Annotated in this window: 98 protein-coding genes (1 of these 98 running past the window's edge); 50 read left to right on the forward strand and 48 right to left on the reverse strand. The window is 56.2% G+C overall.

All coding sequences use genetic code 11. The features are described from left to right. Positions 1 to 706 precede the first annotated feature (706 nt). The 13 genes from rfbF (at position 707) to LC059_RS15695 (ending at position 14,199) form a co-directional block, all read left to right on the forward strand. Complete coding sequence (gene rfbF / locus LC059_RS15635; RefSeq protein WP_226704808.1) at positions 707 to 1,480, forward strand: glucose-1-phosphate cytidylyltransferase; 774 nt, start codon at positions 707 to 709, stop codon at positions 1,478 to 1,480. 72 nt (positions 1,481 to 1,552) lie between these two features. Then, complete coding sequence (locus LC059_RS15640) at positions 1,553 to 2,701, forward strand: NAD(P)/FAD-dependent oxidoreductase (RefSeq protein WP_226704809.1); 1,149 nt, start codon at positions 1,553 to 1,555, stop codon at positions 2,699 to 2,701. Between the two features lie 17 nt (positions 2,702 to 2,718). Continuing rightward, positions 2,719 to 3,765, forward strand: coding sequence for an NAD-dependent epimerase/dehydratase family protein (locus LC059_RS15645; RefSeq protein WP_226704810.1), 1,047 nt, complete (start codon positions 2,719 to 2,721; stop codon positions 3,763 to 3,765). Positions 3,766 to 3,777: 12 nt separating this feature from the next. After that, positions 3,778 to 4,308 (forward strand): dTDP-4-dehydrorhamnose 3,5-epimerase, encoded by a 531-nt coding sequence (rfbC, locus tag LC059_RS15650; RefSeq protein WP_226704811.1) that lies wholly within the window; start codon positions 3,778 to 3,780, stop codon positions 4,306 to 4,308. A 5-nt stretch (positions 4,309 to 4,313) separates the two neighbouring features. After that, positions 4,314 to 5,654: an NAD(P)H-dependent oxidoreductase gene (locus LC059_RS15655; RefSeq protein ID WP_226704812.1), complete on the forward strand. Its 1,341-nt coding sequence runs from the start codon at positions 4,314 to 4,316 to the stop codon at positions 5,652 to 5,654. Positions 5,655 to 5,713: 59 nt separating this feature from the next. Continuing rightward, positions 5,714 to 6,814 (forward strand): glycosyltransferase, encoded by a 1,101-nt coding sequence (locus LC059_RS15660; RefSeq protein WP_226704813.1) that lies wholly within the window; start codon positions 5,714 to 5,716, stop codon positions 6,812 to 6,814. A gap of 359 nt (positions 6,815 to 7,173) precedes the next feature. Continuing rightward, positions 7,174 to 7,653 (forward strand): glutathione peroxidase, encoded by a 480-nt coding sequence (locus LC059_RS15665; protein ID WP_226704814.1) that lies wholly within the window; start codon positions 7,174 to 7,176, stop codon positions 7,651 to 7,653. A 113-nt stretch (positions 7,654 to 7,766) separates the two neighbouring features. After that, the gene (locus LC059_RS15670; protein ID WP_226705020.1) at positions 7,767 to 8,144 is read left to right on the forward strand and encodes a MarR family transcriptional regulator; all 378 of its coding nucleotides are present in this window, start codon (positions 7,767 to 7,769) and stop codon (positions 8,142 to 8,144) included. 510 nt (positions 8,145 to 8,654) lie between these two features. After that, positions 8,655 to 10,190, forward strand: a complete 1,536-nt coding sequence (locus tag LC059_RS15675) for a 2-isopropylmalate synthase (RefSeq protein ID WP_226704815.1) — start codon at positions 8,655 to 8,657, stop codon at positions 10,188 to 10,190. A 24-nt stretch (positions 10,191 to 10,214) separates the two neighbouring features. Then, positions 10,215 to 11,024 (forward strand): hypothetical protein, encoded by an 810-nt coding sequence (locus LC059_RS15680; RefSeq protein ID WP_226704816.1) that lies wholly within the window; start codon positions 10,215 to 10,217, stop codon positions 11,022 to 11,024. Between the two features lie 67 nt (positions 11,025 to 11,091). After that, entirely contained in the window at positions 11,092 to 11,601 is a 510-nt protein-coding gene (gene rimI, locus LC059_RS15685) for a ribosomal protein S18-alanine N-acetyltransferase (protein WP_226704817.1), read from the forward strand. Between the two features lie 130 nt (positions 11,602 to 11,731). Continuing rightward, positions 11,732 to 13,120 (forward strand): MATE family efflux transporter, encoded by a 1,389-nt coding sequence (locus LC059_RS15690; protein ID WP_226704818.1) that lies wholly within the window; start codon positions 11,732 to 11,734, stop codon positions 13,118 to 13,120. Positions 13,121 to 13,200: 80 nt separating this feature from the next. After that, positions 13,201 to 14,199, forward strand: a complete 999-nt coding sequence (locus LC059_RS15695; RefSeq protein WP_226704819.1) for an alpha/beta fold hydrolase — start codon at positions 13,201 to 13,203, stop codon at positions 14,197 to 14,199. Between the two features lie 11 nt (positions 14,200 to 14,210). Here the strand turns inward: LC059_RS15695 and LC059_RS15700 are convergent, their stop codons facing one another. Further along, positions 14,211 to 15,983 carry an aminopeptidase P family protein gene (locus LC059_RS15700; RefSeq protein WP_226704820.1) on the reverse strand — a complete coding sequence of 591 codons (1,773 nt, stop codon included), beginning with the start codon at positions 15,981 to 15,983 and terminating at the stop codon, positions 14,211 to 14,213. Between the two features lie 109 nt (positions 15,984 to 16,092). Between LC059_RS15700 and prfC the strand changes: the two genes are divergently transcribed. From prfC to LC059_RS15735, 7 genes are all read left to right on the forward strand, one after another. Beyond that, the gene (gene prfC, locus LC059_RS15705; RefSeq protein WP_226704821.1) at positions 16,093 to 17,676 is read left to right on the forward strand and encodes a peptide chain release factor 3; all 1,584 of its coding nucleotides are present in this window, start codon (positions 16,093 to 16,095) and stop codon (positions 17,674 to 17,676) included. 72 nt (positions 17,677 to 17,748) lie between these two features. After that, entirely contained in the window at positions 17,749 to 18,363 is a 615-nt protein-coding gene (locus LC059_RS15710; protein ID WP_226704822.1) for a 1-acyl-sn-glycerol-3-phosphate acyltransferase, read from the forward strand. Positions 18,364 to 18,385: 22 nt separating this feature from the next. Then, complete coding sequence (locus LC059_RS15715; protein ID WP_226704823.1) at positions 18,386 to 19,159, forward strand: TSUP family transporter; 774 nt, start codon at positions 18,386 to 18,388, stop codon at positions 19,157 to 19,159. 24 nt (positions 19,160 to 19,183) lie between these two features. After that, positions 19,184 to 19,531, forward strand: coding sequence for a hypothetical protein (locus LC059_RS15720; protein WP_226704824.1), 348 nt, complete (start codon positions 19,184 to 19,186; stop codon positions 19,529 to 19,531). 41 nt (positions 19,532 to 19,572) lie between these two features. Next, on the forward strand, positions 19,573 to 20,979 hold the full coding sequence (locus LC059_RS15725; protein WP_226704825.1) for a M20/M25/M40 family metallo-hydrolase: 1,407 nt from the start codon (positions 19,573 to 19,575) through the stop codon (positions 20,977 to 20,979). Between the two features lie 145 nt (positions 20,980 to 21,124). Next, entirely contained in the window at positions 21,125 to 21,619 is a 495-nt protein-coding gene (tpx, locus tag LC059_RS15730; protein ID WP_226704826.1) for a thiol peroxidase, read from the forward strand. A gap of 43 nt (positions 21,620 to 21,662) precedes the next feature. Then, complete coding sequence (locus tag LC059_RS15735; RefSeq protein ID WP_226704827.1) at positions 21,663 to 22,550, forward strand: MBL fold metallo-hydrolase; 888 nt, start codon at positions 21,663 to 21,665, stop codon at positions 22,548 to 22,550. A gap of 32 nt (positions 22,551 to 22,582) precedes the next feature. Here LC059_RS15735 and LC059_RS15740 read toward each other — a convergent pair whose 3' ends face one another. From LC059_RS15740 to LC059_RS15750, 3 genes are all read right to left on the reverse strand, one after another. Continuing rightward, positions 22,583 to 24,469, reverse strand: a complete 1,887-nt coding sequence (locus LC059_RS15740; protein ID WP_226704828.1) for an MFS transporter — start codon at positions 24,467 to 24,469, stop codon at positions 22,583 to 22,585. Between the two features lie 163 nt (positions 24,470 to 24,632). Continuing rightward, positions 24,633 to 26,717, reverse strand: a complete 2,085-nt coding sequence (locus tag LC059_RS15745) for a M13 family metallopeptidase (RefSeq protein WP_226704829.1) — start codon at positions 26,715 to 26,717, stop codon at positions 24,633 to 24,635. Between the two features lie 195 nt (positions 26,718 to 26,912). After that, positions 26,913 to 28,118 (reverse strand): TonB family protein, encoded by a 1,206-nt coding sequence (locus LC059_RS15750; RefSeq protein WP_226704830.1) that lies wholly within the window; start codon positions 28,116 to 28,118, stop codon positions 26,913 to 26,915. Positions 28,119 to 28,640: 522 nt separating this feature from the next. On the opposite strand from LC059_RS15750, the gene LC059_RS15755 reads away from it, so the two are divergent. The 3 genes from LC059_RS15755 (at position 28,641) to LC059_RS15765 (ending at position 34,151) form a co-directional block, all read left to right on the forward strand. Beyond that, positions 28,641 to 29,342 (forward strand): cyclic nucleotide-binding domain-containing protein, encoded by a 702-nt coding sequence (locus LC059_RS15755; RefSeq protein ID WP_226704831.1) that lies wholly within the window; start codon positions 28,641 to 28,643, stop codon positions 29,340 to 29,342. Positions 29,343 to 29,748: 406 nt separating this feature from the next. Continuing rightward, positions 29,749 to 30,987, forward strand: a complete 1,239-nt coding sequence (locus LC059_RS15760) for an efflux RND transporter periplasmic adaptor subunit (RefSeq protein ID WP_226704832.1) — start codon at positions 29,749 to 29,751, stop codon at positions 30,985 to 30,987. Beyond that, positions 30,984 to 34,151: an efflux RND transporter permease subunit gene (locus tag LC059_RS15765; RefSeq protein ID WP_226704833.1), complete on the forward strand. Its 3,168-nt coding sequence runs from the start codon at positions 30,984 to 30,986 to the stop codon at positions 34,149 to 34,151. Before LC059_RS15760 ends, LC059_RS15765 begins: the two co-directional genes overlap by 4 nt. 75 nt (positions 34,152 to 34,226) lie before the next feature. On the opposite strand, the gene LC059_RS15770 is transcribed toward LC059_RS15765, so the two are convergent. Then, complete coding sequence (locus tag LC059_RS15770; RefSeq protein WP_226704834.1) at positions 34,227 to 35,090, reverse strand: hypothetical protein; 864 nt, start codon at positions 35,088 to 35,090, stop codon at positions 34,227 to 34,229. 123 nt (positions 35,091 to 35,213) lie between these two features. On the opposite strand from LC059_RS15770, the gene LC059_RS15775 reads away from it, so the two are divergent. Next, positions 35,214 to 36,119 carry a hypothetical protein gene (locus LC059_RS15775; RefSeq protein ID WP_226704835.1) on the forward strand — a complete coding sequence of 302 codons (906 nt, stop codon included), beginning with the start codon at positions 35,214 to 35,216 and terminating at the stop codon, positions 36,117 to 36,119. Between the two features lie 120 nt (positions 36,120 to 36,239). Here LC059_RS15775 and LC059_RS15780 read toward each other — a convergent pair whose 3' ends face one another. After that, a complete protein-coding gene (locus LC059_RS15780) occupies positions 36,240 to 36,671 on the reverse strand; it encodes a hypothetical protein (protein WP_226704836.1) in 432 nt (143 codons plus the stop codon). Between the two features lie 250 nt (positions 36,672 to 36,921). Between LC059_RS15780 and LC059_RS15785 the strand changes: the two genes are divergently transcribed. Beyond that, positions 36,922 to 37,392, forward strand: a complete 471-nt coding sequence (locus LC059_RS15785; RefSeq protein ID WP_226704837.1) for a methylglyoxal synthase — start codon at positions 36,922 to 36,924, stop codon at positions 37,390 to 37,392. A gap of 167 nt (positions 37,393 to 37,559) precedes the next feature. Then, positions 37,560 to 37,985: an ExbD/TolR family protein gene (locus LC059_RS15790; RefSeq protein WP_226704838.1), complete on the forward strand. Its 426-nt coding sequence runs from the start codon at positions 37,560 to 37,562 to the stop codon at positions 37,983 to 37,985. Positions 37,986 to 38,066: 81 nt separating this feature from the next. On the opposite strand, the gene LC059_RS15795 is transcribed toward LC059_RS15790, so the two are convergent. Beyond that, the gene (locus LC059_RS15795) at positions 38,067 to 38,849 is read right to left on the reverse strand and encodes a tryptophan 2,3-dioxygenase (protein WP_264189668.1); all 783 of its coding nucleotides are present in this window, start codon (positions 38,847 to 38,849) and stop codon (positions 38,067 to 38,069) included. 326 nt (positions 38,850 to 39,175) lie between these two features. Here LC059_RS15795 and LC059_RS15800 point away from each other — a divergent pair, with 326 nt between their 5' ends. Both LC059_RS15800 and LC059_RS15805 read left to right on the forward strand, forming a co-directional pair. Beyond that, positions 39,176 to 39,955 (forward strand): enoyl-CoA hydratase, encoded by a 780-nt coding sequence (locus LC059_RS15800; protein ID WP_226704840.1) that lies wholly within the window; start codon positions 39,176 to 39,178, stop codon positions 39,953 to 39,955. A 377-nt stretch (positions 39,956 to 40,332) separates the two neighbouring features. Then, complete coding sequence (locus LC059_RS15805) at positions 40,333 to 42,273, forward strand: diguanylate cyclase (RefSeq protein WP_226704841.1); 1,941 nt, start codon at positions 40,333 to 40,335, stop codon at positions 42,271 to 42,273. On the opposite strand, the gene glpQ is transcribed toward LC059_RS15805, so the two are convergent. The 13 genes from glpQ to LC059_RS15870 all read right to left on the reverse strand — a co-directional run bounded on the left by glpQ (position 42,274) and on the right by LC059_RS15870 (position 57,720). Beyond that, complete coding sequence (gene glpQ / locus LC059_RS15810) at positions 42,274 to 43,395, reverse strand: glycerophosphodiester phosphodiesterase (protein ID WP_226704842.1); 1,122 nt, start codon at positions 43,393 to 43,395, stop codon at positions 42,274 to 42,276. A 171-nt stretch (positions 43,396 to 43,566) separates the two neighbouring features. Continuing rightward, positions 43,567 to 45,018 carry a M48 family metalloprotease gene (locus tag LC059_RS15815; protein ID WP_226704843.1) on the reverse strand — a complete coding sequence of 484 codons (1,452 nt, stop codon included), beginning with the start codon at positions 45,016 to 45,018 and terminating at the stop codon, positions 43,567 to 43,569. A gap of 42 nt (positions 45,019 to 45,060) precedes the next feature. Next, a complete protein-coding gene (locus LC059_RS15820) occupies positions 45,061 to 45,735 on the reverse strand; it encodes a hypothetical protein (protein WP_226704844.1) in 675 nt (224 codons plus the stop codon). A gap of 67 nt (positions 45,736 to 45,802) precedes the next feature. Beyond that, entirely contained in the window at positions 45,803 to 46,459 is a 657-nt protein-coding gene (locus LC059_RS15825) for a hypothetical protein (RefSeq protein WP_226704845.1), read from the reverse strand. Between the two features lie 62 nt (positions 46,460 to 46,521). After that, entirely contained in the window at positions 46,522 to 47,523 is a 1,002-nt protein-coding gene (locus tag LC059_RS15830; protein WP_226704846.1) for a VWA domain-containing protein, read from the reverse strand. After that, entirely contained in the window at positions 47,520 to 48,602 is a 1,083-nt protein-coding gene (locus tag LC059_RS15835; RefSeq protein WP_226704847.1) for a vWA domain-containing protein, read from the reverse strand. Before LC059_RS15835 ends, LC059_RS15830 begins: the two co-directional genes overlap by 4 nt. Beyond that, positions 48,592 to 49,896, reverse strand: coding sequence for a hypothetical protein (locus LC059_RS15840; RefSeq protein WP_226704848.1), 1,305 nt, complete (start codon positions 49,894 to 49,896; stop codon positions 48,592 to 48,594). The genes LC059_RS15835 and LC059_RS15840 overlap by 11 nt, the downstream gene beginning before the upstream one ends. A gap of 81 nt (positions 49,897 to 49,977) precedes the next feature. After that, entirely contained in the window at positions 49,978 to 50,772 is a 795-nt protein-coding gene (locus tag LC059_RS15845; protein WP_226704849.1) for a MotA/TolQ/ExbB proton channel family protein, read from the reverse strand. Between the two features lie 90 nt (positions 50,773 to 50,862). Further along, on the reverse strand, positions 50,863 to 51,186 hold the full coding sequence (locus tag LC059_RS15850) for a hypothetical protein (protein WP_226704850.1): 324 nt from the start codon (positions 51,184 to 51,186) through the stop codon (positions 50,863 to 50,865). Positions 51,187 to 51,227: 41 nt separating this feature from the next. Further along, complete coding sequence (locus LC059_RS15855; RefSeq protein ID WP_226704851.1) at positions 51,228 to 53,318, reverse strand: PEGA domain-containing protein; 2,091 nt, start codon at positions 53,316 to 53,318, stop codon at positions 51,228 to 51,230. A 442-nt stretch (positions 53,319 to 53,760) separates the two neighbouring features. Next, a complete protein-coding gene (locus LC059_RS15860) occupies positions 53,761 to 55,326 on the reverse strand; it encodes a hypothetical protein (protein WP_226704852.1) in 1,566 nt (521 codons plus the stop codon). Between the two features lie 99 nt (positions 55,327 to 55,425). After that, entirely contained in the window at positions 55,426 to 56,622 is a 1,197-nt protein-coding gene (locus tag LC059_RS15865; protein WP_226704853.1) for a hypothetical protein, read from the reverse strand. A gap of 39 nt (positions 56,623 to 56,661) precedes the next feature. Further along, positions 56,662 to 57,720, reverse strand: coding sequence for a hypothetical protein (locus tag LC059_RS15870; protein WP_226704854.1), 1,059 nt, complete (start codon positions 57,718 to 57,720; stop codon positions 56,662 to 56,664). On the opposite strand from LC059_RS15870, the gene LC059_RS15875 reads away from it, so the two are divergent. Then, positions 57,719 to 57,871, forward strand: coding sequence for a hypothetical protein (locus tag LC059_RS15875; protein WP_226704855.1), 153 nt, complete (start codon positions 57,719 to 57,721; stop codon positions 57,869 to 57,871). The two genes, LC059_RS15870 and LC059_RS15875, sit on opposite strands and share 2 nt — an antisense overlap. A gap of 420 nt (positions 57,872 to 58,291) precedes the next feature. Here LC059_RS15875 and LC059_RS15880 read toward each other — a convergent pair whose 3' ends face one another. Both LC059_RS15880 and LC059_RS15885 read right to left on the reverse strand, forming a co-directional pair. After that, the gene (locus tag LC059_RS15880) at positions 58,292 to 59,602 is read right to left on the reverse strand and encodes a hypothetical protein (RefSeq protein WP_226704856.1); all 1,311 of its coding nucleotides are present in this window, start codon (positions 59,600 to 59,602) and stop codon (positions 58,292 to 58,294) included. A gap of 107 nt (positions 59,603 to 59,709) precedes the next feature. Then, entirely contained in the window at positions 59,710 to 59,853 is a 144-nt protein-coding gene (locus LC059_RS15885; RefSeq protein ID WP_226704857.1) for a hypothetical protein, read from the reverse strand. Between the two features lie 577 nt (positions 59,854 to 60,430). Here LC059_RS15885 and LC059_RS15890 point away from each other — a divergent pair. After that, positions 60,431 to 61,498 carry a branched-chain amino acid aminotransferase gene (locus tag LC059_RS15890; RefSeq protein WP_226704858.1) on the forward strand — a complete coding sequence of 356 codons (1,068 nt, stop codon included), beginning with the start codon at positions 60,431 to 60,433 and terminating at the stop codon, positions 61,496 to 61,498. Positions 61,499 to 61,991: 493 nt separating this feature from the next. Beyond that, entirely contained in the window at positions 61,992 to 62,594 is a 603-nt protein-coding gene (locus LC059_RS15895) for a Yip1 family protein (protein ID WP_226704859.1), read from the forward strand. 89 nt (positions 62,595 to 62,683) lie between these two features. On the opposite strand, the gene LC059_RS15900 is transcribed toward LC059_RS15895, so the two are convergent. Continuing rightward, on the reverse strand, positions 62,684 to 63,250 hold the full coding sequence (locus LC059_RS15900) for a hypothetical protein (RefSeq protein ID WP_226704860.1): 567 nt from the start codon (positions 63,248 to 63,250) through the stop codon (positions 62,684 to 62,686). A gap of 434 nt (positions 63,251 to 63,684) precedes the next feature. Here LC059_RS15900 and LC059_RS15905 point away from each other — a divergent pair, with 434 nt between their 5' ends. After that, positions 63,685 to 64,998 (forward strand): parallel beta-helix domain-containing protein, encoded by a 1,314-nt coding sequence (locus LC059_RS15905; RefSeq protein ID WP_226704861.1) that lies wholly within the window; start codon positions 63,685 to 63,687, stop codon positions 64,996 to 64,998. After that, positions 64,991 to 66,136, forward strand: a complete 1,146-nt coding sequence (locus tag LC059_RS15910) for an SO2930 family diheme c-type cytochrome (protein ID WP_226704862.1) — start codon at positions 64,991 to 64,993, stop codon at positions 66,134 to 66,136. The genes LC059_RS15905 and LC059_RS15910 overlap by 8 nt, the downstream gene beginning before the upstream one ends. A gap of 73 nt (positions 66,137 to 66,209) precedes the next feature. Here the strand turns inward: LC059_RS15910 and LC059_RS15915 are convergent, their stop codons facing one another. The 7 genes from LC059_RS15915 to rsxA all read right to left on the reverse strand — a co-directional run bounded on the left by LC059_RS15915 (position 66,210) and on the right by rsxA (position 73,424). Then, positions 66,210 to 66,959: a TetR/AcrR family transcriptional regulator gene (locus tag LC059_RS15915; protein WP_226704863.1), complete on the reverse strand. Its 750-nt coding sequence runs from the start codon at positions 66,957 to 66,959 to the stop codon at positions 66,210 to 66,212. A 608-nt stretch (positions 66,960 to 67,567) separates the two neighbouring features. After that, complete coding sequence (locus LC059_RS15920) at positions 67,568 to 68,281, reverse strand: electron transport complex subunit E (protein ID WP_226704864.1); 714 nt, start codon at positions 68,279 to 68,281, stop codon at positions 67,568 to 67,570. Further along, positions 68,281 to 68,976 carry an electron transport complex subunit RsxG gene (rsxG, locus tag LC059_RS15925; RefSeq protein ID WP_226704865.1) on the reverse strand — a complete coding sequence of 232 codons (696 nt, stop codon included), beginning with the start codon at positions 68,974 to 68,976 and terminating at the stop codon, positions 68,281 to 68,283. Before rsxG ends, LC059_RS15920 begins: the two co-directional genes overlap by 1 nt. Further along, positions 68,976 to 70,028, reverse strand: coding sequence for an electron transport complex subunit RsxD (gene rsxD, locus LC059_RS15930; protein ID WP_226704866.1), 1,053 nt, complete (start codon positions 70,026 to 70,028; stop codon positions 68,976 to 68,978). The genes rsxG and rsxD overlap by 1 nt, the downstream gene beginning before the upstream one ends. A 22-nt stretch (positions 70,029 to 70,050) precedes the next feature. Then, positions 70,051 to 72,231 carry an electron transport complex subunit RsxC gene (rsxC, locus tag LC059_RS15935; RefSeq protein WP_226704867.1) on the reverse strand — a complete coding sequence of 727 codons (2,181 nt, stop codon included), beginning with the start codon at positions 72,229 to 72,231 and terminating at the stop codon, positions 70,051 to 70,053. Further along, entirely contained in the window at positions 72,228 to 72,836 is a 609-nt protein-coding gene (gene rsxB, locus LC059_RS15940) for an electron transport complex subunit RsxB (protein WP_226704868.1), read from the reverse strand. Before rsxB ends, rsxC begins: the two co-directional genes overlap by 4 nt. 12 nt (positions 72,837 to 72,848) lie before the next feature. Then, a complete protein-coding gene (rsxA, locus tag LC059_RS15945; RefSeq protein WP_226704869.1) occupies positions 72,849 to 73,424 on the reverse strand; it encodes an electron transport complex subunit RsxA in 576 nt (191 codons plus the stop codon). 345 nt (positions 73,425 to 73,769) lie between these two features. Between rsxA and LC059_RS15950 the strand changes: the two genes are divergently transcribed. The 3 genes from LC059_RS15950 (at position 73,770) to LC059_RS15960 (ending at position 77,231) form a co-directional block, all read left to right on the forward strand. Next, the gene (locus LC059_RS15950) at positions 73,770 to 74,336 is read left to right on the forward strand and encodes a transglutaminase-like domain-containing protein (RefSeq protein ID WP_226704870.1); all 567 of its coding nucleotides are present in this window, start codon (positions 73,770 to 73,772) and stop codon (positions 74,334 to 74,336) included. Positions 74,337 to 74,435: 99 nt separating this feature from the next. Further along, a complete protein-coding gene (yghU, locus tag LC059_RS15955; protein ID WP_226704871.1) occupies positions 74,436 to 75,320 on the forward strand; it encodes a glutathione-dependent disulfide-bond oxidoreductase in 885 nt (294 codons plus the stop codon). A gap of 126 nt (positions 75,321 to 75,446) precedes the next feature. After that, positions 75,447 to 77,231, forward strand: a complete 1,785-nt coding sequence (locus tag LC059_RS15960; RefSeq protein ID WP_226704872.1) for an N-acyl-D-amino-acid deacylase family protein — start codon at positions 75,447 to 75,449, stop codon at positions 77,229 to 77,231. Between the two features lie 32 nt (positions 77,232 to 77,263). Here the strand turns inward: LC059_RS15960 and LC059_RS15965 are convergent, their stop codons facing one another. The 4 genes from LC059_RS15965 to LC059_RS15980 form a co-directional block, all read right to left on the reverse strand. Continuing rightward, positions 77,264 to 78,151, reverse strand: coding sequence for an NAD-dependent protein deacetylase (locus LC059_RS15965; RefSeq protein WP_226704873.1), 888 nt, complete (start codon positions 78,149 to 78,151; stop codon positions 77,264 to 77,266). Between the two features lie 128 nt (positions 78,152 to 78,279). Next, positions 78,280 to 78,729: a cyanase gene (cynS, locus tag LC059_RS15970; protein ID WP_226704874.1), complete on the reverse strand. Its 450-nt coding sequence runs from the start codon at positions 78,727 to 78,729 to the stop codon at positions 78,280 to 78,282. 70 nt (positions 78,730 to 78,799) lie between these two features. Continuing rightward, positions 78,800 to 80,542 carry a bifunctional protein-serine/threonine kinase/phosphatase gene (locus LC059_RS15975; RefSeq protein WP_226704875.1) on the reverse strand — a complete coding sequence of 581 codons (1,743 nt, stop codon included), beginning with the start codon at positions 80,540 to 80,542 and terminating at the stop codon, positions 78,800 to 78,802. Positions 80,543 to 80,595: 53 nt separating this feature from the next. Beyond that, positions 80,596 to 81,447 (reverse strand): formate/nitrite transporter family protein, encoded by an 852-nt coding sequence (locus LC059_RS15980; RefSeq protein ID WP_226704876.1) that lies wholly within the window; start codon positions 81,445 to 81,447, stop codon positions 80,596 to 80,598. A 492-nt stretch (positions 81,448 to 81,939) separates the two neighbouring features. Between LC059_RS15980 and LC059_RS15985 the strand changes: the two genes are divergently transcribed. Further along, positions 81,940 to 83,283 carry a nitrate- and nitrite sensing domain-containing protein gene (locus tag LC059_RS15985; RefSeq protein WP_226704877.1) on the forward strand — a complete coding sequence of 448 codons (1,344 nt, stop codon included), beginning with the start codon at positions 81,940 to 81,942 and terminating at the stop codon, positions 83,281 to 83,283. On the opposite strand, the gene LC059_RS15990 is transcribed toward LC059_RS15985, so the two are convergent. From LC059_RS15990 to LC059_RS16005, 4 genes are all read right to left on the reverse strand, one after another. Then, a complete protein-coding gene (locus tag LC059_RS15990) occupies positions 83,280 to 83,522 on the reverse strand; it encodes a hypothetical protein (protein WP_226704878.1) in 243 nt (80 codons plus the stop codon). The genes LC059_RS15985 and LC059_RS15990 overlap by 4 nt on opposite strands. After that, the gene (locus tag LC059_RS15995) at positions 83,491 to 84,042 is read right to left on the reverse strand and encodes a hypothetical protein (protein ID WP_226704879.1); all 552 of its coding nucleotides are present in this window, start codon (positions 84,040 to 84,042) and stop codon (positions 83,491 to 83,493) included. The genes LC059_RS15990 and LC059_RS15995 overlap by 32 nt, the downstream gene beginning before the upstream one ends. Before the next feature lie 110 nt (positions 84,043 to 84,152). Continuing rightward, the gene (locus LC059_RS16000; protein ID WP_226704880.1) at positions 84,153 to 84,443 is read right to left on the reverse strand and encodes a DUF883 family protein; all 291 of its coding nucleotides are present in this window, start codon (positions 84,441 to 84,443) and stop codon (positions 84,153 to 84,155) included. A 268-nt stretch (positions 84,444 to 84,711) separates the two neighbouring features. Then, on the reverse strand, positions 84,712 to 87,324 hold the full coding sequence (locus LC059_RS16005) for a zinc-dependent metalloprotease (RefSeq protein ID WP_226704881.1): 2,613 nt from the start codon (positions 87,322 to 87,324) through the stop codon (positions 84,712 to 84,714). Between the two features lie 490 nt (positions 87,325 to 87,814). Here LC059_RS16005 and LC059_RS16010 point away from each other — a divergent pair, with 490 nt between their 5' ends. Next, positions 87,815 to 88,894 carry a hypothetical protein gene (locus LC059_RS16010; RefSeq protein WP_226704882.1) on the forward strand — a complete coding sequence of 360 codons (1,080 nt, stop codon included), beginning with the start codon at positions 87,815 to 87,817 and terminating at the stop codon, positions 88,892 to 88,894. An 82-nt stretch (positions 88,895 to 88,976) separates the two neighbouring features. Continuing rightward, on the forward strand, positions 88,977 to 90,593 hold the full coding sequence (locus LC059_RS16015) for a M28 family peptidase (RefSeq protein WP_226704883.1): 1,617 nt from the start codon (positions 88,977 to 88,979) through the stop codon (positions 90,591 to 90,593). A 4-nt stretch (positions 90,594 to 90,597) separates the two neighbouring features. On the opposite strand, the gene LC059_RS16020 is transcribed toward LC059_RS16015, so the two are convergent. Both LC059_RS16020 and metG read right to left on the reverse strand, forming a co-directional pair. Further along, on the reverse strand, positions 90,598 to 91,575 hold the full coding sequence (locus tag LC059_RS16020; RefSeq protein WP_226704884.1) for a D-2-hydroxyacid dehydrogenase: 978 nt from the start codon (positions 91,573 to 91,575) through the stop codon (positions 90,598 to 90,600). 47 nt (positions 91,576 to 91,622) lie between these two features. Continuing rightward, positions 91,623 to 93,662, reverse strand: a complete 2,040-nt coding sequence (metG, locus tag LC059_RS16025; protein WP_226705021.1) for a methionine--tRNA ligase — start codon at positions 93,660 to 93,662, stop codon at positions 91,623 to 91,625. A gap of 232 nt (positions 93,663 to 93,894) precedes the next feature. Here metG and apbC point away from each other — a divergent pair, with 232 nt between their 5' ends. Together apbC and LC059_RS16035 are read left to right on the forward strand one after the other, a co-directional pair. Then, the gene (gene apbC, locus LC059_RS16030) at positions 93,895 to 95,055 is read left to right on the forward strand and encodes an iron-sulfur cluster carrier protein ApbC (protein WP_319005122.1); all 1,161 of its coding nucleotides are present in this window, start codon (positions 93,895 to 93,897) and stop codon (positions 95,053 to 95,055) included. A 39-nt stretch (positions 95,056 to 95,094) separates the two neighbouring features. Further along, on the forward strand, positions 95,095 to 95,484 hold the full coding sequence (locus LC059_RS16035) for a hypothetical protein (protein WP_226704885.1): 390 nt from the start codon (positions 95,095 to 95,097) through the stop codon (positions 95,482 to 95,484). A gap of 184 nt (positions 95,485 to 95,668) precedes the next feature. Here the strand turns inward: LC059_RS16035 and LC059_RS16040 are convergent, their stop codons facing one another. Continuing rightward, a complete protein-coding gene (locus tag LC059_RS16040) occupies positions 95,669 to 96,661 on the reverse strand; it encodes a rhodanese-related sulfurtransferase (protein ID WP_226705023.1) in 993 nt (330 codons plus the stop codon). Between the two features lie 221 nt (positions 96,662 to 96,882). On the opposite strand from LC059_RS16040, the gene LC059_RS16045 reads away from it, so the two are divergent. Both LC059_RS16045 and LC059_RS16050 read left to right on the forward strand, forming a co-directional pair. Beyond that, positions 96,883 to 97,149: a hypothetical protein gene (locus LC059_RS16045; RefSeq protein WP_226704886.1), complete on the forward strand. Its 267-nt coding sequence runs from the start codon at positions 96,883 to 96,885 to the stop codon at positions 97,147 to 97,149. Positions 97,150 to 97,391: 242 nt separating this feature from the next. Beyond that, complete coding sequence (locus LC059_RS16050) at positions 97,392 to 98,072, forward strand: hypothetical protein (protein WP_226704887.1); 681 nt, start codon at positions 97,392 to 97,394, stop codon at positions 98,070 to 98,072. A gap of 146 nt (positions 98,073 to 98,218) precedes the next feature. On the opposite strand, the gene LC059_RS16055 is transcribed toward LC059_RS16050, so the two are convergent. The 3 genes from LC059_RS16055 to LC059_RS16065 form a co-directional block, all read right to left on the reverse strand. Then, positions 98,219 to 98,638 (reverse strand): 3D domain-containing protein, encoded by a 420-nt coding sequence (locus tag LC059_RS16055; RefSeq protein WP_226704888.1) that lies wholly within the window; start codon positions 98,636 to 98,638, stop codon positions 98,219 to 98,221. 657 nt (positions 98,639 to 99,295) lie between these two features. Then, the gene (locus LC059_RS16060) at positions 99,296 to 100,027 is read right to left on the reverse strand and encodes a tetratricopeptide repeat protein (protein ID WP_226704889.1); all 732 of its coding nucleotides are present in this window, start codon (positions 100,025 to 100,027) and stop codon (positions 99,296 to 99,298) included. 92 nt (positions 100,028 to 100,119) lie between these two features. Then, on the reverse strand, positions 100,120 to 103,203 hold the full coding sequence (locus tag LC059_RS16065) for an FAD-binding and (Fe-S)-binding domain-containing protein (RefSeq protein WP_226704890.1): 3,084 nt from the start codon (positions 103,201 to 103,203) through the stop codon (positions 100,120 to 100,122). Positions 103,204 to 103,478: 275 nt separating this feature from the next. Here LC059_RS16065 and LC059_RS16070 point away from each other — a divergent pair, with 275 nt between their 5' ends. The 6 genes from LC059_RS16070 (at position 103,479) to LC059_RS16095 (ending at position 110,929) form a co-directional block, all read left to right on the forward strand. Beyond that, complete coding sequence (locus LC059_RS16070) at positions 103,479 to 104,519, forward strand: YbgA family protein (protein ID WP_226704891.1); 1,041 nt, start codon at positions 103,479 to 103,481, stop codon at positions 104,517 to 104,519. A 35-nt stretch (positions 104,520 to 104,554) separates the two neighbouring features. Continuing rightward, a complete protein-coding gene (locus LC059_RS16075; protein ID WP_226704892.1) occupies positions 104,555 to 106,057 on the forward strand; it encodes a cryptochrome/photolyase family protein in 1,503 nt (500 codons plus the stop codon). A gap of 85 nt (positions 106,058 to 106,142) precedes the next feature. Next, positions 106,143 to 106,658, forward strand: coding sequence for a DUF2878 domain-containing protein (locus LC059_RS16080; RefSeq protein WP_226704893.1), 516 nt, complete (start codon positions 106,143 to 106,145; stop codon positions 106,656 to 106,658). An 87-nt stretch (positions 106,659 to 106,745) separates the two neighbouring features. Beyond that, positions 106,746 to 108,947: an autotransporter outer membrane beta-barrel domain-containing protein gene (locus tag LC059_RS16085; RefSeq protein ID WP_226704894.1), complete on the forward strand. Its 2,202-nt coding sequence runs from the start codon at positions 106,746 to 106,748 to the stop codon at positions 108,945 to 108,947. A 177-nt stretch (positions 108,948 to 109,124) separates the two neighbouring features. Further along, entirely contained in the window at positions 109,125 to 110,318 is a 1,194-nt protein-coding gene (locus tag LC059_RS16090; RefSeq protein WP_226704895.1) for a pyridoxal phosphate-dependent aminotransferase, read from the forward strand. A 134-nt stretch (positions 110,319 to 110,452) separates the two neighbouring features. Then, the gene (locus LC059_RS16095) at positions 110,453 to 110,929 is read left to right on the forward strand and encodes an Lrp/AsnC family transcriptional regulator (RefSeq protein WP_226704896.1); all 477 of its coding nucleotides are present in this window, start codon (positions 110,453 to 110,455) and stop codon (positions 110,927 to 110,929) included. Positions 110,930 to 110,953: 24 nt separating this feature from the next. Here LC059_RS16095 and LC059_RS16100 read toward each other — a convergent pair whose 3' ends face one another. After that, positions 110,954 to 111,967, reverse strand: a complete 1,014-nt coding sequence (locus LC059_RS16100; RefSeq protein WP_226704897.1) for a HupE/UreJ family protein — start codon at positions 111,965 to 111,967, stop codon at positions 110,954 to 110,956. Then, positions 111,964 to 112,815, reverse strand: a complete 852-nt coding sequence (locus LC059_RS16105; protein ID WP_226704898.1) for a peptidyl-prolyl cis-trans isomerase — start codon at positions 112,813 to 112,815, stop codon at positions 111,964 to 111,966. Before LC059_RS16105 ends, LC059_RS16100 begins: the two co-directional genes overlap by 4 nt. A 398-nt stretch (positions 112,816 to 113,213) precedes the next feature. On the opposite strand from LC059_RS16105, the gene LC059_RS16110 reads away from it, so the two are divergent. Then, a complete protein-coding gene (locus LC059_RS16110; RefSeq protein ID WP_226704899.1) occupies positions 113,214 to 113,531 on the forward strand; it encodes a c-type cytochrome in 318 nt (105 codons plus the stop codon). 235 nt (positions 113,532 to 113,766) lie between these two features. On the opposite strand, the gene LC059_RS16115 is transcribed toward LC059_RS16110, so the two are convergent. Further along, positions 113,767 to 114,693, reverse strand: a complete 927-nt coding sequence (locus LC059_RS16115) for a helix-turn-helix transcriptional regulator (RefSeq protein WP_226704900.1) — start codon at positions 114,691 to 114,693, stop codon at positions 113,767 to 113,769. 195 nt (positions 114,694 to 114,888) lie between these two features. Continuing rightward, a protein-coding gene (locus LC059_RS16120) for a lytic transglycosylase domain-containing protein (RefSeq protein ID WP_226704901.1) crosses the window boundary here: on the reverse strand, positions 114,889 to 115,343 show its 3' portion. 106 nt of this gene lie beyond the right edge of the window; only the last 455 of its 561 coding nucleotides appear in the window; its start codon lies off the right edge, out of view; the stop codon is at positions 114,889 to 114,891.

Here is a 115,343-nt window from a genome sequence, read left to right on the forward strand (position 1 = left end):
GTAGTGTGGTGTTTCGCCATGTGAGAGTAGGTCATCGTCAGGCTTCTAAATAAAAGAAAGGGCCACCCATTTGGGTGGCCCTTTTTTTATTTAGGATACGGTGAATTACTGCCACTACCACGCAACCACGCAACCACGCAGCGCACCGCGCTGCCATGTGAGCGGTCGTGCGCGACCCCGGCAGCTCCAATGGAGCAGAGGCACGGGCGCCGAAGGCGTCGCAACGCGATGGCGAGCGCAGCTCGACACCCAGTGTAGGTCTGCAAATTTCCAGCGCACTCAAGCAGCGAACGAAACACCAAACGAAATACCAAAAAGCCCCGATCGCTAACGCGGTCAGGGCTTTTTTCGTTGCATAATTCCAGCATAGAGCCCAATTCCCCCCCGAAACACGTTTTTCACGTCATAGTCGTGAATTTCGGCGCCAAAATGTCGCTCATTTAACTGCCCTTAACTTTAATAACTGGAAAAGATGGGGTAAAAATGTGGCTGAGTTCAAATTTTCGATCTTCTACTACTCATCAATAACTGCTAGAGGAAGGGTTTAGCTCCTTTGGGTTATGTAGCGATAGAGTATGGGGAAGGGAGTTGCTCAAATAAAAGGCAAGGAATTGCCCGGTTGTAGCTGGTATCTATTTCGATTACTTCACCGATATTTGGTCACGTCTCATGTGGCTGGGTGACTACAAAGCGCTAAGGAGTGGCCATGAAAGCCGTTATTCTTGCCGGGGGCCTGGGGACCAGGCTCAGCGAGGAGACCACAGTAAAACCCAAGCCTATGGTCGAAATTGGTGGTATGCCGATCCTCTGGCATATCATGAAGACTTATTCTCATTACGGCGTAAATGACTTTATTGTCTGCTGTGGTTATAAAGGCCACGTGATAAAAGATTTTTTTGCAAACTATCTTGTAAAAACGGCAAGTATCACCGTCGACATGGTGAACAACTCCCTAGAAGTTCATAACCAGATATCCGAACCTTGGCGAGTAACTCTGGTGGAAACCGGTGAAAGTACATTGACTGGTGGACGCCTGAAACGGGTACGTGAATTTGTCGGTGACGAGACATTCTGCTTTACCTATGGTGACGGTGTTAGCAATATAAATATTTCCGAACTGATTCAATTCCACAAGCGAGAGGGCCTCATGGCGACTCTCACTGCAGTTCAACCACCAGGACGCTTCGGCGCCATAGCACTGGGAGAGAATGAAACAAAAATAAGTCGGTTCCACGAAAAGCCCGACGGAGACGGGGCTTGGATAAATGGTGGTTATTTCGTACTGGAGCCGAGGGTGTTTGATCTTATTGAAGGAGATGAAACCACCTGGGAAGCAGACCCGTTGAAAACTCTTGCCAGAGAAAACCAGCTAAATGCATTCAAGCATCGAGGTTTCTGGCACCCAATGGATACATTGCGAGATAAGCATTATCTGGAAAGTCTCGTTACTTCCAAAGATGCTCCGTGGATGGTTTGGTGAGCAAGGCAGCCCCCGAAATAACGGGTGACCGGTTAATTTCTCTTCGTATGGCCTCCAAGTGTTGTTTACCTCATGGACTATGACGCTATTGTAGTGGGCGCCGGGGTAGTTGGGCTCGCGGTTGCGAGGCAAATTGCCAAAGCGAATAAATCGGTACTGGTGCTGGAGCAGCATGCACTGCCCGGAACCGAGACCAGCGCGCGCAACAGTGAAGTGATTCACGCTGGGATCTATTACCCGACCGGGAGTCTGAAAGCAAAACTTTGCGTAAAGGGACGTGAACTTCTTTACGCGTATTGCGCAAAAAATCAAGTAACGTATCAAAAAACGGGCAAGTTGATTGTTGCAACAGAACCCACGCAGCTTCATACCCTGGAAAAAATACTCGCTCAGGGAAGAAAAAACGGAGTAGATGACCTCCGGGCAGTCGATTTGTGCAGCATCTCTGAAATGGAACCCGAACTGGATGTGCTCGGAGGCTTGTATTCCCCTTCAACCGGTATCATTGATGTTCACGGTCTGATTTTATCACTTCAGGGAGAGCTGGAGGCAAATGGCGGAATGCTTTGCTGTAACAGCCCTGTCGTCGCCCTTTCAAGCCCCGAGAAAGGTCGATTTAAGGTAGGTGTTGGCGGAAAAGACCCAACAACCGTCAGCTGTGGAATATTGGTAAATTGTGCGGGGCACAATGCACGAGTTATTAGCCAGAAACTACTCGGAAACCTATCCGACAAGATTCCACCGGCGTACTACTCGAAAGGTACTTACTTTTCTGTTTCTCGAAAACTTCCATTTTCCCACCTTATCTATCCGGTTCCCGGTGACGAGGGACTTGGTATTCACTTGACGCTCGATTTGGCCGGTTATTCCAGGTTTGGCCCGGATACCCAGTGGATCGAAAATTTAGACTATCAAATCGACGCTAAACGTGCCGAATCCTTTTGCCAGGCAATCCGCAGTTATTTTCCGGGGCTAAGGGACGGGGAATTGACTCCTGCGTATACGGGTATTCGGCCAAAAGTTACTGGACCGGGGGAGGCGGCTGGTGACTTCAGGATTGAAAATGAACGGTCACACGGGATTAGAAATTATATTTCGCTGCACGGTATTGAGTCGCCAGGATTGACTTCGTGCCTGGCAATTGCCGAAGAGGTATCTTTGGCGCTCGGTTTGTACGGCGCACTAGATGTTGATAATAAAATCATAGGTTCTCAAATATAAAACGTAACAGGCAGACTATGAAAGTACTAATTACAGGAAATCTGGGCTATATAGGTCCAACATTGACGCGGCATCTACGTGAAGTTAAACCGAATTTATACTTGGTAGGTTTGGATCAGGGATATTTTGCTCAATGTCTTAGTGGGCCGAGTGTTTTCCCCGAGGTAAAGCTTAACCAGCAATGGTTTGCAGACGTTCGAAGCCTGCAGCCCCACCACCTGGAAGGCTTCGATGCAGTTGTCCATTTGGCAGCAATAAGCAATGACCCAATGGGGAAAACATTTGAAAAAGTTACTCATGAAATAAATTGTGAGTCGAGTATTTCCATAGCGGCCATGGCAAAAGAGGCCGGTGTACGAAATTTTGTTTTTGCATCAAGTTGTAGTGTCTATGGGGCTGGCGGCGACGGAGCAAAACGCGAGAACGACGCGCTTAACCCGTTGACGGCGTATGCAAAGTCGAAAATTGGCACGGAAGACGGCGTGCGTAATCTCGCTGATGATCACTTCGTGGTGACCTGCTTGAGGTTTGCGACTGCTTGCGGTTTTACTGATCGTACTCGTCTTGATCTGGTATTGAACGACTTTGTGGCTGGTGCCGTGTCCACCGGTGAGATAAATATCTTGAGCGACGGGACACCCTGGCGTCCCCTTATTCACGTGGAGGATATGGCGCGTGCTATTGAGTGGGCGCTAATTCGCCCCGCCGATCTGGGAGGCGCTTTTCTCGCGGTGAATGCTGGCAGTGATGAGTGGAACTACCAGATAAGCGATTTGGCAAAGGCGGTTCAGCAGGTCGTGCCGGATACAAAAATTACCCTGAATACCAAGGCAGTACCTGACAAGCGGTCATATAAGGTGAACTTTGACCTTTTCAGGGAACTGGCCCCTGATCATCAGCCAAGGGTTTCACTGAAGGGGGCTGTTGAAGGATTGAAGAATGGGCTTCTTAACATAGGTTTTAATGACAGTAACTTTCGGAACTCCGAATACATACGGTTAAATGTGTTAAGCAGTCACATGGAAAATAATCGCATAGATAGCGATTTAAACTGGATTTCGTGAACCGGAGGCGATATGAAATTTGTTGAGACGCCTCTAAGCGGAGCATATATTGTTGATATCGATCCAATTTCAGATGATCGAGGCTTTTTTTCCCGCGCTTTCTGTATCGATGAATTCGAGGAATTGGGAATTGAAGGGAAGGTTTTGCAGGCAAATTTATCCTGGAATCCTAAAGCGGGGACGCTGCGAGGTATGCACTACCAGGTCGAGCCCTATCAGGAGACCAAGCTCGTTCGTTGTACGCAAGGCGCTCTTTACGATGTGATTATTGACCTGCGAAAGGACTCTTCGACTTTCGGGCAATCCTATGGTGTCGAACTAAGTGCGTCCAACCGGCGGGCGTTATTTGTGCCAAGGGGGTTCGCGCACGGGTTTGTCACCCTTAGTGACAACACTGAAGCCTATTATTTGGTGAGTGAACGCTACCAGCCAGGCTCGGAGCGGGGCATTCGCTGGAGCGATCCTCGTTTTGCGATCGATTGGCCCCTTATTCCGGATGTGATATCGGATAAAGACGCAAACTGGCCAGACTACAGCGAGTAAAATGTATGTTGATAATTGATAGTGCGTTACAGCGGCGAGCAGATTGCGGGGAGCCCATCCGGCTGGGAATGATTGGGGCTGGCTTCATGGGGCGAGGGGTTGCACTGAACATCGTTAACTCCACTCCGGGGATCGAATTGGTAGCGATAGCCAACCGGAATATCTCGGGTGCAGAAACGGCATATTTGGAGGCCGGGGTTGAGGATGTCGTTTGTGCTGATTCTCGCATTGAACTGGAGAGGGCTATTTCAAATGGACGTCCGGCAATTACCGAAGATGCCATCGCCGTGTGCCAGGCCGAAAACGTCGATGTCATTCTTGAGGTGACCGGAGCAATAGAATACGGCGCTAAAATCGCCCTTGAGGCGATACGTAACGGTAAGCACCTGCTCCTGATGAATGCTGAGCTGGATAGTACCATTGGGCCAATTCTAAAAATCGAAGCAGATAACGCTGGCGTAATTTACACCAATGTGGATGGGGATCAGCCCGGAGTTATCCTCAATCTATACCGGTTCGTGCGAGGTTTGGGGGTTCGTCCGGTGTTGTGCGGAAATGTTAAAGGACTACAGGACCCGTATCGTAATCCGACAACGCAAAAGGCGTTTGCCGAAAAGTGGGGTCAAAAACCCCATATGGTGGCGTCATTTGCTGACGGTACTAAAATATCTTTTGAGCAGTCCATAGTCGCGAACGCAACTGGTATGCGGGTTGCCCGGCGAGGAATGCTCGGACCCGAACTTCCACCGGGAACTCCACTGGAAAAAACGACGGAGATATACCCGCTGGAATACTTGGAAGAAGGTCCTGGTATTGTTGATTATGTTGTCGGGCCGTCGCCGAATGGAGGTGTGTTCGTGCTTGGCATGCATGATGATCCGAAACAGCAGCATTATCTCAATCTATACAAGGTCGGGCGCGGTCCATTGTATTGTTTTTACAATCCTTATCACCTGTGTCACCTTGAGGTTGCCAATACTGTCGCCAGGGCTGCGCTATTCCAGGATGCAGCAGTCACACCGTTAGCAGGCCCGATGGTTGACGTTGTTGCTACAGCCAAGATAGATCTCAAAGTGGGGCAGGTACTGGACGGTATCGGCTGGTACATGACATATGGACAAGCGGAAAACTCCGATACGGTATATGAAGAGAAACTGCTTCCAATGGGTTTGGCAGAAGGTTGTGTCCTGAAGCGCGATATACCTAAGGATACCGTTCTGACTTACGACGATGTCACTCTTCCTCCCGGACGATTGGTCGATAAATTGCGGTGCCGTCAGGATCAAATTTTTTTCAGTTTAAAACAAACAGAAGGAGAGTCACGTAATCGCATCGTCATAAGTTGAATGTGTGCTAAATTGATGTTCGCGAGTTCACATAGCCTTCGAATAATAGGGGATAAAAAATGACCCCGGAAAATAAATTGGTTGTACTTTCTGAGTATCCCCTACATAACAAGCATGTTGGTTATTCATTAATCTATGATCTCCATGGATTATTTCTGAGTTGGGGTATTCCTGTGCTAGACGTTGCACATAGGTATCCTCCTGAAGAAAAAAGTAATGCGATAAATCGGTTTCGAAATCCATATTGTATTCCGGATGTGGAGAGAGTGTGTGATATTGGAAGTCAGCTGCTTGTAATTTGCAGCGGTCCTCATTTTTTGAGGTCGTTGGCTAGCTTGGGGAAAAACGTTAATCGCTTCTCAAGTATCTCAGTCTATTTTACCGACAGTTTTGACTCATGCACTTTGAATGGTTTTGGGGCGAGTATTCTTAAAGGTGTTGACAGGGTTTTTTCAGGAATAGAGGAAATAGCTGATGACTTAAAGGTGCACCATGGGGTTGAGCGCTCATACTTCTTGCCTTTTGGGATTGATGCACTAACCTATGCGCGGACACCGAATAAGAACCTTATTGATGTGTTTGGCTATGGTCGAATCGACCAGCAGTTTCATAATCAGATCCAGCGTGTTTTCGGTAGCTTTTCTAGCCCCTATACATACGTCCATTCAACGTTCGAATCAGCCTCGATTCATGACATGCGTGAGCATCGCCAGCTGCATTGGAAGCTGATGTCATCAAGTAGTATAAATCTGTGCTTCGAATCAAGTCGCACTCCGCGGTTTTTAAATCGGTCACCGGTGCTTTATCGGTGGTTTGAGGCGTGGGCAGCTGGCAATTTAGTGGTGGGAAGTCGACCCAAATGTCGGTCAGCGGACAAGTTGATGGGGTGGGAAAATAGTACCGTTGAGTTGCCTGTAGACCCTAATGATGCTCCAGACGCCTTGGTGGAATTACTGGCTGACAGGGATCGATTAAAATCTATTCAGCTTGAAAATCAATTCCAAGTCCTTCGGCGCCACGACTGGCGGTTCCGTATTGCACAACTGTTTGGAGAAATGTCTATTTCTTTGCCATGTTGTCTCAAGGAGCAGCTTGAAGCTTTAAACGCTCTTGGTAGTAGGGAAGTCCAGCTGAAGCCGGGTACTCGCAGTATTTGCTAGTGGCGAATTTAATTCGTCACGATATGATATTTCTATAGACTCCCGGGCTTTCTTGCGGGGGCGTCGTTTTTTTAGACAGTTCGCCGGGCTCAATATTTACGCCACTCACACCTGATATCTTGCACTTATCCACAGTTCTATCCAGCGTTTCTGTGAGTAACGTACCTGTGAATAATTTTAAAAACTGTTTCAAAATCAATCCACAAGTAACCCTGCTATTTTTCGGGTAATGGCCTGGGCTGGCGCCCACAGAAAGTTACTCAAGGTCGTGGATGTACACAGGTGGAAATTTTTGCACAGACGAGTTAGATTGTGCACAACTTAGTTGTCCACAAGCTAAATAAATGGAGAGGCCCACTATGACAGACCTGTATTCGATCCCGGTTCAAGCCAGCGATGGGAAGCAGACCACGCTCGAGGATTACAAGGGAAAGGTTTTACTGATCGTTAATACCGCGAGTAAGTGCGGTTTCACTCCCCAATACAAGGGGCTGGAAGAACTGCATAGAAACTACAAAGATCGCGGGTTGGTTGTTCTCGGCTTCCCCTGCAACCAGTTTGGTCAGCAGGAGCCAGGAAATGACAGCGAGATTCAGGAGTTCTGCACCTTGAACTATGGTGTGAGCTTCCCGGTGTACGCCAAGCTCGATGTCAACGGATCCAGCGCACATCCTCTATTTTCCCACCTGAAGCAGGCTGCACCGGGAATTTTGGGAACGGAAGGGATCAAATGGAACTTCACCAAGTTTCTGGTCAACCGCGATGGGGAGGTCGTTAACCGGTACGCACCGAAGGACAAGCCGCAAGACCTGGCGGCAGATATAGAGAAACTGCTTTGAGTCAAACGTCAGCACATGGTCCGGATTCAGGTGACACGACGTTGAATCTGGACCGACAACTCTGCTTTGCTCTTTACGCGACTTCACGCGCCATGACGAAAGCGTACCAGCCTATGCTGCGCACGCTGGGCATCACCTATCCGCAATATTTGGTGCTATTGGTGTTGTGGCAATGGGATAGCGAGCAAAGAGATTGTGACCTTTGCAGCGTGAGTGCCCTGGGAGAACAGTTGATGCTGGATTCAGGGACACTGACGCCGCTACTGAAGCGAATGGAGCAGCAGGGACATGTGTCCCGTCGGCGGGGAATTCTCGATGAGCGGGTAACGCTTGTTCAACTTACGGACAGTGGGAGGTCGCTGCGGGCACGGGCCAGTTCCTGGAGAAGCAGCGCATTGGAGTCGCTGGCCGTGCCGCAACACCGGCTTGCAGATTTGCGGAAGGAGCTTTGGTTTCTACTGGATCATCTCCAATCCCCACCCTCAAAATAGGATGGATGTCTTGTGTTTGACGATCTATTGAATAGTTTATCTCATAAGTCCTGATTTTTTCTCTTATATTAGGATGGGTCTTGATGTTTGCTACCCTGCCGACTTATAGTTCACTCTGCTGACAGGGGGCCAATACCCGCTTGTCAGCGGGATGACGCCCCGTCGTTAAGTCAGACAACTGCTCAAAAGGCAGTTAAATTCGTCGTACAACACTCAGTACACTGAAAACAGCAGCCATGAAATCCAAAGTCCCTGTCGACCCAGCACCGTCGGTCGTGAGGCCTCGAGCCTCCAAACCCTACGTGATTTGCTCTTTTTCTCCCGCGGTGTTTCTCCGTGCCCAGTCTGCTGATGCCCTCCTGCGACTAGCAAGCCTGCTACGACTGCCGTACTGCGGCATATAATTTTATTCCCCTATCTCTCTACAGAATTCCGTACTTAATTCGAGCAGTGCATAGACAGCGGCGTCACCGCTGTTTAGCCTCGGGCCAGACTAGGAGATGAGCCCTGATGAACACTAAAAAAGATAAATTAGTCATTTTCGATACGACCTTGCGCGACGGTGAGCAGAGCCCCGGCGCATCCATGACCAAAGATGAAAAGGTTCGCATCGCCACCATGCTGGAACGCATGCGTGTGGATGTGATCGAAGCCGGTTTTGCGATTGCCAGCCAGGGCGACTTCGAAGCGGTGCAGGCAGTAGCAGAAACGGTAAAAGACTCGACAATCTGTAGCCTCGCGCGAGCCGTCAAACCAGATATTCTCCGTGCGGCCGAATCCCTGAAGAAGGCAAATTCCTCTCGAATCCACACCTTTATTGCCACTTCGCCGATCCACATGAAGTACAAGCTGCAGATGGATCCCGAGGATGTGCTGCGTCAGGCGGTAGAGGCGGTCAAGCTTGCGCGCCAGCATACTGATGATGTGGAGTTTTCTCTCGAAGACGGCAGTCGCTCCGAGCCAGAGTTCATGTATCGAATCATCGAAGCGGTGATCAAGGCCGGCGCGGGCACCATCAATATCCCGGATACCGTCGGCTACGGCGAGCCAGGGGAGTACGGTGCCATGTTCCGACGGGTCATTGAAAATGTCCCCAATTCCGACAAGGCCATTTTCTCTACCCACTGCCATAACGATCTCGGGCTGGCGGTGGCAAATTCCCTCTCGGCAGTGATGAATGGGGTCCGTCAGGTGGAGTGCACCATCAATGGCCTGGGCGAGCGTGCGGGTAACGCTTCACTGGAGGAAATCGTGATGGCCGTGCGTACCCGTCAGGATCTCTTCCCTGTGGAGACGAGGATCGACACTACTCACATTGTGCCTACGTCGCGGCTTGTTTCGTCGATCACGGGTTTCCCGGTACAGCCTAACAAGGCGATTGTGGGCGCCAATGCGTTTGCCCACGAGTCCGGTATACACCAGGACGGCGTGCTCAAGCACCGCGAAACCTATGAAATCATGCGCGCGGAAGATGTAGGTTGGGGGCAGAATCGACTGGTCCTCGGTAAGCACTCCGGCCGCGCAGCGGTAAAAGCGCGCTACGAAGAGTTGGGCGTGACCTTTGCGGACCCTGCGGAGTTCAACGTGTTGTTTCAGCGCTTCAAGGACCTCGCGGACAAGAAGCATGAAATATTTGATGAAGACCTGCAGTCCCTGATCTCTGGCGCCGCCGACCCGATTGAGCATTATCAGCTGGCGGACCTTGAAGTCCGCAGCAAAAGCGGTAGCAACCCCCAGGCACGTCTCGAGCTGCTCATCGATGGTGAAAAGAAAGCTTGCAGCGCAGACGGCAGTGGCCCAGTGGATGCCACCTTCAAAGCAATCGAATCGGTTGTGGGTAGTAATGCTGACCTGAAGCTTTACTCTGTCAATGCGGTTACCCAGGGAACTGACTCCCAAGGCAGCGTGACCGTTCGACTGGAGCGGGATGGCAAGTTGGTTAACGGTGTTGGTGCGGATACAGATATTCTGGTGGCATCCGCAAAAGCGTATCTGGATGCGTTAAACTTGCTGGCCAGCAAAAGCGCCAAGCCCCAAGGCGTTTGATCGCCAACCAAACCGGGATTTAATGTGAACGAACTGCAGCGGACGGAATATCTCACGGCACTGGGTGTGACCAGTTATATGCCGCGCTTTCGTCTGCCGCTGGCCCCGGAGCCCCTGCAGGCACCATTGCCACCACCGGTTGAGGAGCAACGCAAGCCCGCGCCGCCGGCGGCAGCTGTTATGGCGGCCGTTGGCGTTGCTGGCGAGCCGTCTGGCCTGAAGAGCGATGCGCATAAGCCGTCGGACCTCGAGGCCAATCCAGCCAAGTCCTCGCCAGATATGGGGCGGGTCATTGGCAGTATTACCGCAGAGAGCCGTGTTTCTGCCGCGGTAGCCCAACCAACGACCGTTGCTCCTCCGCAACGGAAGGTGGCGCCTTTTGTGTTGAGTTACTGGCGGCTGGGTGAGGAAGTTCTGGCAGTCGACAGCCGTGAACCGGGTACTGCACTGCCGGTTGAGGCCCTGTTCGGAAATATTGCGCGCGCACTTGGCTGGCATAAGCTGGAGTCCGAGCGCAACAAACTCCGCTGGCCACTGGCCGAAAACCCGTTTGCGGCTGCAGCAGGGGCGGATGATGCCAGGGATACCTGTAGCAGCTGGCTGGAAGCGGCGTACCTGCGCAATCCGGTAAAGACTATCTGGCTCATGGGGCAGCAAGCGAGGGAATTCTGTAATCCTGTATCGCAGGGCGCTGAGACAGAATCCTTGAGTGACTGGCAAGGTGTGCGTGTGGTATCGATGCCAAGTCTGACCGAATTGCTGCAGGAGCCTGCACGCAAGCGGGAAGTGTGGAACCTGCTACGCAAGGTGTATCCCGATCAGACCCGGCGCTGAAACAGTGTTTTTTTCTAACTGAACCCCTGTCAATACGGACAGATAGCCGGCCACGGAAGTCGCCCCAGTGAATCCTCCTCCCGATACAGTACTCGAAACCTTTTTTTCTGGCACGCCGATGTGTCTGGCACAGGCCAACCCGTCGGATTGTGATGCGCTGGCCGCATTGGCCCGAAGTGCCCATAGTCACCCCTGGAGTGCGAAGCAGTACCGGGATAGCCTGGCTTCGGGGCACACCTGCTGGATATTGCGCACCGCCGATGAGACAGAGCAGGGTAGAGGGGAAATTGCTGCTTGCTGTGTGGTCAGCCGCTTGTTTGATGAAATAGAAATTCTGGATGTCGCAGTGGCCCCGCAGTGGCGCCGTCAGGGCGTAGGTGGGTACTTGTTGCAGAGAATCTTTTCCGAGCTGCCGGAAGATATTGCGCGTGTGTTGCTGGAAGTGCGTGCTTCCAATCGCCCGGCCCGCGCCCTGTATCACAAGCTTGGTTTTTCCGAAGACGGGCGTCGAAAAAACTATTACCCCAAACCGGACGGTAGTCGGGAAGACGCCTTGTTGATGAGTCTGGTATTGTAGCGGTACCTCTCGGGGAAGTGCTTGTGGCGCAGTGACAGGCTCCAGTGCCAAGCCATAGTGTCAAGCCAAAGTGCCAGAGTACCGTGCCAAAGCTCCTTGTAAGTCCCCCAAGCAAAATTCCGGATTGACCATGTCTCCCAAACGTTCCCATCCGTCCCTGCTCGAAGGCCCGGTCGCGGCGCACCTGCAGCGTCTCGCATTGCCTATGGTGTGGGGCATCCTCGCCACCATGTCCTTCAACGTAGTGGATACCTATTTTGTCGCCCAGCTGGGTGATGCGCCCCTCGCGGCAATGAGCTTTACCTTCCCGGTGGTCATGGTGATCAATGCGCTGGCGATCGGTCTGGGTGCGGGCACTTCGTCGGCGGTGGCGAGAGCATATGGCGCTGGAGACATGGCTCGGGTACGCCAGCTGGTGAGCGATGCCACTTTTCTTGCGTTATTGATCGCCCTGGCTGTCAGCGTGGCGGGACTTCTGACCATTGAGCCGTTATTCCGGCTAATGGGTGCCGAGCCGCCCCTGCTGCCACTTATTTCTGAATATATGGTGCCCTGGTACCTGGGCGCCATGTTTGCGGTGGTGCCTATGGTCTCTCTGTCGGCGCTGCGCGCAATCGGCAACAGTGCGATTACCGGCAAGATCCTGATGGCGGTAGCGCTGTTCAACCTGATACTCGACCCGCTGCTGATTTTTGGTTTGTTCGGCTTTCCGCGACTGGAGCTACAGGGGGCAGCACTGGCAACGGTGATTGCTCGCGCGTTGAGCTTTGCCATTGCTCTGTACGTCCTGGTTAAACGGGAGCAGATCCTCACTAGGCCCAGCTGGCAGTGGCCCGCTCTGCGGGAATCCTGGGGTTCTCTGTTGTCCGTGGGGCTGCCGGCGATTGCCACCAATGTAATCATTCCTATGTCTGGCGGTGTTGTGGTTGCCCTGGTCGCTTCTCACGGGGTGGATGCCGTGGCGGGTTTGGGGGTTGCGTTACGCATCGAGCCCGTCGCATTGATTGTGTTTTATGCCCTGTCTTCCGTAGTTGGCCCTTTTATGGGGCAGAATGCCGGAGCCGGGTTGTATCCGCGTTTGTCTGAAACCGTGGTAGTGCTGGCAAAGTTCTGCCTTCTATTTGGCACCGGGCTCGCGCTTGTTTTGTGGCTGATCGCTGCTCCGGTTGTCTCGCTGTTCAGTGATTCCCCGCAAGTGACGGCCGTGGCTGTGGCCTACTTGAGTCTGGTGCCATTCAGCTACGTTGGCTACGGATTCGTGATGTCTGCCAATGCCGCCTTCAATGGCCTGGGGCATCCATTGCCGGCTACTCTGATTTCGTTCCTGAGGGTTCTTGGGGTCTACCTTCCTCTTGCCTGGCTTGGCAATCGGCTGTGGGGAATTCAGGGATTGTTTGTGGCCACGATGATTTCCAATCTGGTGTTGGGAGCATTGGCCTTGTGGTGGTTACGACGCTACCTGAACACTCTCAGTGTAGCGTCTGCAGAACCGGCAAAAGTGGGAGTGATTGCAAAGTGACAGGATGCAAGGCCGCGGAAAAAATGAAGGCAAGATCTCTCCGGCAGGGGGAGGCTTTTTGCTGGAAAGCACTGTGTGCAATGTGGTTGATTTTATTTTGTGCACAGGCGAACAGCCTTGCTGACGAGCAAAGCACGTTTGACCGTTACCCGATCCACTTTACCACGGTAAATGACACCGCTATTGCCTTTCAGGATATGGGCCCGCGCGATGGCGAACCGGTGCTGTTGATCATGGGCCTCGGCGCGCAGATGCTGCACTGGGGCGATACCCTGGTACAGGGCCTGATTGATAGTGGTTACCGGGTCGTCTTACTGGATAACCGCGATACGGGCCTGTCGCAGAAATTCTACCGCCTATCCGCGCCGCCGGTATGGTGGACCCTGGTGCGGAACAAAGTGGGTTTTACCCCGGAGCCCGCCTACACACTGGCTGATATGGCCGGCGACGCGGTAGGGGTGCTGGATGCACTGGATATTGAACGCGCGCATATTGTCGGTGCGTCCATGGGCGGGATGATTTCGCAGATACTTACCGCGCAATATTCTGACCGGGTGTTGAGCCTGACATCCATCATGTCCAGCTCCGGCGCGCCGGGACTGCCTGAGTCGGAACCCGAGGCAATTTCCGCTCTGGCTTCTGGCGCCGACACCGGCCTGTCCCGCGCGGAAGAGTTGCGCAATCGAGTAGCCATTGCCCGGGCTATTGGCTCCCCAGAGTTTTTCAGCGAGGCCCACGCCTCGCAGCTTGCCGGCCGGGTGCTCAATCGCGGTAGTTATGCTCCTGGTGTGGTGCGTCAGTTCCAGGCGATTCTCGCCAGTGGTGATCGATCCGAATTGCTGGCGGGTATCGCGGTGCCAACACTGGTAATCCATGGAGAACAGGATCCGCTGTTGCCCGTGGACCACGGTAAAGATACTGCGCAAAAGATCCCGCAGGCGCGTTTCGTCCCGATTGTAGGGATGGGGCACGCCCTCGAGCCGGCTGTTAGCGAACGAGTGCTGGCGGCACTGCTCCCGTTCCTGAAGGCGCTGCGCCGTGAAGCGCCGGCACCATCTTTACCTGTTGCTACTCAGTAGGCCTCCAGTACCTATTTTGCGATAGGCTGAGTGGCCATCTCCAACCACTCGCGGGTGTGTTCATTCACCAGCGGTCCCAGAGTTTGCTGCACTTTTTGGTGGTACTGATTGAGCCAGTCCACCTCGCTTTCAGTGAGCAGTGACGGTTCGATTAACTGGCGCTCGATGGGCGCCAGAGTCAGATCCTCGAACTCCAGAAAACCCGGGTGCTCTTTGCAGGGTTTTACGTAAATCAGGTTCTCGATTCGAATGCCATATTCACCGGCTCGGTAAAAGCCTGGCTCGTTGGACACGATCATGCCCGCCTCCAGCGGAACATTGGTTGTTGCCTTGCCGATCCGCTGCGGCCCCTCATGCACACTCAAAAAGCTCCCCACCCCGTGTCCGGTGCCGTGGGCGTAGTCGAGGCCCGCGTGCCACAATGACTGGCGCGCGAAAGCGTCGATCTGTTCACCAAAGGTGCCTTCCGGGAAGCGCAAAGTGGCAATAGCGATATGCCCTTTTAACACACGCGTAAAATGTTCTTTCGCCTCTGGCGAAACATTGCCAAGGGCGACGGTGCGGGTGACATCGGTAGTGCCGTCCGGGTACTGACCGCCGGAGTCGATCAGATAAATTCCCTCCGCTTGCATAGGTAAGCTGGACTCTGGGCTCACCCGATAGTGCACGATAGCGCCGTTGCCGCGATAGCCGGAGATGGAGTCGAAGCTGTCGTCGGTAAACCCTTCCCGCTTTTCTCGCTTGCTGCGCAGGAGCTTGACCGCTTCCAGCTCACCGAAGTTTTCCTGTTTTACAGCATCAGGCAATTCAGCGAGAAACTCGCAAAATGCGGCGCCATCACGTATATGTGCGGCGCGGCTGCCTTCAAGCTCTACGGTGTTCTTGCGCGCTTTAGCGGCAGTAATTGGATCCCGCTGCAGGTGGACCTCTATTTCGCGGTTGCGCAGTTCGTGCAGTGTCCAGCAATTGGTGAGTAGCGGATCCGCCCACACGCTCTGGACATGTTGGCGCTCGGCAGTGAGGAAAAGGCTGCTTTTGTCATGTAACAGTTCAACTTCCGGTCCCAGGTGCTGGCGCAGTGCATCACTGGTTGCGTCTTCTGCGAGATACAGGCTGGCGCTGCCGTCCCGGTAGAGGAATCCCATGGACAGCGCGACCGGCAGGTGGGGAATGTCGCTGCCACGGATATTGAATAGCCAGGCGCAGACTTCCGGCGTGGCCAGCCAGAGCGCGTCCTGATTTTTATCATTGATCAGCCTGGCGATTCTCTGGCGCTTGCTTGCGGACTCCTCGCCAGTAAAGGTCAGTGGGTGCGGGCGTGCCGGACCGCTTGGGGGAGCGGGGCGGTTCTGCCAGACGGTGTCGATAGGATTGTTTTCTATCGGGCGAAGCTGGACACCCTGCTCCTCGAGGCGTTTCCTGAGTGGTGCGAGTCCGGGTTCCGTGTGGAGACGCGGGTCGTATCCAACGGTGTCACCGGCGCCCAGTGCGCCGCAGAGCCAGTTTGCAATGTCCTCAGCCGCGAGGCTCCGCTGTTCGATGGGCTGATCACCGATTTGTTGCTGGGCCTGGATGGTGTAGCGGCCATCGACAAACAGGGCGGTGCGGTTGTGGGCAAGGGCGGCGAGGCCGGCGGAGCCGTCAAAATCGGTGAGCCAGGCGAGGCGTTCGTCGCAATCGGGTACGTACTCATTTTGGTATTCGTCACAGCGGGGTACCAGAAAGCCCTGGATCTCCAGTTGCTCCAGTGCCATCTGCAGTGACTCCAAGCGTTCCTGACTCATTATCCACCTCTATAACTTGTATGCTTTTTGCAGTCTAACAGCCCCCAGAGTACTGCGCCGACGTGTATAATGCGCGCCTGTTTTTTATCCAGCCGTATACAAGTTCTTTATGGGCCAATCACCATCCCTGGCGGGCATCAATGGCCGCCGTACCTTCGCCATCATCTCCCACCCGGACGCCGGTAAGACTACGGTGACCGAGAAGCTGTTGTTGTTCGGAAATGCCATCCAGCTGGCGGGCTCGGTGAAGGGCAAGAAGGGCCCCCATGCCCGCTCTGACTGGATGACCATGGAGCAGGAGCGGGGTATCTCCGTGACCTCATCCGTGATGCAGTTCCCCTACAAGGAGCGGGTGGTGAACCTGCTGGATACTCCGGGGCACGAGGATTTCTCCGAGGACACCTACCGGGTACTGACCGCAGTGGATTCCGCGCTGATGGTGATCGACGGCGCCAAGGGCGTCGAGGACCGCACCATCAAGCTGATGAATGTGTGTCGCCTGCGCACCACCCCGATCCTGTCATTCATCAACAAACTGGACCGGGATATCCGCGACCCCATCGAGGTGATGGACGAGATTGAGGAGGTGCTGAATATCCAGGCGGCGCCGATCAACTGGCCGCTGGGATCTGGCAAGCTCTTCAAGGGCGTGTACAACCTGTATACGGACACCATTCATGTGTTCAAGCAGGGCCAGGGGCACACCATTCCGGAAGATGTGCAGATCAAGGGACTGGATTCGGAAGAAGCGACAGCGCTGCTGGGGGAGGACGCCGACGAGATTCGCGAGGAAATCGACCTCGTGCGTGGAGCGACCCATGAGTTTGACCTGGAAGCCTATCGCGCCGGTAAGCTGACACCGGTGTTCTTCGGTACTGCACTCGGCAATTTCGGCGTGCGCGAAATGCTGGACGGCTTTGTGGAGTGGGCGCCGGGCCCGCAGTCGCGGGAAACCGATGAGCGCGAAGTGCAGCCCAGCGAGGACAAGTTCTCTGGCTTCGTCTTCAAGATCCAGGCGAACATGGATCCCAAACACCGCGACCGCATTGCCTTTATGCGGGTCTGCTCCGGTACTTACACTCGCGGCATGAAAATGAAACATGTGCGTATCGGCAAAGATGTAAAAATTGCCGATGCGGTGACCTTTATGGCAGGCGACCGCACCCATGTGGAAGAGGCGATTGCGGGGGATATTATCGGCCTGCACAATCACGGCACTATCCAGATTGGCGACACCTTTACCGAGGGCGAGAGCCTGAAGTTTACCGGTATTCCAAACTTTGCTCCGGAACTCTTCCGCCGTATTCGTCTGAAGGACCCATTGAAACTGAAACAGTTGCAGAAGGGGTTACAGCAGCTATCCGAAGAGGGATCTACCCAAGTATTTTTCCCGCTGGATAATAATGACATTATCGTCGGCGCGGTGGGGGTGCTGCAGTTTGAGGTCGTCGCTTATCGCCTGAAAGATGAATACAAGGTGGAAGCCATTTACGAAAACGTGAATGTGAACACCGCGCGCTGGGTCGACAGCGAGAGCGCCAAGGAGCTGGAGAACTTCAAGCGCAAGGCCAGTATCAATCTCGCGCTGGACGGTTCGGGGCACCTCACCTACCTGGCACCGACGCGAGTGAATCTGCAGCTGGCGGAAGAGCGCTATCCAGATGTTCGTTTCTACGCGACCCGCGAGCACTGATGGAGTGCGGCTCCACCCTGGCGACGTAATAAATAAGCCTAGAGCAGTAATGAAGAGCAGAGGGCAGTAACTGTGACAATTTCGATCCCCAAACAGATTCCGGCAGAGGTTCCGCGCCTCAAGAGCCGTATCGTTGGCGCGATTGGCAAGGCCATCGTAAAACTGATGGGTTGGCGCTTTGACGGCGAATTCCCGGCAGAGAAAAAGCTGATGGTGGCGATGGCCCCGCATACCTCGAACTGGGACTTTTTCGTGGCCATGCCGTTTCTGATGGCGATGCGGATCAAGGTCTCCTACATGATGAAAAAAGAGGCCTTTATCTTTCCGTTCAAGCGGCTATTTATTGCGCTTGGCGGTCTGCCGACCGACCGCAAGGCGGCCGGCGGTTTGGCAAAGCAGATTTCTTCCGCCTATCGTCAGCATGATCAGATGTGGGTCGCGATCATGCCGGAGGGCACGCGCAAGCGCGTGGCCAAGTGGAAGACCGGTTTCCTGCGAATTGCCTATGCTGCGGATGTGCCGATCCTGCTGATTGCCTGGGATTTTCCCAACAAGCGAATCTGTGTCGATTCCCTGTATCGCCCGACAGGCGACCTGGACACCGACATGCAAGAAATCCAGCGGCGTTTTGCCAAATATCAGGGCTGCCGGCCGGAAAACCAGACGGAATTCGAGGAGGTCGCCTGATCTTTCTGGAGCCAACCCACTAATGGAACTCGTCACCGCAATCACACCAGAGGCCTATCTGCTGTTGACTGCGGTGGCTTTCGTTGCCGGCTTTATCAGCTCCATCGCCGGCGCTGGTGGCATGCTGACACTCCCGGCCTTGTTATGGGTCGGCATTCCTCCGCTGGACGCTCTGGGTACCAACAAATTCCAGAGCGTATTCGGTACCCTTTCTTCGGCGTTAAACTTTTTCCAGAAGGGACATCTCGACCTGCGGCCAATTTGGTCTGGGCTACTAGCCGCTATGGCTGGCTCAGCGTTGGGGGTGTGGGCGGTGACACAGCTTGGTGGAGAGCAGCTGCGCACCCTGTTGCCCATATTGCTGATTGGACTCGCCCTGTATTTTGCGTTCTCCCCGAGAATTTCCGACGTGGACATGCGGCCGCGTATGAGTAACGGCTGGTTCAATCTGCTGGTTGGCGGCGGGATTGGCTTTTACGGTGGTTTCTTTGGCCCGGGCATGGGTTCATTCTACGCCCTCGCATTCGCCGCGCTGCTGGGGTACAACATGCGCAGAGCCACGGCCCATACCAAACCACTTGTACTGGCAACTAATGCCACGGCTATGGTGATCTTTATGCTCGGTGGGCACCTGCTGTGGGGGCTTGCACTGGCTATGTCAGCGGCGCAGTTTGTCGGGGCGCGACTGGGCTCAAATATGGTAATTACCCGCGGGGTCGTCCTGGTCAAACCGGTCATTATCCTCGTCACCATTGCGATGGCGGTACACTTGCTGCTGGGAGGGGGAACCCGCTAGCCGACAAGCACGGAGGGATTTCCGATGAGCATCGTCATAACAGTGTGTCTGGCCTTTTGTGTATTCGCACTTGTTGTATGGGGACTGATGCATATGCGCACGCCGCGCTTTCGCATGGAGCGGGATCAGTTCCAGCGAGGGCTTGAAGATGTGATTGCCGGGCAGGCGGACGACAATGAATGGCGTGTGCTGACCGGCTATCCCATGCGACACGACCCGCCGCTGGAAGAACTGCGGCTGGAATGCATGCAGATTGAAGAAGATGAGTACACCGGTAAACTGCCTTATTTGTTTACTGACACCGGCCTGAACCGGTTGCGCGAGGTGCGCGAGCGCCTGCTGTCCCTGCCGTCGCAGGGCGATTCCGAATAATTAACGATTGAAACACTCTCGAAGCTGTAATTGGAGAAACCATGTTGAAACCCCTGATGAGCTTTACCGGCGGTCTCGCTGCCGCATTGCTGACGATGACAGCACACGCAGTTCCCCTGAAACAGGAAGACCTGTCAGTCGCAGAGGTACTGCGGGATCGCGCGCTGGAGTCCTCTGATGCCTATAGCCTCGTTGAGTCCCTGACCGTAGAAGTCGGGCCGCGCCGCGCTGGCACCAAGGGGGACGAGCGTGCGGTTGCCTGGGCTCAGGACAAGATGAAAGCGCTGGGGTTTGATCGCGTATATACCGAACAGATTGATGTAAAGCGCTGGGCCCGTGGCCATGCCCACGCGGAGGTGACGGCACCTTTCCCGCAGCCGCTGGTGGTAACGTCTCTCGGCTACGGCGCCTCCACGCCGGAAGGTGGCCTCACTGCGGAGATCGTCGAATTTGCCGATGTGGAAGCGCTGATGAAGGCGCCGGCACGCAAGGTGAAAGGCAAGATCGCCTTTATCAACAAACGCATGGATCGCGCCCGCACCGGTGAGGGCTATGGCCCTGCGGTACAGGGGCGCAGCAAGGGGATGCGGGCTGCGGCAGAAAAGGGCGCAGCGGCGATGATGTTGCGCTCAGTGGGTACCGATTCTGATCGCTTCGCGCATACCGGGATGATGTCCATTGACGGCGTGGAGAACCCGATTCCCGCGCTCGCCCTGTCAGCCCCCGATGCCAATTTGCTGGAAGCCATGCTGGAGCGTGGCAAGCCGGTGGAGGTGAAGCTGAATGTCCACAATGAGGCACTGGCAGATGGCCCTTCGTTCAATGTGATCGGCGAAGTCGTCGGGCGCGAGAAGCCGGAGGAAGTGGTACTGATCGGCGCGCATCTGGACAGCTGGGATGAGGGCACTGGCGCACTGGACGACGGCGCTGGCGTTGCCATTGTTATGGAAACCGCGCGCCTGATCGCGGAACTGCCCCAGCGTCCCCGCCGTACCCTGCGCGTGGTACTGTTCGGCGCCGAGGAGATTGGCCTTGTCGGTGCCAAGCAGTATGTGGATGCTCACCAGAATGAGCTGGATAAGATCATTATGGTGTCCGAGTCCGATTTTGGTGCCGGCAAGATCTGGCGCTTCGATACTCGTGTACCGGAAAGCAAGTTCGCTATTGCGGACCAAATGATGCAGCTGCTCGCACCGCTGGGTATCGAGCGCGGCAACAACAAGTCCTATGGCGGTCCCGACAGCAGCGTTTTTGTTGCCCGGGGCGTTCCGGCGATGGGGCTGTACCAGGATGGCACTGACTACTTTGACTATCACCATACGCCCAACGACACTCTGGACAAGGTAAAGCCTGAAAACCTGAAGCAGAATGTGGCTGCCTGGGTGGTGATGTCTTTTCTCGCCGCCGAAATGGAGGGCGACTTTGGACGGGTGCCCACCGAGCACTGATACCGACTTCAGAAACCCCGCAATCGCGGGGTTTTTTGTGCGCCAATTGGCGCCTTGTTCGTCTTACCTGCAAATTCATTGACTTTATTTTTTGCCGTCGTGCATGCTTCGACTACATTCACCTCAAGTCAACAAGGAGTGCACAATGGCAAACGTCACGATGAAGGGAAATCCGGTGGAAACCGTGGGCGAGCTACCCGCAGTGGGCGACCAGGCGCCGGCTTTTACCCTGGTACAGGGTGACCTCTCTGATCTCACTCTGGACAGCCTCGCGGGCACGCGTGTAGTGCTGAATATTTTCCCGTCTGTGGATACCGGTACCTGTGCCACTTCTGTGCGCACTTTCAATGAAAAAGCGACTGCACTGGATAACACTGCGGTAGTCTGTATTTCAGCAGATCTGCCCTTTGCCATGAGCCGCTTCTGTGGCGCCGAAGGAATCGAAAACGTCAAACTTGGGTCCGCATTTCGCTCCGAGTTTGGCAGTGATTACGGCGTTACCTTCAAGTCCGGCCCACTTGCGGGACTGCTGTCGAGGGCGGTAGTGGTGATCGACGAGGCGGGTAAAGTTGTTTATACCGAGCAGGTGGCGGAAATTACCGACGAGCCCGATTACGAAAAGGCACTTGCTGCCCTTTAATTCACTGAGTCCCGATCTGCCGTTGATCAATCACGGGAGCCTCATGAAATCCTGGTTTCGCATTGCCGCGATACTCTGTCTCGTCTGTTTATCAGTTCCCGGGGCATTCGCGGAATCTGTGGAATATCAGATCGAGCGCATGAAAGATAATGTTTATCGGTTTACCGCCGGAAACTATCGCTCGGTATTCATGGTCGGTGATAGCGGTATTTTTATCACCGACCCACTGGGGAAAGCTGCCGCACAGTGGTTGAAGCGGGAATTGGGTGAGCGGTTCGATGTGCCGGTACGGTATATGGCCTACAGCCACAACCATGTGGATCACACCATGGGCGGGGAAGTATTCGCAGACGCCGGTGTGACGGTGCTTGCGCATCAGTACGCTGCAGAGGACCTGGCATGGACCCGGGCACCCACGGCCATGCCAGATGTCACTTTCGAAAAAGAGCTTCGGGTCAACCTCGGAGCCGACTATGTACTGCTGCGCTACTACGGCCCCAATAATGGCCGCGGTTCGGTAAGCATGCGTTTTATGCCGGCGAATGTGATTCACGTGGTGGACTGGGTGGTGGTCGGGCGCATGCCCTACCAGAATCTGCCGGGCTACGATATTCACGGAATGATCCGCTCAACACGTGAGCTTCTCGGCGAAGCCCCTTTCGAACTGTTTATCGGTGGTCACGCAGAGGCGGGAGGGCGGAAAGACGTCGAGCGCTATCTGCAGTACCTGGAGAGCCTGTACGCGGCCGTGCGTGATGGCATGCTCGAAGGAAAAGACCTGGCGACATTAAAGGCAGACATTCGCTTGCCGGAATTCAGTGACCTGAAAATGTACGAGGCCTGGCTGCCCTCGAATATCGAGGGCGTATACCAGACCCTGATCGACCAGTCGTACTTCAATATGCGCGAGGACATTCGCCCCGCGCCCTGAATCGCGTTGTTCGCGAACGTACGCACCACCGGTTATCGGTGTTCTCCTCTGAGCCCCAGTACCTGCTCCTGAAGCTCTTCCAGTTTGACCGCCGATGCCTCCATTGGTTTTCCTGCAACCACGCCAACTCTGGACCAGAACCTCTTCGGTAGTGTGCTGAACGCGTGCCCATCTTTGTGGCTGAAGAAACTACCCCAAAGGCCGCGCAGGGCCATGGGGATGACGGGTACCGGCGTGCGCTGCAGGATTTTTTCGATACCCGCCTTGAACGGTTGCAGCTCGCCGTCTTTGGTCAGCTGGCCTTCCGGGAAAATACACAGCAGATCTCCGTCTTTCAGGCCCTGCTCAATGTCTTCAAATGCTTTGGCGTAGCCCTCGGGATCCTGTTGCCGCGAACAAATGGGAATTGCTCGGCTGGTTTTGAAAATAAAGTGTAAAACCGGGATCTCGTAGATGGGCTTGTACATGATAAAGCGGATAGGGCGGCGCACTGCACCGGCCAGCAACAGAGCGTCCACATAGCTCACATGGTTGCAGGCGATAATTGCTGGGCCCTCAGCGGGGATTTTTTCCAGTCCCTCATGCTTCACCCGGTACATGGTGTGTGACAGCAGCCAGATCAGCAGGCGCATAGCAAACTCGGGTACGCGGTTAAATACGAAAATGGCGACTGCCGCATTCATCAGGGCGATGATCAGGAAGAACTGCGGGATGGTTGCCTTGAGGACATTGAGAAATACGATGCCGAGAAGTGCGGCCACCACCATAAACAGGGCATTGAGCACGTTATTGACGGCAATAATTCGCGCACGGATCGTCGGTTCCGATCGTTCCTGCATCATTGAATACAGGGGGACGATAAAGAACCCACCAAAGATGCCGATCAGGGTCAGGTTGATGAGAATGCCGAGGGATCCATCGGTTGCCCAGAAGGCCGCTACCGTGGATTCGCTGGGTGGTTGGTAGGCGCCGGTACTCATCCCCAGCAGGATACCCACGATGGTAAGTCCCGCGGCGCCAATGGGCACTAGCCCCAGCTCCACTCTACCGCCGGAGAGCCGTCCACACAGTAATGACCCTACCGCTACGCCGATGGTAAAGCAGCACAGCAGCAGGGTGACCAGTGACTCGCTGCCGCCCAGGACATTGCGGGTGAGGCTGGGAATCTGGGTCAGGTAGGCTGCGCCCAGCAGCCAGAACCACGATATACCAATAATCGCGTAAAACACCGATGGTGTTTTCGCGGCCTCCTTCAGAATGCGCCCAGTCTGGGTGATCGGGTTGTAATTGATTTTCAGGTCTGGCGCCGGTGCTTCTGCCTGCGGGATATTGCGCGCAGCGAGATAGCCGAGACCGGCGGTGGTCATGATGATTGCGGATATCCACCATAGCCCGAACTGTCCTTCACCGGTTTGCCCGGCCAGGAGGCCGCCGACAATGGTACCCAGCAGAATGGAAACAAACGTGCCCATTTCCACCAGGGCATTGCCCCCAACCAGCTCGTTTTTCCTAAGGTGCTGGGGCAGGATTGCGTACTTAACCGGGCCAAAGAAGGCGGATTGCACGCCGAGCAGGAACAGGACAGTCAGGCAAAGATAATTGTTGCCGCTGAACAAGGCCGCCACACCAAAGCTACCAATACCTATTTCCGCCAGTTTTATCCGTCGAATCAGGGTACTTTTATCGGTTTTATCCGCCACCTGCCCTGCAGTCGCGGAGAACAGGAAGAACGGCAGGATAAACAGGCCCGCGGCCAGGTTGATCAGGAGGTTGGCTTCACTGGCGGCAAGCCGGAACGCGATCATGACGATCAATGCGTTCTTGAAAACATTGTCGTTAAAGGCGCCGAGAAACTGAGTGCAAAAGAAGGGCAGAAAGCGACGGCTGCCCAACAGCTCGAATTGGCTCTTTGCGGCCATGGGAAGACTCCTTTGGCTGAATCCCGTTCAATCTTACTAATATTTACCCATCGAATGACAGCCTCAGATGTCGATAACAATGCAGTAAAAAAAAGCCCCGCGGTATGCGGGGCTTTTGTGAGGCGTGGGATACTGGATATCCTTACCAGATCCCTTGATCCTTTTACCAGATCACTACGCGCTCTTCTTCCGGCAGGTACATGCCGTCACCTTCTTTTACGTCAAACGCGGAGTAGAAAGCCTCGATATTCGGCAGTACGCCCTGCACCCGGTACTCCGCGGGGGAGTGCGGGTCGGTTTTCAGGCGCTCGCTCAGGGCTTCTTCGCGCATCTTGCTGCGCCATACCTGGGCCCAGCCAAGGAATACACGCTGGTCGCCGTTGAACCCATCGATCACCGGCGCTTCCTCGCCGTTCAAAGACATTTTGTAGGCCTTGTACGCGATGCCCAGACCGGACAGGTCGCCGATGTTTTCACCCAGGGTCAGCTCGCCGTTTACGTGCTCGCCTTCCAAGGGCTCAAAACCGCTGTACTGGGCGACCAGCTTGCCGGTGAGACCTTCAAAGTTTGTGCGGTCGGAGTCGGTCCACCAGTTATTCAGGTAGCCCTTGCCGTCGAACTTGCTGCCCTTGTCATCGAAGCCGTGGCCGATCTCGTGACCAATCACGCCGCCGATACCACCGTAGTTCACGGCATCATCCGCGTTCATGTTGAAGAACGGCGGCTGCAGGATGGCTGCGGGGAAAACAATCTCGTTCATCGGCGGATTGTAATAGGCGTTCACGGTCTGCGGGCTCATATGCCACTCGCCGCGGTCCAGCGGCTTGCCCAGCTTGTCGCGCTCGTTCAGGGTTTCAAACAGGGTAGCGGCGATGGCGTTACCGACCAGATCGTCGGCATTTACCTGTAAATCACTGTAGTCGCGCCACTTGTCCGGGTAGCCGATCTTGGTGGTGAAGTTGGCCAGCTTGGCCAGGGCTTCCTTCTTGGTGTCCTCGCTCATCCACGACAGGGATTCGATGGATTCCTTGTAGGCGGCTTTCAGGTTATCGACCAGTTCCACCATGCGTGCCTTGGCTTCCGGCGGGAAATATTTTTCCACATACAGCTGGCCCACCAGCTCGCCGACGGAACCGTTGACGAACTGCACCGCACGCTTCCAGCGAGGTTCCATTTCCTTGGTGCCGCGGATGGTGGTGCCGTAAAAATCAAAGTTGGCCTGGGCGATTTCGCTGTGCATATAGGGCGCAGCGGCGGAGAGCACCTTGATTTTGAGGTAGCGCTTCCAGGTATCCAGTTCAGTGTCGGCGATAATCTGATTGACGGCCTCAAGGTATTCGGGCTGCCCGACGAGGAAATTCTCTGCCTTTTCCAGGTGGGCTTTCTGCAGGTAGCTGTCCCAGTCTACTGCGGGCACCAGCGTCTTCAGTTCGTCGATGGACTTTTTATTGTAAAACTTCTCCGGATCGCGGTTTTCCACACGGGTGCGGTGGTGCTCCGCGAGGCTCTTCTCGAGCCCGTAGATGGACTCGGCATGCTCTTCGGCGCTGTCCAGGCCCGCAAGCTGTTGCATTTCTACCAGGTAGTCCCGGTAGGCCTGCTGAAGTTTCTGGCCTTTCTCGGAGTCATCGAAGTAGTAGTCGCGATCGGGAAGTCCGAGGCCAGACTGCCAGATGAAAGTGATGTAGTTTTCCACATCTTTCAGATCCTGATTGATCCCGGCGCCGAAGGGCGTTGTGTAACCAACCGTATCGGCATAGGCAAAGAAGTCGGTCAGGTCTTTCTGGGACTGGATGGCATCGACCTTGGCCAGCTCACCGGAGATTGCGTTCAGGCCCTTCTTTTCGATGAGCTCTTCATTCATGAAACTGTTATACAGGTCGCCGATCTGTTTGGCGCCCGCGTTGTTAGCGTGCTTACCAGCCTCCATGATCAGGGCTTTTACTTCCTCGGTGGCCTTGTCACGCAGGATGCTGAAGCCACCCCAGCGGGATTTGTCCGCAGGGATCTCGGTGGTCTTCATCCAGTTGCCATTGACGTAGGAGTAGAAATCATCCTGCGGGCGAATGCTGGTATCCATGGCGCTGAGGTCGATACCGGAACCCAGGGCAGCTACCTGAGTGCTAGAGGCCTCGGCAGCGCTGGTCTCCGGAGAGTCGGCCTTGGGGTTATCGGATTGCGAACAGCCGGTAAGGGTTGCGCCCGCAATGGCGCCGGCAATTGCCAGGGGTAGAAGCAGTTTTTTCATGGTTGGCCTTTTGGGCTTGTTATCGTTGACCGGTCGCTTGACCGGGTGAAAGCGGTATCAATCCCCTAGTATGCACTGGTGTGCTTATGGGGCAAGCGGCCATGCGGCCAGTTGCAGGCCAGGAGCGATGGAATTCAGGCAATAAAAAACCCCGCGAGGCGGGGTTTTTGGAAGCTTGTCTGATGTGTTTCCTAATCAGTCCGGGAGGCGGAAGGTAATAGGCACGGAGAATCGATACTCATCCAGTTTGAGCTGAGCCGGCGTGGCCGGGTAAGGGCCAGCGCGCTCTACCGCTTCCAGGGCCTCGCGGTTGAGGCTCGCATAGCGGGACTCCTGCAGTGTGCTCACGTCCTTGACGTTACCCTTTTGGTCGATGGTCACGTTCAGGCGTACGCTGCCTTCCTGGCCGCGCTCTTGGGCGCGTTTCGGATAGCGAATGTGCTTGAAAGTGTGACGCAGCAACATCGAGTGATAAATCTGGCGGGCAAGAATCATGTCGGCGGTCAGCGGTGCCTCGTCTTCTTCCTCCAGTTCCTCTTCCACTGGCGCTGAACGGCGGGTGGTGGTGGGCTTCAGAGGCTTCGGCTGCGAGGTCGGCGCCTGGGCAACAGTTTCCGGTTTGGACTCGGCAAGAGCGGGCGCGGGCTTTGCGATGGCGGGCGCACCAATGGCAGCCAGTGTGGGCGGCGGGATGTCTGCTTTGAGGTCAGGCTTGGGTGTGCCGGTAGTGGCTACCTGAGCAGGCTCCGAATTCTTGGGGGTCGGGGCTGCGGCTTGCTGCTCTTCGGCTTCCTGCTCGTCCACCATGGCTGCGACCTGAGCAACGCGGTCGGCACCTGGCTGCAGGGATTCATAAGTGGCCAGTAGGCCGGAATCTACTTGACCGGACCCCATAAGGCCGTCACGGAAATCGGTAGAGGGAGGTACCGGGCCAATCCAGGCGCGCAGCAGGGTATTGAAGAAATCTTTATCCTCAATCATACCGAGCATGATGTCGTTCAGGGATACGGAAGTGGTACCCGTATCTGCTGCGAAGTCGACACGGAGGCGATCTCCGGCCACTAGCCGACCCTTGAACAGGTTGGCAAAGGTCACCATGTTCTCAGCTTGCCCGGTTAGGGTATTGCCCGCGTTATTGATGGCAATGCCTTCCATCCACTGGTTGCGGAAGCGGCGAGCGGAAAGTCGTTCCGCGATGACACGGACTTCGAGGCTGCGCGGAATGCTATTGTTGAGCAATGTGCCGGCGTCGTTGGCGAGCCGTTCAGAGTAAACGGCGGCGATGTATTGATCTTTATTGAATTGTTGTTCCAGAGCGAGACCGTTCAGCAGCGGCGCGGCTTTTGCAGTCAGGGCCGTAGCGAACAACAGCAGGGCAATGACAAAGTTGGTCGTTTTCATTTTTGCTTTGGTATCTATTCCAACGCCGGATGGGCAGAACCCGGCAGATAAAGCGCTGAAAAATCAATCAAAATACCCCAGAGAAATTTCCAGTCACTTGGATCGCACCCTCCCCCCGAAAGGCGCGGGCCTCGTATAAACCGGCCGGGAAACCTAAGGATGATTTTTTATCCAGTTTTGGGCGTGGATTAACCGAGGCTCTCCTCAACTCTACTGTAACTGCAATGGAGTTCAACCCCGAAATGGGTAAAATGTCTCGTTTTTTCAAATCCGGCCATTGGCGGGGCAGACAGCGGTCACTTTCCGCCTAGAATGCGGTTTCGGGTTATGCACGCCGGATCTGGCAAAATTGTTAGTGCATCAGTGGAAGGCTGGTCCACTCTAACTTCCCCCGGTTATGCAACCTGGCGCAGCAAGCGAGCAATATATAGAAGGGCGATCCGACCCAGCCGGTAGACAACCGTTATTTGTCTAGACCACATTCGAACAAGCCAAGAGTTTCAACCAAACTATACGAGTTACATGGATTACAAACCGCTCAGTGATTACCCGCGAGATGCGGTAGATCGTCTCCTGAATGTCATACATCTATTTCGCGATATTCGTGCTACCAGTGAGTGGCAGTACGATGTGCTGCTTAAGCGTTCGCGACTTTCGACCCTTTCACCCGGCGAGGCCCTGTTGCATACCGGTGATGTGGATCAGTGGGTGTATTTCCTGCTGCGTGGTGAATTGCATGTGCATGTGGACGATGAGGCGGCAGCGCGTGAAGAGCGCCCGCTGGCTGTTATTCGTCCAGGCGAGGTTTTCGGGGATCTGTCCATGCTACTGGCAGAGCCGCGCAGTGCCACTATTGTGGCCGCGCCAGTCGGGCAGGAAATCCAGGTGCTGGCGGTGGACTGTACCCTGTTTGGTGACCTGGAGGACTTCTCTCTGCTGCACCTGCCAACCAAGCTGGTGTTCTATCGCAATATGGTGCACTCCCTGCGCTGGAAGCTCGAGGTGTATCGCTCCAAGTACCCGAACCACGAGCTGGCTAACAGTCACCGTCGGCTGAAGCTGTACACCGGGCCCAAAAACAGTAAGGAAGAATTGGTGGCGCTGGCGGGGCAGGCCAAGGACCTCGCCCGGATTCTGCTGGACTGGAACGCGGAATTTGGCAGTGGCCAGCTTGCGGCCGAAGAGTCCGATATGACGAATTTTCTCGAGTCGATACTGTCATAAACCGACCTTGAACCATTCCTGGTTCGCACCTGAGCCCATTACTACGGGCGCACTTTCATACCTTATTCGCCCGACCTCCGTCGTCGGGCATTTGTGTCTCCCTCTACATTAACCTTGCCGCCGCGGTCGACTTCAGTTCTTTTAATCGTTCTTTTCTCCGGCTGGTCCGGCTTTTTAGCCACCCGAGAACCCCATCTTGTGGGTAAATACACTTCTCGCCATTTCCTTTGAGATATCTCAATTCCTGTTTATAGCGCTCTGGTAGCCTATGGATTTCGCAATCCGGCAGCTTTCGCCAATGTGCAGTAATCTTATTACGCATAAAATGCGTACACTTTCCAACCGCTGATGAGGCCAGGACGGCCTCAATCCGACTATCTCCCGAATACACAGGAATACTGCAGGTATGAACCTTCTGTTTGCCTTCTGGCGGCAGCGCAACTACCGAGTCGCTGCGATTGTTACTGTCCTTGCTGTTTTGTGGCTGCTGAGCGGCTTGCTCACAGGCGGTGACAAACATCTGCCCGAGAAAACACCCGGTGCAGGGGCGAAGCGACCGACTGCCGAGGCGATTACCGTCAAGGCGCGCCGCTTGGAAGCCCAGCCGTATGTCACCCGGGTGGTGGTAAATAGTCGTACCGAGGCAAATCGCAGTGTACAGGTGCGGGCCGAGCTGGACGGCGTGATAGCGGCGCTACCGGTTGAAGAGGGCCAGCGCGTATCGGCGGGCGATGTAATCTGTGAGATTGCCGCGGAGGACCGCCCGGAAAAACTGGAGCGCGCGCGAGTGAGCTTGCGCAAAGCAGAGCTGGACTATGCCGGCGCACAGAAGCTGAAGGGGCGTGGGCTGCAGTCCGAGGCGGCAATGGCGCAACAGGAGGTAGCACGTGCCACTGCCCGCGCAGAACTGAAGCGGGCCCAGGTGGATGTGAAGAACCTAAAGATCCGGGCGCCTTATGATGGTCTGGTCAACAGCCGGGCGGTGGAACTAGGGGATTTCATCCGCCGCGGTGAGGAGTGCGCAACGGTGTTGGATCTCGACCCCATGCTGATCGTGGGTGAGGTATCTGAATCACAAGTCGGCAGCCTGCAGCCCGGCGGGCCAGCCAGCGCGCAGTTGCAGAAGGGACAGTTGTTGGATGGGCTGTTGCGCTATGTGAGCCAGCAGGCTCACCCCACCACCCGCGCTTATCGCGTTGAAGTCGCTGTGCCGAACACGAATGGTGCGCTGCGCAGCGGTCTCAGCGCGCGTATGGCGCTACCTACCGGAGAAGTACTCGCGCACAGGATCAATGCCTCGCTGCTGACCCTGGATGACCAGGGCCAGTTGGGTCTGCGCACCCTGGACGAAGAGCACCGGGTACGGTTTGTGAATGTACAGCTCGTCAGCGATGAAAATGAGGGTGTCTGGGTTGCCGGCCTGCCAGCGCGTCCCTTACTGATTACGGTGGGGCAGGAGTACGTAACCGAAGGCGAGCAGGTTGCAGTGGAAATTGAAGAGTCTGCAGGCGATCTGCCGGCGCCGGTGTCCAGCAACGGTGCTGCGAACTCGGCAGATGCGCTCTCCGGCGCGAAGCTGCCCGAGTCCGCCGCAGATATCGCGGCACAACGTTCTGAACCCTTGTCACAGGAGCCTCAGCAATGATGCTGCTGGATAGTGCGGTAAGCCGTTTTCGCAGTAGCATCAGCCTGATGCTGTTGATTGTTATCGTGGGTATCGCTGCTCGCGGCGCAATGACGGTAGAGTCGACCCCGGCGGTCGATCCTCCGATCGTGATCGTGCAGGTGATGCACGACGGAATTTCCCCGGAGGATGGGGTGCGGCTGCTGGTTCGTCCACTGGAGCAGGAGATTCGCCCGCTCGAGGGCGTGGAAGAGGTCATGGCGACGGCGCGGGAGTCACTGGTGTATCTGGTGATCGAGTTCGACTCCTCGGTGAGTATCGACCTGGCCGTTGACGAAGTGCGTAATGCCGTGGATCGGGCCAAGGCGAAGCTGCCGCAAGATGCGGAAGAGCCGGTGGTGGAGGAAGCGTCGGCACAGCCGGCCCCTTCCATTGTCGTGACGCTCACTAGTGAGGGCGCCAGTGAGCGCGAACTGCTGCGCAGCGCGCAAATGCTCAAGCGCAAGATCGAAAACGTCGGCGAAGTACTGAGTGCGGAGATCAGTGGCAATCGGGAAGAGGTGGTGGAAGCCATCATCGATCCCGTACGGCTGGAGCACTATCAGGTCACCAGTGGTGAACTGGTCAATGCGGTACTGGGTAACAACCTGCTGATTCCTGCCGGTGAAATGGATGTCAGTAAGGGGCGCTTTTCCGTAAAGGTTCCGGGACTCATTGAGTCGGCGGAAGACGTGTACCAGATTCCGCTCAAGCAGTCCGAAAATGGTGTCGTCACCCTCGGGCAGGTAACCGATATCCGACGCACCTTTAAAGATGCCACCAGTTACACCAGTGTGAATGGTCGACAGGGGCTTTCCATCAGTGTGGAAAAACGCACCGGCGCGAGCTCCGTGGACCTGGCGGACAAGGTGCGCGCGGCAGTAAACGCCGAGCGCGAATTTCTGCCGCGGGGAGTCGAAGTGGACTTCGTCTTTGACCAGTCCAACTGGGCGCGCGATATGGTCAGTGAAATGGAGGGCAATATCCTTACCGCCATGTTGCTGGTGATGATCATCGTGGTCTCGGCCCTTGGTTTCCGCTCAGGGATACTGGTTGGCCTGGGAATCCCATTTTCGCTGCTATTCGGCACGATCATTACCTGGCTTCTTGGCTACACCTTCAACTTTATGGTGATGTTCGGCATGTTGCTGGCACTGGGCATGTTGATCGATGGGTCCATCGTCATCACCGAATATGCCGATCGTAAAATGGCCGAGGGCCTGTCTGCGCGGGCAGCCTACGGTATCGCAGTGCGGCGTATGTTCTGGCCGGTTGTCGCTTCCACCGCCACTACCATGGCTGCCTTTTTGCCAATCATCTTCTGGCCCGGGGTGGTGGGCGACTTTATGCGGTACCTGCCGGTGACCGTGTTTACCGTGCTGGCAGGATCCCTGGTTTACGCATTGTTTTTTGCCCCCGTACTTGGCTCTTTATTCGGCAAGAGCCAGTTGGACCTTTCTACACAGCATTACCTCAAGCAGCTTGAGCAGGGTAAGCCTGAGGAGCTGCGGGGCATTACCGGTTTTTATGCCCGGATGCTGGCCCCTGTGGTGCGCCACCCGTTTGCCTCCTTCGCGAGTACCATTGCGGTTTTGATCGCCATCTTTATTGCATATGGCAAGTTCAATCCCGGGGTGGAGTTTTTTACCGAAACCGAAGAGCAGTACGGCAATGTGGAGGTGCGGGCCCAGGGCAACTTGTCGCTGGAAGAAAAGCGTGTGCTGGTGACTCAGGTAGAAGCCGCGGTGATGGAGGTACCGGAGGTACGGCTGGTTTATACCGCAATCGGTTCCGGCGGCATTTCCGGTCGCCAGGAAAAGGCGCCGGATCAGATCGCCAATCTTTTGGTAGAGCTGCATCCCACGGAGCTACGGGAGAGAAAGAGCCGGGATATTTTCGCGGATATTCGCCAGCGTACCGGGCACTTCGCCGGGATCAAGACCAGTGCCAACCCGTATGAAGGAGGGCCTCCTGTAGGCAAAGACATTGTACTGGAACTGCGCAGCCGCAATTACGATCGCCTGCTGGCGGAAAACTGGCGTCTTCACCGGGCACTGGAGAGTGAATTTGAAGGCGTGCGAGATATTGTCAATACAGCGCCGTTACCTGGTATTGAGTGGGAGGTGACCGTCGACCGCGCCAAGGCAGCTCTCTACGGAGCGGATCTCACCGGCGTCGGACGCGCAGTACAGCTGGTAACCAACGGTGTGTTGATGGCGAAATACCGTCCGGACGACTCCGACGAAGAAGTGGATATCCGTATTCGTTATCCGGATTCCGCTCGCGGTATCACCGCGCTGGAAGCTCTGAAAGTAAATACCACCGGCGGTGCGGTGCCTGTCAGCAGCTTTGTTACCACCGTAGCCGCGCCAAAGGTGGACAAGATCGAGCGTATCGATGGTATCACCCGCATGCAGATCAAGGCGGATGTGGAAGACGGGGTACTGGCCGATGACAAAGTGCGTGAGATCCGTCGATGGCTGGAAGAGCACCCGCTGGACGATGAGGTGGAGCTGCTGTATCGAGGTGCTGACGAGGATCAGAATGAATCTCTGGTGTTCCTGCAGACTGCTTTTTCTCTGGCGTTGTTTTTGATGTTCATCCTGCTGGTAACCCAGTTCAACAGCTTTTATCAGTCCGCGCTGATTCTGTCTTCGGTGGTTATGTCCACCGCCGGGGTAATGCTGGGGTTGACCCTAACCCAGAGCACTTTCAGTGTGATTATGACTGGTGTCGGTATCGTGGCGCTGGCGGGAATTGTGGTGAACAACAATATCGTGTTGATCGATACCTACAACTATGTGCGCAAGTCTGAGCCGGAACTGGCGCCCGGCGAGGCAGCGGTCAAGGCGGCGGCGCAGCGCTTGCGCCCTGTATTCCTGACCACCGTCACCACCATTCTCGGCCTGTTGCCTCTTGCGCTGGGGGTGAGTGTGGATATGGTCGGAAGGGATGTGGTCGTCAATGGTGTAATCGCGTCATTCTGGGTCAAGCTGGCAAGCGCCATTGTGTATGGCTTGAGCTTCTCTACCCTGCTGACTTTGATTGTGACACCGGTGATGCTGGTTCTGCCCTCCACGTTGCGTGATCTGATTAAAGGGGTGATCCCGGTAATCCTGGGCAAACTCCGGCCGCGTGACAGCTAAACCAATTGCGGTATGCAAAAAGAAAAAACCCCGGCGAGCCGGGGTTTTTTCGTTCCATGTGCCAGAAATGACAGCTTAGGATTTTGCCTTCGGCGGACGACCGCGACGCGCGGGAGCCTTCTTGGCGGCAGCGGACTTGGCCGGACGACCAGGCTTTTTCTTGGCTGCAGCAGACTTGGCTGGGCGGCCCGGCTTCTTCGCTGCAGTTTTAGCGGCAGCTTTCTTGGCTGGGCGGCCTGGCTTCTTCTTGGCACCAGCTTTCGCCTTAGCCTTAGCTTTGGCAGTAGCCTTTTTGGCTTTTTCAGCAGCCTTTTTCTTTGCAGCAGCGGCTTTTTGCTTCTCAGCAGCGGCTTTTTTCTTGGCAGCAGCGGCAGCCTTCTTCTTGGCAGCAGCGGCTTTTTTCTTGGCAGCGGCAGCGGCTTTCTTGGCAGCAGCGGCAGCTTTCTTCTTGTCCGCAGCGGCCTTCTTCTTGGCAGCAGCAGCAGCTTTCTTCTTGGCAGCAGCGGCCTTCTTCTTCTCAGCAGCAGCCAGCTTCTTGGTGATGGCGGCTTCTTCTTTGGCTACGGCTTTGGCTACTTTAGTGGCCAGCGCGTTGTCGGAGCTGATTGCGGACAGCTTGGCTTTGGCGTCGGTAGCAGCGGCTTTGGCGGCAGCAGCGGCTTTCTTGGCAGCGCTAGCGGCGGTTTGAGCAGCTTTCAGTTGCTTCTGCTGAGCGGCAGATTTCTTTTTCGCGCGGGCGGCTTTTACCTTGGCGGCGGCAGCCTGTGCTTTTTTGGCAGCTTTGTCAGCTTCTTTGGAAGCCTTGTCAGCTTCCTTTTTAGCGGCGTCTTCCTGAGAGCTGCGAGCTTTTTCAAGCTGACCTTTCAGAGAGGCGAGCTCCGCTTCTAATTTCGCTACGGCGCTCACTTTGCTGGCAGTGGCTTTTTTACGTGCGGCCATAAAATATCCCTGTATCTAAATTTAGTATTTAGGTGTTATTTTGGATGAGTGGAATTCATCGCGCTAATTGCAGCTCATTTATATACTTGAATGCAAGTGTTTTAAGGGTGTTTTTACTCTCTTATGAATAAAATTAAGGTTTTTTTTACATTTATCGCGTTTTTCTGGTTGTTGCTTTGTGGTTTTGCGGCGATTTACGCGATTGCGAGTGGCGATGGAAGTAATTCTCCGCTTGCCTGGTGTGGGTTGTTAATTAATGCCTGGGCACTGCCGATATGGATGCTGGTGCGCTATCTGAATCCACAAAAACTTAGCGGTGACTTGCGCGAGTCGGGTGCTTTTTTCGGTGTGCTGATTGGATTGGCTATCAGTCTACTGACAGATAGTGAGCGCGGATTGCCGGTTTACCTCGCAATCTGCAATCTTTTCGTGGTCCTCGTTTATCTGCATCACCTGAGTGCGGTGGGGCATCCTGAAATGCCGGCTTTGGATGAGGTCTTTCCACCATTAGAGATTTTGGGTGGCGAAAACTGGCGGGCGAGGGCCCTCCGCCACAATAGAGGTCTGAAAAGTCTCGGGGAAGGTGTTGAAGAGGATTGTCAGGAGGGGCACCGAGAAAAGGGGATCGAAAAGGGCCTGAGTGGTGTACTCGTAATATTTCTGCGCGGGAGCTATTGCGCAGACAGTCGAAGACAAGTGTGTGAGTTGCGCGAGCTGATTCCGGAGTTAACGCGCCGTAATATCGGGGTGGTCCTGTTAAGTGCGCAGCCGGCAAGTAAATGGTCTGCTTTCCTTGTCGATGGGTTTCAGGTCCTGCAGCTGGATGTCACCGGGATGAGCAGCGCACGGTTTGTCGCGCCTTCTGCGGCTCCGATTATTTTGCGCCCCTGGCTGCGAGATGCAGCGCGGCCCAGTGCCTGGTTACTGGATGGTGAAGGCTATGTGTTGTGGCGAGAGCTGGCTGTGAACTACCGGGTTCTTGCTGGTGTGGAATTGTTGCGCAGCCAATTGTTTCGCGTTGAGGAATGACCTAAGGCTCAATGCGGAGGGACTCACAGAGGCGTAGCGGATTGCCGTTACGCCTCTTTTATATCTGTCTATGTCAGGGCGGTATTGTGACGAGGAGTAACCGGTCTAATTATGCCCCATTTACAAAGGGCCGTAGGGCAGGTAGCGGTTGTCAGTATGCTGTCGAATCCACAGCAGTTGTTCGCGCTGCAGCGGTGATCTGCGTTGACGCAGGGATTTGGCCAGCGGTATCACGGGAGATTCGGCGCCACCCTGCCATTCCGGCAATTGCATTTCTGCCAGGGTAAAGAAACGGATGAGCGCCCACACCTGGGTGTCATCCCAGTGAGAAGCTTCTTCCAGCCACTGGGGTGCGGGCACACCGGCTAACCAGTTGGCCGCCTGTATCTCCGGGTCGAGGGATGTCAGATCCGGCGCCGCGACTTCGGACTCGCTTTCGCCCTCCGTATTGCTCAGCGCATCGATGATCCGTCGCAGCAGGGCGCGGTCAATCTCTGTGCGCGACTGGTCGTTGGAGGCTTGGTTTTCTGGTTCCCAGGCGCCGACACTCATAATTACTCCTATATAGGCAGGCATGCGAATTGATGGCCCGGATTATACCGACCTCTGCCCCGCACTCTACCTCATGATCGCACTGCGATTATTGGGTGGCGGGCGCGAGTCTTGGTGTCACCATCGCCGCCCGGATGGATGAAGGGCGTGGAATTTAGCATAATCCTCGAGAGTCCCCGTTGGGGCCCGCTTTCAGGGGGCAATAAACAAGGGGTACTGTGAATTTGACCAATTTTTGCCTGGGGGCCACGTGGATTACATTGACCAGCCGATTGCCGCGCAAAAGCGTATTGCCCTGGTGGCGCATGACAACCGCAAGACAGCGTTGATTGAGTGGTGCCGCAAGCACCGCGCTATTCTCGAACAGCATCAGTTGCTGGGTACTGGCACCACCGGCAGCAAAATAGAAGCGGCTACCGGTATGTCGGTAGAGCAATTGTTCAGTGGTCCCATGGGTGGTGACCAGCAATTGGGCGCGAAGATTTGTCAGGGCGAGGTGGATATCCTGATCTTCTTCTGGGATCCGTTCGAGCCCATGCCTCACGACCCGGATGTGAAAGCCCTGTTGCGCATCGCCGCGGTGTGGAATATCCCGGTCGCGTGTAATGCCAGCAGTGCCGATATGATGATCCATTCAGAGCTGATGACGCGGAGTTTTCCCCGGGAAGTACCTGACTATCAGGGCTATCTGGCAGCGCGAAAAGGTGAATTAGCTGTATAATTTGTGACCTTCTGCTAGGAGGGCGCCCGCTAACCTATTGATTTTAAAGGGGTATATGCGGCGCGCGAACGTTGCACTTGCATTGATGGCAATTTCCCGGCAATCTTCCCCCCCTGATTAGACCGGTGTGACCGGCGAATTCGAATTAGAAAACAGTACGGTGTTTTATGAGTAGACGACGCGGTAAGGCCGTAGAAGAAGAAAAGGCCGATATTGACCTGACGCCCATGCTGGACGTTGTGTTTATCATGCTGATCTTCTTTATCGTGACGGCATCCTTCGTAAAAGAGAAGGCGCTGGACGTGAACGTGCCGGATCCGGATCAGACTGAACAGACTCCGCCGGACCCCGATAAGCAGAATATCCTGATTACAGTGAACTCTGCTGACGAGATCTGGATGGGTCAGAACCGCATTGATAGCCGTGCCGTTCGTGCCCGTATCGCACAGATGTTTGCGGAAAACCCGCAGGCCATCGTGATTGTGCGCGCGCACAACAAATCCAGCGCGGACACCTATGTGACCATTGCCGATGCGGCAAAAGAGGTGAACCCGAACATTCAGGTTTCCCTGGTACCATTCGAGAAGGAATAACTTCCTACTGAATTGGTCGAAAGCACAAAAAAAGCCAGCATCTGCTGGCTTTTTTTGTGTCTGGAGATCGGCGCCGCAACGTCAGAATTCCGAGCGGATGTGCCACAGATCCGGAAACACTGGCTTGAATAGCGTGCTCTGCAGGTAACCTACGCCGCTGGAGCCGCCGGTGCCCATCTTGTGGCCAATGGTCCGCTCCACCATCTTCACATGCCGGTAGCGCCATTGCTGCAGGGAGGTATCGATATCTACCAACGCCTCACAGATATCGCTTACCAGTGGGTCATTCCGGTAGACATCAATCAGTACCTTCTGTACTGCGGTCGATGGCTCTGCCGTCTGGCTGAAATCCCGCTGCAGTACAGAGGCCGGGATGTCGTGGCCTTCGTGGGCGAGGAATTGCAGGAACGCATCCCACAGGGTAGGAGCCTGCAGGCGCTTTTGCAGAAGCAGATAGTGATCCGAGCCAGGCTCGTAATTTTCCAGTTTCTTCGCGTCCTTGGCGCCGTACAGAAACTCCAGCTCGCGGAACTGGAAAGACTGGAAGCCGCTGGCGGTGGACAGACGGTCGCGGAAGGACATGAACTCCAGTGGCGTCAGGGTTTCCAGGATGTCCACTTGCTGGATCAGAGTGCGGTAGATGGCGTCCACCCGCTTGAGGGTGTGCAGGGCGCGGTTGCGCTCTCCCGCATTGAACAGTCGCACCAGAAAATCCAGTTCGTGCAGTAACTGCTTGAACCAGAGCTCATAGCTCTGGTGGATAACGATAAACAGCAGTTCATCGTGTTCCGGCCCCTCAGAGAGCGGCTGCTGACACTTCAGCAGGTCGTCTACCTTGAGGTAGGAACTGTATGTCACGGTCATGCTGGGTACTTCCCTTATTTTTGCCTGCGACTGAAATACCTGTACCGGTTTCCGCAGGGATATGAATCTGAAATTGCGTAGAATCGCCATTCTGTGGCCGCATTATAAGGTCTTGGGTGGCGCGGTTGGAAAATTCCATTTAGCCAGGGCGGTTCAGAATCCGTTACCCAAACTGGTCGAATTGGACCTCGTGCCTGCAGGGGGAGTGGCTACACTAGTGACGTATCCGCTGTGACCGCAACCCGTCTTCGTGGTCATGAGCCTTCTTGCCAGCGCAAACGTTAGCGCAAAACCCTGTGGTAACCACACAAAACGCGGAGTCCGCTATGCAGAGTACATGTGCAGAAATTCAGGCCCAGGTATCCGACCGGGTACTGGAAATCACCATCAATCGGCCTGAGCGCAAGAATGCTCTTACTATGGCTATGTACTCGGCGATGGCAGAGCTCCTGAACAGCGCTGCCACCGACCCGGGGGTGCGCGTGGTGATCCTCACCGGTACCGGCGAAGTATTTACCAGCGGCAATGACCTGGGGGATTTCCTCGGTGGTTCCGCCGATGGTGAAGAGTCCCCGGTATTCCAGTTCATGTCTGCGTTATACAACTTCCCCAAGCCCATCGTGGCTGCCGTTAGCGGCCCGGCGGTGGGGATCGGCACCACGATGCTGCTGCACTGTGACCTGTCGATCGCCGATGACGACGCGATGTTCCAGATGCCATTTGTGAACCTGGGTTTGTGCCCGGAGTATGGCTCCAGTTTCCTACTGCCCCGGATCATGGGACACGCGAAAGCCTCTGAGTTGCTGTTGCTGGGGAAAAAATTCGATGCGCAGACCGCAGCGGATGTGAATATCTGCAACGAAGTGGTTTACTCCGGCGAGGCTCTGGGACGGGCGCGGGAATATGCCCGGGAGCTGGTCAAGAAAGCGCCTGAGGCACTGCGACTGACCAAAAAGCTGCTGCGCCAGGGCACCCATGAGACCGGCCTTGCGGTAATCCGCGAAGAGGCCGGTCACTTCCAAGCCCGGTTGCAGTCGGAGGAGTTTCGCGAGGCCGCCACCGCGTTTATGGAGAAGCGGCCGGCGGATTTTTCCAAGTTTGACTAGCTCTCTTCGCGAGAGATTGTGCTGACCAGTGGGCATCTGCGAGTTTCGCTTACGGCAGTATCTATCGTGAAAGAGCAAAAGGCCGCCTCAGGGCGGCCTTGTTGTTTGCAACTGCCGCGTGCTCGTTAAGCCTTTTTAGCCCTTTAGGGCTAAGGTGGCAGCTGACAGCCTGAACTTTTTGTGAATGCTGTGATGTTCCGTGACAAAAAGGCATATGAATATCGTATCGTGAGCCGGTACACTTTAACGGTGTACAGACCACCGGTTGGCTACGCGCCCCGGATTCCCCGCCGGACAGTATTCAAAAGATAAGCTCCAATAATTGGGCGGGCTCAAAATTCGCGCAGTGCTTCTGCGGCAACCTGGCTTTCAGGATCATGATTACAGCTTCTCGCTTTTCACTGACAATCTTCCCATCGAATTTGGTATCGCTACTGACGCGTATCGCAGTGCTGGCAATACTGGTGCTGACCTCTGCAATTGCCGGGGCTGCCGACCACTCCGCTGCGAGGCCGATCGAGATTGGTTCAGTGGAAGACGGGAGCCTGCGCACCGGACAAAGTGCGGTATGGCACGATCCATCGGGGAATGCCGGACTGGATGCTGCGCGCCAGGCACTCGCAAACCGGGCGTTTCAACCTCTTGAGAGTGCCGGATCCACCGGGCTGAAGAAGGGGAGTCACTGGTCGCATTTCGCTCTTCATAATAGCGCTGCGAGCGCGGTCACCCTGAATCTGGAATACGTAGATCACCAGCTGATCCGGCTGCAGGCATATGCTCGTCGCGCAGGAGTATCCGAGGGGTTCGGGGAAATTGCACAGCTGGCGATGGACGATGCGTTTTCGGCGCGTCCCGTATTCCATAACCGGTTTGTAGTGCCGGTGACCCTTGAGGCCGGAGAAACACTGGAATTGCTGGTCCGCTTTGACTCGCAAGAGGCGGGTTTTGTTTTTCCCTCTATGCGTATTTGGACCCCGGAGCAGTTGAGCAAGTCGCACACTGGTGAAACTGCCACCCTGGCATTTCTGTTTGGCGGCATTGCACTAATCTCCCTGTTTGCGCTTATTGTTGGATTGACCACCGGCGAGTCCAGCTTTTTCGCGTATTTCATCTACGGTATTTCGAAAATCGTTGCCTGGGGCACCATTTTGGGGTTCACCCACCAGTATGTACTGCGGGGGGAATTTCACTGGCATTACATGTCAGCTGCCGGTGCACTCAGTATCCTCTGCGGGCTGATATTCGATAGGCAGTTCCTGCAGACCCGCAAGTACACGCCCAGGCTCGACTACGTTCTGATATTGATGATGTGCAATGCCGGAGTCTTGTTGATCAGTGCCCTGTTGCAGATCAAGACCCTGGCCCTGCTGAGTATCACCTTCGCACTGCTGATGTATCCTGCTGCCACCTTTATCGCGCTGGTGCGCTGGCGCCAGGGCTCCAGTGAAGCCATGGTATTTGCGTTGGGCTGGACACTGTTGTTGTGTGGGCTTTTTTACCAGGCACTGCGGGATTTGGGATATGTGGAGCACAACCTCGTCAATTATTACCTGCCTCCACTCAGCTCGTTTATCGAGATGGTGACGATTATGGCCGCGATGGGAATCAAGCTACGGCGGGTGCGCCTGCAGGGGCTTGAATCCGAGCGTCAGTACCGCCGGCACCTTGAAGAGTCCAAAGTTAAACTGGAAGGCCTGGTGCGAGCTCGTACCGAAGAGCTGGAACTTGCCAAGCAGAAGGCAGAACAGGAGGCTCGCACCGATCCGCTCACGGGGATTCGCAACCGCCGCAGCTTTCTGCAAGAAGCCGGATTGTGTATCAAGCGTGCCCAGCGCAAGGGCGAGCCGGTCAGCCTGTTGATGTTTGATATCGATCACTTCAAGGCCATCAACGACAACCATGGCCACGGGGTTGGTGATGAAGCCCTGCGCCAATTCAGCCAGACAATTCAGACAAAAATTCGGGAAACCGACGTGTTTGGTCGCCTGGGCGGTGAGGAATTCGCTCTGCTGCTGACGGAAACCAAGCCCGACTCCCTGCATACCGCAGAGCGGTTGCGCGACAATATTGCCCATATTCGCCTCGAGTGCGCTGCTGGCCAGGTCAAGTTTACCTCCAGCATCGGGGTTGCCCACGGTGCGCCGGGAGACTTGGTCGAACAACTGTTGCGCCAGGCAGATCAGGCCCTGTATCGGGCCAAGAAGCTGGGGCGGAATATCGTGGTTGAATATACCGGTTCAGATCACACTGAACATGGTGTTGAGAGGCCGCAGGCCCAGATCGAGCTGGTAGAAAACACAGACCCGGAGCCCGCCTGATCAGTCATTGGTTAGGGTTTTTGAAGCGGGAGCCGCTTTGTAGATGTATTCGCGCGCTTTGTCTGGCTGATCGGTAAATACACCGTCTACTTTCACTTCCTTCACAAACAGTGCGAGAAGCTTCTCGAAGCTGCCGATGGAGCCGGGTACCTGCTGCGGGTCGGCGCGAAAGGTATAGGGGTGCACCTTCAGGCCTAAAGCCTGAGCGCTTGCAGTCAGTGTATTTGGGGTGAACGCACTACCGGTGGATGCCTTTTCGATCAGCATGGGGAACCACGGGCCGACGCCCTCGGCGTAACCCGCAATTTTCTTCAGTCCCTCGGCAGTGCGCATCCAGCGATAGTCGTACTTCTCCCAGGTATCATTCTTCTGGGTAAGCTTCTCTCCCCAATCATTTTCCGCGATTAGCTGTACCAGGGGCAGGTCGATATTCAGCTCCGGCATCAGTTCGTCATTGATACGCTGCAACTCCTCCGCATCAAAACTCTGCAGAAATACCTTCTGCTGCGCCGAGGTGTACCCGTAGCGCTTTAGGGTCTCCAGCACCGCCCGCGAAATATCCTTGCCTTCGGCGCGATGGAAATAGGGTTTTTTTATTTCCGGGTAGATGCCGGTGTCGTAGCCCAGGGACTGGTTCAGCCCCTGTATCAGCTCCAGTTCCTCCGCAAAGGTGGCCAGCTCAAAACGGGATTTCCAGAGCGGGAATCGTCCGGTGTACTTGGGGGCATTGCGCCCCAGCGCAGGCACAAATGGACCTGTGACCCGTAGCTGCTTGAGCTCCTTCAGGGTGAAATCAATGGTGTAGAAATGTCCGTCTTTCCGCGCCCTTTGGGGGAACTTGCTCGCGACATCGGTGATGTTATCCAGGTAAATATCGTGCATTACGATCAGGTGATCGTCTTTACTCAGTACCAGATCCTGCTCGATATAATCTGCCTTCATACCGTAGGCCAACGCCTTTGCTTCCAGGGTGTGTTCCGGCAGATATCCGGAAGCACCGCGGTGCGCAATCACGATGGGGGTATTTTCTGTTCTGGCGAAAACCTGGCCAGACGCAAGGGCGACTGAAACTACTAAAAACAGGCGCAGCAAGGTGCGGAGGGTGGTTTGCTTGGGGCGCATGGCAACTTGTTACTTGATGAAGTTGCCTAAACATACCGCGAGTCAGCGGATGGTAAAACTACCGAATTGTTACAGAGATAGCTTGATAGCGGGCAGGGGCACTTGAGAGCGCCTACCCGCTAGCTGGTTTGTTGCCTCACCACCGTCATCAAGTTGTCACTGCAATATCCATCACTGGACTATCTTGATCCACTCACCCGGCTTGGGTTCACCGCGGGGATAGTAGCCATTCAGCAGGCGGAGCTGCTCCTCCGCATACTCGCCAATCTCCATATGCCGCGCCAGCGATGAAAAGGTGGTTTTGTCATTGGCCTGAACGTATTTCACCCTTTTGATATCCGGTTTCACGATATCGGTTTTTCGCAGCGGGCGGAAACTGCGGATACTGGTTAAAAACATATTGTCGTATTCGGTGGCCGCCTCAGTGTCCGCAGGCTTCTCGCTCACGCGGCCTTCGAGGATATACTGGCGGCTACCATAGAACAGCACCGCAACCCGCTCCGGTAGATTCTCGCCACTGACCGGTAACTTGCCCGTATGGCCTTCAAGGCGATACTGGCTTAACGCCTCGTCCTGCTCCAGGCTGCGCACATCGTAGACACCACGCAGTGCCATATCCGCAGGCTGGTTTCCATCCCGCTTGTCGACGCGAATCGTCAGGGTTGCCGATTTGTCTGGCGCCGTTCCCACAATCGCCGAGCGCTGGTTTTCTACCGTCCAGCCCTCGGGGAACAGTAGTGAGAAACCGAGGCTCTTATGATTGAAGCGGTTCTTTTCACTTTCCTGGGCATTCTGCCCGTAAACAATACCCTCGGTTTTCTCCCGGTAATATTCCACCTTGGTAATTTTCTTGTCCTCGGGCAGCTCGCCCGCAGCGGTTACCGCTTCCCGCAGCCGCACATCATTGCGTGGGTGGGAGGAAAAGACACCATGGTAAGTCTGCTGTTTCTTGCCTTCCACCCGCGCGCGGCGGCGGGCGAAGGTTTCCTGATCTTTCAGCAGCGCGATTACATTGATCATCGATTGGGGGTCGTAGCCCGCGTTGTACATGTACTGGGCGCCGAACCGGTCAGCCTCTAGTTCCATATCCCGGCCATAGCCTTTTACCGCCGCGGTACTCCAAAGGTTTGTCACATCACCTACAACACCGCTGCCGGTGACCAGTACAGAAAGCACCGAAGCGACCCCAGCGCCGGTAGCCGCGGTTTTCTGACGTACCGCGTGGCGAGCGGTAATGTGGCCCACTTCGTGTGCCAGTACCGCGGCCATTTCTGCCTCTGATTGCAGATAAGTCAGCAGGCCACGATTGATATATACGTAGCCACCGGGGAGGGCAAAGGCATTGATATCCTGACTGTCGATGATGGTGAAATGGTAGGTCAGGTCGGGTCTGTCGCTAGCCTTGGCGACCTTTTGCCCCACATGTTCGACATAGGCCGTGAGTATCGGATCGTTATAGATCGGCGTGCTGGCAACCAGTTTCTCGTGCATTTCCCGACCGATCTTGATTTCCTTTTCCTCCGACATCAGCACCAGGTCGGGCCGGTTGGTTGCCGGGTTGAAGGCGCAGCCAGCGGCTGTAGCCAGCAGGATGGCAGCCAGTAGTTTGTTGAGTGTGTGCATCTGGGTCTCCTGTCATTATTTTGGTGAGGCAGGGCCGCCGCGTTAGCGGCTGGCGGACTGGGGCGGCAACAGGAATTCCTGCAGCTGCGCCGCCATGCCTTTGCAGGCGTTGTTCTGCACGCGCGCGATGAGCGGGATGGGTACCACGATTGCGGGCATATACGATGTTCCCTGGGCGTCCGCACTGATCTTTCCGGACAGCTCCTGGTCGCGAAAGTCCCACACCGAGGCCTCGTAATCGGACTCCTTGTCCCAGGTGCCAAAGCCGAAACAGCCGGCACCGGCAGTGCCAATGGAGCAGCCAATAGAACCGGCGCTGGAGGTGGTCTCGGTAGAACCGTCGATCCATACAATGTATTTCACACCGTACTTCTCCATGCGGTCACGCACGTCGGGTATGTCCATCAGTTTGTCGAGGGACTTGATGTGCATGGGGGCGGTGCGTGGTTCGAACCAGGGATACATCGCATCCACGAACTGTTGTTCTGGAATCACATTTACCCCGGCGCTGGGGTTGTGCAGCGTTTTACCTACACAGTCGATCAGGTCTGGCTCGGTCTCATAATCACTGGAGTGACGGCGACCGAGAATTACCACCGAGTCGCCGAGTGCGAGCTCGCCGGTACTGCGCCGGTATTCGTCGATAACCACCGTCGTGCAGCCACTGGAAAGCAGCGCCAGCACAGAAACGGAAAAAAATGCGCTCAGGAATTTCACCGGTACATCCTCCTTGCGTTTTTCGCGTGCGTATTACGCGAATGGAACTTCCAATATCCTTTGGAAATTATTCGTTGTCGCCCGGTTGCTTCATGCTCAGGGCGCGCTCTTTGCTGGCGATAAACGCCTGTAATTCTGGTACTCGCTCAAATCCCGTGTACAGGGTGGCGCCGGCATCGCGCAATGCCACATTGATCGCCTGGGCGAGAGCCGCCTCCTGGGATTTCAGGAATGCGGTTGGGGTTTTTCCGTAGGCGGTAATTACCCACTCTGCGACGGAATCACCCTGCTGGTTGTAGGCGTGCATGTCGTACTTGATCCACACCTCGAAGATATTCACCCGGGTTTCCCGGGGCATGGTGAACTGCAGTTCACGGACTTCCGGAACAATCACCAGGTCCACCCCCTGCGGGAGATTGGAGGGATACTGTGCAAGGTTTACGGTTTCCTTGAACATGGACCCGAGTACGGTCTCAAACAGGTTTTTCTGTGCACGACCAGTATTGATGTTCCACTCTTCGCGGTCGTCCCGATTCTCGCTGTAGGTGAACTGGCGGAAGTCGTCACTGAGATAAACGCCCACGGTTAACGGGTGGGGGCTACCCACAGGCGCGGGAAATTCACCATCCACAGAGACGGTATGGGAGCAAGCCGCGAGCAGGCTCACGGTTGCCACCAGGGTGAAGTATCTGATCGCGCCAAATCCATTTAACAGGCGATTCATGGTTTGCTCCCGGGTTTTTCTCAACCCAATTTCATCTCTGGTTGTTTCCGTATCGTGTTCCGTCAGCGGAAGTCGTTGAGGCCGACAAAAGTCCCGCCGTTGCGGTAAGTGAGCTCACGCATCAGCGCGGCGAAGCGCAGGCCTGTGGTCTGCAGGTGCAGCGGACGCGAGAACTGGATCGGGAAACCGATCGCGTGGATACGGACCATCCGTTGGTCCTCTCCGCGCTGCGCATTAACCCTATCCACCGCCATCATCACATTGCGGATGGACTTGCCGGTAAATTCATCACCGAGTACGTAGATACTGATCTTCTTGTCGGGGTCGTAAAAGGTACGCACCGCCTTCTGGATACCTTCAACCGGGCTCGAATTACTGAAAGGGTTCCAGGAGCGCAGGCGGTCGAGTACCGCCTTGCGTCGCCCGGGGGTGTCAGGAATCCAGCGGTTGCGATAGTTGGAGAACATGTAGTCCCCCATATCGTTCATCACCTGGATGCCTTTTACATTCGGGTAGAGATTCAGAGTGTTGACCATTTCATCGATCATGCGGTCCCAGCCGTAATTGAACATACTGCCGGAGGTGTCGATGATGAACAGGATGTATTCGCTGTCTACGGGGATACCGCCGATCACGTTGTTCTTACGCTGGTAGTTTTCTCCCAGCAGCCGTTTCATTTCATCGGTCATGCTCTGCAGAGCGATTGTCAGCTCACCCTTGAGCTTGCCCTCTTCGGTTTCGCCTTCGGTCTTGCGCGCGTACTGCGCCTGCAGGGTTTCCAGCTCACCCTTCAAAATGGCGATGCGCTTGGTCTCGATATCCAGCTGCTCTTTTTTTGCGTTGAGATCCCGATTCAGCACCGAGGTTTCGCCGCGTATTTCTGCCAGCTGCTCCTGTAGTTCCTGTACCTGCCCGTCGAGATCCAGCTCGGCTTCTTCGAGTACGATCGGTTCTACGGTTTTGGCAATCATCAGCAGCAGGACGATGGCGCCAAAGCCGCAGCAGATCACGTCGAGAAACGAGATGCTGAACTCTTCCTGTTGCCGTTTGTTGCGTCTGCTCATGGCCAGTCCTTAGAAGGTGCGAGGAAAGAACCCTGGGTTTCCATGGCCAGCTTCCAGTATTCGCTGGCGGCGAAGGGGTCGCCTTCCATGGGGGCCAGGACCACATTCACCGGTATGCTCTTGGGCAGGGCATCCACTGCCTTGCGGAACAACTTCAAGCGGTCTTTTCCGGAAATCGTATTGCCGCGTGGTACTTTCATTCCCTGGGTGGGGAGGCCGTCGGTAATCAGAATGATGTTGTCCGGAAGCGGCGACATACTGTTGACTGCGTTGAATATTCGCTCAAGGCTGGTGCCGTTTTCCGGCACTATGGTATCCAGTGCCTTGATGGCTTCGTCCATCTGGTCGCGATCGTCCACATTCAGCCAGCGGTCTTCGGTGCCGACGATGGCGGCGCGGAAGCCGGTATTGAAAGTGTAGATCTGGTACTGGCTGTCTTGAGGGAACTGCGACACAAGCCAGGACACCGTCTGTTTAGCCCGCCGCCATTTTTCCGTGTCCCGCTTTACCGCATCGGACATATTGCGTGTGCGGATCACCTTGATCAGCTCGTCACCGAGCATACTTGCGGAGGAGTCCAGTAGAATCAGGATGCGATCACCGCCAAGGCGCAGACCGGTGAGATATTGCCGGTCGCCGTCGCCGACAAACTTGCGCACATTGTTGCCGAGCTTTTTGTTTTCCTCTTCCAGCTGCTTCTTGGCCTGTTCCAGCTTCTTGAGCTTTTCCTGCAGGCGCGCGATATCCATTTCGTCCGTGGTACTGTCGACCTCGGCGATATTGCCCTTCACTTCCTCTATCTGTTCCATGATGCGCCTGGCCAACCCCTGGGCGGTGGCCAGTTCGTCGCTGGTGGTGTCCAGAGTATTGCGGGCCAGTACCAGATGCTCCTGACCGAACTGGACTTCTTCCTCCAGCAGGTTCACCTCTGCGGCCAGGTCCTGGTTTTCAGCTTCAATGTCGTGATCAGAGCCATGCTTGATGATCAGAAAGATCAACGCCACGGCGCCGAAACCACAGGACATGATGTCCAGGAACGACAGGCTGAAGGCGGAGAACCGCCGATTTTTACGCGCCATAGTGCTCCACACTGATCGCAGTAATTACGTCATCAAAATTTGCCGCGCCGATTCGATCACCCGCGGTGAGATTGACCGGGGCAGAAATTTCTTCGCCATTGAGCATCAACTGTGCACCTGCATCCACGCGCAGAGCGAGGCGACCGGCGTGATTGGTGACGGTGGCAGCGGGATGCGTGGGCGGCGTGGGTGTCACATTGAGCTTTCCTTCCTGCCAGCTCACAAACAGGGGCTGCTGCGCTGCCAGGGCGCGATGACCGTAGAGCAGGTGCGTGGCTCCCGCCTCGGCTGCGGCGTTGACTTGCACCGCCACTTCGGTTGCCGGCGCTGCGCTCAGCGCAGTGATCAGGCGGAGGTTATCGCTCTCACTGTGGATTTCTTGCCAGTGTTTTTCCGCGGCCTGGGCTACGGCATTGTGGGGTAGCAGGTGGATCCGTTCTGCCAGTTGTGCGCCACCTGGAATCTCTGCCCAGCGGTGGGAGACGAAAACCACACTGTTGGCTTCGCCAAGGTTTTCGATCATTGCACGCACACGCGACAAAATGGGGGTGCTGGCATCCTGTAGTTGTCGCAAGCTGACTTTGGCGGTGCGGTCGTCCAGTTCTGCCATGACTTCACCCTGGCGCATAGCGCGGGCAATCCACTGGGGCAGCATGTCGTAAAGTTGCTGCTCAGCTTCGGCGGAATGCAATGGGTCAAAGCGGCACTGCATGATGAATGCATCAGTGAAAATGCGTGCCCACGCCTCCTGGAAGTGTTGCAGGCCGGCGTCGGTCACAGTCTCGGCGATATCCAGCTCTGCCTGCTCGTGTACTGCGACTCGACTGACCAGGGTCTGATGCCGGTGCAGTTCGATATGCAGGTGTACTCCGCGCGGTGCGCAGCTGCTGATACAGGCCGTAGCCGCATCGATCAGGGTGACTGCGTTGAACGCGCTTTCCTTGATCACGCCGAGCAATAGCGCCAGCTGTTCGCGGGTGAAATTTCCGGGCACTGCTAGGGCGACTTCGTCCGGCAGATCGCACAGCTCGGCAATGTGCTTGAGATGACAAAATGCGAGGTCTGCATGGTGGCGACACCCGGTATTCTCGGATTTAACCGATTCCAGGCTGAGCCTGCGCCAGAATTGATGATTGACTTGAGTGGGGTGGCTGCGCGCACGCATCAGTGCGGCGGTCCCGGTGACAATTTCGTGATTATTGACGATGGCAACGCCCGGGCTTTCCAACACTTCGTTGTTGCCATCAAAAACGCGCAAGCCACAATCGTTGATATCCAGTACACCTTTGCTCATGGGAGCTCCTGTTTTCCCTGGTATGGGCAGCCACTTCCCTGGCTGCCGAACCTAATACTCCAATTTCTCGAATCCGTAGACCTAGCTGACTTTCAGGAAGCGCAGCAGGTTGTTGTCGCAGTAATTCTGCGTGTCCAGTACCAGGCGTTCCTGCATCAGCTGTAGCTGATGCGTGAAAAACATGATCACGATGCTGATCACTAGTGCGATAAAGGTGGAGTTGAAGGCAACACCCAAGCTGACTGTTACCCCGGCGATATCGCCCTCTACCGCGCGATGGGCCTGGGCCAACGCCTCACCGATACCGCGTACCGTGCCGATAAACCCGATAGATGGGATCGCCCAGGTGATATAGCGAACCATAGCGAGCTCAGAATCCAGCCGGTCGCCTTCGGTCTCGCATACCTCTTTCACGGAATTGGAAACTGCGGCGACATTGCGTGTAGAGCCGAAGCGCTGAAGTGCGGTGAGCAATGCACGGGGAAGCAGGAAGCCCCGCTCTTCCTCTGGCAGCGCCTGAATGGGCCGTGATAGGTCTCTGGCATCCTCCGGCAGGATCGGCGTGCCCTCGCTCACATTGAGCAGCGCCTGATTTAGTAGTTTGCGTTCGCGCATGCTGCGTCGGGCTTTTAGTCCCATGATGGCCATGGCCCAAAGCATCAACACAAAACAGGCTTCCTGCTCGTAGTCGCGCATGACGATGTAAATCGATCGCTGTTGTACATAGGTCTCTCCGGCTTCTTCCCGCGCCATTTGTTCGGCAATCAATGCATCGGCATTGGGCCGAATAATTGCCACATAGATGGCGTGTACCAGGATGACGGCCCCGAGCAGGGCAAACAGCTGGAAGACAAAATCTGAAGACTTGAATTTCATGGGATTTCCCGCTTTTTTGTGGGGCCATTCCGTTGGCTATCGGCCCGGGTATTGCTCTTGCTGTGTCCGCTGAATCCTCTGGCGCTGACGTCAGATATCCACCGGGTAGGAGACCGAAAGGTCCTCCGAGATTTCTTCTGAGGCCTCGTAACTGTCTGCACTCTGTGCGCTTTGTGCCTTGATTCTGGGTGCCTTGGCGCTGGTGGTTTTTGTGGCAGCTGCCTTAGCGGGTTTTGCGGCTTCCTGAGTACTGACTTTCTGCTGGCTCGTGTCTTGTGTGGCTGCGGTCGCTTTTTGCGTGTCTGTATCCGACTCGTCGGTGGACTGCGCTGCAGTCGAAAGTGCGATGCCAGACAGCAGGAAGAAGCACAGCGCCTGGGCGCCGATGTTGCTGAAAGCTGTTTTGTGTTTCATACCTCGGCCTCTTCACTTATCGCGTTGTTGTATCAAGAGAATCAGTTCAACCAGCGGGCGACACGAAAGCCGATATCGTCTCGCGCTTCTGCACCGTAATCCCGGTAGGAAAGGCGCAGTTCGGTCAGGCCTGCGTGCTTCCAGCTGGAGCCTCGCACCACGTGGTAATCGCCTTCCTGTGGCCCCACCGGGTTTTCTTCCCGTTTCAGTGAGAGCCCGGTACCAATGGTGTAGAGATCGTGAATCCACTCGGAAACATTGCCCCCCATATCAAACAGGCCGATATGGTTGGCGCCGAAGCTGCCCACCGGTGCAGTGGCTGCGTAGCGATCGTTGTAGGTACGCAGTACGGCGGGGACTATCTGTCCGGCACTGCTGTCGGCATAGTTGCCGGAATCCTTGCCTACAGGCAGCGAATTGCCCCAGGGGAACTTGCGCATGGCACCGCGCTCGAAGCGGGCCGCCCAGGCCCACTCGGCTTCAGTGGGCATGCGGTAGCCATTCGCACTCGCGTCGAAGCCGACTACCCGACCGCGTTCACTGCGGTATACCTCTTTGAGACCGTCGCGTGCGCTTAACCAGTTGCAGAAAAGTGCAGCGTCATTCCAGCTGATGTTCACCACCGGAAGGCTGTCGTTATCCAGGCTGACTCCGTTCGCGTGGCTGGAGCTGTGCATGCGCTGGTAGCGGCGAAATTCGCGGTTCGTTACTTCAGTGGTGCCGATATAGAAGGGGCGGGTGAGGGCAATTTTGCGCAGCACCTCGTTGGCGCGGCGGCCTTGCTCGCGTCGGGAAGAGCCCATGGTGAACTGCGCATTGGGCCGCATCAGCAGCATCTTGCCACCGGCACCGTGGGTGATTTGCGCAGGCACATCGCTCCAGCGAGCCTGCTCCCCTGTGAGTAACACCGCACGCACCGATTGCTTCAGTTTGCTCGAGGGAACGATGGTCGTGGAGTAATCCTCGTACCCGGATTTACGTACCGTGATCGTATGGCTACGGGTAGGCAGGGTGAACGTTTGTCCGGCGGTGCCCGCCAGTTTACCGTCAATAAATACCTGGGCTTCCGGCGGGCTGCTGGTGATGGATACTTTGCCGTATACAGCGCTCAGCTCCACCGTCATATCGCGCATATCGCCAGCGCGCACATCCACGGTACGTTCCACTGTGCTGTAACCGTCGAGGAAGAAGCGCAACTCGTGTCGATTGTTGGAAGCCAGCTCAAGGTCCATTGGTGCCTGACCGCGATACTCACCGTTTACGGTGATGCTTGCCCCGGGCGGATTGCTGACCACCCTCAGGGTGCCGTCGGCGGCGTTAAGGTCCACAGTCGCCAGGGTCTGGTCGACACCAGCAGTGACCGGTACGGGAATCTGAGCGGTCTTGTGATCGGGTAGTGAGATGTCTACCAGGCGATCCCCCTGCACCAGCTCGGCCGTGAGTGGGGTAGTGCCGAGGATTTGTCCTTCCACGCTGACGGTGGCGCCGGCAGGGTTACTGGTGATATGCACATTTGCCCAGGCTGGGCGGAGTTTGGCGGATAGGGTCTGGGTGTTATCCAGACCTTCAATTTCAATTTCCTTGCTAAATGGCAGATAGCGCTCGGTGAGAATGGTAATACGCTTGCGACCAGCGGGAATGGACGGGGCCAGGCCATCGGTGCTGTCGACTTCTGCACCGTTGACGAGAACGCGGACAGGTACTTGCGGGTCGGTCACCACTTGCAGGTGACCGGGCAGGCGCTGAAGTTTAATGGCGTGGCGGCTGTTGCTGTCGCTGCTCACTTCCACTTCGCCGCTCTGCGGCAGGTAACCGGTAGCACTGACGGTGTAGCTGTAGTGACCGGGTATTACCAGGTGACCGTCCCCCAGCGGAAGCGCCAGACCGCTGACCGATACGTCGGCGTCGGCGGGCTGTGTTTCGAAAATCAGCGAGCGGGCTACTAGCAGATACACCAGCATCAAGGCGCCCAGCAGCAGGCAAACGGCGACGGCAATGGCTTTGGGGGACAGCAGCAGTTTGTTGCCACCAGTGGCTACCGGGGCCGGAGTGAATCCGATCGGTTGAATGACCGATGCATCTTCATTTGCCGGTTCGCTGTCGCGAACGGGTACCGCTTCCTTGGCTGTCATTTATGATTTCCTGTTACTGCGTACTTATTGGTTTTTACGTAGCTGAAATCTCTGCCACCGGGCATTGCCCTTTGCACCGATTTGCTGCCCGGCCCGGGCTGGTGCTGGTAACAAACTAGCAGAGACAAAGCCGCGCATTTCAGCTTAGCCCGCTCTCGCGCTTGCGGCCTGAGGACTTCGGTTTTTGGCGTGGCTTTCTCCGTTTTACCGATACCAGGACGACAATTTCGTCGATTGCCCGCCGCGAAGTGATTCGGGCGCGAAGGCGTGAATTTCGGTTGAAGAAAGTGGGCGGGCAGTCAGAAAATCTGCGAAGCCCGCGGGCAGTACTTCCTAAAAAACAACACCAAAAACAGCTACGTAAAAATCTCGCTGTTTCACATCCATGTGATCTGAATGCCGTGCAGTTTTTGATCTGTCCGCGAGGCAAGGGTTTCCGGTTTCAGGATTTATTGGCGCTGTTAATTTTTTCTGCGCACTCGATGGTGACAACGGGCGACTCGCCCGATGGATCTACGACCAATTCCCGGCGCACATCGCGATAGCCCTGGCGAGTGCCAACCACGGTATAGCGTCCGGGTTTCAGGGCGATTTCCCGTTGCGAGAAATTACCAAGTTTTCCAACGTGATAAATGGTCACATTGGTGCTGGCATCCGATTGCAACAGTACCGTGATCGGAATCAGGGATTTTGTCAGCGCCGATTCCAGTTGTTCTATCTGGTTGCTAAGTCGCGGGGTGTCTGTCTTGAGGGCGCGCGCATCGGCCAGTACTTCGCGCGCGTATCGATTGCGCTTGCTTTGTCCAAGAGTGAGCGGGTCTTCCAGCAGTTCCTGCAGTTGATCGTCCAGCTTTGCGCGGGCCTCGGACCGCGCCTTGCCGGTCAGGGCCTCAACCAGGCTGCCGTCTTTCGCGATCAGTTTGCGGTATTGCTCTGCCGCTTTGTGCCACTGCTCGTTTTGCTCATTTTCTGCGGCAATGGCGAACAGGCGATCGATACTCGCCTGGGCGATACCGTTTTCCGCCTGGGTGATTCCAACATCAGGATCCGTCGCATTTGGCTTCAGTTTGCGGGCCGTGATGAATGAAGCCTTGGCCTTGCTGAAGTCGCCACTGGCAATGGATGCGTAACCCGCAGACATCGCCTCGCTATAGTCCCGCTCGAGAATCGCCGCATTGACCTTGGGCAACAAGGCTTTGACCGGTACGGTTTCGGGATCCAGAGTCAGTGCCTTTTCCAGTTCCGCCTTGGCGGTATCCAGTGCATTTTCGGAGAAGGCTTCTTCGCCTGCAGTGAAATGTGGCCACACTTCCGGCAACAGTTCCGCGCGGGCTTTGCCTTTGACACCACGAGGGTGTCCTTCCGAGATGGTCAGTGCAAGGTCGAATGCTTTGTGTGCCGCTTCCGCCTCACCGGCATCGAGCGCTTTATGGCCGTCGGCCAGATGCTGTTCGATTCGCTCGGGAATGCTGTCACGCAGCTGTTGCATACCGGCCAGTGAAAGGCGGTATTGCTCCAGTGCCTGCATGAATTTACGCTGGCGATAGATACCATCGGCTTGCTCTGCCAGTGTGCGAGCGGCGAAATACTCCTCGGCTGCCCAGGTTTCCACTTTGCGTTCTAGCAGTTCTTCCTGTAACTGGAGAATCTCCTGCAGGACCTGCTGCACTTCCCTGCGCTGGGCGGCAATCTCCGCATCGGTAAACGGCGATTCCTTGATTTTCTTTGTCGCCGCGGCCGGTTCACTGCTCTCGCTAGGCTTGACCACTGTCGCCACAACCGGTTTTTCGATCATCTGTGGCAATATCCAGAAGACGCCTATGAGTGCTGCCACCATACCGCCACCCATGAGAATGGGGAGCAGTTTGGTTTTGCGCTCTGGCTTTCTACCGGGTTGCCGATTCTGTTCCCCTTGTGCGGCAGTATCGCCTGTGGGCGAACCCCCAAAGGAAAAATCGGCAGGTTGGATTACGGATTCATCTTCCGATGATGGATCGCGGTGTTGCATGGTTTTTCCGCTGTGTTCGCTGTTATTTTCGATTGCCGGCACTCGTGGTGGAGAGCTCCACGAGCGTCGGCGAGGGTACCTGGTCCGGCGATACGCGTTTTAAATATCGCTCATGCCGCCGGTTTCCACTTCGTAAATTTCCTTGAGCAGCTCGCGCCATTGGCGATATTGGTTTTCCACCGAGCCGGACAGGGTCACTGTGCGGTCTTCCAGTTCGACAATACGTGGCTCCACTTCCGCTTCCATGGAGTCGCCGAGTTCCTGCAATGCCTCGATGTGCATTTTCGCTTCCGAGCGGCGGTCAAAACCGCTTTTCACCAGGTAGCCGCCACCGGCTACCGCCACATTGCCTGCCTGACGCGCGGCGCCGCCACCGGCCCCGGCCGCGGCAATACCACCGACGATCGCGGCAACACCCATGATGGTGTTATTGCGCGCTTTGCGCTTCAGCTCGCGCATCTGCTTTACTTCCTCGTAACTCATGGCGCGCCACTCCTGGTAGGGCGTTTCCATGGTTTTTACGAAGGTGTCGTAGTAACCCTGTAGTGTGTCCACAAACAGGTAATCGCGCTCACGAATCTGACGCACGCGCATCAGCATCGGGTCGTTGTCGGCGGGCAGGGCGGTGAGCTGGTAAACCCCTTTTTCATCCTGGATCAGGTAGCGATCAAATGCATTGGGAGAAAAACTTTGCGCAAACTTGATTTCTGAAATGGTGCGCAGCTCTGCGATGTAGTGGTTGGACAGTCGCTGGCGGTAGGTCAGCATGTCGTTGGATATGCGGTTGTATATCCCCTGGAAAGCGTCGCCTTCGGTGGGATGTTTCCGATCGTAGGCGTAGTGGGAGGCTTGCTCGGTGTACTGCTTGGTAAACCACACCTGGCCGCGGGAATCAGTCACGGTTACATTGACCGTGAGGGTTTCGCCATCGGACTGCACGATTTCGCCACTCACGGTGACATCGATGTTGGTACGCTCACTTGGAATAACGCGGACGGCACCCCATCCCTGGCTCGACTGCAGCGCGTCCGCAAGGGTAACCGCAATATAACGGGATTCGGCACGCCGCAACTCAGGAAAAATCAGCTCGTCTTCCTCGGGCTCTTCCTCTTGCTCAAGGCCGGCGTTGAACTGGACTATGCCCACGTCCAGTAGTCGATTTTCCGCGATGGCTGCGTCTTCTACCGTAAGTGGTGTGTAGGCCGTGGTGCGTACTTCTGTGGTGGCGCAGCCTACTAACGTAAGTAGGCTCAGCACCATGGTGTACAGGGTTGTGCGTGTGTGCGAGAAAAACATATCAATACTCTCTCCAGTGTCCCTGATGAATGCTCATCCTTATTTCTGTGACTTTTTATATTTCCGGTACTCTTCCCAGAGCCGCTCTCTCAATTCGGGATCGGACTCGCGAGTGGCCGCCTCGCGGATCTGACGAGCTACCACGTCGTCATCATCACCGCTGGGCACGTCCGCCGGTACCACACTGGGACTGTTGGTATGGTTGTATTCACCCTTGCGTCCCGCGGTAGGCAAGCCCGGGCCCGTCGCCTGGCCACTGGAATTATTCTGTTCTGGCCCACTGCCGCCTTCGCCGCCACCTGCTGGTGGGGCTGGGGGCAATTCCGCTTCGGCAGACTGAATCAGGTCTTCCAGTGACTCTCCGGGGGGAACCTCATCCTCCATGGCTTCCTGTTCTTCGGCAGAGGCCGGACGATTACGTACATAGTCCCGCTCGCGCAAGATCATGCCGTCGTAACTCGCCATGGTGGACTCGAACTGGCCTTCAAGCTCGGCCACTCGTTCCGCTGAACTCGCCGGTGCTTCGTTGGGGGCGGGGCTGCCGCCGCTGGCCGGACTGCCGGCACTGGAAGCGCTTGCGGGTGTGCCGCCGCTACTCGGCTGGCCACCGGCCGAAGCGCTGGCCTGACCTCCACTCTGGGCACCTGAAGGCGAGCTGCTGGTCGGCGAACTGCTGGAAGCACTGCTCGGTGCACCGCTGGATGCACTTGCGGAAGCGCTGCTTGCCGACGAACTACTGCTCGAAGAGGCACTGCTACTGGAAGATGAACTGCTCGAGGAGCTCGAAGAAGAGCTGCTGCTGGCCGTCTGTTGCTCTTCGGAAAAATCAATTTCATCCGGCGGCTCGCCCTCACTGTTGGAGGAGGGGTCGGGGGGCATACGGGACTCTTCAGGGCGCTGGTCGGAATCGCTGTACACCGGTGTCGAGGGGTTGCTGCTCGCGGTCGGATCTTCGGCACTGCTGCTGGAGGACCGGGAGCGGCGCGACGACTCTTCTCCACTGTTCGACGCAGTACTGGATTCCTTACTCGAACGATCCGCTGACTCGATGCTGGGGAAGGAGGTATTTGGCTGCGCCGGGCTGCTGGATGTCGACATGCTCGGGCTGCGGCTGCTGCTTGGCGAACTTGGCGACGGCATGCTGCTCGCAGTCGAGGGACTCGATTTCGACCTGCTGGATGACGAGCTGGAAGATTGTGACTGGGATTGCGAAGAGCTGGAGGAACTCGACTGCGATTGCGACTGCTGAGGTTGTGCCGGCGGCTGCTGTTGCGTTTGCTGGTTTTTGCAGCCACTGATTACCGCGGCAAATACCACCACAGAAACCATAGTCTGCCAGTGTGGGCCGACGGCTTTTGCTTCCGGCACTGCTTTTTGTTGGGTAAAACGTTGTGCGATCTTCCTTAATAGCATGAGCTCTCTCCTGATGCGTTCACGGGCCGCGGCGGAATCGCGGCGGCCCGTTTTGCTCCTTGTCTGTTCGACAGTTTTCTTCCGTTTGGGTTTGGCTGACAGAAATAATCCGCTGCCACTTTTCGCCCTCTCCGTTTATTCAGGAGACCCGACCCTGTTCCTATGTATTGGATTCTGGGGCGGCTTGTGGAATCAAACTAACCTCGCTACATCAGTCGAACACTTTGTGTCTGCCTTCCTTTCCTTCGCGTTTTCTTCAGTCAAAAACAAATCGCTGCACGATGCCAGTGGTATCCACCGGTTCGCCGTTTTCAAAGCGGGGGCGGAATTTGGCCCGTTTTAATACGTTGCGGACACGCGATCGGATACTCACCTTGTCTTCCGGTCTGGCGTTCAAGATCTGGATGTTTCGCGCCTTGCCGAATGCGGTAACGTCGTAGGAGACTGTCACGTAAGAGTTCGCCAGTGCTTCGCGGTCCTCATCCAGCAACGGAAGTGCGGGTAGTGCGGCTGGGCGACCGAAAATCTCATCGATTTCCTGGTTGGTGGCGCCGTTGTCCCACAGTGCCTGGTAGGCTTCGCCGTAGGTTTCCCGGGCAGAGTGCCATTTGTTGAACATCATGTACCAGTCACCCAGTTCCACTTTTGCCTTGGCTGAGGCCGCGGGAGGTGAAGCCGGATTTTTCTGGTAAACATCCATGATTTTTGTAATCGCGGTTTTACCGGAACTAAAGCTGTTCATGCGGTAGTGATCCAGCTGCGCGCGTCTTTCCGGGGTCGCATTTCCGGAGCCGGCGAAGCTGGTATTGATGACAATCGCCTCTTGCGGTTCCCCGGCGTAAGTGGCCAGATAATAATTGGTTGCCTTGAGTCCGCGCAGGGCTTCTACCAACCGCAGGTCATTGGCACCGAAGTTGTGGGAAATGATGTCCACAGCCAGGGCGTACATGTTGGTGGCATTGATCAGGTGCTCGAACAATGTCGCCCCTTTCTCATCAATGTAGGCCTGGAGGTGCCAGTTGCTCAGCTGGTTGATGATCGGCAGCATACGAGGGTCTCTTTCCCCGTAGTTTTTTGCATGCAGCCAGAACAGGTACTCGTGATTGTCATTGGCTTCTTCCCACTGACTGAGTGCGATCTGGCTTTCAATCATGCGCTCGATCATCGGCACTTGATTCAGGGAGTAGAGCCCTTCGTTTACCCGATTGATCAGCATTGCCCGGCGAAATTCTGAAATGGCTTCCTCGTGATTGCCACTGCGTTGCAGTGCGCTGGCAAGGCCCATTAATTGCTCATCAATGCCCGCACCATAGGCGCCGTACTCGGCTTCCATATCCTCGATGCGTTGGCGGTATTCATCCGCGGCCTTCGACGGGCGTAGTTGTCGTTTGGGTTTCTCTAGTGGTTTTGATGCCGCTTCTATATAAGCCGCTGGAGGAGCCTTGGCGTTGTCTTGGGCCGAGTCTAAGGCGGACATCTCTTCCGCCGTAACAGAGCCACACAGCAGAGCTGAGGCTGTAAACATCAAGCCGATAGCAATAGCGTTGCTGGTATCTGTCTGTGTCACGGTTGAACCACTTCCATTCCATGTTGTGCCTGACCCGCCTGCAGTTGCCGGGCAACTGATCTGGCGAGCTCGAAATCCATGCGGCGCTTTGGCTGCTTTAAAGACACCTACGTGCCCGCTGCAGCTTTGGTTGCACGGAACTTCTCTCCCTGACGTGTGGCTCGTTCACTTTCCTGCCGGTTACCCGGTGTGTTGTCGATCTCGACGCTGGACTCTGGTGCCGCGGGAATTTCTGAAGCCAAGATTGGCATTGGTTTCCCTTGCAATTCGCGGCCGCCGTCCATGTATTTTCAGTATAGCCAACGAAATTTCGCCCCCTGCTTCGTCAGGTCGGGTATGGCGCCACAGCGGTGGAAAGTGTGGTGCGGTTGAATGGCTTAATCCCGGTTGGCCTGTATTGATGGGCTCTACCAGTAACCTTTCAGCCTTTTCACTTGGGTTTTACAACCCGAGTGATGACCTGTTTCGGGGTTCAATGAGTCTGGCAGTCGAGAAAAAGGTGGGGGGAGCTTTTCACAAAACCCGGTGCCAATAATTTGGGGCGCAGGGCAATTTCTGACGGCTCTTGACTCCTGCGCCATCGCGAAGCGACTAGCTTGTCGGTTGAGACTACCGGAGAGCACTTCTGGGGTGGGCAGGAGAACTGCGGATACACTGCCTGGCACAGGATGAGTCGGGCTCGAAACATCTATCCTAATAGTTAATTAATCGTGTTATTTTTCTTGCGGTAAATCTAGGCTGCTTGGTCAGAATATTTGGAATGGCGGCCGAGTAGGGCCATAATCTCCGGGTTTGACGAATCTAGAGAACTTTCAGTGGGAGCGCTTTGTGAGCATAAAAATACAACCTGAAGCCATCGTCGCCCTGCGGGGATTTGAAATGCCGGAACGCCTGGGCTTTGGCACCGTCATGGCCCCGGTAATGTTCCGTGCCCGCTACCAGGACGGTCGCTGGAGCGATGGCGAGCTTATCCCATACGGCCCCCTGGCACTGGATCCTGCAGCCAAGGTGCTGCATTACGCCCAGTCGTGTTTCGAGGGCCTCAAGGCTTACCGCAATGGCAACAATGGGGTGGGATTGTTCCGCCCGGAGCGCAACGCAGCGCGTATGGCACACTCTGCCCGCCGCCTGTGTATGCCGCCGGTACCAGAAGGCCTGTTTATGGATGCAGTGCGCTCGGTGGCATCTCACTGCGCCAACCTGATTCCCGGTAGTAGCGGCGAATCCCTTTATCTCCGCCCTTTCCTGATGGGAACCCAGCCGGATCTCTCTGTCACCGCCAGTCGAGCGTATGAATTCTATGTGATTGCCAGTCCATCAGAGGCCTACCACGCGGGGAATATGCGATTGTGGGTAGAACGAGAGGATAGCCGCGCCGCGGTGGGCGGTACCGGAGACGCCAAGGTCGGGGGTAACTATGCCGCTTCGCTGCAGAGTATTGCCGGCCTCAAGGAGCGCGGTTATGACCAGTCCCTGTGGCTCAACCCGGGCAACCGACACACCATTGACGAGCTGTCCGGCATGAACTTCTTTGCCGTGATGGATGGCGCGTTACACACCCCGGCTCTTAATGGCTCCATTCTCGAAGGGGTTACCCGGGATTCCATGCTGACTCTGGCGCGCGATCAGGGAATCGAAGTGCACGAGCGCGAGATTGATATTGACGACCTGCTTGCGCTGGTTGCCTCAGGCACCTGCAGTGAAGCCTTTGCATGTGGTACGGCGGCGATTGTCAGCCCGATTAGTGAACTCGGTGACGGCGACAGGCGCTATCGCCTGAGCCAGGCCCCGGGGCCTGTGGCCGACAAGTTACGCCGCGCTTTACTGGACATACAGGAGGGGCGGGCTGAAGACCGCTTCGGCTGGATGCAGATGGTGCCGGCGGCCAGCTTCTGACGCGGTTTGGATCCGAAGCGGAAAAAGCCGGGCGGCCATGTCCTCATGCAAGTGAGTAAAACCGCCGGGCTCCGGCATTCGAGTGTATAAGTAGCACTCATTAAATTGCGGTTGTTTCCTGGGGAAACGGCCGCATTTTTATTTGCGCTTTTTGCCTCTAGTGCGTTGACTTGCATGACCGAGGTGTTACAACGTCAGTGTGCTCTGAAAAACTGCCTGCTGCCATTGCAACCCCTTGGTATCGGCGGTTATCAAAGCTGGATCCCGCGTAAAATGCGGGCAATTTGAGGCCGCAACAGCGGCCTGCATCAACAATAAGAAACTGGAACTGTTGGGAAAAGCCTTTGGCGGTATCCCTCACTTTGACAAGTAGTATCCAGATCAATTTGAGACACAGGAGTCGAATTGCGACTGTGACTCCTAAAAAAGGCTATCCCCTGCGGCTTTTGTGATCCATCAGCCGTGAGGTTCCTCGCAAGTGAGGAGAACGGGAATGCTGAATCATCTCTATGGCCTGATGGTGCAACCGCGCAGGCAGTGGCAGGAAATTGCTGGTCTGTCTGAGAAAGGGCTCAACCGTCAGATTCCTTACGTCATCATCCTGGCGTTGATCCCTGCCCTGTGCTGGTATTTCGGCACCACGGAAATCGGTTGGAACATTGGCAGCGGCGGTCAGGTGCGGACACTTACCAGCAACAGTGCCCTGTCACTGGTGGCCGTGTTTTACGTCACCATGATTCTCGCGGTAATTGCCGTGGGATATTTCATTCATTGGATGGCTAAAACTTATGGCGCCAAGTCCCATCCTATGAAAGGAATGGTAATTGCCGGGTTTACCGCCACTCCTATTTTTGTTGCCGGCGCCGCCGGTCTGTACCCAATTCTGTGGCTGGATATCCTGCTGGCGACTCTGGCGGTGGCTTATGCGGTTTACCTGCTTTATGTCGGTATCCCCATTGTTCTGAATGTAAATGAAGAGCGCGGCTTTCTGTTTGCCAGTGCGGTAGTTACCGTGTGTCTGGTGATGGCCGTAGTGGTGATGGTCGGTACGGTATTGTTCTGGAGTTTTGTTGCTGCACCTGTCTTCCAGCACTGACACAAGAAAAGTATTCCTCTAAAAAACAGGCCTGCTCGGCGTTGCTGCCGAGCGGGCCTGTTTGTTTATGGATTGTTTATGGGGGCACCTTATGGCGTGTAATGCAAGCTGAGCAAGTAGCCATTGATTAGTGGAATTTCCTTGCTGGCTTTATCGCCTCGCACCAGCTCAATTTCCGCAACAGAGTGCTGAATGGTTTTGGGTTCAGTATCCCGACAATGCATTTTCATTGCATCAATATTTTTATCTTCACTTTGGACGCGGTGTTCAAGGATTTGCAGCAGCAGTCGACTTTCAGAGGCGCGCAGCCTGATTCCGGGTCCGCTCACCAGCGCCACATCGTATTTCATCGCACCCCAAAGGCCGTCGCAGCGAATGGCGGAATAGCGCTTTCGGTTACCTTCTGTTTCGTTGACCAGCGGGCCGGAGGTATAGGTTTCAAATCCGGGACCCAGGGGCTGTTGAATTTCAAACTGGCCCTCGGGAGCGGTAATGGAGATTTCGAGCATCTCTTCCGCGCTTGCAGAGGGCAGGGTCATGATGGAGAACAGCGCAAACGCAATGGAGGGAACCGCCTGGGCTAAGGATCGACCGGCGGTTGAGCCTGGAGCGTGCGGGGAGCGGTTGCTGCGTTTTGGCGGTGGGCAAGTATCCATACAGTGCCTGTTCGTCGCTTGTGACTGTTATTTGCCAAAAGACACTAACGCTCGCGAGAAGGGAGGGCAACAATCACGTGCTGAGCCCTTATGGTTAGACCGAATAGTCAGTCTGGTGCTGGTTAAAACGAGACAAAGTTCCGTTTTATCCGTTGCCGCATTTCAGGGCATTGGATACTATCCGACCAGCGCCATAGCCGTCTTCTGCGCTTCTTAATTGGTACATTCGTACCAAGTAAGAATGAAGTGAAGTATCTGGTCACTATTTATGCCGCTATCTTCGCACAGCTGCGCTGTCGGGGGGACCGGATATTGGTAGATGGTCGCCGTCACGGCCCGAGCGGGAGAGGGGCCGAATGCGGGGGAGAAGCCCCGTGAATAATCAAAACAGACACAGCCGTCATATAAAACGAAAAAGGAAAGCGGGAGATTCCATGAAAGCACCACTCAAAATCGGTGTCATCGCACTTGCGGCGCTGGCTGCAGCCTGTTCCCAGGAGAGCAACACGAGCAATTCCAGCGCCTCTGCAGATAGTGTGTCAGCGTCGGCGGACTTCCAGAAGCAGCTGCTCAAGCAGCTAATCACAGCTCAGTCCGGCGATGTGATTGAAATACCTGAAGGACGCTATGAGCTGAATCGCAGTCTCTCGCTGAACGTGGATGGTGTGACCATTCGCGGTGCAGGTATGGACAAGACCATTCTGTCCTTCAAAAACCAGATCCAGGGTGCCGAAGGCCTGCTGGTCAACGCCAGTGACTTCACCATTGAAGATCTGGCGATTGAAGACACCATCGGTGATGCGCTTAAGGTCAACGAAGGCAAGAACATCATCATCCGGGATATCCGGGTGGAGTGGACCAATGGTCCCGCGACCGAGAATGGTGCCTACGGTATTTACCCGGTTCAGACTGAAAATACCCTGGTGGAAGGTACTGTGGCTATCGGTGCATCGGATGCCGGTATCTATGTGGGCCAGTCTCGTAATGTGATCGTGCGGAACAACCGCGCGGAATACAATGTGGCCGGCATTGAGATTGAAAATACTATCGGTGCTGATGTCTACGACAACGTAGCCACCAACAATACCGGCGGTATTCTCGTATTCAATATGCCGAACCTGCCCCAGCCCGGTCACAGCACCCGCGTCTATAACAACAAGGTTTTCAAGAACAACACAGAAAACTTTGGCCACGAAGGTACCCCGGTTGCTGCGGTGCCGGCTGGCTCGGGTGTTGTTATCAACTCCAATGACTACGTGGAAATCTTCAATAACGAAATTTCCGATAACGACACGGCCAACGTGATTGTCAGCAGCTACTTCGCTGCCGGTTACTACAGCGACAAGTCTACCCAGGAGAATTTCGACCCCTATCCGGAAGGTATTTATATCTACGACAACATCTTCACCGGTGGCGGTGAGTCTCCCGATGACATGGAGCTCAAGGCCCTGAAAATCGCCAAGTTCGGTTTGACCGGCAGCCTGCCGGACGTACTCTGGGACGGCGCTATCGACAATGCAAAAATGGTGGACGGTAAGCTTCCGGCAGACCTGAAGCTGTGTATCGAGAACGAAGGTGTGGGCATCATCAATGTCGATCTGCAGGGTGGATACAAGAACATCAGTACCGACATCAGTGCGCATAACTGCAGCCTGAAAAAACTGCCGCAGATCGTACTCGAGTTTGATGGAGAACAGGAAAAATCTCAGGAAGAGCAGCACGCAAGTAACGAGGTAGCCGATGCGTAAGTTGCTGTCGCCCCGCTGGTTGGGGGGCGCGGTGCTGACCTTGACGCTCGCTGGATGCGGAGCATCCCGCGAGCCGGTCACACTGCACGAAAAAAATACCGTACCCGACAATCTGAGTCAGTGGCATGTGGTTGAAGCGCTGGACGGAAAGCTCGTTCTGAACGAGCGGGTTACCCCCTACGATCTGAACACCGCACTGTTTACCGACTACGCCCATAAACTGCGTACCGTATGGATGCCGGAGGGCACCAGTGCCGGTTACGGCGACGATGACTTCGATTACCCGGTCGGTACCATTATTAGCAAGACCTTTTACTACCCGCTCGCCGACGATGGTTCGGTGCTGCGCACTGACGACTACTCTCACGACTTTGTACAGGGGCATCCCGGCAGTGGCCTGAACCTTAACAAGGTCAAGCTGATTGAGACCCGTATGCTGGTTAAGCGTGCGGACGGTTGGCAGGCGCTGCCATACGTGTGGAACGACGCTCAGACTGATGCCGTTTTGGAGATCGCTGGTGATGCAAAGCGTTTACAGCTGGTCAGTGAAAACGGCAGCAATGAAACCTTCACCTACGTTGTACCGGACTTCAACCAGTGCGCGGGTTGTCACGCCGACAACCATAGCCAAAAGGCCGTGCGTCCGATTGGCCCGCGTGCGCGGCACCTGAACAAACAGTACAGCTATGAAGGCGGTAGTGAAAACCAGCTCGTCTACTGGCAACAGGTCGGATACCTGACCGGTCTACCGGAATTGGAAGGCGTGCCCCACAACGTGAATTTCAAGGATGCGAGTGCCTCGCTCGAAGAGCGCGCGCGGTCCTACCTGGATATCAACTGTGGTCACTGCCATAACCCCAATGGCCCGGCGGACACATCGGGATTGATGTTGTACGGTGCGGAGCGGGATATGCGTAAGCTGGGGGTGTGCAAACCACCGGTGGCTGCGGGTACCGGCTCAGGGGACCGCCTTTTTGCCATCGTGCCAGGTAGTCCGGATGAGTCCATCCTCAACTTCCGTGTGGAGTCGACCGACCCGGGTGCGATGATGCCGGAGCTAGGACGTAGCCTTGCTCATGAAGAAGGAACCGAATTGCTGAAGGCCTGGATTGCTTCCATGCCGGGCAACTGCAGCTGATGTCGGTTTAATGTTGGTGTAATGATGGCGGCGGAGCGCGACGCAGGTCGTGCTCCGCTGGCTTAGCCGGGGCTTATGCTAAATGCGTGTCCTGGGGAATACCTTCAGCGTTGCTGCCGATTTCGCCTGTTGACGCTTCTTCTTCCGCGACTGACGGAATCAGCGCTTTGATCATCATGGTGACACTGCGTTCAAGTAGCGGTGAATCAATGGAAATTGCACCGTTCAGCACCTGGAATTCCAGATTCAAAATAGTGCCGTGAACAATCTGCGCAGCAGCTACCGGATCGTCGAGGCGCAGCAGCTCAAAAAATTCCACGATCATATTTTCGGTGGCTTGATTCGCCATACGTACTGCACGTGTCAGCTGTTCGTTGCGCAGCGCCTCATTCTTAAACGCCAGTTCGATTACGCGGTTGTCTCGATTGCTCGCTTGTGCGCGAATGTGTGAAAGCACAAAACGGGTCAGTTGCTGAAGTAGCTGACGCCGACCAGCGGGAGCCGTGAGTTGTTGCGGTGAAAGCTGGCGAGCGGCTAAAAAGCTTTCCTCCTGCAGGTTGCGGGTCTGATCAATATTCTGCTCCACAAAATAAGTGAATGCGTCACTGATCAGGTCATTGAGGTGCTTGAAGTAATAGGTCGTTGCTGCCAGCGGAACATCCGCTTCCCTGGCTACGGCGCGATGCCGAATACCACGAATTCCTTCCTTTACGATCAGACGCAGGGTCGCTTCGAGAATGGCTTTGCGGCGTTGACGGCTATCTGCACGCTGGGCTTTGCGCCCATTGTAAACCAGTTCAGACTTTCCTTTGTCTAAGGTCATGGTGATGAGTATTCCTTTGCGATCGTAAGCGAATAGTTATCGTGGATCAGGCAATGCGAAATCCAGATAAAAATAGCGTGGTAAAAAAAATGTGGTCGCCGTTGCCGGTGCACTGTACTGCCGCTCTCAGAAAACTATTGCTCTTATGGAATGTGTTCAGTCTAACGAATATTGCTGGTTGCTTTCCATGAACAAGACATGAAATGGGCCAAAAATAACGTTGACCGGAGAGCCAATCCGGGTCGGCCGCGCTATTGTATCGATGTGGGAACAGTTGACTACCAATTAATTGAATATTGTGAGGGAAATCCCATTACATTCTATTACGGGGTATTTAATTCGAATAATAATTCAGTAAATAGGCGTATTGGTTTGTACGCATTAAAGGATTGGCCTGATTCAAGGTAGTCGATTGGTCTTAATTATTGCGGAATATTATTGGGGTCAGGCGAGCGCGTGAAAAGTTGGGGGGCGTTTTAAAGGTGGGCTTTAATGTAAGGGCTCTGCGGGACTCATCGGTCAGGCGGCGCCCGCAGGCAGGCAACGATTATTCCGTTGCCTGACTATTAATTTCGCGCCCTGGAGCAGGGGCACAATGCGCCGCAGGGCTATTGAATTTTTCCGGTGGTCCGCACGCGCTTGCTGCCGCGGACAACACTGACATCGGCTTTGCGGCGGCGCTCGATACCGGCGTCGATCGCATTTTTTGCGGCGATCAATAGTCCTGCCACCAGAAACGCACCGGGTGGCAATACCGCGACGAGAAAGCCGGAATAGTCCTGCCCGAGTACCGGCAGTGTCCAGTTTGCGGCCACCGGGCCCAGCAGCAGGTCCATATCGCTGAACAAGGTGCCGCGGCCAATGATTTCCCGTACCGCACCGATTGCGATCAGCACGGCACTGAAACCGACGCCCATCATCAGGCCGTCCAGCAGTGACGGCAGTACCGGGTTTTTACTGGCAAAGGCGTCGGCACGACCGAGGATTGCACAGTTGGTGACAATCAGTGGAATAAAGATTCCCAACACCAGGTACAACTCGTAGGTGAATGCCTTCATCAATAATTCCGCGCAGGTCACGAAAGTGGCGATGATCATTACTGATGCGGGTAGTCGCACAGTTTCGGGCATCTGGTGGCGCACCAGGGAGACTGCCAGGTTGGAGCAGGCCAGTACCGCCGTGGTGGCGAGCCCCAGGCCGATGGCATTGACCACCGAGCCGGTCACCGCCAGTAGCGGGCACAGGCCCAGCAGCTGCACCAGAGCGGGGTTGTTTTTCCACAGGCCGTTGTGGGTGATCTCAGAATACGTTGGGGTGGCCATCAGTTGTTTTCCCCTTCTGGTTGTTGTTGTTCAGACTGTGGCTGCTCCACCTCTACCGCACGTTTGGAAACCGGCGCACTGAAAATTTTCTGCTGATGCTCGGCGACAAAGTCCAGCACGGTGCGGACCTGCTTTACCACTGCGCGCGGGGTAATGGTGGCGCCGGTAAATTGATCGAAGGCGCCACCATCTTTCTCCACCTTCCACATACCCCGCCCCGGGTCTTCCAGGGAGGTGCCGTTGAACGAGAGGATCCAGTCGCTCTTCTTCACTTCCACCTTATCGCCAAGGCCGGGTGTTTCGGCATGGTTGGTAACCCTTACGCCAGCCACGGTACCGTCACGATTGACGCCCACCAGCATCTGAATCGGTCCGGAGTAGCCTTCCGGCGCAACCGTGGGAATGATCACTGCATCGATGGTGCCGTCGCTTTGTCGGGCCAGATTGATGTCCCCTCCCTGTTTAAGGCCGAGCATGGCCCAGTACTGTCTGGGAATAGGGTAGGTATCCACCAGTAGATCGTTGCTGTGGCGCTCGATGGGGATGATCTCCAGCAGCGCCTTGGCTGCCGCCTCGCGGATCGCACGTTCAATGGGTTCGCGGGTAGTGATCTGGGTGACCGCCAGGGTGCCCGCAGTGACCAGGGCAAACAACGTCAGTACCGAGGCATTTTTACCGATGGAGCGTTTCAGCATTACTGTTCCTCCAGATCGGTGGCCTTGCGCGCGGCCTTGTGGCCATAGGTGCGCGGCAGGGTGTAGTTGTCGATAAACGGCGCGGCAAAGTTCATCAGCAGTACCGCAAACGCCACCGCATCGGGGTAGGCACCCCAGGCGCGGATCACGAACACCAGTAGACCAACCCCGGCACCGAAGATCAGGCGCCCCTTGTTGCTGGTACAGCCACTCACCGGGTCGGTCACGATAAAGAAAGCCCCCAGCATGGTGGCACCGGAGAAGAGATGCAGCAGGGGTGAACCTTCACTCAGGGAACTGCCGCCGTCATAAAACACCACTGAAAGCGCTGTCAGGGTGACGAGCATGGCTACCGGCGCGTGCCAGGTGATCAGTCTGCGGAACAGCAGGAACAGGCCGCCGAGCAGGAAACCGAAGTTGGCCATTTCCCAGCCGAGCCCGGCTATGGAGCCCTTGTTGAACATGGGCTCCATCTCGTACAGCTGGGCGAGGATGGTGGACTGGTTGTGGCGCACGATTTCCAGTGGCGTGGCGCGGGTAAAACCGTCCACATTCATATTGCCGAAAATCAGCGCAAACGTTTCACCCAGTGCGGGGGTGCCCTGTATCAGTTCTGCGGGTGCCACCCAGCGGGTCATTTCCACCGGAAAGCTGATCAGCAGTACTACGTAACCCACCATGGCCGGATTAAAGGGGTTATAGCCCATGCCGCCGTAAAGCTGTTTGGCGAGCAGGATGGCGCTCACGCTGCCGATTACCGGGATCCACCATGGGCAGTAGGGAGGCAGGGCGATACCGAGCAGCAGGGCGGTGACCAGTGCGCTGTAGTCTTTCAGGTAAAAGCCAACCGGGCGATCGCGCAGTTTCATCACTGCGGCCTCACAGGCCAGCGCGGTGGCAACACACAGGGCAATATTGACCAGCACGCCGGGGCCGAAAAATACCACCAAAGCAAGTACGCCGGGAACAGTGGCCGCCGCCACCTGCAGCATAACCTTGGCGGTGCTCTGGCCCGAGTGGGCGTGGGGGGAAGTGATTCGCATCAGGGACATGGTAATTCTCTTTTCTCCCGCCTCAGTCCTGGCTGCCGGACTGGCTCTGCTGGGCCAATTTTTCCTGCAGCTTTCCCTGCATTTTTTCCAGCGCGGTTTCGAAGGCGCCGGTATTTGGGTCGTCTTCGTTACGGGCTTTGGTCAGGCGCGCCTCGGCTTTTTCCACCCGTTTTTTCAGCGCGTCGATTTCCTGTGCCAGCTTTTCTTCCGGATTCATACTGGCGCGGGCAGCAGCCGCTGCTTTGGCTCTCTCGATTGCCGCACCCGCGGCCGAGGAAGATGCGCCGGCAACGGTGAGCTTGTCTTCGGTGATGGACGGCTCCGCGCTGCTTTCCACGGTCTTTTGTTCCGGCGTTTTGTCGGCTGCGGCGGCTTGCTTCTCGGCCTCGGCCAGCCTGTCGCGGGCTTCCTGCAGTTTCAGTTCCGCGGTTTTCAGCTGGGCTTCCAGTGGTGGCTTCTGGGCCTCTTCTGCGTCTGCCAGTTTTTTCTGCATCCGCTCAACCCGGTGCTCGGCACTGGTGAGGGTGCGCTGGGCGCGAGCCAGTTGCTGCTCGGGTGTGGCCTGCTTGGCTTTCACCCGGGCGAGGGCCGCGGCCACAACATCGGATTCCTGTTTGGCCGCCTGGGCCTCCGGGCTGTTGGCTTCCTGCTCGCGCTTCTTGCGCGCTTCCTCGGCCGCTTTCTTGCGCGCCAGGCGCTTGGCTTCTTTTTCCTGCTCTGCCTTTTCCAGGCGCAGCTTGCGGTATTCGAAGCGCTCGCGGGCGCGGTCTGCCTTCTCCTTTTCCTGGCGCGCCTCGCGGATATCGCCCTTGGCGGCTCGGTAGTACTGCACCAGCGGAATGCTGGAGGGGCAAACATAGGAGCAGGCACCGCACTCGATGCAGTCGAACAGGTTGTAGGCCTGCAGTTTTTCCCGGTCCTCGGCGCGCGCGTACCAGTACAGCTGCTGTGGCAGCAGGCTCGCCGGGCAGGCCTCGGCACAGAGTCCGCAGCGGATACAGGCCTGCGCCGGCGGTGGCGCCGGTAATTCCTGTTTTGATGGGGCGAGAATACAGTTGGTGGTCTTCACCACCGGCGCTGACAAATCCTCGATGGTATAACCCATCATGGGGCCGCCGATTATGATGCGCTGCAGCGTTTTACGATCGAGGCCATGCTGTTCCAGGACATGCCGGATGGGTGTGCCCAGCGGCACATCGATATTGCGCTGGCGTTGCAGGGATTCACCGACCACCGTGGTAATGCGGCTGATCAGTGGTTCGCCCAGGGTAACCGCACGGAACACCGCGCGGGCGGTGCCCACGTTCTGACACACGATCCCCACATTGGCCGGCAGGCCCTCGTTGGGGACCTCGCGCCCGGTGAGGATTTCGATCAGCTGCTTTTCGCCACCCGAGGGATACTTGGTGGGGAAGGTCACCACGTGGAAGCGGGTGCCTTCTGCGGCTTTCTTCATCGCCTCGATGGCTTCCGGCTTGTTGTCCTCGATACCGATCAGCACGCGCTCCGGCTGGTCAAGCAAGTGCGCGAGTATCTCCACACCACCAATGATCTCACTGGCGTGCTCGCGCATCAGCATATCGTCGGCGGTGATATAGGGCTCGCACTCGGTGCCGTTGATGATCAAAGTGTCGATTTCTGCGCCGCCGCGAGGATTCAGTTTCACCGCCGTGGGGAAGCCGGCACCGCCCATACCGGCGATGCCGCAGTCGCGAATTTTTTCCAGCACGTCGTCGATATCGCGATTTGCATAGTCTGCCAGCGGAGTGAGCGCACACCACTCGTCGCGACCGTCGGTGCGTATCTGGATGCAGTCCGCCACCATGCCGGAGGGGTGGGGTACCGCCATGGGCTCGATGGCCACCACCTTGCCGGACGACGGGGCGTGTACCGGGCAGCTCACCAGGCCGTCTGCCTCAGCGATCTTCTGCCCCTTTAATACCATATCGCCCAGCTTTACCAGGGGGATGGCGGTGCCGCCGATATGCTGGTTCAGCGGGACAATCAGATCTTCCGCCAGCGGAATGCTGCCGATAGGCTCACCGGTCGACTGGTGTTTGTTTTCCGGGGGGTGAACGCCGCCGTGGAAATCGTTGATTTTCAGCTCGCGGGACAGGTCCCGGGCTTTTTCACTGGCGATCAGGTGGGCTTCACGGGCCGCGCGACGCTCGCTGGCGCTCTGTCTTTCGTTTACCTGGCTCATGCAGCACTCCGGTCATCGGTGTGCAACTCGGGGCGGTCACTGGCGATCAATTGAACTCCATCGCTAGGTTTATTCGGGCGCCACTCCTGCAGGCTTGTCTCCAGGGGCACCATATCGATGCAATCCACCGGGCACGGCTCCACACACAGGTCACAGCCGGTGCACTCGTCCACGATCACCGTGTGCATCTGTTTGGCGGCGCCGACAATGGCGTCTACCGGGCAGGCCTGAATGCACTTGGTACAGCCAATGCACTCGGCCTCGCGGATAAAGGCCACTTTCTTGACGTCTTCGATACCGTGCTCGGCATCCAGAGGTGTCGGCTCTACATCCAGCAGGTTGGCCAGCTCGTTGATGGTGGCCTGCCCTCCTGGCGGGCACCTGTTAATGGCCTCACCGTTGGCGATGGCCTCGGCGTAGGGGCGGCAGCCGGGATGGCCGCACTGGCCGCACTGGGTTTGCGGCAGCAGGGCATCGATCTGTTCGACGATGGGGTCGCCCTCTACCCTGAAGCGCACGGCGGCAAAGCCCAGCAGGGCACCAAACACGAGGGCCATACCGCCCAGAATCAGCAGGGGCGTGGATACTTCAGATAGCCATTCCATTCTTGCCTCTCCTTATACCAGTCCGCTGAAGCCCATAAATGCTAGCGACATCAGCCCTGCGGTCATCATGCCGATGGCGGCGCCCTTGAACGGCTTGGGTACATCCGCAACTGCCAGGCGTTCGCGCATGGCGGAGAACAGGATCAGCACCAGGGAAAAGCCCACCGCAGCACCAAAGCCGTAGAGGGTGGACTGGATAAAGTTATTCGCTTTTAGGGTGTTCTGCAGTGCCACACCCAGCACCGCGCAGTTGGTGGTAATCAGAGGCAGAAAGACGCCCAGCACCCGGTGCAGCAGCGGGCTGGTCTTTTCGATAAACATGCGCGCAAACTGCACCACCACTGCGATTACCAGAATGAATGAAATGGTGCGCAGATACTCCATCCCGAAGGGTTCAAGTAAGTAGGTATTCACCAGATAGGAGCAGATGGCTGCCAGCGTCAGCACAAAGGTGGTGGCGCCCGCCATGCCGATGGCGGTTTCCAGCTTGTTGGAAACCCCCATAAACGGACAAAGGCCGAGGAACTGCACCAGCACGTAGTTGTTTACCAGAATGGTAGAGAGCAGAATGACGGTAAATTCGGTCATAGTGATTCCGTTCGGGCCGCAGTGCCGGCTCCCGGACAGGGTTGCGGAGTGTAACGGCAGCCCATATAAATTTAGAGCATCGGGCCGGCGGTTGATCGGCGCGCAGGCGATGCGTTGCAGTTTACGCGCTATTCCCACCTTTACTCATCTATAGGCGGTAGTGGCGTGAAAGTTGCAAATTGCTGTTGGCAGAGTCGGGAGAGGTATTATGGGCGAGAGGAAATAGGCGTTCAACTTGCCATATGTCCCTATTGTCCGGAAATTGGTCGCTTTCTGCACTCCGGGCCTCGATGCTGCAATCCCAGCTCATGACTTCACTGCAACCCAAGCAGGCATTCATTGGATATGAACGAGTACTTGCAGACCTCGCCCATTATCGACTGGCAGCACCCCCTCGTGCTGGCCACCGCTGAAAAACTGGCGTGCCTCTCCCGGACCCGCTTCGGAACGGCGCGCAATTGCTTCGAGTTCGTGCGCGACGAGATCCGTCACAGTGGGGACTTCCAATTGGATCCGGTGACTTGTCGCGCATCTGACGTACTGGAAACCGGAACCGGCTTCTGCTTCGCCAAGAGCCACCTGTTGGCAGCGCTGCTACGTGCCAATGGCATCCCCGCCGGTTTCAGCTATCAACGTTTGTTGCTGAATGAAGCCAGTGATCGCTACTGTCTACATGGCTTCAATACCATTCACCTGGACGCCTACGGCTGGATGCGTATCGATGCCCGAGGTAACAAGCCGGGGATTACCGCTGAATTTATCCCGCCCCAAGAGCGCCTCGCCTATACGCCGGTGGAGGACGGAGAGTGCGACCTGCCCGGTAACTATGCTGAGCCTCTGCCGGAGGTTGTGGCGTTGCTGCAATCGTGCGTAAGCTTCGCCGAAGTTGAGCAAAAATTGCCCGACGTTTGAACTCGCGGTCTGTGGGTTTACTCTTAGCTCCTGAATCTCGATATCTTTACCTGGATACTCGACCTCAATACCCCAACCTCGATCAAGACGGGAGCAGCTATGTCGGATGCGTATACTCCACCCAAGGTGTGGAAGTGGGACTCTGAAAGTGGTGGCCAGTTCGCCAACATCAATCGGCCCATCGCCGGCCCGACCCATGAGAAAGCGTTGCCAGTGGGCAAGCACCCTATGCAGCTCTACTCCCTAGCCACGCCCAATGGCGTCAAGGCCACCATCATGCTGGAAGAGCTGCTGGCGCTGGGGCATGAAGGCGCCGAATACGATGCCCATCTGATCCGTATTACCGAAGGGGATCAGTTCAGCAGCGGCTTTGTCGACATCAATCCCAACTCGAAAATCCCGGCACTGGTGGACCACAGCACCACACCGCCGATTCGCGTGTTCGAATCGGGCTCAATCCTGTTGTACCTGGCGGAAAAGTTCGGCGCTTTTCTGCCGCACACTCCGGAGCAGCGCACCGAAACCCTTAACTGGCTTTTCTGGCAGATGGGGGCCGCTCCATTTCTTGGGGGTGGCTTTGGCCACTTTTATGCCTACGCGCCCGAGAAATACGAATACCCCATCAACCGCTACACCATGGAAGTAAAGCGCCAGCTAGATGTACTGGATCGTCAGCTGGCAGAGCACCCGTTTGTTGCCGGCAGGGAGTACACCATCGCCGATATGGCCATCTGGCCCTGGTACGGCGCCGTGGTAAAAAACCAGGCTTATGACGCAGCGGAGTTTCTGGAAGCGGACACTTACAAAAATGTCATGCGCTGGGTGGATGAGATTGCTGAGCGGCCCGCGGTTCAGCGGGGCAAGATGGTCAACCGCACCTGGGGTGAACCTTCGGAGCAGTTGCACGAGCGTCATGACGCCAGTGATTTCGATACCCGCACCCAGGATAAACTTGCCGGGGATGAGGGCGGCGAACAGGCGTAAGGCGGCTCACTGCAGGCCAGGATTTCCGGCCGAGACTTGGCACCAATTAACCAGAATGTCGCCATGGTTCGGCGTAATCTGTGTGCAATAACAAACCAATAATAATTCACGCACAGGTCTGCAGTTATGCCATCCACTCAGCAGGATGCCGTTCGTAACCAGCACAAGTTTGATGTACTGATCGAGGGCGGGCGCTATTTCGACGGTACCGGCGCCGCGTCCGCGATTCGGCATGTCGCGATCAGGGACGGACGTATCGCGCGCGTAAGCGCTCAGCCTATCTCCCACGCGGAGGCGGCCCAGGTGATCGATGCCAGCGGTCACTGGGTCACCCCCGGATTTCTCGATACCCATACGCACTACGATGCAGAAATGCTGGTAAGTCCGAGCCTGTCGGAGTCGGTGCGTCACGGTGTGACGACGGTACTGGTCGGAAGTTGCTCACTGAGCATGGTGTGCAGTGAGGCCGAGGATGCATCGGACATTTTCACCCGGGTGGAGACAGTGCCACGGGAAAAAGTGCTCCCGGTGCTGCAAAATTGCAAGACCTGGCGCACCCCGCAGGAGTGGATCGCACATGTCGCCGAGCTGCCGCTGGGGCCGAATGTGACCAGCCTGTTGGGGCACAGTGACTTGCGCGTAAGTGTAATGGGACTGCGCCGCGCCACCGAGCGCACAGAGCGCCCCAGCGACTATGAAATGCAACAGATGGAAGCGTTGCTGGAAGAGGCGCTGGAGTGTGGGTTTGCCGGTCTCTCGACCATGTGTCTGAAGTGGGACAAGGTCGATGGCGAGCGCGCCTGGTCCAGGAGCCTGCCGAGCACCTACGCCCGCTGGCAGGAAATCGCCCGGCTAAACCGCCTGCTGCGCAAATACAATCGCGTGCACCAGGGCGCGCCGAATGCGGCGACGCCGCTACAGATCAACCAGTATATCCGCGAGTGCATTGGCTGGCTGCGGCCACCGCTCAAAACCACCCTTATCAGCCAGATGGACCTGAAGGGCAGCGCCTACCTCAATGTCCTCACGCGCCTGACTTCATGGCTCACCAATGCGTTGCGCGGCGACTTTCGCTGGCAGTTATTACCGACCCCGTTCACGGTATATGCGGACGGCATCGATGTAGTGTTCTTTGAGGAGTTCGGTGCGGGCGAAATGGCGCTCGATCTCAAGGACGCCATCGAGCGTAACCAGCTGCTCAAGAGCGAACGATACCGACGGGATTTCCGTAAGTTTTATGGGGAAAAGCTGAGCCCGCGGGTTTGGCAGCGGGATTTTGGCGATGCGGAAATCACCGCCTGTCCGGATCAGAACCTGGTTGGGAAAAACTTCGCCGAGGTCGCGCTGCAGCGCGGCATCCATGTGGTGGACCTGTTTCTGGATTTAGTGGTCGCCTACGGCACCAAGTTGCGATGGGTAACCACGGTTGCCAACCATCGAAAATCGGTGCTGAATAAAATGGTGCGTGATCCAAGGGCATTAATCACTTTCAGTGATGCGGGGGCGCATATCCGCAACATGGCCTTTTACAACCTGCCGCTGAGGTTGCTCAAGCTGGTGGCTGACACCGAGCACAGCCGGGCGCCGATCATGTCCATGGAGCAGGCAGTGTGGCGTATGACTGGGGATCAGGCAGACTGGTTTGGTATTGAGGCTGGTCGTATCCGCGAGGGCGATCGTGCCGATGTGGTGGTGCTGGACCCTGCACAACTGGCGCAGTGCGATGAACAGGCACTGCAGCAGGTTCACTGGGCAGAGATGGAAAACTTCGGCCTTGAACGTCTCGTTAACCGCAACCCCGGCATCGTCAAACATGTCCTGGTCAATGGGAAGTTTGCGGTGCAGGATGAAGAGCTGCAGCCTGCGCTGGGCAGGGAGAGTGGCTTTGGCCAGTTTCTTGCCGCGCGCTAGCCTGCACCAGACCCGCGACTTCACGTGCGGGTTTACAGTGTGGAAAGCGTTAGTGCGAGCGTGTCTGCAATAGGGGCATTCAGTTTCAAGTCCAGCAGATCATCGGCACGGGTGCGACCGAGGTTCAGCGCAGCAATGGGCTTGCCCCACTCCTTTGCGTAGCGACAGAAACGAAAGCCGGAGTACACCATCAATGAGGATCCCACCACCAGCAGGCCATCGCTGTTCTTGAGCGCGTCCAGGGCTTGCTGTACCCGTGTCTTCGGCACATTGTCTCCAAAGAACACCACATCTGGCTTCAGAATTCCCGCGCATTCCGGGCAGTCCGCAACATTGAACCGACTAAAATCCACTTCCAGGTCCGCGTCGCCGTCCGGTGCTGTCTCGGCGGTGTAATGGCGGAACTCCGGGTTCAGTTCATAACTGCGGTCGTGCACCAGCTGGCGCATTGCCCGGTAGTCACAGTCCATACAGCATATTTCATCGGCGCGCCCGTGCAGGTCAATCACCCGCTTGCTGTCTGCGCGCTGATGCAAGCGATCCACATTTTGTGTGATCAGCAGGTGAATATGCCCGCGCCGCTCCAGCTCTGCCAGATGAAAGTGCGCCGGGTTTGGTGCGGAGTTGCGAATCACCGGCCAGCCGATTAACGCACGTCCCCAGTAGCGCTGGCGGATTGCCGCGCTCTTCATAAATTCGCGGTGGTCCACCGGTGGTTTGCGTTTCCAGTGGCCGTTGCGGTCGCGGTAGTCCGGAATGCCGGAATCCGTGCTCACACCAGCGCCAGTCAACACCGTTAGCCGGGGGTGGCGGCGAATAAAATCGACCAGTTGCTCCGCCGCCATCTCCGCGGGAACAGCCGGTGCGACAACACTGTTTTCAGTTTTCCGGGCTGAGGAGAAATACGTGCTCAGGCTCATGGTTCAGGTCAGTTCGCAATGACGTTGGATCCTGTATTGTAACGAGTCTGGCAGAGGAAGTTTGCATAGGGGTTACGCCGGCGACGCCGTAGCCGCCAGCATGCTCGATGAAGATAGGGAAGTGAGCCTCAGTAAGTCTTGTACGGCAGGAACTTTCCGGACAGTACCATGTTCACCCGGTCGCCTTTCGGGTCCTCTTCCCGCTGAATATCCATCGAGAAATCAATGGCGCTCATGATGCCATCGCCGAACTCTTCATGAATTAATTCCTTCATGGTAGTGCCGTACACATTGACCAATTCATAAAGGCGATAGATCAACGGGTCCGTGGGTATCGCGGTGGGCAGTGAGCCTTTATAGGGTGCAATCTGCAGCCAGGCCACGGCTTCATCGCTGAGATCGAACAACTCGCGTGCAACGGCCGCCTGCTCTTTGGTGAAGGTCATCTGGCCCAGGCAGGCTGCCGTGGTCCACTCCTTGGACTGACCGACGGCATCTGCTACCTGGTTCCATTTGAGGTCCTTGCGTACTTTGGCTGAGAGAATCATCTCGGTGACTTGGTCGCGGTTACTGATCATGGAATGTCTCCTGTTTCATTGTGCGAGGAAAATGTCGTTGCGCTTAGTTGTGTTAAAAAGGCGCATTACATCAGTTTGTGCTGGAAATCACGCTCAGCAGGTAAAAGATAATCAACAGGAAAACGCCACTAACCGACTGCCAGAAGCGTACCGGGTAGCGCTCTATCAGTGGTGGTCGCGTGGCGTTAACGTATTCGGGGTTTGGTTGGCGCAGCTCATGGACAAACTCGGACAGGGCTTCGTGGCGGCGCAGAGGGTTGGGTTGCAGGGCCTTCTTCAATGCGGCATCAACCCAAGCGGGAATTTCCAGGGACTCATTGAGTACACTGCGGTAACGCAGTTTATGCTGTGCCGCCACCGTGGTGCAGCGGGCTACCCGGGTACCGTAGGGAAATTCACCCGAGAGCAGGTGGTAGGTCAGCACTGCAAGAGAAAAAAGATCTGAGCGCGGCGAGCCCATGTCGCCAAGAAAATATTCCGGTGCACTGTAGATGGCGGTGCCGAGAATTAGTTGCCCGTTTTCTGCAGAACTGTCGGTATAACTTTCGGCAATTCCGTCCACGCGTGCGGAACCCAGATCAATCAGGGTCACCGTGCCCGCAGGGCTAATCATGATATTTTCCGGGCGCAGATCCTGGTGCAGGATTTCTGCTCGGTGCAGCGCCTGAAGTCCCTTGGCAACCTGTTCAATAATATGGCGCACGGCTTCAAGGCTGGGGTTGGGGTTGTCCGTCATCCACTGTCGCAGTGTCTGTCCTTCCACACGCTCCATGGCGATGTACACATAGTTCCGCGGACCATGCGTGACCGCTGCGCGCACTACGTGTGCACTGCTGACGCGCCTGGCAATCCACTCTTCCATCAGCAGCCTTTGCAGATAGGCTGGGTCGTCCGAGAGGTCGATGGAGGGGGCTTTCAGTATCACCTGGGCATCGCTGGCCAGATCAGTGGCGAGGTATACGTGGCTGCGGCTGCTGGCATGTATCTCGCGCTCTACACGGTAACCGTCAAACTTGTCACCGGTTTTTAGCAGGGGGGGCAGCGGAAGATTTCCAGGGTTTTCGGTCAAGGCCGGTGAGGTATCCGGTAGCGCGGTGATGCGAACCAGTTGAACCGTCAGGTTGTCGTTACTGCCGTTGGCCAGTGCCTCCGCAACCAGGGTCTTTGCCGCTTGCGTGAGGTCTACGTCTTGCCCTGACAGATTTTCCACCAGGGTTTGTTGTGACAAGTATTCATGTACGCCGTCGGTCGTGAAAATAAACAGGTCGGCGGCTTCCAGTGTCAGTCCCTGATAGTCCACATCCACCCGCTGGTTTACGCCGAGCGCACGGCTAAGGTAGCTTTGGTGCTCGCCGACCCACTGGCGGTGGTCGTGGCTAAGTTGTTCGAGAGAGCCCCGGCGCAAGCGATAGATACGCGAATCACCGAGATGGAAAATATGGGCTTCTGTGCCCTTGAAAATAGCGGCACTGAAGGTGCAGACATAGCCCTTGTCTTTGTCGAAGCGGTAGGGGCTCTGTTGTGTCTGCCCATAGAGCCACGCATTGGTGGCTTTTAGAACCTGTTCGGCAGCGCTCTGTACGCTCCAGCCATCCGAAGTACAGTAGTAATCATCCAGAAAACTCTTTACCGCGGTTTCACTGGCGATGGCACTAACGGAGCTCGAGCTGATACCGTCGGCAATGGCGACGGCAGCCCCTTTCATGCCCAGTTGCGGCTCAGGTGGCAAGCGCGCGTCACAGCAGTCCTGGTTTTGTGCCTTTAAGCCTGCGCTCGTGTGCTGGCCAATTTCAATTGTGAGAGAGCTGTTCATAAAATCAAATAACCCCGCTATTGCGGGGCTTGCATTGTTTTCAGTCCAGGTTATCAGGCCAGCGCCTCTTTACCCGGCTTGGCGCCGGCTACCGGGGTCAGCTGACGCTTGGGCGCGGTCTTGTAGTGGGTGCTGTAGAGCGTGAGGCCGGTGAAGGCGAGACCGCCTACAAGGTTGCCCAGCGCAGTGGGGATTTCGTTCCAGATGAAGTAATCCATTATCGAGAAATCACCACCCATCATGATTGCAGTGGGGAACAGGAACATGTTTACCACTGAGTGCTCGAATGCCATAAAGAAGAACAGCATGATTGGCATCCACATCGCGATCACCTTGCCGCTGACGTTGGTGGAAATCATTGCGCCGACAACGCCCATGGATACCATCCAGTTACACAGCATGCCGCGAATGAAAATAGTGAACCAACCGGCTGCACCGTATTCCGCGTAACCCAGGGTGCGCGCCTCACCGATGGACGAAAGCTTTGCGCCCACCGCGCCAGGCTCGGTGTTGAAACCCATGGTAAACACAAAGGCCATCATGACGGCGACGGTGAGTGCACCGGCGAAATTACCCAGGAAAACGAGTCCCCAGTTACGCAGGATACCTCCCCAGGTTACGCCCGGGCGGCGATCCAGCCATGCCAGCGGTGCAAGCACAAATACTCCGGTCAGCAGGTCGAAGCCCATCAGGTACAGCATGCAAAAACCCACGGGAAAGAGGATGGAGCCGATCAGGTGGGAGCCAGTCATGGTGCCCACGGTCACGGCAAATACCGCGGCCAACGCGAGAATGGCACCGGCCATATAGGCGCGAACCAGTGTGTCCCGCGTGGACATGTAGATTTTTGATTCCCCTGCGTCGACCATCTTGGTCACGAATTCGGTAGGAGCGAGATAAGCCATAGTTATCACCTTTTAGGTTTAAGGGCCGGCTGTCCATCTGTGCAGGAAGCCGGCTACAGCAGACGCGGTGGTCGTGTCTGTAACCAGTTTTCCGGGGCACAAAAAAAGCGCCCACACAGACCGGCTGAAGCCGGAAAGTGATGGACGCCTTTATCCATAGTGTTCAATTTATCTTGGGCCAGGGCCCTGCAGCGCTTGCGCAACCCTCTGCGCGATATGCCTACACCTGAGTTAAAAGCAATCTCGGTGCCAACTCTGCCTTATGGGGAAAAAGCATCTGTGCAGCCAGGAAATGTGGCGTGCTTCTCGGTGAGTGGCGCCGCTACCCACGAAAGAATGACTGCAGCGCACCTTGCTGGTGCGGGTGCTGCGAGATAGTGCGATGACGCCACCTCCCCAGCAATTCTGAGGAGTTTTTGGCGCAGTGATGCCATGGCTGGAATATTTATTGCTGGGATAGCAGTAACCACTACTTTCTCGGGAAGCACCGCGATGCCCAACCACAGTGAAGATGCAGAAAAATTCCTGCTCGCCGCCAAGCGTTCGGAAATCCAGGCTCTGGAGCGGCTGGCAGGGAGCTGTGAACTGGTGACGACGGTTTCAGATCTTGTGCACCAATTGCAGCGGGAGCGTGGGATCAGCAATATCTATCTAGTATCTTCTGGAATGCGCTTTTCTTCTTTGCGTGCCGAACAGACGCAGGCCTGTGGACAGAGTGCGGATATTTTCAGACAGCTATTGCATGATCACTATCTGCAAGAGGGGCGGCGCAACAATCCCCGTGATATGCGCTTGCTGAACAGTATCGCCTACTCCCTGCACGGCCTTGACGAACTGGAAGCGCTGCGTCGACAGGTGGATGCCTTTGCCGTGAGTGCGCTGGAGTCTACCGATGCGTTTTGTCGCTTGATTGCGGGTTTGCTTTCAGTGGTGTTTGAGGCGGCAGATGTTGCGGATGACCCTGAAGTGACAAGATTACTGGTGGCATTGTTTAACTTTATGCAAGCCAAGGAGTTTTCCGGGCAGGAGCGCGCCTGGGGGGCAATTGGCTTTGCCGGCAGCCACTTTGATGAAAAGTTACACGAGCGACTCGACCATCTGCAGGCTTGCCAACGGCGCAGCCTTGAAATTTTCCTGGAGTTCGCGGGAGATAACGAGCAGGCCCGCTGGCAGGCCATTGAAGACAGTGATGAAACCCGGGACCTGAACCGTCTGCGCCGTATAATCGCCGGCCTGAAAAATGGAGAACCCATTGCGGCGGACATCAGTGAGGTGTGGTACGAGCTTGCCACGGCGAGAATCGACAGCATGCATGGGCTGGAGGATGCCATGGCTGCGCGCTTGTTGCGGGTGAGCCGAAAGCGAGTGGCGGATGCGCAGTCGGAGCTGGGCCATCACTATGCGCAGTTGCAGCAAATGAAGTCTGCAGATTGGAATCGCCCGCCCGCGCTGACCATCCTGTTTGACCCGGAGGTGCCGGGGCTCTACGGGCGGCCGCCGACGGCCGGCGTGCCTCCTCTGCACGGGCAGAAACTGGCCCATTCCCTGTATGACCTGATTCGCTCGCAGGTGGCGCATATCCACCGGGTGAGTGAAGAGCTGGAAGAAACCCGCCGCGCCTTGACCGAGCGCAAACTCGTTGAACGCGCCAAGGGGGTATTGATGCGCAGCCTGCGGCTGAACGAGGACGATGCGTACCGCACTATGCAGCAGCGCGCTATGGAGATGAACCTGAAGCTGGCGGACGTAGCGGCAAAAATTATCGAGATCGGCAATCGTCGCGATGCGCCGGGGTTCGACAATAATTCGCGTCCAGCACCCGCCGGCGCAGGCTAGAACGCCCGCAGGGTGAGGTACCAGTTTAAAAGGGTATGTGGTGTCGGCGTGCTGAAAAAACGCTGCAGACAGAATCCCCCGATAAAGGCAACGCCCATTGCAACTGGCAGCGGAATCTTGCGTGTCTGTGTCAGTGCCTGGGCCCGTTGTTGTTGCAACAGGCTCACTGTACTGCGACGCTGCAGTTCCAGATCCTGTCGGCAGTGCTCAATCTGCTTGTTTAAAGAGCGCAGTGACATCGTCGAGAGCCTCTCTTGCCTGTTTTTTACTTTCCTCGAAGCCGAGGAGCTTGCGCAGGCTGTTGATGGAAAGCAGCAGCCCGGCCACGATCAGTATCTGTGAGAGCAGAAAAACCCCAAATCCGATATATACGGACTGGGTAAAGTAGAAGCTCACCAGCCCCAGACCCGCACAAAGGCTCACTAATAACGCAATGGCGAGGAAGAATAGAAACAGTCCGAGTACGACTATTCTTTTTCCGGCGCCCAGTGTGCGCTGGAATTCCAGGTGTACCAGGCGAGTGAAGTTTTCCGACCAGGCGGTAGCCAGTGTCATGGTGGCTTCAGCGCGCTGCATCAGCAATTCTAACTCGGACTTCACGTCGGAAACGGGTTCACCATTTTCCGTATCATGATGCCCTCGGCTGCGGTCTTGCGCAGCCGGACGTGGGGGATCGTCCCGGACCCTGCTACTGTCGTCGGTATTCACATTTTCGTTTAACTTGCGAGTGTCTTTTCCCGACTTGTCCGGTCCGGCCATCCAGTGATCCCCAGAATAATTGCCAGTGAGAATTGCTGCGTGCCTGCGGACTCCCGCAGCATAGATCTGCTGATAGCGGGCCCATTGAAGGACCCAGTAACGGACCGAAGCTACTTCAGAATCTTCGCGATCAGCCAGCCGGCGGCAAAAGCACAGCCCACACTGACCAGAGGATGCGCCTTGATGGAGTTTTCCGCACGCTCTGCGACATCTTGAGCGCGTTGTTTACCCTGTTCCACAGAGGCTCGTGTGCGCACCTTGACGTTCTCCGCCGTATCGTGGGCACGGGCTTTTACCTGCTCCGCGGTGTCGTGGGCGGCCTCTCCAGCCAGGTTATATGCCTTGTGAAGCTTGTCGCGGGTTGAATGTGTGCCGCTGTTTGGGGCTTTTGCAGTTGCCATGACGCTCTCCTCCGATAGACAAGGTGAGCGGAAAGAGTAGGAATCGTGGTGGCGCATTCACAGGCAAATGTACTTGATACAAGTAATCGGTATTAACCGGTGCCCGTTTATAAGGAAACGCGAGTTGATTTGGTTAACTGGTGGGGAGAGGGAAGCCGTGTGGGTTTCGTAGGTTGAACAGACTGCGTGGGTTAGTTGGAGATGAGTGTGGAAAGTTGAGGCCAGGCCCCCTGAGAAGGGGCCTGGCCTCTTGCGCAACGACAGCTAATCAGGCCGAGGTGTTGCCCTGGGTATTATTCGGATTCAGTGCTTCGCGAATCACAAACTGGATGTATTCCTTGTGCGCCCGGGTAGCGGGATCATTGCCGCTCGTTGTGAGCTGGCGGTCGATCTGCTTGAGGGAATACCTGGCCAGCGCCTGTGCCTGCTGCTGGCGGGCATCCTCTGCTGACGGCTTCGACATTTTGATCAACCGGTTTACATATTCCCGTTGCAGGTTCTGGCGGAAGGTATCCACATTGCCGGTGGCATCAGCAGCGAAAATCGCAACATTGAGATCCGCATATAGATCCGTCATGGAGTAGTCGTTGCCGTAGAGCGCCGAATCCTGAACCCGCTTCAGAACCACCGGATTCAGCAGGTGGTCCAGTACGGACTTCTGGATGTTCAGGACCAGGTCGTGGACCTTGGGGTCTTCGGTTTTTCCGTAGAAGAAAAACCAGCGGCGCTGCTGTTGTAGCTGTTTGATCAGCTCAGGCGAGAGCACCAGTGCTTCCGGTGCAAATACGTATTCCTCCAGTGCTTTCATCGCCCGCTTCTGCTCCGCTGCCGGTACCGGGCGGAAAGGATCGTGAGCGCCCTCCTGACCCACCATGGCGCGGTCAACCATGACACCACCGATATAGCGTGACACCGTCTGTGCAGCACTGCCGTAGTGGCCGAGGGCTACGTTGGCGCCGTTGACCAGTTCCTGTCGGGACTCACCCTGGGTAAGCAGACGCTCAGGCAAGGTAGCCAGGATTTTCTGGCCGAGCTCGAACTGATTTTCCGCGTAGCCAATGGCATCACCACTCATATCGTTGATCATGATACGAGGATCGATACCCGCACCGGGGCTGCGCATATCATCGGCGTCGTTACCAAAGGCCAATGCCGGGTCGGTGGAGCGAGCGAGAATGTTGGACAGTCGCTGTGCCTCTTCACTGGGGTCGACTAACGCCGGCGAATAACCGTACTCGATGGCCCAACGGTCGTAGGCTCCCGGGGCCACATCGTAGAACTGCCCCTGGGTGTCCGCGCTTGCGGAAAGGTTGGCTGCGGGATAATCCATAACGGACGCGGTCAGTCCCTGGGCGCGAGTACGCTTGCCGTCGAAGATGGACTCGAGCGGTTGGTGCTGGCTGGCAATAAAGTTGTGGTTCAGGCCCAGTGTATGCCCGACCTCATGCAGTATCAGGAAATACAGGAATTCTTCCGAGAACCGGCCGATGGTTGCGCTGTCTGCTCCCATCGCGTTGAGCGCCGCGGTGCCAAATGCGCCACCCATGTAGATGGGGGCATGGGATTGGGCACCTGGATGAATACCGGCAGTGGCGGGCGGGGTAATACTCGCTGGTACATCATAGATCTCTTCCATGCGCGAGCGGTTTTGCATGGCAACCAGTTCGAGCATGATGTCGGCTCCCAGGATCTGGCCGGTGCGAGGGTCACCGATACTTGGGCCGAGTCCCCCAAAGAGCGGCTGTGGTGAGGCGGTCCAGCGCAACACATTGTACTGAAGGTCTCCCGCATCCCAGTCCGCGTCATCCGGTTGCACTTTTACCTGGATCGCATTCTTGAATCCCGCCTGCTCGAAGGCCTGGTTCCAGGCCAAGGTGGCATCGCGGATGGTGTCGCGGTATTCCAGTGGCGTTGTATTTTCAATCCACCAGACAATGGGCTCCACGGGCTCAGATACTTCCGCCATGGGGTTTTTCTTTACCAGGTGCCAGCGATTGATGAAGTCGCCATAGGGGGCGGCGCTGTCGGAGGTCATTACCTGACGCAGGGCGGTGAAGTAGCCAAGGCGAGGATCGTCCCGGCGTGGGGTGAAATCATTTTCCGGTGCCTGAATCAAAATGTGCCGAATACTGAATGCCAGGCTCCGCTCATCGCCAAGGGCGTAATCTTTGATGTCGCTACCGAAATCTTTCGGCAATACCGGCTCAGGATTATCGTAGACATATTCGACGACAACGTCGGTATTTTTCGGGTAATTGTGCAGGCTGGTAAAGCGGGTCTTCTCTTTGTTCAGCTTACCGAGCGCGAGTCGCTCCCCGGGCTTTTCTTCTGGGTTCGGGGATGGTTTCAGCTGGCGCAGGGAGTCATTGAGAAACAGTGAGTCCACATTGACGAATACCGCGCCACTGTCTTTATCTTTGGCCTCGATCTTGAGTGCCGCTAGCAGGGGGCGGTTGACGTTGGCGTGACTTGCACGGCTGACAGGGTTTTCCTTGTCGTGAACAAAGATCGTGTTCTCCTGCCGAACATGAATTTTGTCGAAGTATTGTTCGAAGCGAAGAACGCGTGGTTGAAAGTACATTCCCATGGTGTGGTAGATATTTCTGCCGGGAATGCCGTTACTGACCTGCATGTGGTGAATAATGTCCTTGCCGAGCTGTTCCGGCAGGATTTTCAGGTAGAGACTGCCATTTTTTTCGCTCTGGTATAAATCGAACAAGCCGGCGAAGTGTTGTGTTTCTTTGGTGATTTCGGCGACAGGCTTGAGGTCGCCTTTGGTTTGGGAAGATTCTTCGGGGGGCGTACTTTTACTGCAAGCAGCGAGGGTCAATAAAAATGCGGCGGCGCACAGCAGCCTGGCCGCGTGGGCGAGCTTGGCCATGAGGGAAGTCCTTTTTTATGAGTGGGCTGTTGTCACAGGGTCTGAACAGCCTTACTTCTTCCTGTTGACCGTTCGAGTAAACCAAATTATTGAAACGGGGGCCAGCCTGCTGCACAAGGCGGACTTTATGTTGTTGCTAGCGAAATCGGCTGATCCTCATCTTGGGGGCTGATAAGTAGTAAATAGACCCTACTAGTGAGCTTTTCAGAATTAGAAGCAATAGAGAATATCTCGCGAAAACTTGAAAAGTCAGGAAGTGAACGATTTGTGGGTTGTGTGCGCTCATGTAAGGGAAAATGGTTTTTTCAAATTTGGCGTAGATATCACCATTTTTAGTGTTCGTTTTTGAAGCAAATAGGTAAAAGGTTGCGCCAAGAAGGAAAACGGCGTGCCTGAAGATTGTCATTTTCTGGTCATCTAACTATCCGGGTGCTCTAATCGGACGTTCGACTTGGCATTCCGGCCGTCGAAAATACGAAAAGGTGATCTCATGGATATCGTAAAGCAGTTAGGGGTAGCTGTAGCGGTACTGGTAAGTGCTTCGGTGTTTGCCGGTGAGGACAATAAGAAAAATTATGTGTCCCCATACAAGGGAGAAGAAGTATTCGGGGAGTGGATGTTTGATACAAACGCGGAAAAGAGTTTTGTTCGTAAAGGCGAGCTTGAAAGTGATAAATCGCTGACTTTTTTGTCGGACCACAATGGCTCGGATGTCTGGGCGGTAGCGCGCAAAAACCTCGATGCCAAGCCCTACCGGAATGGTCGAGTTCAGGTACAGTTCAAGTATCGATATAAAGATGTTTCGAAAGCCGTTTTGTTGGCGTTCAGCGCTAAGGATCAACGTGAAAAACAGCAGAAGGAGCTGGCCTGGGATAATACCTATGTGAACCCTCCTGTTGGTTCAAGTGATTGGACTGCGACGGCGATGGTGCTGGATATTCCTGAAGAGGCAGATATTTTGCGCATCGCAATGGGGTTGGTCGGCAGTGGTGAGGTCGAGATCAGTGAGGTGAAACTCTCGCAGGTCGACACGTCCGTCGCCAGTACCGATAAGGGTTTGATCGACCGGCTGTGGGAGAAGGAAGACTATGCGGGATATCTGGAAGAGATTAAAAAATGGCCGCTTGGCGATCAGATGTCGACCCGATACGTTAGTTTAAAATTCCACTGGTATATCGCTTTGCACGAAACAGGTCAGTCGAGAGAAGCCGAAGAGATCATAAATGAATTGCTCAATCTGGTATCTAAACCAGAATGGCTAGCAGCCAACACTTCCGACTGGGGACAATCCACCTTGGCGCGGATAAAGTATTTTTCTGGTGAGCTTACCGATCAGGAATATCTGGATGCTTCACAGAGGATTGATGCTATTACCGAGAAACGTAAGCTGAGGCTCATGCATTGGGTGTACGAGGATGTTGGGGTAAAAAACCGTATGGACGGAAATTTGTTAGCAGCAAAGGCTGCCTTCCAGAAGGCGGCATCTAGGGAGTGGGGAGAAACGCTGAGTTATGACTATGTTGACAGTCAACTAAAAAAAGTGGAAAGCGCGCTCGTTGCCAGTAAATAGTACGTTCCCCGGGTGGCGCCCTTTGCGCCACCCATATCCGACTCGTTTCACTCTCCTTGGAAAGTTATAAAGGATATAAAAAATGGACTTTTTTCGTGTATTGGCGGTAACCATGTTTTCGCCTTGTATTGCATTGGCGGCAGTTGACTCTGCAACCGATGATTCGGCGCGCCGAATTGAGGCTGATGTGCGATACCTTGCAAGTGATCTGCTTGAGGGGCGGGAGGCGGGAACCCGGGGGTATGACCTTGCCGCGGCTTATGTTGCAGAGCGTTTTCGTGCAATTGGACTTAAGCCAGGTGTAGGCGAAAGCTATTTTCAGCCGGTACCATTGCTGGAGTACCGAACGGCCGAAGGCACACAGGGAAGTTTGACGATTACGCGGGACGGCCAAGTTGTTGAACTTCTTTCCGAAGTTGATTATGCCGTGACCCCTACGGCTGCGAATTGGGACGTCGACGTAGAGGGAGAACTTGTGTTTGTCGGGTATGGTGTTGAATCCCCATTCTTCGGTCGTAACGACTTTGCTGCAATTGATCTAGAGGGAAAAATTGCGGTTTTCCTGATAAGCAACGACCCATCTCTACCGTCGGAGGAGGCTGCACATTTTCGCCGCATGAAGACCGCAAGTGCGTCCCAGCATGGTGCCGTCGCTACGATTGATTTGTATACGCCGGAGTTTGAAGCAATCTACGCTTACGAGAAACTAGCACGCAATATCAAAACTGATTCTCGGATGCGATGGCGCAATGAAGGTGATGAGCCGTATTTGGATGCACCGAATATTCTCGCTCGAGCGGTTCTGAGTCAGGCGGCAACAAAAAAATTGTTTCCCTACGGCGATTTGGGCTGGGAGTCTTTATTGGGGAAAATTGAGTCAGGTGGTGTGCCGAGCTTTTCAATGGGGCTCACGGCGCAACTGAAAATTCAGTCGAAGCAAAAGAATCTGATAAGCCACAATGTGGTTGCGGTGCTGCCAGGCTCAGACCCAGAGCTAAAACATGAATATGTTCTGGTCACTGGCCATCTTGATCATGAAGGGATCAAGAGAGGCGGAACCGATGGAGCGGACCACATCTACAATGGGGCAATGGATAATGCCGTAGGAATTGCCTCCATGCTGGAAGTGGCGGCACAGATGGTCAAGCAACCACCCAAACGCTCAGTCATCTTCCTGGCGTTGACAGCGGAAGAGAAGGGGCTTATCGGGTCCGATTACTATGCGCAAAATCCGACAGTTCCGAAACGGGAGATTGTGGCCAATATCAATCTGGATATGCCTATTCTCACCTATGACTTTGAGGATGTCGTAGCTTTCGGAGCAGCACACTCCAATTTACAGGAAATGGCTGCGGGTGTGATGGATGAACTCGGGGTTCGACTGGTGCCAGATCCTGCGCCGGAGCGGGCGATCTTTGTGCGTTCAGATCAGTACAGCTTTGTTAAACAGGGGGTTCCCGCCATATATTTATCCCCCGGACCTGGTGGAGATGGAAAGGAGGCGAAAGACAAGTTTCTGGGTGAGCATTACCACGAGCCTTCTGACGAGTGGGGGCATATCCGGTACCCTGTTGCGGCAAAATTTGCTCGAGTAAATATCGCCGTTACTTCCGCTGTTGCCAATGCCGGGGAGCGTCCGTATTGGAATGAAGGGGATTTCTTTGGTGTGACCTTTACCGGAGAGGCATCCGCTCCCTAGTAAATTATTCGCCCTGTTCACCGGTACGCCAGCGAAGGATGTTCTCGATTACTCCATTCAGAAGTCGCTGGCGACTCTCGGTACTGATCCACGCATTGTGGGGGGTAATGATGAGGTTGGGGATGTCGACTGTGAGTAGCGGATGATCCGCGGGAGGGGGTTCGACACTGAGTACGTCGAGAGCGGCGCCGGCGATAGCCCCACTTTTCAGGGCATCCATCAGCGCTTTCTCGTCCACCAGTCCACCGCGGGCGGTATTGACGAGGAAAGCTGAGCTTTTCATGGCCGCGAGAAACTCGCGGTTTACCAGTTGATTGGTCTGTTCGGTGAGGGGGCAGTGCAGGCTGACTACATCCGCTTGGGCGAGCAGTGTTTCCAGAGGCACACGTCCCGCTTTCTTTTCGCCGGTAAAGGAATCCGCGACCAGGATTTCCATGCCCAGTGCTTTGCCGAGGCTGGCGACCTTCTTGCCCAGATCGCCGTAGCCGATTATCCCCATTACCTTGCCAGATAACTCTATCACCGGGTAATCCAGCCGACAGAAAACCGGTGAATCACTCCATTGTCCCTGTTGTACATCGGTATGGTATTGATGCCAGCGGGTGGCGAGTGCCAGTATCAGTGCAAGGGTATGCTGGGCGAGAGAACTGCCGGTATAGCCGGCGACATTTTTGACCGGGATATTGTTTTCTGCGGCCGCTTCCAGATCAATATTGTTGGTGCCGGTAGCGCAGACACAGATGAGTTTCAGGTTGGGGGCGTTTTCGATGAGCTGGCGATCGAGCACGACCTTGTTGGTGATTACAACATCGGCGTCTTTGATGCGCTCTGCGGCTTCCTGTGGGGTGGTGGTTTCGTAGTAGTCCCAGTGATCCAGCACAGCCTCCAGTGCGGAGGTATCCAGCTCTGCGAGTTTCATGGTGAGGGTATCGAGAAATACGCCGCGCATATTATCTTCCTGCTGTCCACTGTGACCTGCCATGGTGACTTTTGCAGGAGCCCGCGAGCAGGCTCCTGCAAACAGTGTATTTACATTACCCGCATACCCGGCTGTGCACCGGCGTGGGGTTCCAGAATCCACAGGTCTTTACCACCAGGGCCTGCCGCCAACACCATGCCCTCGCTCACGCCAAAGCGCATCTTGCGCGGTGCCAGGTTGGCGACCATCACGGTGTGCTTGCCGATCAGGTCTTCCGGGCTGTAAGCGCTCTTGATGCCGGCAAATACATTGCGGGTCTCGCCACCCAGGTCCAGGGTCAGGCGCAGTAGCTTGCCGGCACCTTCCACGTGTTCCGCGTTGGCGATCAGTGCGATGCGCAGGTCCACTTTGGCGAAGTCGTCGAACTGTATCTGATCGGCGAGCGGATCGTCCGCCAGTGGGCCGCTCGCTGCTTTTGTTTCTGCCTGCAACTGCGCGAGGGATTCCTTCGCCGCGTCCTGCATCGCTTCCACCTGGGTCTTTTCAATCCGCTGCATCAGTGGCTTGAATTTGTTGATGGTGTGCCCGGCGAGCGGGGTAGTTGCCGAATTCCAGTCCAGGGCCACGCCGAGGAATTCCTCGGCTTTTTTGGCAGTTTCCGGCAGTACCGGTGACAGCCAGGTGATCAGCGCGCGGAACATGTTTACGCCCTGTGAGCAGATCGCCAGTACTTCTTCCTCTTTGCCTTCTTCCTTTGCCAGCGACCAGGGTGCCTTTTCCGCAATCCAGGCATTGGCCGCGTCCGCCAGCGCCATGATCTCGCGGGTGGCGCGGCTGTATTCGCGCGCTTCAAAGTGGTCGGTGATACGCGGAGCGGCTTCGACAAACTGCTGCCACAGGGCTTTGTCAGCAAGCTCAGCAGACAGGGCGCCGCCGGATTTGCTCACAAACTTGGCAGTGCGCGAAGCGATGTTGACCACCTTACCCACCAGATCCGAATTTACCTTGGCGATAAAGTCTTCCAGGTTCAGGTCCAAGTCGTCTACACCAGCAGTAAGTTTGGCGGCGAAGTAGTAACGCAGGTATTCCGGGTTCAGGTGATCCAGGTAATTGCGCGCATTGATAAAGGTGCCGCGGGACTTGGACATCTTCTTGCCGTTGACGGTCAGGAAGCCGTGCACACAAACCTTGTCGGGGGTACGGAAGTCCGCGGAATCCAGCATGGCTGGCCAGAACAGTGCGTGGAAGTTGACGATGTCCTTGCCGATAAAGTGATACACCTCGGCAGTGCTGTCTTTTTTCCAGTACTCCAACCAGTCCAGGTTGTTGGCATCGCAGTAATTTTTCAGGCTGGCCATATAGCCGATCGGCGCATCCAGCCACACGTAAAAGTATTTGCCCGGAGCGTCGGGGATTTCGAAACCAAAGTAGGGCGCGTCACGGGAGATATCCCACTCCTGCAGTCCTTCGTCCAGCCACTCGGACAGCTTGTTAGCCACTTCATCCTGCAGGGTGCCGGAGCGGGTCCACTGTTTCAGAAAGTCGGTGAAAGCGGGCAGGGTGAAGAAGAAGTGTTCGGACTCCTTCTCCACTGGAGTCGCCCCGGAGATCACGGAAACCGGGTTGATCAGTTCGGTGGGGCTGTAGGTGGCGCCGCAGGCTTCACAGTTGTCCCCGTACTGGTCTTCGGTCTTACATTTCGGGCAGGTGCCCTTGATGTAGCGGTCCGCCAGGAACAGTTCTTTTTCCGGGTCGAACGCCTGGGTAATGGTGCGTGAGGCAATGTGTCCGTTCGCGCGCAGGCGCTTGTAGATCATCGCCGACAGCTCGCGGTTTTCTTCTGAGTGGGTGGAGTGGTAGTTGTCCACGCCGATTAGGAAATCGTTGAAGTCCCGCTGGTGTTCCGCCTGCATATTGGCGATGTGCTGTTCCGGGGTCAGCCCCAGTTGCTCGGCCTTCAACATGATGGCGGTGCCGTGCGCGTCGTCGGCACACATGTAGAGACACTGATTGCCGCGGGCGCGCTGGAAGCGGGCCCAGATATCGGTCTGGATGTACTCGAGGATGTGGCCCAGGTGCAGCGAGCCGTTGGCGTACGGCAGGGCACTGGTGACGAGGATGTTTCTCGGCTGCTTGTCGGTTTGAGACATCATGGGTTCCAAAGGCTGCAAGACGGATTGGTAGTCAAAACGGCGGCCGCCGGCGATGCAATGGTTATGCGCTGGCTTTGCACGGACATAGCCCCGCGGCCGAAAAAAGAGCGCGGAATATAGCAGATATGGGCGCTGCAAGGCACCCGGCGAGGGCGGTGGCCACGCTTGTATTCCCCGGGGGGCTTGCCCACAATGCGGGCCAGATCCAAGTACCAGTAAGGAAAGTGACGTGACCGATCACCACCACGAACATGACCACGAAGACATCCCCGTCGAAGTGCAGGCCCAGCTGGAGCGGGTGGCGGAAGTCATCGGCGCGCTTGAGGACCCGGCTACCGGCCTTCCCCTGGACCAACTGGAGGCGGATATTGAGGTGGGTTTTGATGATGGAACCGTGTTCACCGGCGTCACCCTCGGGTACCCTTGTGCGAGCCAGCAGGAAGCCTGGGCCCAGCGTATCCGTACGGCCTGCGAGCCACTGCTCGCAGAAGGCCCTTTGCAGGGGGCCCAAATCCAGACTGATCTTTTTTTCGATATCGGGCGTACAGAGTCAGGTGAGGTGCCGGAATCTCTGCGGGCGGTGAAAAATATCATCGCCGTGGCTTCGGGCAAAGGCGGTGTCGGCAAGTCCACCACTGCTGTGAACCTCGCGCTTGCATTGGCTGCCGAAGGTGCTTCGGTAGGGTTGCTGGACGCAGACATCTACGGTCCCAGCCTGCCCACAATGCTGGGCACCGAGGGCCTGCGACCGGAGGTGCAAGGCGGGAAGTTTTTTGTACCGCTGCCGGCGCGGGGCTTGCAGACCATGTCCCTCGGTTACCTTCTGACCGAGGACACCCCGGCAGTTTGGCGCGGACCCATGGCCAGCGGTGCCCTGAACCAGATGCTGACCCAGACCCTTTGGGGCCAAGGCGGGGAGGATGGTGAGCTGGATTACCTTGTGGTAGATATGCCTCCGGGCACCGGCGACATCCAGCTGACCCTGTCACAGAAGGTGGCGTTGGCCGGTGCTGTGATCGTGACCACGCCGCAGGACCTGGCTTTGGTTGACGCCAAAAAGGGTGTGGAGATGTTCCGCAAGGTTTCGGTCCCGGTACTGGGCATCGTGGAAAATATGGCCCTACATACTTGCTCCAAGTGTGGGCACCGAGAACCGATATTTGGTGCTGGCGGCGGTGAGAAGATGGCAGCGGAGTACGGTACCCGTCTGTTGGGGCAGTTGCCGCTGGCGATGTCGATTCGCGAACAGGCAGATAGCGGCAAGCCCACTGTGGCTGCGGAGCCGGATGGCGACGTTGCCGTGCTGTATAAAGAGATTGCACGCAAAGCGGCGGCACAGGTTTGGCTGGCGGCTGATGATGTGGCATTGCCTGAGATAGATATGGGCTGACCAGCTGCCCCAGGGCTGGCGGCTCAGGAGTGTGAGTAGTTGAGCTTTCAGATTCGATTTAATTCAGACACACGGGTTGTCACTGCGGTTTTCTTTGACCGCGTCGAACTCTCCGACAAGATGGCTTCCGCCCGTCAGGTGGCGGAAAAGTACGGTCACCTGCATCCCCTGATGCTGCTGGTGGATGTGCGCAATGCGGAAATTGCGTTGTCGATGGAAGAACGCCGGTTCTTTGGCACTTTTGCCGCCCACCTGCAGGGGTTGAGTCACGGCAAGGTGGCGGTGCTGCATGCGCCGGATCACAATGCCAATGTGGTCATCGACAGCACTGCACAGGCAGAGGGAATGCATATAGTGGAGTTTGTTTCGGAGCACGCCGCGCTGGAGTGGCTTGCCTCGCCCGAAACCGGTGATGATGCTTCCCGCTAGTCCGCCCTGCTAATTCCCGCCACTCTCTGTTAACCAGCTCCTGTCAACCAGCTCCTGTCAACCAGCTACTGTCAACCAGCTACTGTCCAGCGGCGCCATTGCACCTGAAGCCAACTCCGCCGAAGCTCCCAGTTAAAACGCTGGGAGGTGGCTTCGGCGGAGCCTGGCCGAAAGGTAAAAGATGTCAGGAGCTGCGGGCTTGTTCAGCCTGCTTCCGCCGCAGTTCCTGTTTCTGCTTGCGGCGGGCTGCGGTGGTTGCCTTGGCATCGTGCCCCAGATGATCCTCACCGCGGGCTTTTGCCAGCTGAATCTGCTTCTCGCGCTCACGGAAGCGGGCCTTGTCCGCTTCGGATACCGAGTCGTGACAATGCGGGCAGCTCACACCCTGTTCAAACAGTTCGGACTGCATCTCTTCATCGGTGACCGGCATGCGGCAGGCGTTACATTGCTCGTAGCTGCCCCGCTCCAGGTCGTGGTTCACCGTCACGCGATCGTCAAATACGAAACACTCCCCCTTCCACAGGGTCTCTTCCTTGGGAACCTCTTCCAGATATTTGAGAATGCCACCCTGCAGATGGAAGACTTCGTCGAACCCCTGCTCTTTCAGGTAGGCGGTGGATTTCTCGCAGCGGATGCCGCCGGTGCAGAACATGGCCACTTTTTTGTGTTTCTGCGGATCCAGGTGATCCTTCACATACTGGGGGAATTCGCGGAAGCTGGTGGTATTGGGGTTCACCGCGTGCTCGAAGGTACCGACCTGGTACTCGTAGTCGTTGCGGGTATCGATCAGCAGGACCTCCGGGTCGGAGATCAGCGCGTTCCAGTCCTGCGGTTTGACGTAGGTACCCACGGTGCGGCGCGGATCGATATCCTCCACACCCATGGTGACGATTTCCCGCTTGAGTTTGACCTTGCTGCGCAGGAAAGGCATTTCCGCGGTGCGGGACTCTTTGTAATCCAGTTCTGCCAGTCGCGGATCGGACTTGAGGTAGGCGAGCAGGGTGTCGATACCGGCGCGGCTGCCCGCTACAGTGCCATTGATACCCTCTCGGGCCAGCAGCAGAGTGCCGCGCACCTCGTTGTCGAGCAGGGTTTGGAGCAGGGGATCGCGCAGGGATTCGAAGTCTTCGAGGCTGACAAATTTGTACAGTGCACAGACCACGACGTCGGTGGGCATATTCATCTTGGTGTCCTTTTGCAGACCGGAGCGTAAATCCGGGGCATAGGTTTTGGTAGAAAAAAAACGCCGCGTATTTTAACGAAAAAACTACGGGCTGTCGTACACTTTTTCGACAGCGAAAAGTGCTGCCTGACTCGTGGTTCACTCACGGGTGCTGGGCTTTTCGTAACTTCACTACCTGTTCACTTGCCGCTCCGGTTGCCAGCGAGGTTTTCCCCATGGCCGATGACATCACTCCCCAGGATTCTCCCCTGAGCCGCGCCTACAGCGATGGCAATCACACCGTCAATATCGACATTTACGCCGATGATGAGGGCGGCTGGTTGCTTGAGATTGTCGACGAGAACAACAACACCACCGTGTGGGAGGACGCCTTCGACACCGACGACGAGGCGCTACAGGAGGCGCTGGATGCGCTCAAGGAAGAGGGGGTGGGGGCTTTTATTGGTCCCGCGGAAGCAAGTGGGAGCTGGGAGGCGCCCTGAGCCGGGCTCTTAATATCCGTGACCAGAAACCGACAGTGCGATTTCAAATAACCGGCGCCACACAAAGCAGGTTTGGAATGGCCTGCTATGGTTATACATAGAAGGGAATCGCGACAGTGTAACAGCACTACCCAATCGCGGCGCCGCCAACGGGCAGCAAGGAAAGTTGCCCTGGCGGTGCCAACTGATCGCGGTCACCGGGCCGCCACAGTTTGCAGATGTATAAAGTGTGGTTGCTCTGCATGAGAAATTTCCTTCCCCTCCTCGCTATTCCCCTGTTGTGTTTTTCGTCGGTCATGCCGGCGCAATCGGGTATTAAGCTCCAGCTCTCCGATGACCGGATGATCGATGTGGATCTCGCCGAAGCCAAGCTGATCTCTGAGCTGAAGGGCTACGCCATTATTGCCGGGCGAACCTGCATCGATTGCGATGAAAACACCGCAATTTTTCTCGAAAAGGTCGGCACTGCTGACGGGCGGCAAGTGAGCCCGCGGTCGGAGAGTAATGAACCGTCGGAGCCGGAGAAGTTCGACCCACAAAAGCCAAAGCGCCCTGCAGCGAGTGCGGCGGAGTTGCGCGATCAGTCACAGGCTGAAATGGATGGGGATGAGGACGGTGTGACAGAAGTTGACCTGTCCGGTGAGCGCTTTACTTACCCGGGAAAATATCGGGACTATCTCACTAAAGAGCTGGTGGAGAAGACCCGCATGTTTTATGGCAAATGCCACGAAAACTCACCGGCACTTTTGTGGTTGAGCGAATACCGCACGGAAAAGGGTTGGGTAAAAGAAGAATATTTGCTCGTGTTCCGCGATGAGGGTATCGAGCACCGATACAATCAGGCGCGGCAGCCGAGTATTTATTTCATTGAAAACGAGGATTGTCGCGAGCTACAGGGTGTGGATACCACAACAGAGCCTTGAGAGCATAACCTTGTTTGTATTGCGACTGCCTAAAACGCAAAACCCCGCAACGCGGGGTTTTGTTTGAAAGCAGTGCTGGCAAGCTCTGTGTACTTTCTGTTGCATGCTAGCTGGTTAGCGCATGCGGGCTGAAGCAATCTGGCAACTTACTTTTTGTGATCCCAGATGATTTTCAGCTTCTTCTTACCCCATTTCCGTGCTTTCTTGATGTCCTTTTCCATCCACACGTCGATGCGGTTGGTATAGCGTTTGTTCATGCGGTCGCGCACGGTGTAGGTGCCGGGCAGACCTTCAATTCTTACCTTGGCGCCGTTGGTCAGTCCGTGTTTTTCCAGGTCACGGGAAACGGCGATGATCTTGTCACCAGGGCGCAGGCGGTTGTTCCATGCCGCAACCCAGGGGTCGCCATCGGTCTGGCCTTTTACAGAGTTGTAGGCCGTCGCGGTGACGGTCATGGACTTCTTTTTGTCGGCGGTCTCCTTGATAGCGGCAAAGGCGTCGCCACCGGCAAGTGCCGAGAGTGATGCTGCGAGTACGATCGCGTACTTTTTAAGACTCTGTCGCATAATATTTAGTACCTCCGAGGGCGCCTTAGTCACAGACGTGTTTTGCCTGCGTGGCCTCCAAGTTGATTTCTTCATAAGTGATCAAACTTTGATCAGGGTTGGCCATATTAAACGTCCCGAATGGGTAATCAATCTTTCCGGTACGGGCGTCGGATTTCCCGATAGCGTTTTCGTTTAATTTCCAGCTTGAGTCTCTTGGGCTAAGAACGCGGCGCTAACCGGAATTGAATCCTGTCTGTGACGGGATTATGACGGTGAGACACGCTGCAAATGGATCGCTATTGGCACCGGGTTGCCAATCCGGGCTCATTGCTGACAGCGATGTCATCTGCCGCTGGTGGAATTTTGTACGATTTCGGCAGCGGGACTTCATAGCCCGTGGAACAAAATTTTTTTTCGAATATTTGCGACTGGTCGTCCAAATTGGGGGGATGCGTACCGGTGACAGCGTTGTAACCGGGATCAGTTACATGAATAGCGACTATTACCGAAAGGCTCCGCCTATAGATTGGAGAAAAAAACCTTTGAAATGGCTCTGTATCCCGGTTGGCGAGGAGGCGTATTGAGAGCGTCTTGCTCCTGCGGCTCTATGTCGCAACGGCGTGTGGAGTCACTAGCGCCTTGGATAGTGAAAGTAAGTAGTCTCGGCAGTCAGGTTTAGATTGCGGTATTGCCCACCGGCTGCTCAGGGTTGACCTGTTCCCTCAGCGCGGTCAGATACGCCAGGTCTTCCTCCAGATCCGCGAAACCGTGGCGCCTGTCCAGGGCCACCGCCTGTTCCAGCCACTGGATGGCCTCCTCCAGATTACCCTGCCATTCGCACACCTGACCGATATTGAAGGAGGTGATGGCCAGGTTCTGCCAGTCCTCCTCGCGGCGCAGCTGGTCGATGGCGCTGGCATATAGCTGGTAGGCATTGCGCAGCATGACGGCGCGCTTGTTAGGGCTGGTTTGCAGTGCTGATTGTTGGTGGTAGGTGTGGGCGATGGCAGAGCGAACCCTTGCCGCGGACTGTTCGAAGGGCAGGCCCGGTGAGGACTCTATGTAGCGCAACACCGCATCGAATTGGCCGCGGGCCAGGGGGTAGAGGTCCGGGCGCTGCCCTCCCAGGGCGTTCAGGATGATGCCGTAGCGGTAGCGCAGCTGGTTCTGACGGTGGGGTTGCCCTTCCAGGCCGGCTATGGCCTTTTCGTATAGGGGCAGAGCGGCATCGTAGTTACCTTCCAGGGCATACTCTTCCGCCTCCATAATCAGCGGTGTCGCGCTGGTGGGCTCACTCTCGGCCAGTACCTGCAGTGGGCAGGCCAGTTGCAGGCACAGGGCTAGCCCCGCGATGGCGGGGTACCGGAGTGATCGACGTTTGTGCTGAACGAGGCGCTGAGTGGGCATGGTCAGTCCAACTATTGTGCGCGCCGGCGTCCATGAGAGCTATCCACAAGAACTATCCACAAGAACTATCCACGGCAATCGCGGCGCACAGGTTAGTGATTACTGACAGTAAACCCCGAATCTTCGATTTGTGCCAGTAGTGCCTGCAGCGGATGGCGCAAATTTGTGTCTGCGAAGCGCTTGCTCTGGCAGCGGCAGGAGTAACCGGTGGCAAGAATGTTCGCGGTGTCGCCATTCAGTTTGGGTGCCCAGGACTGCTGGAATATCACCCTGGAGGTCTCGCGGTTGGCCACCTCGTGGCCATAGGTGCCGGCCATGCCGCAGCAACCCGCGGGCTGGGTTTCCAGTTCCATACCCAGGGCATTGAATACCTCCTGCCACTGACGCGACGAACCGGCGGCATTGGATTGCTCGGTGCAGTGGGGCAGCAGGGTAAAGCGGCTGCTCTTCAGGCGGTTGCGGTTGCTGGCGAGATGTTCCGTGTGGTTTGCCAGCCATTCCTGCAGCAGCTGCACTTGCGGCGCCTTGTCTCCCAGCAGTTTCTGGTATTCCGAGCGGTAGGTCATGGTCATGGAGGGGTCTATGCCCACCAAAGGAACCCTGCACTCAGCGAGGGCGTTGAGCATCGCACTGTTTTGCGCGGCGGTCTGGGCGAACTGGCGGAGGAACCCGTGCACATGCAGTGGCTTGCCGTTTGCGCGGTAGGGGGCCACTAGCGGGTTGAAGTCCAGCAGTTTGAGCAGGCGCAGGGTGTCTGCCACCACTTCTGCGTCGAAATAGCTGGTGAAGGCATCCTGGACAATGACCACGGCTTTGGCGCGTTGGGCCGGCCCCATGGCACGGAGGTTTTCTCGGCTGGCGTAGGGTACGCCCAGTTCGCGCATTACCTTGTCGAGGCGAGTGGCAGAGAGTTTGGGGGAGTCCGCCAGGCCCAGGCCGCGCTCCATTACCCAGCGCACCGGCTTCAGGCCCAGGGGGAAATTGTACAGCTGCGGTACCCGCGCCAGGTGCGGCATCAGGAACTCGAGGCCACCGACAAAGTAGTCCTTTAGCGGCCGCAGGTAGCGGCTGTAATAGAGCTCGAGGAACTTGGCACGGAAGGTGGGTACGTCCACCTTGATTGGGCACTGGCCGGCGCAGGACTTGCACGCCAGGCAGGCCTGCATGGATTCGTTCACCTCGTGGCTGAAGTCGTATTCGCCGCGGGCGCGGGCCAGGGAGTTCTTGATGCGGCCCGGCAGGCCGATCAGGAAGGACTGTTCGCGACTTTTGCGCGCCACTGCTTCCGGGTCCACGGAGCGATCCGCCAGCAGGCGCAGCCATTCACGGATCAGGGAGGCGCGGCCTTTGGGGGAGTGGATACGATTGCGGGTGCCCTTGTAAGAGGGGCACATGGCATCGTCCGGGTTCCAGTTGAAGCAGGCGCCGTTGCCGTTGCAGTAGACCCCTTCGGAATAACCTTCCCACACCTGTACCGGTATCTGCCGGTCGTGCTCGCCGCGGGTGGAGACCTCGTCGATCTTGAGCAGGCTGGAGGCGTTACTGGGAGTGGCGATCTTGCCTGGGTTCAGCTGGTTGCGGGGGTCGAATGCCGCCTTGATCTTCTGCAGTTCGGGGTAGAGCTCACCGAAGAACTCCGGGGCGAATTCCGAGCGCACACCCTTGCCGTGCTCACCCCACAGCAGGCCGTTGTACTTCTTCGCCAGGCTCACCACCTTTTCCGTGATGATCCGCACCTGCTTGGCCTGCTCCGGGTCTTTCATATCGATGGCCGGGCGCACGTGCAGCACGCCCGCATCCACATGGCCGAACATGCCGTAGGCGAAACCGGCGTCGTCCAGCGCAGCGCGGAACTCGGCAATGAAGTCGGCGAGGTTTTCCGGTGGCACCGCGCAGTCTTCCACAAACGGAATCGGGCGCTGTTCGCCCTTGGCATTGCCCAGCAGACCCACGGCGCGCTTGCGCATGCCCCAGATGCGATTTACCTGGGTGTGACCGCGGGCAATGGTGTAGGCAAAACTTTTGCCCGGCTGGCCAATCACGCTGTCCACATGGGCGGTAAATGTCGCCAGTGCTGCGTCCAGCTCCTCTTCCGAGTCCGCAGTGTATTCCACCAGGTTGATGCCCTGTACGGGTCTATCGTCCTGGGGGAAAAATTCACTCACGCTGTCCCACACGATATCGCCCATGGCCAGCTGCAGTACTTTGCTGTCCACGGTCTCGATGGACGTGGGGCCGGCCTTCATCAGATCGGTGGCATCCTTCAGCGCGTCCTGGAAGTGGTCGTAATTGAGGTTGACCAGCGCCGCGCACTTGGGAATCTTCAGTAGGTTGAGTTTGGCTTCGGCAATAAAGCCCAGAGTGCCCTCGGAGCCGCACAGGATATTGTTGAGATTGAAGCGGCCGTCTTTACCCTTCTCGGTATCTCTGTCTCTGATATGTGCCAGATCGTAGCCGGTGAGGCAGCGATTGAGTTTGGGGAATTTGGCCTCGATCAGCGCACGCTTTTCGCGCTCAACGCCATCCACCGCCTTGTGTACTCTGCCAGCACGGCTCTCGCTATTGGTGACTTCTGCCAGCGTATCGTCGTCGATGGCGTGGGAGTGCCACAGTTCGCCCCCCATCAGCACGGTTTTCAATTCCAGCACGTGATCGCGGGTCTTGCCGTAGAGACAGGAGCCCTGGCCGGAGGCGTCGGTATTGATCATGCCGCCAATGGTGGCGCGGTTGCTGGTGGATAGCTCTGGCGCAAAAAACAGCCCGTGGGGCTTCAGCGCCGCGTTCAGCTGGTCTTTCACCACCCCGGTCTGCACCCGCACCCAGCCCTGCTCGGCATTGATTTCGAGGATGCGGTTCATATGCCGGGAAATGTCCACCACGATCCCGTCCGTGAGGGACTGACCATTGGTGCCGGTGCCGCCGCCACGGGGGGAGAGTACGACGTTGTGGAATTCTTCCCGGTCCGCCAGTTCCATCAGCAGCTGCAGGTCGTGGATATCCCGCGGGTACACCACCGCCTGGGGCAGAACCTGATAGATGGAGTTGTCTGTGGACAGAACGGTACGGCTGGCGTAGCTGGGGCTCGCATCGCCGCGAAAGCCACTCTGCCGCAGTGCCTTGAGGTACTGCAGGTAGAGCGCCTGTACATCGTTGATTTCGCGCAGTGCTGGAATCATTCGGGGCCCCGGGGTCTGGCAAGACTGGTGTCTGTGCAACTGGTACTAATAAAGAAGGACTGGCATTTTAGCGGCGGTGGCGCCCCGCGCAACAATTACCGCGAAATCCACTCTGCAGCGCCGGTTTATCGCGTGGGGAAGCCTGGGTAGCCGGTTCGCCTGTTTGGTCCGGTTTTGGATACCTCTTCGGATGCATCCACAATAGGTGCGCCAGCGTAGAGTAGACTGTTAGAAGCGAACACAAGCGAGTGATTGCCTGTCCGGGCCAAGTATCGATGAAAATACAACTACTGCAGCGAAAAATCCCCGTGGGTATCAGCCAGTGCGCCATGGGGGACCCGGTCCGCTACAACGGCGGGCACAAGCACAGCAAGGTCTGTACCGGGCTACTGGCCCAGTGCTTTGAGTATGTGCCCCTGTGCCCGGAAGTCGCTATTGGCATGGGCGTGCCGCGCAAGCCGATACATCTGCTGGTGGAGAAAGCCAGTGCGCCAGTGGACGCGGTGCGCGTGGTGGGGGTGGAGGATGCGAAGGTCGATGTAACCGAGCCCTTGCGTGACTATGCCGACTCCGTAGTACCGGAATTGCGGAAGGTGCGCGGTTATATTTTTATGCAGAACTCGCCCAGCTGCGGCCTGTATGGCGTCCGTCGCTATCTGGATAACGGCCACGGCATCGACAGTGAAGGTGTGGGTATCTTTGCCCGCCGCCTGCAACAGCAGTTTCCGCACCTTCCCATGGAAGAGGTAGGGCGACTGAACAACAGCGAGCTGCGGGAGAATTTTCTTACCCGGGTCTTTACCTACGATGCCTGGTTCCGTTACGTGGAAGAACCGGAGGGTAATAACGCGGAGGGTAAGGAAGGCGCGGATGAGGGGGAAGCGGCGAAACCCCAGTCACTGATTGCCCGTGTCATCGAGTTTTACACTGCCCACAAATACCTGCTGCTGGCACACCATCAGGAAAAGACCCGTGCTCTGGGCCGGTTGCTGGCCGATGCCAAAACCATGTCCGACGATGAACTGGTGTTTGAGGTGCGCGGGCGCATTATGGATATTTTGTCCCGTCCTGCCACACGCAAAGACCGGACCAACGCGCTGATGCACAGTGCGGGTCATCTGAGTGAGTTTCTCGACAAACGCGAGAAGGCGGAGCTTAAGGATCTCATCGAGGAGTACCGGCTGGGACACAAGCCTTTGTCGGCCGTGCTGACGTTGCTGCGCCATTTTTTGCCGCGCAGCCCTCACAGTTTCATTCACAGCCAGGTACTGCTGGCCGCAGAGCCCGCAGAGCTGGGGCTGTGTGATTTTCACTGACAGTATCTATTTAAAAGTACCTATTAACAGTATCTATGCCTGAAAAAGCCTATCAACGGGGACTGGTGTGGCTGCGCAACGACCTGCGCGTTGCCGATAACACGGCCCTGTATCGCGCTGGCAAGGGCTGCAAAGCGGTTGCCGCTATCTTTATTGCCTGCCCGCAAACCTGGCGCAGCCATGGTGATGGCGACAATGTTGTGGCCATGCGTCTGCGCAGCCTTCGTCAGCTGCAGGCCGCGCTGGAAAAAAAACATATTCCACTGTACTTCCTCGAGTGCCCGGAGTTTTCCAATACTCCGGGTCTGCTCTCGCAGATCGTCGAAAAGCTGCAGGTGGATGCGCTATTCGCCAATGCCGAATACCCGGTAAACGAGCTGGCTCGTGACCAGTCGGTACGGGAGAGGCTGAAACAGCAGGGCGTGCCGGTGGAATATTCGACGGATCGCACCCTGATTCCCCCCGGTAGCCTGACGACGGGCAGCGGGGATGGTTTTAAGGTGTTTACCCCGTTCAAGCGTGCCTTTATCAGCCAGCATGACAACTCAGGCGAGGCCTTTGCGCCGTTACCCTCACCACGTGCCCATGGGGCGGACCATGGGGATCAGTGGCCCGAGTGGATTGCGCTCGACGGTAATAGCAATCTGGTGCGGCGGATTCCGGATACGGTGGGGGATTACGGGCTGGCGCCCGGTGGTGAGAAAAAGGTGCTCGACTGGTCTGCAGGAGAATCGGCCGGTACTCGAGCATTGAAAAATTTCGCTGAAATCATCGGCGATTATGCTCGCTGGCGAGATTTCCCGGCGCAGGAGAATACCTCGCGCCTTTCTCCCTACCTGAACTGTGGCGCCGTCTCTGTACGCCAGTGCGTCGCCATGGCTTTGGCGGAAAACGGCGGCCGCTGGGCGGGTAGTAACGAGGGGGCTTCCACCTGGCTGGATGAGATACTGTGGCGTGAGTTCTATCAGCATCTTGTGGTCAACTTTCCGCGCGTATGCCGCAATAAACCTTTTAAGCCTGAAACCGAAAAAGTGCCCTGGTCAAATCGCAGTGAGGACTTTGAGCGCTGGTGCGAGGGCCGCACCGGTGTGCCGATCGTGGACGCGGCCATGCGGCAGCTGAATCAGACGGGCTGGATGCACAACCGCCTGCGCATGGTGGTTGCCTCCTTCCTGACCAAAAACCTGCTCACCGATTGGCGTAAAGGGGAACATTACTTTATGCAGCAGCTGGTGGATGCGGACTTTGCGGCCAACAATGGCGGCTGGCAGTGGGCGGCCTCTACCGGCACCGACGCCGCGCCATATTTTCGTGTATTCAATCCTTATAGCCAGTCCAAGCGGTTTGATCCGGAGGGCGAATTTATTCGCGCCTATGTCCCGGAGCTGGCATCACTTTCCGACCGGGATATTCACTGCCCGCCACGCGAGGGCACATCCGCGGACCTGTTCGCACAGGATGGATACCCCGCGCCCATCTGTGATGTGACCGACTCCCGTAAACGGGCAATCGAGGTGTTTGCTAACTTGAAGTCTTAGGGAACCTCTGATTTATTCAGTAATCCGGGTTTACCCGGTGTGTTGCGCTCGCGGTACAGATATCTTTCTGATAAATGAGTCGCTGATGAATTACAAAAAATTGGCCAATTTCACCCTGTTTGTCGCCGGATGGTGGACGGCGCTGTTATATGGCAATGCTCTGGCACTAATCGCCTTGTTTATCGTGCTGATGCTGCACTTTGTCATGTGGCGGGATATACGGGATATCTTCGTCATCCTCGGGTTTATCTTTTGTGGATTCGCCGTGGAGTGGGCGTTTATGGAAAGTGATGTGCAGGACTACCGCTCCAATCTCCCTCCTGCCTGGGCGATCTGTATTTGGGCGATGCTAGCCACCACCATGCGCTACTCCCTTTCCTGGCTGATCAACAAGCCGCTGTGGGCCGCCCTTGTGGGGCTGTTGGTGGCCCCTGCGTTCTATTTCAACAGTGTGCAGTTTGGCCCCGCGAGCTGGGGGCGGCCGGTGTGGGAATGCCTGTTGGCCATCGCGCTGGTGTGGAGCCTGCTCGCCGCTTTTCTGAGTGGGATAATGATGCCGTTTATCGAGCAGATGGAATCGGCAGAAAACAGCACCTCCTGAGGCGAACGTGCCGCAAAACCCGTCAAATTCAGCCGCTACTGCTGACCTATACTTGCCACGAAATTTCGCCGTGGCAAGGAGGCCGCAGTGTTGTCGACCCGCAAATTATTCCCAATAAGCTTTCACCGCGTGCCTGCACTGAAAGATGTGCTTTTTCTCGCCATTGGCGCGGTTTTGGGCGCGTCCCACGCCTATGCAGAGGAGCCTCTGTACGGCCGACTGATCGTCTTTGGTGACAGCCTGTCTGACAACGGCAATGCGGGCGTATTCACCAATGACGACCCCCAGGGTATTTACCCGCGGCAGCCGGCCGCTGCGTTTCTCGCAGACAAACTCGGGCTTGCCAAGGAAAACTCCTGCTACGGGCTGGGCCCACAGTTTGGCGGTGCCATTCCCTGTGCGCCGGCGGCCGGGAGCGCGGATCAGCAATTGCAGCAGATCGCCAACTCGGTTCTGACCAACGGCCCCAACTGGGCGGTGGGGGGCAACCGCACTGCCGATGTGCTTCTGGATCTGGTGGGTCCACAGCGCTTCCGTCAGCTGTTCCCGAGTACCACTGTGGCGGATCACAACACTCTCTCCACCATCCTGCCTGATTCCAGCCGCTGTGGGCAGGATGGTGTGTGCAATCCTGCCGCAGGTGAAAGCCCGTACCTGTCTACTGCAGAAGTCATTGCGGCGACTTCCGCGTTCAATGACCCGGTGGCCCTGCAGGCGCTGGTGGATGACCCTAACAACAATATCACCTTAACCGGCGTTCCATTCGCAACCGGGCAGGGGTACTTGCCACAGAACACCGTCGCGTCAAATGACCTGTATTTGTTGAATGGTGGCGGAAACAACATTCTCGATGGTGTGCGCGCCGGCAACCTGAGCCCAATGTCGATGGAGCGTGCCGCGACCTTTCTGGCGGTTGCGGGTAGTGAACTTAAGGCAGCGGGTGCCAAATATATCGTGATGACAAATGCCCCGAGGATGGGACGCACACCTGCCGTATATGCCCAGGGCCCGGCGGCGGTCAACTACGCCAACTGGGGTTCGGAACTGTTTAATGACTCCCTGCGCCAGCAAGTTAATGAGGTTGGCAATATCCTGTTGCTGGACCTGGAAGGGGTAGTAGAGCTGTTGATTCAGGATCCGGCAGCATTTGGCCTTGCCGCAATAAACCAGAGTGCGTTCTGTTATACCAACTGCGCCAATCCCCACCCGGTATACGGCGCCAACGGCAGTGATCCCAATGCAGACCTGCTGGTGTTTTACGACGGTATTCATCCCACGCTGGTGGGGCAGCGGATGCTCGCGGACTATTACTACGAGACGCTGACCGCGGCAGTGAGCTTTGGTGTGCTGCCTGATCTCGGCTATCAGAATACCCGCCAGCACCAGGTCAATATTGATCACCACCTGATTTCCCAGCGCTATCGGGATCCTTTTACCACCGTGTTCTTTGGCGCCAGCGTTGGTTACTCGGAACTCGGAACAGGACCGGCCATCAATGATGAAGGGGTGGCCTGGGACGGTTTCCTGGGGATGAGCTTTGCGGGTTTCGAGCATCTGGAGTGGGGCCTGGGTATGTCCTACGGCGGCAGTGAATACGAGCCCGATAACCTGCTGCTCAGGTCGCGCAATTTCAATGTCAGTGCGTTCGCACGCTGGGACGACGGCTTCTGGTTCGTCGATGGCGGCCTCGGGTTTTCCGACATCCAGTACGACGATGTGCAACGCACCATTGCGATCGGTGATACCTTCCGCCGCCGGCTGGACGGCGACACCGATGGCGAGGGCTATAACATTTTCCTGCGCGCAGGCTACGACGCCACCCGTAACCTGGACAGCCAGATGGGGCCTTTTGTGGCTGTGGAGTGGACCGAGATTGATGTGAACGGATTTGTCGAAGACTCCGACACACCCTACACCTACGCGGATAAATTTGGTTTCCCCCAGGATCCGCTCGCCCTCCGGGTATTTGGACAGGATCGGGAGTATTTGCGATATCGAGGTGGCTTCTTCTACAACTGTCCGGAGTCCGCTGAGCATCAGTGGTTTGGCGAAGTCTGGCTGGAAAACACCAGCGGTGACGACTTCGCCGACCTCGGTATTGGAGTCAAATCCATTCGTAGCAATTGGGCGCGACTACCCTCGTACCGCAGCGAAAAGGCCGGTTTCTTCCAGAGTGGCGTGGGCGCTATGGTGGGGGTGAGCATCAATGAAAAGCTGCGGGTAGCGGCGGATGTACTGGTGCGCCCGGATGATACAGTGGGGGGGCTGAGCCTGAATTATCGTTTCTGAGTCCTGTTTGTCTGAGCCCGGCGTTTCTCGGTTATGGATGTGATGCCGCATTTTCTGCGGCATTCGCGGTTAAAATATCCGCCTGCTGCGAAAACGGTCACCTCGAAGCGATATGGATTACCTCGCCGGTTGTTACCTTATGGTTATCAATAACAACCGCGAAAGATGGACCCGAAGATGTACACTCCGCGATTCAGCAAACAGAGTCAGGCCCTCCACTCCGCCGATGCCGATGTCTGGGCGGTCAGTGACCGCGCCCACGCCTTGGCCGACAAAGGTGAAGATGTCATCTTCCTGTGCGTCGGAGATCCCAATTTCGACACCCCCGAGCCCATCCTCGACTATGCCCGCGCCCGTCTGGGCGTGGGGCGCACCCACTACTCTCCGGCCGCTGGCGAGCTGGTGTTGCGCCGTGCCATTGCCGATATTGAAAGCAAGGTGAGCCCCCACCCCTGTGACCCGGACGACGTTGTGGTCTTTCCCGGCGGAACTAACGCGATTTACGCTGTGCTGTCCTGCCTGCTCAATCCGGGCGAGCAGATAATCATCCCCGAGCCCATGTACATCGGCTATGTGCCCATTACCGATGCGCTGCAGTTGGATGTGAAAAAAGTCTCCTGCCCGGCGGACCAGGGTTTTGCCTTTGATATCGAGACGATCAAGCAGGCCGTGACCGAAGAAACACGGGTGGTAATGATCAACACCCCGGTGAATCCCACTGGCGCCATGGCCACCCCGGAGCAGCTGCGAGAGCTGGCCGCATACTGTCGTGAGCGCAATGTGTGGCTTATCTCCGACGAAATGTATTCCATGATTACCTTCGCCCGCCGCCACACCTCCCTGCGCAGCGCGGCGGAGCACCTGGACAATGTGATCGTAATCGACGGCCTGTCCAAGTCCCATGCCATGAGTGGTTGGCGCCTGGGTTGGGCGGTAGCCCAAGGTGAGCTGGTTGAGCGATTGATCGAGTACGCCGGCGCCACCATATTTGGTGTACCGCAATTTATTCAGGAAGCAGCGGCCTTCGCGCTGGAGTTTGATACCTACTTCGTCAAGCAGATGCGCGATGCCTACGAAAAGCGTCGCGACCTGATTGTCGAGCGCATTGGCAGGATTCCGGGATTGAGCTGCTACTCTCCGGAAGCGGGTATGTTTGTGATGGTTGACGTATCGGCGGTGGCCAATGATGGCGAAGCCTTTGCCGGCGCACTGCTGGATGCCGAGCGCGTCTCGGTACTGCCGGGCAAGCCGTTTGGCCCAAGTGCCGTCAACCACGTACGCCTTACCCTGGCGGCGGATGAGGCGGAACTGTCCCGTGCACTGGACCGTATCGAGCGGTTTGTTACCGGCGACTGCCTGAAGGCCGGGTAGTATTAGCAGGGTAGCGGCGAGGCTGTTAGTGCAACTTATCACCACTACTTCTCGTCGCGTGTTCCCGAAACAAGGGTTTCCCGCTATGCTGCGTGAAACCTGACCCTTACAAAATATTCAGTCGAAGAACTGCTGTGAAAATCGATCGTCACAATCTGAAAATCCTGGAAGTCCTGCAGACCAATGCCCGCATCAGCAACCTGAACCTGGCGGACGAAATTGGGCTGTCTGAAAGTGCCTGCCTGGCGCGGGTGAAAAAACTCACCAGTGAAAAGTTTATTCGCGAGTTTCAGGCGGAAGTAAACCTGGAAAAGGTGCGCCACGCGGAGTTCTACGTAAACGTGGCTCTGAAGCGCCAGGATTCTAAAACCAGCGAAAGTTTTCGCCGCGCGATTAACAAGATCAAACAGATCGTGTCCTGCGTAAAAATGTCGGGCGAGTTCGACTATATGCTGCGGTTTGTGTGTCCGGATGCGGCGGACTTTAACCGCGTGTCCGAACAGTTGCTGGCGGACGAGGATGCGGCCATCACCCGTATGACGTCGCACCTGGTGATCGAAAAAACCAAGCCGTTTACCGGCTATCCACTGGAATTATTGTTCCAGGATTAGTCTTATGCTTGCCTGAATATTGGGTTAGACCACCAGGGCAATAGTGCGGTCAATCAGCCACCAGGCCGACAATCCGCCCACCAGATAGGCAACCGGTAGCGCAGAGGCTGCGGTGGCGGTGGTGCCGGTGCGAACTTCCCACAACTGCACCGGTTTTACCCGGCGCAGCATGTACATCAATCCAGCCACTGCCGCGATAAAGGCCAGTTGTCCCACCTCGACGCCAATATTGAATAGTCCAAGCGATAGCGGAATCGCGTGCTCCGGCACCCCGATTTCCGATAGCGCACCGGCGAACCCGAGTCCGTGCAGTAGTCCGAAGCCAAACGCCACTATCCAGGGTTTGCGGATTGCCAGGGTTTTGCGCCCCTCCAGCTTGTGCAGTATTTCAGTGGCAATAAAGACGATACTGAGGGCAATCACCGCTTCTACCGGGGCCTGGGGAACGGCGACAATTCCGAGTACGGCCAGCGCCAGGGTGATGCTGTGAGCCAGGGTGAACGCGGTGATCGTGGCAACCAGCTGGCGCCCGCCACTGACCAGCACTACCAGCGCCAGCACAAACAGCAGGTGGTCAATCCCCAGCAAAATATGTTCAATACCGAGCACAAAGTAGGTGCCGGCGATTTCGATGATCCCAGCCCGGTCTTCCACCACCAGCCGTGTGCGATCCGGAAGCATACGGCTCACCTGTTCCCGTCCGTCCAGCCAGCTGATACGCACCAGTGCGTCGGTCATTGTGTTGGCGAGACCGTCTATGGCGATGGTGCTGCCGACTAATGCCTGCGGATGAGAAATCTCCCAGCGCTCAACGTAATAGCCCCCGACCAGCTGCGCACTGGGAAGGCTGCGTTCGAGCGTATTTTCGTCAAACTGTACATAGAGGGAGAGGCGCATGTCCCCCCTGGAAGGAACTCTCCAGGTGACGTCAAACTGTTCCGGCGCCGTCTGTATCACACTGAGGGACGCCGGGCGCAGCTCATGGGCGAATGCAATAGCGGAAAAGAGCAGGGCAGTGAAGAGTAGAAGGATTCTCATTGGTCGGCGATCTCCTCACTGGTAACCGGCTCCGCAATTTGTATCCGGTAATTTGCCCGCAAAGTCTCGTACTGGGTCTGCAGAACATTTTGCTGCTCTACCTGCTGCCAATCCCGTAGTACGTCTGCCCTGACCTCCGAAAACTCGGCCTGGTGACGTGGCTTTGCGTCGGAGATCCGCACCAGGTGCTCTCCATACGCTGAGGTCAGCGGGCCGCTCCACTCGCCGGTTTCCAGCTCGAGAAACTGCAGGGAAAAGTCGCTGCCAAATAGTCGGTCAATGCGCTCACTGCTGATGTCTTCAAAGCGGTATTGCAGCAAGTTGTTGTCGCTGAGTGATTGGGGATCCTGGCCCGCGGTGAGTTTGGTGAGAATAATGCGTGCGTCTTCGGCGACCTCGGTGCGCTTGTCGCTGTCGAGGAAGACCTGTTCGAAGGTGTAGCGGGCGGGCTGGGTATATTTGTCGATATTGGCGTCGTAGTAACTTTTCAGCACCTGATCCGCCGGCTCGATGGCGTCTACCAGATCTTTTGCCAGAAACTCCATCTTCATCCGCATCCGTCGGCGGACCACTGTGTCGTTTTCATCCAGCCCCATTTTTACCGCTTCGCGGTACAGCACCTCTTCGCGTACATAGTCATCAATCAGCCCCTGTAGCTCGTCAGGCCCCGGGGGGCGCTGCCAGCCTCGTTCAAATATGTTGGAAAGATGCTGGATACGGTTCTGGGTAATGACGATGTCCTCGCTATCCTTTGGACCGCCGCCCTGAAACAGCCCGTTGATCACGAATAGCATGGCGCCAATAGTGGCGAATTGAACGCTGGGATCCTTGATCCAGTGCAGATTCATTCACGAACTCCGATTTATGCTTTTATGGCGATGGCTCGCTAAGAAAGAATTCCTATGCCAGATGAGGATAGTTCAAGAACGGGAACTTACCCCCGCAGTTCGCTCTGCTCAGCGTCAGGTGGCGTGTTTTTCGTTTTATTGTGAACAGGTGGTGATGAGAGTGTGTTCGGAGAGTTGGATCACTCAAGCTCGCTCGATATAGTTGGGCGTTGTCGTCAGACAATTTTGCATGTGGAGGTATCTTGCGCCCATATGGCGTGGCTATAATTTTTTGCGTGTGGGTGGCGGGTTGTTGTTGCCGGCGAGGGGATGGCGAGAGAACCGCCAGAGGCTTTTGCTGCCCTCCATTCCAGGCCTTCTGCAGAGTGCTGTAACCGATTGATCAAAAAGGCGTAAATATGAAACCAATGATCCACACCTCGGCCTGTATCTTGCTGGCCGCTGTTACCGCGAGTGTTTCGGGCATCGCACTGTCAGACTCGGTGGAAGAAAAATATCAAAGGGCCTGCCATGTCTGCCACGCGACCGGTGTCGCCAACGCGCCCAAGGTGCATGATCCGGAGGCCTGGAAGCCACGTCTCGACAAGGGAATGGATGCACTGGTGGAGTCCATAAAAAATGGACTGAACGCCATGCCGCCGGGCGGTATGTGTGCGGACTGCACGGATGAAGACTACAAGGCGCTGATCAAGTACATGTCCACCCCGAAGGGTTGAGTCAGAGAAGATTTTGGTAGGCCGGGCGAGCGCTGCTGGGTGAGCTTGCAGGAACCTGTCCACAGGCGAGATGGTGACTGGGCTAATTGCCTGCAGAGCAGGTCCTGCAGGATTCAGTTTGGCTCAGCAGGCGGGTTTTGGCTTGCGGTAAACGAAAATAATCTGACGGATTATTAAACCCGCCTGTTATTTCTTCATTTGATTTCTACAGAACTTTTTCTACCTACGTTTTTATTCAAGCGGGTAAACGCGCGCGTCTGTACTCCGTGGGTGTCTGTTCGTGGCGGCGCTTGAAGGCGGCATTAAAGGGGCTCAGGGAGCGGTAGCCAATATCCAACGCGATGGTCAGTACCGGTAGATGCGCTTCATCCGGATCCGCCAGCCGCCGACTGGCTTCATCGATCCGGAACTGGTTCAGGTACTCATTGAAGTTGCGGAATCCAAGATGCTTGTTGATCAGCGCTCGCAGTATGTGTTCGCGCGTTTCCAATTGCTCCGCCAGTTCGCGGATGGTAAGCCCGGTGCGACGATAACCGCCGTTCTGCATATGTTGCTCAAGCCGGTCCAGCAGTAGCTGCTGGCCTGCGTCCAGCGCCTGCTGTTGTGCGGGCAAGCTTGCAGGTTCCTCCAGGTTTTCTGCCGTTTGCTCCGGGGCTTCAGTGATGGTGGGCAGCGATTCTTCCAGGGCCTTGGGAGAAAGGGCCAGCAACCACAGACACGCAGCGAAGGCGAGCGTGCTGGCCATTACCGCGTGGAGGGTAGGGACGCCGGTGGGAACCGGAAAATAGGAAAACACAAATTCTGCGCACACCACGACTAGCATGTAGCTGCCAATGGCAATCAGCAACCCGATTCGCAGTTGACGGCGCTCGGCCACAAGGTCCGACTGCAACTGCTGGAGCAGGGTCACCAGTCCCGCACCGATCAGACCCAGCTTGAAGGGTTGCACCAGCAGATAAAAGTGCGGGTGCAAGTGAAGCTGGCTAGCCAGGTCGATGGCAATCTCCAGCCCGATCACGCCCCAACCCCAACGCGGGAAGGGTTCCTTGTCACTACACAATTGATGCGTAAACACCCAGAAAGCGCCGGGAATCAGAAGAGTGGGGAGGTCGATCAACAGGTCTGCGAAGGAGTCCTGGTCATTCAGGAGCGGCCGCAGCAAATACAAAAAAGCCCCGAAAATAAGAATAAGTAGCCACAGGCTTCCGGTTCTATGCCGGAGTCCAATCCCGATCCGTGCTGCTGCCAGCAGTAACAGGGCGCAGGCTGCGCCGGTAAAAAAGCTGTAGTCCATCGGGTACCTCGGATTTATTGTTTTTTACCTGAGCTTCTCTAGACGACGCGTATCAGCGCTCGACTAACGCCAGCGGTCGGCCCACGCATCCAGCACCTTGCGGCTGTAGGTATGACGGCCGTAGCTGCCGTTATAGTAAGCGAGCGCGTTGGGCATATTGCCTTTGGCTTTCTTGATGTAGTGCTTGAGGATCGTACAGCCGTAACGCAGGTTGGTTTCCATGTTAATCAGGTTGTCTTCCGGGCGACCGATCTCATTCTTCCAGAAGGGCATCACCTGCATCATGCCCTGAGCACCCACGCGGGACACCGCATAGGGGTCGAAGGCGCTTTCAATCTGGATTACGGCAAGGACAATTTCCGGCTGCAGCCCCGCGCGGGTGGCCTCCCGATGGATTGCCTTGAGCACGTGCATGCGTCTTTCGGGATCTTTGATGTAGCGGGCCAGAGGTTGGGACTTGGACATCAGCCACACCTCGGCATCGAAACGGTCGGCAAAAGAGTCCGCCTCGGTCACCG

This window comes from Microbulbifer elongatus (genome assembly GCF_020524885.1).
Lineage (GTDB): Bacteria > Pseudomonadota > Gammaproteobacteria > Pseudomonadales > Cellvibrionaceae > Microbulbifer > Microbulbifer elongatus_A.

Excerpts from the sequence above, each read along its gene's own strand:
- rfbF (WP_226704808.1), top strand. The coding sequence starts at position 707 with ATGAAAGCCGTTATTCTTGCCGGGGGCCTGGGGACCAGGCTCAGCGAG.
- LC059_RS15640 (WP_226704809.1), top strand. The coding sequence starts at position 1,553 with ATGGACTATGACGCTATTGTAGTGGGCGCCGGGGTAGTTGGGCTCGCG.
- LC059_RS15645 (WP_226704810.1), top strand. The coding sequence starts at position 2,719 with ATGAAAGTACTAATTACAGGAAATCTGGGCTATATAGGTCCAACATTG.
- rfbC (WP_226704811.1), top strand. The coding sequence starts at position 3,778 with ATGAAATTTGTTGAGACGCCTCTAAGCGGAGCATATATTGTTGATATC.
- LC059_RS15655 (WP_226704812.1), top strand. The coding sequence starts at position 4,314 with ATGTTGATAATTGATAGTGCGTTACAGCGGCGAGCAGATTGCGGGGAG.
- LC059_RS15660 (WP_226704813.1), top strand. The coding sequence starts at position 5,714 with ATGACCCCGGAAAATAAATTGGTTGTACTTTCTGAGTATCCCCTACAT.
- LC059_RS15665 (WP_226704814.1), top strand. The coding sequence starts at position 7,174 with ATGACAGACCTGTATTCGATCCCGGTTCAAGCCAGCGATGGGAAGCAG.
- LC059_RS15670 (WP_226705020.1), top strand. The coding sequence starts at position 7,767 with ATGCTGCGCACGCTGGGCATCACCTATCCGCAATATTTGGTGCTATTG.
- LC059_RS15675 (WP_226704815.1), top strand. The coding sequence starts at position 8,655 with ATGAACACTAAAAAAGATAAATTAGTCATTTTCGATACGACCTTGCGC.
- LC059_RS15690 (WP_226704818.1), top strand. The coding sequence starts at position 11,732 with ATGTCTCCCAAACGTTCCCATCCGTCCCTGCTCGAAGGCCCGGTCGCG.
- LC059_RS15695 (WP_226704819.1), top strand. The coding sequence starts at position 13,201 with ATGTGGTTGATTTTATTTTGTGCACAGGCGAACAGCCTTGCTGACGAG.
- LC059_RS15700 (WP_226704820.1), bottom strand. The coding sequence starts at position 15,983 with ATGAGTCAGGAACGCTTGGAGTCACTGCAGATGGCACTGGAGCAACTG.
- prfC (WP_226704821.1), top strand. The coding sequence starts at position 16,093 with ATGGGCCAATCACCATCCCTGGCGGGCATCAATGGCCGCCGTACCTTC.
- LC059_RS15715 (WP_226704823.1), top strand. The coding sequence starts at position 18,386 with ATGGAACTCGTCACCGCAATCACACCAGAGGCCTATCTGCTGTTGACT.
- LC059_RS15720 (WP_226704824.1), top strand. The coding sequence starts at position 19,184 with ATGAGCATCGTCATAACAGTGTGTCTGGCCTTTTGTGTATTCGCACTT.
- LC059_RS15725 (WP_226704825.1), top strand. The coding sequence starts at position 19,573 with ATGTTGAAACCCCTGATGAGCTTTACCGGCGGTCTCGCTGCCGCATTG.
- tpx (WP_226704826.1), top strand. The coding sequence starts at position 21,125 with ATGGCAAACGTCACGATGAAGGGAAATCCGGTGGAAACCGTGGGCGAG.
- LC059_RS15735 (WP_226704827.1), top strand. The coding sequence starts at position 21,663 with ATGAAATCCTGGTTTCGCATTGCCGCGATACTCTGTCTCGTCTGTTTA.
- LC059_RS15740 (WP_226704828.1), bottom strand. The coding sequence starts at position 24,469 with ATGGCCGCAAAGAGCCAATTCGAGCTGTTGGGCAGCCGTCGCTTTCTG.
- LC059_RS15745 (WP_226704829.1), bottom strand. The coding sequence starts at position 26,717 with ATGAAAAAACTGCTTCTACCCCTGGCAATTGCCGGCGCCATTGCGGGC.
- LC059_RS15750 (WP_226704830.1), bottom strand. The coding sequence starts at position 28,118 with ATGAAAACGACCAACTTTGTCATTGCCCTGCTGTTGTTCGCTACGGCC.
- LC059_RS15755 (WP_226704831.1), top strand. The coding sequence starts at position 28,641 with ATGGATTACAAACCGCTCAGTGATTACCCGCGAGATGCGGTAGATCGT.
- LC059_RS15760 (WP_226704832.1), top strand. The coding sequence starts at position 29,749 with ATGAACCTTCTGTTTGCCTTCTGGCGGCAGCGCAACTACCGAGTCGCT.
- LC059_RS15765 (WP_226704833.1), top strand. The coding sequence starts at position 30,984 with ATGATGCTGCTGGATAGTGCGGTAAGCCGTTTTCGCAGTAGCATCAGC.
- LC059_RS15770 (WP_226704834.1), bottom strand. The coding sequence starts at position 35,090 with ATGGCCGCACGTAAAAAAGCCACTGCCAGCAAAGTGAGCGCCGTAGCG.
- LC059_RS15775 (WP_226704835.1), top strand. The coding sequence starts at position 35,214 with ATGAATAAAATTAAGGTTTTTTTTACATTTATCGCGTTTTTCTGGTTG.
- LC059_RS15780 (WP_226704836.1), bottom strand. The coding sequence starts at position 36,671 with ATGAGTGTCGGCGCCTGGGAACCAGAAAACCAAGCCTCCAACGACCAG.
- LC059_RS15790 (WP_226704838.1), top strand. The coding sequence starts at position 37,560 with ATGAGTAGACGACGCGGTAAGGCCGTAGAAGAAGAAAAGGCCGATATT.
- LC059_RS15795 (WP_264189668.1), bottom strand. The coding sequence starts at position 38,849 with ATGACCGTGACATACAGTTCCTACCTCAAGGTAGACGACCTGCTGAAG.
- LC059_RS15800 (WP_226704840.1), top strand. The coding sequence starts at position 39,176 with ATGCAGAGTACATGTGCAGAAATTCAGGCCCAGGTATCCGACCGGGTA.
- LC059_RS15805 (WP_226704841.1), top strand. The coding sequence starts at position 40,333 with ATGATTACAGCTTCTCGCTTTTCACTGACAATCTTCCCATCGAATTTG.
- glpQ (WP_226704842.1), bottom strand. The coding sequence starts at position 43,395 with ATGCGCCCCAAGCAAACCACCCTCCGCACCTTGCTGCGCCTGTTTTTA.
- LC059_RS15815 (WP_226704843.1), bottom strand. The coding sequence starts at position 45,018 with ATGCACACACTCAACAAACTACTGGCTGCCATCCTGCTGGCTACAGCC.
- LC059_RS15825 (WP_226704845.1), bottom strand. The coding sequence starts at position 46,459 with ATGAATCGCCTGTTAAATGGATTTGGCGCGATCAGATACTTCACCCTG.
- LC059_RS15830 (WP_226704846.1), bottom strand. The coding sequence starts at position 47,523 with ATGAGCAGACGCAACAAACGGCAACAGGAAGAGTTCAGCATCTCGTTT.
- LC059_RS15835 (WP_226704847.1), bottom strand. The coding sequence starts at position 48,602 with ATGGCGCGTAAAAATCGGCGGTTCTCCGCCTTCAGCCTGTCGTTCCTG.
- LC059_RS15840 (WP_226704848.1), bottom strand. The coding sequence starts at position 49,896 with ATGAGCAAAGGTGTACTGGATATCAACGATTGTGGCTTGCGCGTTTTT.
- LC059_RS15845 (WP_226704849.1), bottom strand. The coding sequence starts at position 50,772 with ATGAAATTCAAGTCTTCAGATTTTGTCTTCCAGCTGTTTGCCCTGCTC.
- LC059_RS15850 (WP_226704850.1), bottom strand. The coding sequence starts at position 51,186 with ATGAAACACAAAACAGCTTTCAGCAACATCGGCGCCCAGGCGCTGTGC.
- LC059_RS15855 (WP_226704851.1), bottom strand. The coding sequence starts at position 53,318 with ATGACAGCCAAGGAAGCGGTACCCGTTCGCGACAGCGAACCGGCAAAT.
- LC059_RS15860 (WP_226704852.1), bottom strand. The coding sequence starts at position 55,326 with ATGCAACACCGCGATCCATCATCGGAAGATGAATCCGTAATCCAACCT.
- LC059_RS15865 (WP_226704853.1), bottom strand. The coding sequence starts at position 56,622 with ATGTTTTTCTCGCACACACGCACAACCCTGTACACCATGGTGCTGAGC.
- LC059_RS15875 (WP_226704855.1), top strand. The coding sequence starts at position 57,719 with ATGCTCGGGCTGCGGCTGCTGCTTGGCGAACTTGGCGACGGCATGCTG.
- LC059_RS15870 (WP_226704854.1), bottom strand. The coding sequence starts at position 57,720 with ATGTCGACATCCAGCAGCCCGGCGCAGCCAAATACCTCCTTCCCCAGC.
- LC059_RS15885 (WP_226704857.1), bottom strand. The coding sequence starts at position 59,853 with ATGCCAATCTTGGCTTCAGAAATTCCCGCGGCACCAGAGTCCAGCGTC.
- LC059_RS15895 (WP_226704859.1), top strand. The coding sequence starts at position 61,992 with ATGCTGAATCATCTCTATGGCCTGATGGTGCAACCGCGCAGGCAGTGG.
- LC059_RS15900 (WP_226704860.1), bottom strand. The coding sequence starts at position 63,250 with ATGGATACTTGCCCACCGCCAAAACGCAGCAACCGCTCCCCGCACGCT.
- LC059_RS15905 (WP_226704861.1), top strand. The coding sequence starts at position 63,685 with ATGAAAGCACCACTCAAAATCGGTGTCATCGCACTTGCGGCGCTGGCT.
- LC059_RS15910 (WP_226704862.1), top strand. The coding sequence starts at position 64,991 with ATGCGTAAGTTGCTGTCGCCCCGCTGGTTGGGGGGCGCGGTGCTGACC.
- LC059_RS15915 (WP_226704863.1), bottom strand. The coding sequence starts at position 66,959 with ATGACCTTAGACAAAGGAAAGTCTGAACTGGTTTACAATGGGCGCAAA.
- LC059_RS15920 (WP_226704864.1), bottom strand. The coding sequence starts at position 68,281 with ATGGCCACCCCAACGTATTCTGAGATCACCCACAACGGCCTGTGGAAA.
- rsxG (WP_226704865.1), bottom strand. The coding sequence starts at position 68,976 with ATGCTGAAACGCTCCATCGGTAAAAATGCCTCGGTACTGACGTTGTTT.
- rsxD (WP_226704866.1), bottom strand. The coding sequence starts at position 70,028 with ATGTCCCTGATGCGAATCACTTCCCCCCACGCCCACTCGGGCCAGAGC.
- rsxC (WP_226704867.1), bottom strand. The coding sequence starts at position 72,231 with ATGAGCCAGGTAAACGAAAGACAGAGCGCCAGCGAGCGTCGCGCGGCC.
- rsxB (WP_226704868.1), bottom strand. The coding sequence starts at position 72,836 with ATGGAATGGCTATCTGAAGTATCCACGCCCCTGCTGATTCTGGGCGGT.
- rsxA (WP_226704869.1), bottom strand. The coding sequence starts at position 73,424 with ATGACCGAATTTACCGTCATTCTGCTCTCTACCATTCTGGTAAACAAC.
- LC059_RS15950 (WP_226704870.1), top strand. The coding sequence starts at position 73,770 with ATGAACGAGTACTTGCAGACCTCGCCCATTATCGACTGGCAGCACCCC.
- yghU (WP_226704871.1), top strand. The coding sequence starts at position 74,436 with ATGTCGGATGCGTATACTCCACCCAAGGTGTGGAAGTGGGACTCTGAA.
- LC059_RS15960 (WP_226704872.1), top strand. The coding sequence starts at position 75,447 with ATGCCATCCACTCAGCAGGATGCCGTTCGTAACCAGCACAAGTTTGAT.
- LC059_RS15965 (WP_226704873.1), bottom strand. The coding sequence starts at position 78,151 with ATGAGCCTGAGCACGTATTTCTCCTCAGCCCGGAAAACTGAAAACAGT.
- cynS (WP_226704874.1), bottom strand. The coding sequence starts at position 78,729 with ATGATCAGTAACCGCGACCAAGTCACCGAGATGATTCTCTCAGCCAAA.
- LC059_RS15975 (WP_226704875.1), bottom strand. The coding sequence starts at position 80,542 with ATGAACAGCTCTCTCACAATTGAAATTGGCCAGCACACGAGCGCAGGC.
- LC059_RS15980 (WP_226704876.1), bottom strand. The coding sequence starts at position 81,447 with ATGGCTTATCTCGCTCCTACCGAATTCGTGACCAAGATGGTCGACGCA.
- LC059_RS15985 (WP_226704877.1), top strand. The coding sequence starts at position 81,940 with ATGCCCAACCACAGTGAAGATGCAGAAAAATTCCTGCTCGCCGCCAAG.
- LC059_RS15990 (WP_226704878.1), bottom strand. The coding sequence starts at position 83,522 with ATGTCACTGCGCTCTTTAAACAAGCAGATTGAGCACTGCCGACAGGAT.
- LC059_RS15995 (WP_226704879.1), bottom strand. The coding sequence starts at position 84,042 with ATGGCCGGACCGGACAAGTCGGGAAAAGACACTCGCAAGTTAAACGAA.
- LC059_RS16000 (WP_226704880.1), bottom strand. The coding sequence starts at position 84,443 with ATGGCAACTGCAAAAGCCCCAAACAGCGGCACACATTCAACCCGCGAC.
- LC059_RS16005 (WP_226704881.1), bottom strand. The coding sequence starts at position 87,324 with ATGGCCAAGCTCGCCCACGCGGCCAGGCTGCTGTGCGCCGCCGCATTT.
- LC059_RS16010 (WP_226704882.1), top strand. The coding sequence starts at position 87,815 with ATGGATATCGTAAAGCAGTTAGGGGTAGCTGTAGCGGTACTGGTAAGT.
- LC059_RS16015 (WP_226704883.1), top strand. The coding sequence starts at position 88,977 with ATGGACTTTTTTCGTGTATTGGCGGTAACCATGTTTTCGCCTTGTATT.
- LC059_RS16020 (WP_226704884.1), bottom strand. The coding sequence starts at position 91,575 with ATGGCAGGTCACAGTGGACAGCAGGAAGATAATATGCGCGGCGTATTT.
- metG (WP_226705021.1), bottom strand. The coding sequence starts at position 93,662 with ATGTCTCAAACCGACAAGCAGCCGAGAAACATCCTCGTCACCAGTGCC.
- LC059_RS16040 (WP_226705023.1), bottom strand. The coding sequence starts at position 96,661 with ATGCCCACCGACGTCGTGGTCTGTGCACTGTACAAATTTGTCAGCCTC.
- LC059_RS16045 (WP_226704886.1), top strand. The coding sequence starts at position 96,883 with ATGGCCGATGACATCACTCCCCAGGATTCTCCCCTGAGCCGCGCCTAC.
- LC059_RS16050 (WP_226704887.1), top strand. The coding sequence starts at position 97,392 with ATGAGAAATTTCCTTCCCCTCCTCGCTATTCCCCTGTTGTGTTTTTCG.
- LC059_RS16055 (WP_226704888.1), bottom strand. The coding sequence starts at position 98,638 with ATGCGACAGAGTCTTAAAAAGTACGCGATCGTACTCGCAGCATCACTC.
- LC059_RS16060 (WP_226704889.1), bottom strand. The coding sequence starts at position 100,027 with ATGCCCACTCAGCGCCTCGTTCAGCACAAACGTCGATCACTCCGGTAC.
- LC059_RS16065 (WP_226704890.1), bottom strand. The coding sequence starts at position 103,203 with ATGATTCCAGCACTGCGCGAAATCAACGATGTACAGGCGCTCTACCTG.
- LC059_RS16070 (WP_226704891.1), top strand. The coding sequence starts at position 103,479 with ATGAAAATACAACTACTGCAGCGAAAAATCCCCGTGGGTATCAGCCAG.
- LC059_RS16075 (WP_226704892.1), top strand. The coding sequence starts at position 104,555 with ATGCCTGAAAAAGCCTATCAACGGGGACTGGTGTGGCTGCGCAACGAC.
- LC059_RS16080 (WP_226704893.1), top strand. The coding sequence starts at position 106,143 with ATGAATTACAAAAAATTGGCCAATTTCACCCTGTTTGTCGCCGGATGG.
- LC059_RS16090 (WP_226704895.1), top strand. The coding sequence starts at position 109,125 with ATGTACACTCCGCGATTCAGCAAACAGAGTCAGGCCCTCCACTCCGCC.
- LC059_RS16100 (WP_226704897.1), bottom strand. The coding sequence starts at position 111,967 with ATGAGAATCCTTCTACTCTTCACTGCCCTGCTCTTTTCCGCTATTGCA.
- LC059_RS16105 (WP_226704898.1), bottom strand. The coding sequence starts at position 112,815 with ATGAATCTGCACTGGATCAAGGATCCCAGCGTTCAATTCGCCACTATT.
- LC059_RS16110 (WP_226704899.1), top strand. The coding sequence starts at position 113,214 with ATGAAACCAATGATCCACACCTCGGCCTGTATCTTGCTGGCCGCTGTT.